The sequence below is a fragment of the Rhodobium gokarnense genome (assembly GCF_025961475.1).
GTDB lineage: Bacteria > Pseudomonadota > Alphaproteobacteria > Rhizobiales > Rhodobiaceae > Rhodobium > Rhodobium gokarnense.
Window position 1 is genome coordinate 403,700 of record NZ_JAOQNS010000002.1, and the last position, 115,343, is coordinate 519,042.

The following is a 115,343-nucleotide window of genomic DNA, read 5'->3' on the forward strand; positions in this document are numbered from 1 at the left end:
CGACCGCGATACGCTCCTGCGTGCGCTCGCCTCCGTCGTTGCCGGCGCGCCGATTACTGGCGTCCATCTCTCCTCCGGCGACCGGGACGCCGTCGCGCCCTATGCCGACGACGCCGACGCCCGCGGCCTCGTCGCCAAATGGCTGACCTCCGGCGACGCCGGCCGGCTGGAAAAGGCCGCCGACCTCTGGGCGAAGGGCCTCGATATCCATTGGCGGGAAATCCACGGTGCGCGGCGCCTGCGATTGCCGGGCTATCCCTTTGCCCGCACGACCTATTGGATCGATGAACAGGAGAAGACCGCCGAAGCGTCGCTTCCGGCACTTGCCGCGTCGCTTCTCGGCTCCCGACCCGCCGCAGGCGAAATCGGCCGCATGACGGTGCGGATCGACGGCACCGAGCCCTGGCTCACAAGCGATGTGGGCGGCGTGGACCGCCGGCTCCTCGGCCTCTTCCTGCCGGAGCTTGCCCGCGCAGCCGCCGAGCGCATGACCGGCGCACCGGTCCGGCACCTGACCCATCTCCTCTGGGGTCGCCCGGTCGTCGTCAACGGCCGCCCCCGCGACCTCACACTCGCCGTCATGGCCGACGCCGAGGGCCTTCTCTACCGCATCGAGGCGGACGGCGAGGCGGCGACGCCCTGCCACCTCGGTTCGCTCTCAACGGCCCCGGAGGCCGAGCCGGCAACGGTCGAGCCGGCCGCCCTTCTCGGCGGTACGGATGCCACGGCCAAATTCGCGGCCTTCGCCCGGCGCCTTGCCGCACCGAGCCCGCAATCGCCGGAAATGGCCCGCGCGACGGACGTCCGGCACGACGGTTCGACAATCTCGGCGCGGCTGGAACGGCCGCGCGGCGCGCAGCCCGCCGGCGCTCTCTTCGACCCGCTTTTCCTGGACCCCGTCTGGCGGCTGGTGCCGTTCGCATCGGGGCGGGCCGATGCGCGCCTCGCCCTCCCCATGAGCATTGCCGCGATGACGGGCTTCTCCGCACCGGGAGACACAGCCTTCGTGCGTATCGAGGACGTTGCCAGCGGCGTCTCGGCAACGCTCTTCGACGCCGGCGGCCGCGAAACCCTGCGCATCGAGGGCATCAGGACGGTGCCGTTCGACCGGAGCCGCGATATTCTCCTTGGCGAGGAGGCAGGACCATGACGAGGGTGGCGATCGTCGGCGGCGGGCCGACGGGCATCGGCGTTGCCCGCGAGCTGATCGAGGGCGGCATTGCCGTCGACCTTTATGAAGCGGAGGCCGATTTCGGCGGCGTCTGGAACGGCGAGGCGCCGTGCGGGCGCACCTATCGCTCGCTGCACCTCATCTCGCCGAAATTCAACACGCAAGTTCCCGACTTCCCGATGCCGGACGACTACCCGCCCTATCCGAATCACCGCCAGATGCTGGACTATGTCCGCGCCTATGCGAGGGCCTTCGGCGTCTATGAGCGCGCCAACTTCAATGCGGCCGTTGAAAGCCTGACCCCGGAGGGCGACGGCTGGCGCCTGAGGACGAGCGCCGGCCATGACGAGCACTATCCCCTCGTCGTCGTCTGCAACGGCCTGCAGCGCGTGCCGCTCTATCCCGACCCGCCCTATCCGGGCAGCTTTTCCGGCGAGGTGCTCCACGCCGCCGACTACAAGTCCGCCGACCAGCTTCGCGACCGCCGTGTCCTCGTCATCGGCGGCGGCAATTCCGGCTGCGACCTTGCCGTCGATGCAATCCACACGGCGGCAAGCGTCCTCCACAGCACAAGGCGCGGCTACTACTACCAGCCGAAATTCATCGACGGAAAGCCGACGCCGCAATGGATGATGGAGCTCGGCAACAAGTTCGCCACGAGGCAGGAGACCCTCGCCTATATGGCCGAGGTCTTCCGCTTTGCCGGCTTCGACGGCACCGCCTACGGCCTGCCGAAACCGGACTACCCGCTCGATGCCGCCCACCCGGTGATGAACTCTTTGCTGCTCTATCACATCGGCCATGGCGACATTCAACCGAAGGGCGACGTCGAAAGATTTGCCGGCAAAACGGTTCGGTTCAAGGACGGCAGCGCGGCGGAGATCGACCTTGCGCTCTTCGCCACGGGCTATCGCCGCGACTTCCCGTTCCTCGATGCCGGCCTCCTGGAATGGAAGGACGGCATTCCCGACCTGTTCCTCCATTCCACCCCGCGCAACCACGACAACCTCCTCTTTATGGGCTTCATCAACGCCGCCGGCGGCCTCGGCGACGGCATGAAGACGCAAGGGCTGTTCGTGCTGAATTATGCCCGCGCGCTTTTTGCCCGTAGCCCCGGGCTGGAGCGGTTCCTCAAGGCCAAGAAGATCGACAGGCCGGACCTCGGCCAGGGCTATTTCATCGACAGCTATCGCCATCGCTGGGAAGCCGACCTCTGGAAGCTGCTCGCCCATATGCGCCGCTACCGCGACATGCTCGCCGAAACCGCGGTTGAGGAGGTGGCCGTCCGATGACCGACGACAGCAAGAACCTTTCGGACCGCATGCGGCGCCTCATCGATCAGGAACTGGTCGCGCGCGCCGGCGTGCAGCCGGAGGCGGAGGCGCAGGAAGGGGAGGATACCGCGTCGCCGGAGGCGAGCCTCGAGGCCCGCCTTGCGGCCGATGTCTGGCGCCTCGCCGCAGGCGCCCTCGGCATGTCCGAGGCCGAACTCGACCCCCAGGAAAACCTCGCCAATCTCGGCATCGACTCCATCGCCATCACCGAGGTCATGGCCAAGATCTCGCGCCATTTCGGCATTTCCGTCGCCCCGACGACGTTCTTTGAGGCGCGGCACCTCAACGACCTGTCGAACATCCTGCTGGCCCGCTACCGCGCACCCATCGCCGCCCGCTATGCGCAGGAACGACCGCAGGAGCCCGAACAAACGGCCAAAACGCCGCCCGCGCCCGTGCCGTCAGCACCGCCGCCCGCACCGTCCGGTCCGGCCCCTGCCGGCGACGAGACGGATGCCTGGCTCGTCCGCCACCGCGCCGCGGCGCAACCGGCGGTGCCGGCTCCCGTCGCCCGTCCGGCGGCCGAAAAAGCCGAATCTTCGGCCGATGTCCCCATCGCCATCCTGTCCATGGACGGCAAATTCGCCAAGAGCCCGGACCTCGACGCATTGCAAGCCCATCTCGCCGCCGGCGACGACTGCATGGAGGTGGTGCCGCCCGAGCGCTGGGACTGGCGCGCCGTCGATGGCGACCCGAAGAAGGGTCCCTTCACCAATGTGAAATACGGCGGCTTCGTCGACGGGGTCGACCTCTTCGATGCCGCGTTCTTCCACATCTCGCCGCGCGAAGCGGAGCTGATGGACCCGCAGCACCGCCTGTTCCTGGAATGCGCCTGGAGCGTCATCGAAAAGGCGGGTTACGCGCCGGGATCGCTCTCCGGCCGCAAGGTCGGCATCTTCCTCGGCATCGACCTCCTCGACTACATGCAGATGGTGAACCGGGACGGCTCGCTGGACCCGCAGCAGATGACCGGCCTCGGCCACACCTTCTGCCCCAACCGGCTGTCCTTCCTGCTCGACGTCCACGGCCCGAGCGAGGCCATCGACACGGCCTGCTCCTCGTCGCTGGTCGCCGTCCACCGGGCGGTGATGGCGATCCGCCACGAGGGCTGCGAGATGGCGCTTGCCGGCGGCGCCAACCTGATGCTCTCGCCGCTGCAGCACATCCTGTTCTCGCGCATCGGCATGCTGGCACCGGACGGCCGCTGCAAGACCTTTGCCGCCGCTGCCAACGGCTATGCCCGCGCCGACGGCGTCGGCGCGGTGCTCCTAAAGCGCCTTGATGCGGCCGAGGCCGACGGCGACCCGATCCTCGGCGTGATCCGGGGTTCGGCCGAACACCATGGCGGCGGCGCCACCTCGCTGACGGCGCCGAACCCGAAGGCGCAGGCCCGCCTCATCGTCGAGGCGCACCGGGCTGCGGGCACCGACCCGCGCACCATCGGCCTCATCGAATGCCATGGCACCGGCACGCCGCTTGGCGATCCGATCGAAGCGGAAGGCCTGAGGCGCGCCTTCGCCGAGCTTTACGAGGATCGGGGCATTGTGCTGCCCGCGGCCCCGACGGTCGGCCTCGGCTCGATCAAGTCCAATATCGGCCACACGGAGACCGCGGCTGGCGTTGCCGGCCTCATCAAGGTGCTGCTGGCGATGCGGACCGGGACCCGGTTCCAGACCCTCCACTGCGCCGAGCCGAACCCGCTGCTGGAGCTGGAGCAAAGCCCGTTCTTCCTCCTGCAGGAGGCGGCGCCCTGGGAGCGCCCGGTGGTCGACGGGGCAGAACAACCGCGCCGCGCCGGCCTTTCCTCCTTCGGCGCCGGCGGCGCCAACGTCCACATGGTCATCGAGGAATACCGCGAGGCGCGGCCGGTCGGCGCGGCGGCGATCGATGGCCCCCTCGTGGTGCCGGTGTCCGCCGCGAGCGAGCCGGCCCTGAAGGACGCGGTCGCGCGCCTCCGGAATGCCGCGACGGACGCCGATTTCGCAAGCCTTGCCTGCACGCTGCAGGTCGGCCGCGACGCCATGCGCTGCCGCGCCGCGTTCGTCGCGAGCGATCGCGCCGACCTCATCGGCCGCATGGACGCCTTCCTTGCCGGGGACGGGGATGCCGCGTTTGCGGGAAGGGTCGCAAGCGGCCGCAAGGACGACGCGCCAGCGCTGGACCCGGCGCGCGCCGATCCGGCCGGGATCGCCCGGCACTGGGCGGCCGGCGGCGCGGTCGACTGGCAAAACCTCTGGGCCGGAGAAACCCCCCGGCGCATCGCGCTGCCCTCCTATCCCTTCCAGCGAAAGCGCTTCTGGCTGCCGCAGGCGGAAACGCCGCCCGTGTTGCTGACCCCGACCTCCGACGGGCAGGGGTGCTATTCGCTTCGCCTCACCGGCCGAGAGATGTTCCTCGCCGACCACAGGGTCGGCGGCACCCCGGTCTTTCCCGGCGTCGCCTATCTGGAACTCGCCCGGTCTGCGGCCGTCGCCGACGGCATCGCCGATCCGGTGCTGCGCAAGATCGTCTGGATGGCGCCGTTGAAGGTCGAGGCACCTGTCACCGTCGTCTGCGAGATCGACAGGCGCGACGACGGCAGCATCCGCGCGGAAATCTCAAGCCATGCCGGCGACGGCGTCCGCGAGGTTCACGCCCAGATGCGCATCGCGCCCTCGGGCGGCGGGAGCCGGCGGCCGGTCGACCTTGCCGCCCTCCGCGCCGCGCCCGCCCGCCATGTCGACCGCGCCGCCGTCTACGGCGCCTTCGACGCCATGGGCCTTCACTACGGAACCGCCCACCGCGCCATCGCCGACCTCGCTGTCGCCGAGGGTGTCGTCCTTGCCCGGCTTGAGCTGCCGGAAGCGTTCAAAGGAACCCTTAAAGATTTCTGCCTCCATCCGAGCCTGATGGACGGCGCGTTCCAGTCGGCGATCGGCCTTTCCCTCGATGCGGACGGCCGGGGCGCCAGCGTTGCCTCCCTGCCGTTCTCACTGGCAACCTGCGAGATGTTCGGGCCGCTGGAACCGGCGATGTGGGCCCATGTCCGCGCCGCGGCGGATGCGGGCGGGGGGCTCCAGAAGGCCGACATCGACCTCATCGCCGGCGACGGCACGGTGCGCGTTGCCATGACCGGCTTCATCGCCCGCGAACTGGCGCCGGCAGCCACCGGGACCAGTGGTTCGGAGAACGGAGCCCTGCGCTTCGTCCCCGTATGGAAACCGTTTTCGCCGGCCACCGATCAGCCGGTCTTTAGCCGGCGCATTGTTTTTCTTGCCGACGGCGCCCTCGACCGCGGTGTTCTCGGCGCCCGCCTGCCGGATCGCGATATCCGTGTCTTCGACGCCGCCCTGCCGCTCGCCGACCGCTTCATCGGCCTGTGCCGCGAGGTAATGGCGGCCGCGCAAGAAGCGCTCGCGGCGCCGGGCGACCAAGCCATCCTGATTCAGGTCGTGCTCCCCGACGACGATCTTGCCGCGCCCCTCGGCGGCATCGCCGGCATGCTGAAAAGCATTCACCGCGAGCACCGCCGCTTCCACGGCCTGGTGCTGCGAGGCGCCAGCGACGCGATGACGCTCGCAACCGCTCTTGAAGTGACCGAAGCAGCGCCCGCCGGTGCGCTCATGCGGTTGGCGCCTGCGGGCCTTGAGATCGAAACGATCGAGGCGGCGGGCGTCTTCGGCGCGGCGCCGCCCCCCTGGAAGGACGGCGGCGTCTACCTGATCACCGGCGGCACGGGCGCGCTCGCCCGGCGCCTCGCCGATGCCGCGCTCGCCCATGCGCAGGCGGCGAAGATCATTCTGGCCGGACGGCGCCCGGCCGACGCCCCGCTCGCTGCCCATATCGACGCCACCGAAAACCTCTTCTATGAGGTCGCGGATATCGCTGACGACCATGCCGTCGCCGCGCTGGTGGAGCGCATCCGCACCGCCCATGGCCGGCTCGACGGTGTCGTCCACACGGCCGGAACGCTGCGCGACGGAGCGATATTGCGCAAGACCGGCGCCGACCTCGACGCGGTCCTGGCGCCGAAGGTCCGCGGGGCGCTCGCGCTCGATGCCGCCACTGGCGATGCCTCGCTCGATTTCTTCGTGCTCTTTGCCTCCGTCGCCGGGGTGTCGGGCAATATGGGCCAGGCCGACTACGCCGCCGCCAACGCCTTCCTCGACGGCTTCGCCAAGATGCGTGAGGCGCGCCGCGCGCGCGGCCTCTGCCATGGCCGCACGGTCTCCATCGCCTGGCCGCTCTGGGCCGACGGCGGCATGCGGATCGGCGCCGCCCAGGAAGACCTGATGCGCCGGGTGACGGGCCTTGAGGCGCTGGAAGCCGGCGCCGGCATAGCCGCCTTCGATGCCGCTGTGGCAGGAGATGGACCGCGCACAATTGTCGCCACCGGCGATGCCGTACGTATCGAGGCCTTCCTCGCCGGCGCGGAGCCCGAAGCAGCGCCCGAGCCCCGAAGGGCCGAGGTCGCAGCACCCGCCGCCCCCAATGCCGGCACGCTCCACCGCCCCGTCCTTGCCGCGCTCATCGACGAAGCCGCGGCCCAACTCAAGGTTTCCGTGGAGGATCTGGAACCGGATGTGGAGCTGACCGAATACGGCTTCGACTCCATCGGCTTCACCCAGTTCGCCAACCGCCTCAACGACCGCTTCGGCCTGGAGCTGACGCCGCCGCTGTTCTTCGAATATCCGACCCTCGACGGCCTTGCCGGGCACCTTGCCGAGGCCGAGCCGGAGGCTCTGGCAAAGGCCCTCGGCATCGCTGCAACGCCAGCGCCGAAGACCGAACCGGCCGAAGCCCCGACCACCGTCACTCCCGCGCCGCACCCGCTGCCATCCGCTGCCCCTGTCCGCGTCCCAGATCCCCAAACCGCGCCCGACGCCATCGCCATCATCGGCATGTCCTGCCGCTTCCCCGGTGCGCCGGACATCGACGGCTTCTGGGACGTGCTTGAAAGCGAGCGCGACTGCATCTGCGAGGTGCCGGCCGAGCGCTGGGACTGGCGTGCGTACTGGGGCGATCCCTTGCGCGAACCCGGCCGCGCCAACGTCAAGTCCGGCGGGTTCCTTGAGAATATCGCCGGCTTCGATGCCGCCTTCTTCGGCATTTCGCCGCCCGAAGCGCGGATGATGGACCCGCAGCAGCGCCTGCTCCTCACCGAGGCCTGGCGGGTGATGGAGGATTCTGGCTACCCGCCCTCCGCCCTTGCCGGCTCGAAAACCGGCGTCTTCGTCGGCACGGCCGATGCCGGCTATGGCCGGCTGATTTCGGAGGCCGGGCTCGGCGTCGAGGGCTACACCATGACCGGCCTTGCCCCCTCCATCGGGCCGAACCGGCTGAGCTATCATTTCGATTTCCACGGGCCGAGCGTTGCCGTGGAGACCGCCTGTTCCAGCGCCCTCGTCGCCGTCCACCGCGCCGTCGAGGCCCTGCGCTCCGGCCATTGCACCGCGGCCATTGCCGGCGGCGTCGGCGTGCTGCTGTTGCCGGAGGCCTTCGTCGGCTTTGCCAAGGCCGGCATGCTGGCGCCCGACGGCCGCTGCAAGCCGTTTTCCGCCGCCGCCAACGGCTATGCCCGCGGCGAAGGCATCGGCCTCGTCTTCCTGAAGCCGCTTGCCGAGGCCGTCCGCGACGGCGACCGCATCCACGGCGTCATCCGGGCGAGCGCGGAAAACCACGGCGGACATGCCGCCTCGCTGACCGCGCCGAACCCGAAGGCGCAGGCCGACCTGTTGCGCACCGCCTATCGCGCGGCCGGCATCGACCCGCGCACCGTCGGCTATATCGAGGCCCACGGCACCGGCACGCCGCTCGGCGACCCGATCGAGGTCGAGGCCCTGACGGCGGCCTTTGCCGACCTCGACCGCGAGGCGGAGGAGCGCTTCGGCCCGATGCCCGAGGCATTCGAGCACCGCTGCCTCCTCGGCTCGGTAAAATCCAATATCGGCCACCTGGAAATCGCCGCGGGCATCGCCGGCCTGATCAAGGTGCTCCTGCAGATCCGCCACGGCACCATCGCCCGCTCGCTCCATGCCGAGGCGTTGAACCCCTATCTGAAGCTCGAAGGCGGCCCGTTCCGGATCGCTCAGGAAAAGACGGAATGGCGGCCGGTCGTCGGTTCGGATGGAAGTCCGCTGCCGCGCCGCGCGGGCGTCAGTTCCTTCGGCTTCGGCGGCTCCAACGCCCATGTGGTCATCGAGGAATTTCTGGCACCGGCGCCGGCCGGGCCCGAGGCGGGTGCGCCGCAACTGATCGTGCTCTCGGCAAAGACCGCGGCGCAACTGACCGAGAGCGCCGCCCGGCTCCATGCGTTCCTGGAAAAGACCGAGGCGCGGCTCGACGACACTGCCTGGACGCTGCAGGTCGCCCGCGAGCCCATGCGTCACCGCCTCGGCTTTCTGGCAAGGGATCGCGCGGACCTCTCGGCCAACCTGGCGTCGATCGCCGCGGGAAATGCCGGCGCGGGCGTCGTCGCCGGCGAGGTGAAGAGCGGCCGCAAGCTTCTCTCCGTGCTGGAAAACGACGGTCCGCTCGCCGAGGCCGCCGCCGGCCTTGCCGGGCGCGGCCGGCCGGACGACCTGCTGGCGCTCTGGGTCGGCGGCTTTAATGTTGACTGGAAAAAGGCCTGGCGCGGACCCGAAGCGCGGCGGATTTCCCTGCCGGGCTATCCCTTCGCAAAGACGCCCTATTGGGTCGGCACTTCGCCGGCAAATAAACCGGCATCACCCGAGCCAACGCAGCCGAAGCCGAACTTGTCGCAAACGCTGACCGGCAACGAAAGCTTCCTCCGCGACCACGTGGTCACCGGCAAAAAACTGCTGCCCGGCGTCGTCGCCTTCGAGCTTGTGCGCCGCGCGCTTGAAGGGGCCGGCGTCGGAGGCGGCTTCGAACTCGTCGGCCATGGCTGGGTCGGCCCCGTCGCCGTCGACGAAACGCCCGTGCGCCTCGACGTGACGCTGGAAGAGGGCGGGGCGCAAGGTCAGGCCTACAGGCTATCGGCGGACGGTGCGCGCCATGCAGAGGGCGTCGCGCGACCGTTGTCCGAGATGGCACCGCGCATCGATATCGACGCGGCGAGGGCGGCGGCGCCTGAGCCCGTCGATACCGCCAGCCTCTATCGGCGGTTTGCCGACACCGGCCTTGAATACGGCCCGGCCCAGCGCGCCATCGTCGAGGCTCGGCGCGGCCCCGGCATAGCGGTGGCAAGGCTGCAGCGGCCGGCCGATGCCGATGGCGGCTTCGATCTCGACCCCGCGATCCTCGATGGGGCGTTGCAGGCGGTCGCGTTGCTGGCAGACGACACGAACGCGTTGGCGCTTCCCTACGCAGTGCGCCGGGTCGCCGTCTTCGGCGCCACCGGTCCGGTGATGTGGGCCGTCGTCGGGGGCGGTGATAAGGGCGCCTCCATCGACGTTTGCGACGAGGCCGGGATGGTTGCCGTGCGGCTGGAGGATTTCGTTGCCCGGCCCGTCGCGGCGAGCGCAGGGACCGGCTCGGCTCCCGCTGCGCCTGCGGCGCCGGCAACAAAAGACCTTTCCGACGAGGACCGCCACGCCGCCGCCCTGCGCCTCGTCACGGAAATCGCTGCACGCACGCTCGAAGTCGAGCCGGACGTCCTCGACGTCGACACCGAGCTCGGCGATTTCGGCTTCGACTCCATCACCATGACGGCCTTCGCCTCGCGCATCAACGCCGAGCTGGGCTTGGCCCTGACCCCGGCCGACTTCTTCGAATTCGCAACGCTCGCCCGGCTTTCCGACCACATCGCCGGCGACCTGGAGCCGGAACAGCTCGGCCTTGAGGCGGCTTCGGCGCCGCTCGCCGAACAGCTCGCCCCCGCACCGATCGTTCCGGTTGGTTTCGAAGCCAAACCGGCCGCCTCCGCCCACGCCGGGGCCGATGACCCCATCGCCATCGTCGGCATGAGCTGCGCCTTCCCGATGGCGGACGATCCCGACGCCTTCTGGGAGAACCTTGCGGCCGGCCGCGACTGCATCACCCGCATCCCGCCGGACCGCTGGTCCTGGCAGGACGTCGACGGCGACCCGAAGACCGATCCGACCAAGACCAACGTCCATTGGGGCGGCTTCACCGACGGCGTGTTCGAATTCGACCCGCTGTTCTTCGCCATCTCGCCGCGTGAGGCGCGGATGATGGACCCGCAGCAGCGCCTGATGTTGCCCCATGCCTGGAAGGCGATCGAGGACGCGGGCCATTCGCCGAGGAGTTTTGCCGGCAAAAGGGTCGGCGTCTTCGTCGGGACGTCGTTCTCGGGCTATCGCGCGAGCCTTGGCGAGGACACCGGCGGCGAGGGCTATGTGGCGACCGGGATCGTGCCCTCGGTCGGGCCCAACCGCATCAGCTATCTCCTCGATCTGCACGGGCCCAGCGAGCCGGTCGAGACCGCCTGTTCCTCTTCGCTGGTGGCGCTCCACCGGGCCGTACAGGCAATCCGCGCCGGCGATTGCGAGGCCGCGCTCGTCGGCGGCGTCAACACCATCGTCACCCCCGACGCCCACATCAACTACGCCAAGGCCGGCATGCTGGCGCCGGACGGCCGCTGCAAGACCTTCTCCGACCGGGCCGACGGCTACGGCCGCGGCGAGGGCGTCGGCATGCTGTTCGTGCGGCGGCTTTGCGATGCCGAGCGCGACGGCGACCCGATCCTTGCCGTCGTTCGCGGCACCGCGGTCAACCATGGCGGCCACGCCAATTCGCTGACCGCGCCGAACACCGAGGCCCAGGCCGACCTCATCCGCACGGCCTGGATGCGTGCCGCCATCGACCCGCGCACCATCGGCTATGTCGAGGCCCACGGCACCGGTACGGCGCTGGGCGACCCGGTCGAGATCAACGCCCTCAAATCGGCGTTCCGCGACCTGCCGAAGGGCGAGGACAAACTGGAAGGCACCGGCTGCGGCCTCGGCTCGGTGAAGACCAATATCGGCCACCTGGAGCTGGCCGCGGGCGCCGCCGGCCTCGTCAAGATCCTCCAGCAGTTCCGCTACGGCAAGATCGCGCCGAGCATTCACTGCGAGACGGTCAATCCCTTCATTGATCTGGACGGAACCCCGTTCCGCATCGTCCGGGATTTGGAGGACTGGCATCCGGTGCGCGATGCGGCTGGAACCCCGCTGCCGCGCCGCGCCGGCATCAGCAGCTTCGGCTTCGGCGGCGTCAACGCCCACGCGGTCCTGGAGGAATACCGGCCGCAGGAGGCCCGCGCGATTGGCCCCGATGGCCCCGTCGTCATCGTTCTGTCGGCGAGGGACGCGGCGCGGTTGACGGAGAACGCCGGAAATCTCCTCGCCTTCCTGGATCGCGGCGACATCGGGGAGGCAGACCTCGGCGATCTGGCAACGACGCTGCAGGTCGGCCGCACGCCGATGGCTGAGCGGCTGGCGATCGTCGCGGAAAGCCTTGCCGAATTGCGCGATAAACTCGCCGCCTGGCTCGCCGGCGGCGCCTCTGACGCCGTCCGAACCGGCCGTGCCGATCCCCGTGCGGCGGCCGACGGACCGCTCGGCGCCGACGCCGCGCCGGAGCAGATTGCCGCGCATTGGGTCGCGGGCGGCGCCGTCGATTGGGGCAAGCCGAAACGCCGGCTCAGGCTGCCCACCTATCCCTTTGCCCGGGACATCTTCCGGGCCGCGCCGGAATACAAGGCCGCCGCCGCAACCGCGCCGTCTCCCGCCGTCTCCACCCCTGCCGTTTCGGCAGACGGTGGCACGGAAAAAGCGGTCCGGCTCGACGCCGATGCCTTCTATCTCCGCGACCACCGCATCCGCGGCGCGCGCATCCTGCCGGGCGCCATGGCGCTGGAACTCATCCGCGAGACGGCGGAGCCAGTGCTGCCGCAGGCGGGCTCGATGATCCTGTCCCGCATCGCCTGGCGCCGCCCGGTTCAGCTCGATGCGGGCGAGCGCGATATCCGCATCGTTCTGAGCAAGGGCGATGCCGATCTCTTCAAGGCCCGCCTCGTCGACGGGGAAACCGACGCCGTCACCTGCGACGTCTCTGCCGGCGCAGGCACCCCCGGTCGTCTCGACGTCGACGCCCTGAAATCCCGTTGCGCCGATCTGCGCGACCCCGACTGGCTCTACGCCTCCTACGCCGCGTCCGGCATCGACTACGGCCCTGCCTTCCGGGCCGTCGCCGGCCTCTGGTCGGGCGACGCCGAGGTGCTGGCACGGCTGACGCTGCCCCGCGCCGCCGACGCCGGCGCCTACCACCTCCACCCCAGCATCCTGGACGCCGCCTTCCACGCGTCTCTGCCGCTCTTTGCCGGCAAAGGAACCTCCGGCCTTGCCCTTCCCGTCGCCATCGACCGCATGGAGATCTTCGGAGCCACAGGGCCGGAGATGTGGGCCCATCTGCGGCTCGCACCATCCGGAACGGGCGTTTCCAGGGTGGATATCGATCTCGCCGACGGGACCGGCAAAACCTGCGTCCGCATCGAGGGCTTCACCCTGCGCGCCGTGCCGGACCGAAAGGATACGCCGCGCGTTGCGACATCGTCGCCGGAGAATGCCCCCGCGACCGACCTCCGCCGTGCCGCCGAGGCCTATTTCGTCGGCCTAGTTGCCCGCGAGACGGAGATCGACCCGGCCGCCATTTCCGTGGCCGCGCCGCTTGAGGACTACGGCATCGATTCCGTCATGATCGCTCGCCTGACGGATGCCCTGGAGCGGGATTTCGGGCCGCTGTCGAAGACGCTGTTCTTCGAGTACCAGACCCTTGAGGCCGTGATCGGCCATTTCCTGGAAAGCCACGCCGACCGGCTCGCAGAGATCGTCGGCGCCGGCGCCGCGCACGTGGCCCCCGCGCCGACCCCGCTCCCGGCGCGGCCAAAACACCCGGCCGATGCGCCCGTCGCCATCATCGGCCTTGCCGGCCGCTATCCGGGTGCGCGCAATGTCGCCGAATTCTGGGAGAACCTGAAGGCCGGTCGCGACTGCGTCACCGAAGTGCCCGCCGCACGCTGGGACCATGCGAGCCTCTATGACCCGGAGCGCAAGCCCGGCCGGACCACCGGCAAATGGGGCGGCTTCGTCGACGGTTTCGATCGCTTCGACCCGATGTTCTTCAACATCGCGCCGCGCGAGGCCGCCTATATGGACCCGCAGGAGCGGCTGTTCCTGCAATGCGCCTTTGAGACGCTGGAGGATGCCGGCTACACCCGCGCCACTGCCGCCCCGCCGCGCCCCGGGCTATCCGGCGCCGATGTCGGCGTCTTCGTCGGCGTCATGTATGAGGAATACCAGCTCTACGGCCCGGAGCGGACCGCGGCGGGCGCGCCGACCGCGATCACCGGCAGCGCCGCCTCGATCGCCAACCGCGTTTCCTATTTCTGCAACTTCCAGGGCCCGAGCCTTGCGGTCGACAGCATGTGCTCGTCGTCGCTGACCGCCATCCACCTCGCCTGCGACGCGCTCCGGGGCGGGGGCTGTTCCGTGGCGCTTGCCGGCGGCGTCAACCTCACCCTCCACCCGAACAAGTATCTGGCGCTGTCGCAGGGCCGGTTCCTCTCCTCCAAGGGTCGCTGCGAAAGCTTCGGCGAGGGCGGCGACGGCTACGTGCCGGCCGAGGGCGTCGGCGCGGTGCTTTTAAAGCCGCTCGATGCGGCCGAGGCCGACGGCGACCGCATCTATGGCGTCATCCTCGGCTCCGCCCTCAACCACGGCGGCAAGACCAACGGCTACACCGTGCCGAACCCGCCGGCCCAGACGGACGTGGTGACGGCCGCGCTCACCCGCGCCGGCGTCGCCCCGGACGAGATCGGCGTGATCGAGGCCCACGGCACCGGGACGAGCCTCGGCGACCCCATCGAGATCGCCGCGCTCTCGCGCGCCTTTGCCGGGCGCACGACCCCGCTCCCCGTCGGCTCGGTGAAATCGAACATCGGCCATGGCGAGAGCGCCGCCGGCATCGCCGGCCTCACCAAGCTCCTGCTGCAGTTGAGGAACGGCCAGCTCGTGCCGTCACTCCATGCCGAGCCTCTCAACCCCAACATCGATTTCGCGGCAACGCCGTTCCGGGTCCAGAAGACGTTGGAGGACTGGCCGCGGCAGGTGGAGGACGGGCGCGAAAGGCCGCGGATCGGCGGACTCTCCTCCTTCGGCGCCGGCGGCGCCAACGCCCACCTGGTGGTTGCCGAGTACGTGGACGCCGCGCCGCCCGCAGCCGTCCATGGCCCGCAAATCTATCCCTTCTCGGCCCGCGATCCGGAGCGGCTGGCGGCGCTACTGGCGAATTTCCGCACGGCGCTGGAACGGATCGCCGAGCCGGACATGCCCTCCGTCGCGTCGACGCTCCAGGAGGGCCGGGAGGCGTTTGAGGAACGGCTGGCGATCGTCGCCGACGGCAAGGCGGATCTCGCCGCGAAGCTGGATCGCGTCATTGCCGGGGCCCTCGATCATCCGGGCATTTTCCGCGGCCGCGCCGCGCTCAACGCACCGACGGCCGAGCCCGGTGCGACGCTCGACGAGGTCGCCGCGGCCTGGGTCGCGGGGGCGACCGTGGATTGGGCGGCGCGCCGCACCGGCCCGCGTCCGCGCCCGATCAGCCTGCCGACCTATCCCTTCGCCGACGACCGCTACTGGCTGCCGGAGATCGACGCGCCTCCTCTTCGAGCCGGGGAAACGCCCGTAAGCCCCGATGCGCCGCTGCCGCTCCTCTTCGAGCCGGTCTTTGAGGAAAAAGCGGCGACGGACGGCACGGCGCCGCAAAATCGCATCGTTGTCCTCTGCGGCCTTTCGGAAGGCCATCCCGGCCTCGCCGAAGCCTTGCGCGCGTCCGGCGCGGAGTGCGTGGTGTTCGACGAGCCCGAATTCGCCGACCATGCCGCAAGGCTGCTCGCGCTCCTCAAGGGCACCGTTCGCGACCGGCGCAACACGCTGGTTCAGGTCGTCGTGCCGGCGACGGGCGAGGGAAGCGCGCTGGAAGGCCTCGGCGGCATGCTGCGCTCCGCCGCCTTCGAACACCGGTCGCTGGCGGGGCAACTGATCGCCGTCGACGGCGCGACGCCCGACCTCGTCGCCCGCCTCGCGCGTGACGCACATGCGCGGGAGGATATCGTCATCCGCCATGTGGCCGGCCGCCGGCTGGTGCGCACCTGGCGGGATTGGAAGCCCGCGGAGGGGGGAAAAAAACCCTGGCGCGAGGGCGGTGTCTATCTCCTCACCGGCGGCGCCGGCGGCATCGGCCGACACGTCGCGCAAGCCATCGCCGCCTCCGGCGTCCGCCCGTCGCTCTGGCTGACCGGGCGCTCTCCCGAAACGCCGGATATCGCAACGTGGCGCCGAGAGCTCGACACCCTCGGCGCCGCCGCCCGTTATCGCAGCCTCGACGTCACCGACGCCGATGCCGTCGCCGCCCTCCTCGTCGAGATCGAGGCTGAGGACGGTCGCCTCGACGGCGTCTTCCATGGCGCCGGCATCCTCCGCGACGGGCTGATGGCCGGCAAGGACGGAGCGACGCTGCGCGCCGTGCTGGCGCCGAAGGTCACGGGCACCGAAGTCCTCGACGCCGCCCTTGGCCGCCGCTCGCTCGACTTTTTCGTGCTGTTCGCGTCCGCCGCCGGCGCCCTCGGCAATCCGGGCCAGACCGACTACGCCGCCGCCAACGCCTTCCTCGACCGCTTCGCGGCGATCCGCAACGACCGGGTCGCGGCAGGGCTCTGCCATGGCCGCACCCTTTCCATCGACTGGCCCTACTGGCGGGGCGGCGGCATGCGCCTCGACGCGGCGGCCATCGCCGCGATGGAAAAGGCCGGCGTCCGGCCGCTGGACACCGGGCCGGCCATTGCCGCCCTCGAATGCTTCCTTGCCGACCCCGCGCCCGATCAGGTGCTGGTGCTGGAGGGCGATAAGGACCGGCTTCGGACCATGATCGGCGCCGCGCCGCGCGCCACGGCCGCGCCGAAGCTGCTCGCAGCCCCGTCGCCCGCCCGCCGTGCCGAACCTGCCCGTACGGACCGGACGCCGGTCCTTGAAAAAATCCTCGCCGCCTTTTCCGCCTGCCTCGGCGTGCCGAGGGATCGGCTCGACCCGGAGGCGACCATCGACCGCTTCGGCGTCGATTCCGTCTCGGCCCTTGAGATCGTCGAGGCGCTGGAAAAGGACTTCGGGCCGCTGTCCCAGACGATCCTCTTCGAATGCCAGACCATCGCGCGCCTCGCCGATGAACTGGCGGAATGCGCCGATACGCCGCCGCCAGATCCTGCGCCGGAGCGCGCCGCCGCGCCCCAAATGTCGCCGGATCGCGACGACATCGCCATCATCGCCGTCGCCGGCCGCTATCCCGGCACCGACACCATCGAGGCTTTCGCCGAAGCGCTGCGCGCGGGCCGCGACCTCGTCACCGAAGTGCCGCCGGAGCGCGCCGGCCTTGTCCCGCGCTTCTCGGACAAAAGGGGCGCCCCCGGCGCGAGCCACTGCAAATGGGGTGGGTTTCTTTCAGACGTCGACCGCTTCGACGCCGCCTTCTTCGGCTACAGCCCCAAGGCGGCCGACCTCGCAGACCCCCAGGAGCGGCTGTTCCTGGAAACCGCCTGGCACCTTTTCGAGCGCGCCGGGCACACGCGAGACCGCCTGAAGAACGCCTATGACGGCCGGGTCGGCGTCTTCGTCGGCGCCATGTACCAGCACTATGCGAGCCTCGCCGCCGACCCCGAGGTGCGGGCGCTGACCTCGCTGTCCTCCTATTCGGCGATCGCCAACCGGGTCTCCTTCTTCTTCGACCTTAAGGGGCCGAGCGTTGCCGTCGACAGCATGTGCTCGTCGGGGCTGCAGGCCGTGCACCAGGCCTGCCAGAGCCTTCGTTCGGGCGAATGCCGGCTCACGGTCGCCGGCGGCGTCAACCTCTCCATCGCGCCCGGAAAATTCGAGGGTCTTTCCCGCGCCGGCCTCGCTGCCTCGTCGCCCGAAAGCCGGGCCTTTGCCGGCGGCGACGGCTATCTGCCGGCCGAGGGCGTCGGCGCGGTGCTCCTGAAGCCCATGGCCGATGCGCGTCGCGACGGCGACCTTGTGCTGGCCGTCATCAGGGGCAGCCTCGCCAACCATTCGGGCCACTCCGCCGGCTATGCCGTCCCGAACGTCGATGCCGAGGTCCGGCTGATGGCTGACGCCTTTGCGGCGGCCGGCGTCGCGCCGGACACCATCGACTATGTGGAGGCCGCGGCGACCGGCGCGGAGCTCGGCGATGCCATCGAGCTGAAGGCGCTCGCCAAGGTCTATGCCGGCCGCAAGGTGCCGCTTGGCTCCGTGAAGGCCAATATGGGCCACGCCGAGGCGGCCTCCGGCCTCGCCCAGCTCACCAAGGTGCTGCTGCAGTTCGAACGCGGCGAACTCTTTCCGATGCCGGGGCTGGCGTGCCGCGAAGAGGCCTTCCGCGGGACGCCGCTCGTGCCGCAGACGGAGCTTGCGCCCTGGCCGGCGCCGGAAGGCGGTCGGCCGCGCCGGGCGGCGATCAGCTCCTTCGGGGCCGGCGGCTCGAACGTGCATCTGATCCTGGAAGAGGCACCGCCGCAGGCGGTCACGAACGGGGAGGAACGCCGGCCGCGCCGCTTCCCGCTCTCCGCGCGCACCGCCGGGCAACTGGGCGAGATGCGCCGGCGCCTTGCCGCCTTCCTGCGGGAATCCGGACCCGTCTCCATGGAGGCGTTGGCGCACACGCTGCAGCACGGGCGCGAAGCCTTCGACCGCCGCATCGACATCGTCGCGACCGACAGCCTTGAGCTCGCCGAAAAGCTGGAAAATGAGGCGTATCGCGAGAGCGCGGAGGCGCTCGCCACCGCCGGTGATGTTTCGGACACGGGGCCGATGCTGGTGCTGCCCGGCTATCCCTTTGCCCGCGAGCGTCATTGGGTGGCGGAGATGGGGGAAGCGGGCGAGGCGCGTCCGGCGGAACAGCCGAGGCCGGCCGTGCCCGAAAGGACCCTCCTCGATCTGATCCTTGCAACGCTGTCGGCCGAACTCGGCGTTCCCCTCGAAGAGATCGACGCCGACGCCACCTTCGATGCTCTTGGCGTCGACTCCATGGCCCGTACGCGGCTGTTCTACGCAGTGGAGGAGGCGACCGGGACGGAACTCTCCCGTGCCGACCTTGCCGCCCATTCCAGCCCGCGGGCGCTTGCGGACCATCTGGCCGAACGCGCTCCGGCCGCCGCGCCAGAAGCGGCAGAGGACGGTTTTCGGTCAGTGCGGCCTTCGGACTATCGCTGCCCCCTCGGTCCCGGCCAGACGGGGCTCTGGGTCTGGCAGAAGCTTCACCCGGAAAGCGGCGCCTACAACGTCCCGCTCGCGTTCCGCTGCCGCGCGCTGGATGTCGCGGCGCTGGAACGGGCGTTGGAGTTTCTCGTCACCCGATACCCGCTGCTCGGCTGCCGCGTGGATGAGGCGGCGGGGGCGCCGGTCCTCCTCCCGCGCGCCGAGGGCATTGCCGTCGCGACGGTCGCGATGCCGAAGGAGATCGAGACCGAGGCGTTTTTGCGCCAGCGTGCGCTGATGCCCTTCGATCTCGGCCGGGAAGTCCTCAGGGTCGAGCATCTGTCCGGCGGCCGGCTCGACGCGCCGGAGTCCGTCGTTCTGATCCTCGCCCACCACATCGTCACCGACGGCGTCTCCTCCGCCGTCATCGCCCGCGATTTCTGGCAGGCCTATGCCCGTTTCACGAATGGCGAAAAATGTGCGGATCGAAGTATCGCTAATGCGGACTATGCCGATTTCGTCGACTGGGAGACCGCTCTCGCGGAGGCGCCGGAGGGCGCGGCGCAAAAAGCGTATTGGCTGGAAAAATTCGCCGGCCCCTTGCCGTCCGCGACCCTGCCGGCGGGTGAGGGCGGCAGCCGCTCGCGCTCCCTCGACCCGACTTTGAGTGCCGATCTCCGCGACGCGGCGAAGACGCGAGAGATCAGCGCCGCATCGCTCTATCTCGCGGCCTTTGCCGCGCTCGTCTATCGCTATACCGGCGAGGCCGACCTCGTCATCGGCGTGCCGACCCTGCGCCGCTCTTCCCGGCGCTTTGCGGAAACCGTCGGCTATTGCGCCAACATGATCGCGCTGCGGCTCGCCGTCGATCCCGCGGCATCGTTCTCCGACTTTGCCCGGAGCGTCCACGAAGAGCTGGCCCAAGGGCTCGCCAACAGCGACGTCGCCTTTGCCGAAATCGCCCGCCAGATCGGCGGCACGGCGACCGGGACGGCGCCGTTCGCGATCACCTTCGCCTACCAGAATTTCGCCGCCGCCGACGAAATGCCGGAGGTCTTCGCGGCGGGCGATGTCGAACACCTTTCCGCGATCCGCCAGGCGACGGACGCCACCCTCAGCCTCGAAATCGAGGACGGAGCGGCCGGCGCCGCGGTCCATGCGGATGCCGCCGAGGGCGGCCCCGGCGCGGCGGCGCTGGAGCGCCTGCTCGGCCATTTCGGCGAACTGCTGAAGGCCGTCCTGAACGCGCCTGAAACGCCGGTCGCGGACCTGCCGATGCTGACCGGGCCGGAGCGCGACCGCGCGCTCCACCACTGGAGCCGGACGGGGCGCAGCGAACCCTTTGCCGGCCCTATCCACGGCCGCATCCTCGATGTCGCCCGCCGGTCGCCCTCGGCAACGGCGATTGTCGCCGGGGCGGAGCGCGTCACCTGGCGCGACCTTGCCGCGCGGGCAAGGCGTGTCGCCGTCGCGCTCTCGCGCCAAGGCATCGGCAAGGCAGACCGCGTCGCGGTCCTTGCCCCGCGCGGCCCGGATGCCGTCGCCGCCCTTCTCGGCGTGATGAGCCTCGGTGCTGTCTGGGTGCCGCTCGACCCGGACCTTCCGGACCAGAGGCTGGGATTCATCGTCAAGGATGCCGGCGCCGCCACCGTGCTGGCGGGGGAGGCGCTGGCGGAGCGCGCCCGAAAGATCGCCGCGGGCGTTCCGGTCGTCGTCCCCGGCAGCGGCGGCCTTCGCGCCCGTTTCGTCCGTCCGCCGGAGCCGGAGATCGGCGCGGACGATCCTGCCTATATCATCTACACCTCGGGTTCGACCGGCACGCCGAAGGGCGTCGTCGTCTCCCACGGCGCGCTCGCCCACCACTGCGCGGTCATCGCCGATGAATTCGGCCTGACGGAGCGCGACGCGGTCCTGCAGTTCGCGTCCCTGTCGGTCGACACGGCCATCGAGCAGATGCTGCCGGTGCTCATCCGCGGCGGGCGGCTCGTGCTGCGCCCGGCGGAGCTGCCGGCCCCGGCGGCGTTCCTGAATTTCCTGCGCGCGGCCGCGATCACTGTCGCCGACCTGCCGCCGGTCTATCTCGGCGAACTTCTTGCTGCCTGGGAGAGGAGCCGCGCCAACCGCTCCGCACTGCCGCTGCGCCTGATGATCGTCGGCGGCGACGTGCTCTCGCCGCAAATCGCCGAGGCCTGGGCCCGGAGCGGTATTGCCGGAGCCCGCCTCGTCAACGCCTATGGCCCGACCGAGGCGACGATCACGGCGCTCACCCACACTGTGCGGCCGAACGGCGGTCCGGTCCCCATCGGCCGGCCGCTGCCGGGAACGGAGATCTATATCCTCGATGCGGGCGGCCATCCGGTGCCGGACGGCATCGTCGGCGAGCTCCATATCGGCGGTCCGCGCCTCGCCCTCGGCTATCACGGCCGCCCGGACCTGACCGGGGAACGGTTCCGCACCCATGACCTGCCGCACAAGTCGCTCCCCCTCTACGCCACCGGCGACCGGGCGTCGTTCGTGCCCAACAGCGGCGGCGTCGTCGCCTTCCATGGCCGCATCGACGACCAGGTGAAGATACGCGGCCACCGCATCGAGCCAGGCGAGGTCGAGGCGGCGTTCGCGGCCTGCGGCATCGGCGAGGCGGCCGTCGTCGTCGAAAGCGGCGGCGGCGCCCCGGTGCTGACGGCCGTCGTCGCCGCGCCGGAGGAGGGCTTCGACGAAGCGGCGTTGCGCGCGCGCCTTGCCGAGCGCCTGCCGGCGCCGATGGTCCCGGCCGCGATCGTCCGCCGCGACCGGCTGCCGAAGACGCCCGGCGGCAAGATCGATCGCCGCGCCCTCAAGGGCACCCGGCCAGGGCGGACCGCGGCCCGGCCCGCGACGCCGCCGCGCGATGACATCGAGCGGAAGCTCTCCGACATCTGGGCCGAAGCGCTCGGGGCGCCGGAGGGCGGCCAGGACATCGGCATCGACGACGATTTTGCCTCGCGCGGCGGCAACAGCCTTACCGCCGTCCGGCTCCTTGCCCGGGTCGAGGAGGCCTTCGGGCGCGGCCTCTCGGTGCGCGACCTGGAAGCGGCTTCAACGATCGCGGCCCAGGCCCGGCTGCTGCGCGGGCGCGGCGTGACGGGGGCGGCGCGCACGGCAGGTCCCCCGCGCCTCCTCGTCTCGCTCGGCCAGCCGGCGCCCGGAAGCGCTGCCGAAAAGGTGCCGCCGCTGTTCCTCGTCCATCCGGTCGGCGGCACGCTCTCCTGCTACGGCCCGCTTCTTTCCGCAATGCAACCGGCGCGGCCGGTCTATGGTCTTCGCGCCGCGGGGCTTGAGGCCGGTGAGGCGGTGGCGGAAGGGGGGCTCGCCGACATGGCCACCGCCTATTGCCGGGAGCTCCGAAACGTCCAGCCGCGCGGTCCCTACAGCCTTGCCGGCTGGTCCTTCGGCGGCGTCGTTGCCTATGAGATGGCGCGCCAGCTCGAGGCCTCGGGAGAGACGATCGCCGTCACCGCCCTCCTCGACAGCTACACGCCCGCCGACCTCGCCGCACTCGATGGGGACGACCCCGACACCGCCTGCCGGCGCGCCTTCGTGCGCGATCTCTTCGGCGCCGATGCCGACATCCGGGCGGACGACGATATCGTCGCGACCGTGATGGCCCTGCCGCAGTTCTCTGCCGTCCTGCCGGGAGCGGACCGGGAAACGGTCGAGCGCCTCTACAAGGTCTTTGCCGCCAATCATGCGGCCCTTGCCGCCTATGTACCGGAGCCGTCGACGGCGCCGCTGACGCTGGTGCGGGCGACATCCGGATCGCCTGTGAAAGGAGCAGGAAGCTGGAGCGCTCTCGCCAGGGGCCGGCTTTCCGTCCACCGGATCGACGCGGACCATTACGGCCTGATGCGGCCGCCCCATGTGGCGGAGCTGGCACAGGTGCTCGGCGATACCGTCGCGACCGGCGAACCGGCCGCGTCGCAAGAATAGATAAAGCCGTCCGCGCGAAAGCCGTGGACGGATGCCGAGCGATCGGCTGACAGATCTCTGCCGCGCACCGTATAGTCGATGCGCGCGCAAAATCTGCAAGGGTGAGTCGGCGGCATGACCATCGACGTCGAAGACGAGTTCGAGGAATATGAGGAAGCCCTCGGCGGCGAGCGTCGCCGCCGGTTCCAGCTCTATGGCCTCATCCTCCTGATCGGCGTCGGCGTCGTCATCGCGCTCTTGTGGAGCCGGATCGTCATCACCATCGAATCCGGCGAGGCCGGCGTGCTCTACCGCTGGGTCTCCGGCACGGAGATGAACCAGATCTACGGCGAGGGCCTGCACATCATCTGGCCGTGGAACCGGATGTATGTCTACAACGTCCGCCTGCAGACCAAGGAACGCAACTACACGATGCTGACAAAGGGCGGCCTGCCGATCGACCTGCAGATCGCCGTGCGCTACCAGCCGGACCTGCGGCTGCTGCCGCTGCTCCACGTCACCGTCGGCCCGGAATACCTCAACAAGATCGTCTTTCCGGAGACGGAGGCGGTGCTGCGCCGCGCCGTCGGCCAGTACACGCCCGAACAGGTCTACACCAGCAAGCGCGGCTTCCTGGAATCGATCGTCGTCAGCAGCCTGACCAATGTGGAGGACCGCTACGTCATCGTCGACGACGTCCTGGTGCGCAGCGTCGAGCTGCCGCCCGCCGTGCGCCTTGCGGTGGAGCGCAAGCTGACCCTGTCGGAGGAGGAGAAGGCCTACGACTACCGCATCGGCATCGAGCGCAAGGAAGCCAAGCGCAAGGAGATCGAGGCCGGCGGCATCATGCTCTATCAGAACACCATCAAGAAGAGCCTCAACGAGGACCTGTTGCGCTGGCAGGGCGTGCAGGCGACCAAGCAGCTCGCCACCTCGCCCAATTCCAAGACGGTGGTGATCGGCTCCGGCAAGGACGGCCTGCCGCTGATCCTCGGCGGCGACCGCTAGGCGCGATGGCCGACGACGACGCCCTCGATGTTGAGGACGAGAGCGCCGAGCGCCCGGCGGTCAGCGTCTGGCTCGTCCTCGCCGCGCTCTTTGCGCTCGCCCTGTCGGTGCTGGCGCTGACCGAGGCGACGGGCCGGACCGCCCTCGTCTCGCGCGTCCAGGTCCTCCTGTTCGGCCCGGCCGACGACAATCTGAGGATCGTTGCCGTCTACGGCACCGGCGGCGAGGAGCACAGCTTCCTGCGCGGTGCCCGCATGGCGATCGACCGGATCAACGACGCGGACGGCGGCCTGTTCAAAAAGCGGCTGGAACTCGTCTCCTACGGCGAACGGGTCCATTCCGACGAGACCCCGCTGGAATCGACGGTTGCCCAGACGCTCGCCCTGTCGGGCCGCATTGCCCGCACCAAGAATCTCCTCGCCGTCGTCGGCCACCAGTGGTCGGACACGGCCGTTGCCGCCAGCTCCATCTACAGCCTCAACGACGTCCTGTTCCTGGCCACCCACGCAACGGCCGCCTCGCTGACCAACCACGACTTCAACACCGTGTTCGCCCTGCAGCCGGACAACGCCACCAATGCCGAGGTGGTGGCGAACTACGCCATGAAGAACGGCATGCGCCGCTTCGTCGTGCTCTCCGACAAGACCGACTACGGCAAGGAGAGCGCGGCCTTCTTCACCGCGGCGATCACCAATGCCGGCGCCGACCTGGTGTTCCGCGGCAACCTTGCGAGCGGCCGGCGGTCGATCGACCAGCTGCTGATGTTCATCCTCGACAACAATCTCTTCAAGCGGAGCGACTTCGACGCCTTCTTCATCGTCTCCTCGTCGATCCCGGAGACGGCGGAGTTCATCAAGCGGAGCCGCGACCTCGGCCTCACCATGCCGATCCTCGGCATGGAGTACCTGTTCTCCGCGGACATGGAAAAGGCCGTCGGCAAGGAGGCGATGAAGGATGTCATCGGGGTGTCGCTCTACGACCGGGACAACATTTCGGAGCGCGCCAGGACCTTCGTCGACGCCTTCCAGAAGGCCTTCGGCACCATGCCCGACCTCGACGCGGCGCTCGGCTACGATGCGGTGACGCTGGTCCGCGATGCCGCCCGGCGCGCCGGTTCCCGCGATCCGGACCGGCTGTCGGACATCCTCAAGGTGGCGCGCTACAAGAAGCCCTTCGTCGGGGTCACCGGGCCGCTCGTCTTCGACCGCAACGGGTTGATCACCGATACTCAGGTCTTCATCATCCGCCACGACGGCACCGAATTCCGCACCGCCGCCCATTATGAAATCCCGACGACATGGGATACCCTCGGCGAGGATTCCGGCGAGACCAGCACGGAAAGCTGGACGTCGCCGGACGAGGGTGTCCGCCCCGATGAGGAGAGGCAAGACCAATGACGCTTTTCGTGAACCCCTGGATCTTCCTCTTCTGGGTCGTGGCGAGCTGGATCATCGGCATGCTCGGCCGCGACACGCGCTTCGGCTTTGCCGGCAATTTCCTGGTTGCGTTCCTGTTCAGCCCGCTGGTCGGCATCATCGTGCTGCTCGCGTCCGACCGCTCCCGCCGCACGACCGTCGCCCGCCGCCGCCGCAAGGCCTGACCGCCCCGTCCGATCCGTCCCATCCGCACACGCGCGTGCCGCCGGTCTGTCGCCGTGCCGCTGCACTCTCATCCTATATTTATATGAAGTATACGTGTGCTAATATTGTGTACTACGGTGTATTTATCGGCGGGCATTAAATAAAAATCAATGCATGAAAGGCTTTCTTCTCGAAAGTACTGGGTTCCGAGGAGACCGGCCTTGAAGAATATTACGCTGCAGATCGCGCTTGCCGCGCTTATTCCCTCGCTCGCGGTTGTCGGCCTGGCCGGCAACACCATCCTGGAGCGTTATGAAACCTATAGCGAAATCCAGACGATGGTTCCGCTGACCATTATGGCGGAAGATGCCGCCAACCTGGTGCACGAGATCCAGAAGGAGCGCGGCGCGACCGCCGCCTATATGAACGGCGGCTTCACGGACAAGGCGCGCGCGGTGGTCGACCAGCAAAGGAAGCTGACCGATGCGGCCGCGGATGTCTTCTGGTCCCGGGTGAACGCGATGGACGAGCGCGTGACCGGGAAAATCGAAGATATCGAGGGCATTCTCGACGCCCAGGAAGAGATCAGGGTCGTCCGCGCCGGCATCGACGACCGGAGCAAGTCCAGCGCCGAAGCGATCAAGGTGTTCTCCGAGGAGATCACGGAATATGTGGCGGTCATCGTCGCGGTCATCAAACATAGCCCGACGCGGGATATCTCCGAAAACCTGATCCCGTTCCTGTCCCTGGTGGAAGCGAAGGAAGCCGGCGGCAAGGAGCGTGCGTTCGGCTCGGCCCTGTTTGCGTCCATGGCCGCAAACGGCAACTTCGAATATCCGGTCTTTCTCCGCTACATGTCGATGCTTGGCGCCGAACACGCCTATCTGGAGGAGTTTGAGGCCAACGCGACCGATGCGCAGGAGGCGCTCTTCAAGGAAACGGTCAAGGGACCGGACGTGGAGCAGGTCGAAGCCTGGCGCAACGTTCTCAAGGACCTTCCGAACTCCCGCGACGCGCAAGGCATCAGGGCGCTCGACTGGTTCGCGGCCGCCACAAGGCGCCTGGACATGCTCAAAAAGGTCAGCGACGATCTGGTGCATCGCGCGGAGGGATCCGCGAAGGCCGGTGCCGCCAGGCTCTTCAATCAAATGCTGACGCTGCTCGGCGTCGTCGCCGTCTTGGGCGCGATCGTGGCCGTCTTCGTCATCGCGCAGGTCCGCTCCATCATCCGCGCCCTGAAGCGGCAAAGAAATACGATCGCCGAACTCGCGGACGGCAATGTCGACATCGATATTCCGGATGCGGATCGTTCCGACGAGCTCGGCGACATCGCCCGCGCCTCGGAGGTCTTCCGCGACAAGATTCTTGAAAGCCGCCGGCTTGAAGAGGTGGAGCAGGCCGCCCGTCTCGGCCGGCGCCGGCGCCGCGAGCAACTGGAAAACGGCATCAAGATGTTCGAGGCCAAGATCGGCACCGTCCAGGAGCGGCTGTCTGCCCAGACCCGGAACGTGACCGCAACTGCGACCGACATGGTCCGGATCGCCCAGACCGCGGAAACCCAGGCCTCCGCCGCCTCGTCCGCGACCGCCAGCGCGACGGACAATGTGCAGACGGTCGCCTCGGCCGCGACCGAGCTTTCCGCCTCGATCCGGGAGATTTCCAACCAGGCGACGACCGCCACCTCCGTCGCGACCGAGGCCGCGCAAAGGGCAGAGGAAACCGACAAGGACGTCGGTGCCCTTGCCGATGCCGCCGACAAGATCGGCGAAGTGGTCGAGATGATCCGGGCGATCGCCGAACAGACCAACCTGCTGGCGCTCAACGCCACCATCGAGGCGGCGCGCGCGGGCGAGGCCGGCAAGGGATTCGCCGTCGTCGCGGCGGAAGTGAAGGAGCTCTCCAACCAGACGGCAAAGGCCACCGACGAGATCGCCAACCAGATCGGCGGCGTTCAGGTCTCGACCAAGACGGCCGTGGAATCGATCCGCAACATCGTCACCAGGATCGAGGAAGTGCGCGCGGTCTCAAGCGCGATCGCCGCGGCCGTCGAGGAGCAGGAAGCGGCCACTGCGGAGATCACCCAGAGCATCACCTATGCGTCCGACGGGGCGACGGCGGCGGCCGAAAACGTCCAGCATGTCGCAACGACGATCGAGAGCACCCGCCAGCAGTCCCAGGTCATGGAAGACGCCGGCAACCAGCTCGGGGAAGTCGCCGTCCAGCTCACGAGCGCGGTCGACGCCTTCCTGCAGGAGGCGCGGGCGGAAGAGGCGGCCTGACGTGCTTTGCGCGCGAGCCCGCGCAACGAAAAACCTGTGCAACGAAAAATGCCGCCGGCCCGTCTGGACCGGCGGCATCTGATTCCTGCGGGCCTTGAAAGGCTCAGGACGCGGAGCTTTCCACCGTCTCTTCGGTCTTGTCCTTGACCTTGCGGGCGAGGTCCTTGCCCTTTTCGAACTGCTCCTTGTAGAAGGCGCGCATCTTGCTGGCGTTGAAGTCCAAGAGCGTGCCGCCTTCCTCGTAATGCTTGACGATCGACCGGCCGACCGCGAAGGTCGCGCCGCCCGCCACCACCGGCAGCGAGACCATGCCGACCATCCAGCCGATGCCGGGGATCAGCTTGGTGGCGCTGGCGGCCACCACATAGCCGGCGCCATAGCCGACGACGCCGCCGGCGAGCGCATAGATCACCTTGCGGCCGATGCTTTCGGAGAACGGCTTGCCGTAGAGCTGCGACAGCTTCTGGATCATGCGAAGCTGGATCGCGACCACGGCGGCGATGTCGAAGAAGGCGATCGGGACGATGCTGGCCGCCACCGAGGCGATCACATAGTCCTTGATGAGATTGTCGGCCGTCAGCTCGCGCGCGACGTCGAACTCTTCCTCTGCGGCGGCTTCCACCGCCTCTGCCTCGGCTGCCTTTGCAGCGCTTGCCTTGGTCGCCATTCATGCCTCCTCGAAGGGTGTCCGGGCCCGCCACCGCGCCGGGCCGAAGGAATCGTGTTGGTCAGACGACCAACGAAACGCGTTGCGAACGGTACTCTTTTAGGTCGAAAATGGAAAGACTTGGCGCGGCCTCGGCCCTGTTTTTCTTGGGTTGAAGCCGGCCCGCGACCGTTGCCGCAAAGCAACGGGCGAAGTCAGGCGGCCTCGCCCTGCAACTCTTCCAGGTAAACCTCGCCGACGATGCGCACCAGCACGACGGCCGAGACCGAGGTCAGCGCGACGCCGAGAACGTGCGGCCCGGGCGTCATCTTCAACAGGCCGTTGGTGGTGAAGCTGGCAATCCCGGGCGCCGCCATGCCGGTCAGCATGGCCGTCGCCAGCCGCCGGCTGCGGTCCGTATCGATCGGCCGGCCGTAGAGCCGCGACAGCTTGCGCAGCATGCGCTCCACGATCGCCGCGATCGCGGCAAGGTCGACGACCGGCACCGGCACGAGCCCGGCGACGGCACCAAAATTGGCGTGCCGTTCGATGATGAGGCGGGCCGAGGCCTCCCGGAACGCGGCCCGCGTCGGCAGGCCCGACGGGGCCGGAACGGCGGCGGCGACGGCGGGAAGGGACGGCGCGGCCGGCCTTGACGGCGCGACGGGCTCCGGCAGGGCGCCGGCTTTCCCGTCCGGCATGGCCTCGGTGCTGTCGGGCGTCGCCGAAGCCTTCGCGGCCGCCGGTTCCGGCGCGCGCTTTTCGTCGGCGAGCGCGGCGCTTGCCGCATCGCGCAGGTCGTCGAGGGTGCGGGTCGAGGTCTTCGGCAGCCGCTTGGTCATGCCGTCAGCGCCTTCTTGGTCGAAAGCAGCGCCTCGGCCTCGTCGGCAATCGCCGCGATGTCGCGCGCGGCGGGGCCGTCCGCCGCCGTCAGGCTCGGCGTTGCGCCATAGAGCGCGGCCTCCGCATAGGCGACCCGGTTGGTCATGTCGGCTGAAAGCAGCGGAAAGCCGCTCTCGGCAAGGTCGGCGCGCACATGGCGGGCGATGACGCTGCCGGGCGTCGTCTGGGTCAGCACGCAGCGGAACGTCGGCGCCCAGCCCTTGACCCCGCTCATCAGCGTCTTGACCGTGTCCATCATCCGGTCGACGTCGAGCGGCGATGCCTTGACCGGGATCAGCACCAGGTCGGCAACGGCGAGCGCCGCGACCGTGATCTCGCTGTCGAAGCCCGGCGTGTCGACGATGGTGATGCCGTGGCCGGCGCGCCGCGCCTTGATCGCCTGCCAGACGCCCGGGTCGGCTTCTTCCAGCAGCGCGACGCCGCCGAGCGCGCCGTCCCGCTCCGCAAGCCGCGTCGCCGAGCGCTGCGGATCGGCATCGACGAGGAGGGGCTTAAGCCCCTTCAACTGCCAGTGGACGGCAAGACAGCAGGCAAGGGTCGTCTTGCCGCTGCCTCCCTTCAACGATGCCACCGTGACAACCGGTCCGGTCATTTGCTTCCGTCCGTCTGATTCTTCTCGATTTACAAAAGTATTAGCGTAATTCGACGGGAATGCCATGGCCGAGCAAGCGGAGCGGCGCAGACGGCGGCACACGCCACCAGCGACGCGGCAGCGCCGCCTGCCGTCGCTCGTCCCGTATGTCCGCCGAGATGCCGGTCGGCACCGGGGCCGACCTCAATGACCGGACAGGACCAGCGTCTGGATCGGCAGCCGCAAGGCCTTCGACCTGAGGATCGCCGCGGGGAGAACGGCGACGGTGTCGACCATGTGCAGGAACAGGCCCTCCAGGAAGCCGGCATCGCCGGATGCCAGCCGCTTGTGGTTGCTGGTATAGGCAACGGCGGAGCAACTGCTTCCCGGCGGCACGCCGGCAAAGCCGCCCTCATAGAGTGGTTCCAGCTTTGCGGTGATCGCTCCGGGCGGCTGCGCATTCGCGCTCTCGAGCAACTGTGTGGTCGCCCCCAACTGGCCCGCCGCGATGTGCATCTGCACGTCGGTCACGACCATCGGGATGACGGTGAAAGGCTTGGAGATGCAGGTCACCTCGGCAATCATTCCGGGGTGGATGACCTGTGCCTCCAGTTGCCCGAAACCGGCAATGACGCCGTAACGCCCGGCATCGTCCGGCACCAGGATGCCGGCCGGCCGCATCATCGGATTGACCACGTCGCCGACGCGCAGGGAAAACTGCTCGACCGTTCCGTCCGTGCCGGCGACGACGAGGGTCTTGGAAAGGTCGACCTCGGCCTGGGCGCGCGCGGCCTCGGCGCTCGCCTTTTGCGCCGGCAGGAGGACGTTGATCTGGGTTTCGACATTCTTCTTGTTGGCGGTTGCGGCATCGACGCCGCCCTTGCGGCTGTCGACGATGTTCTGCAGCCGCTCGATCTCGCGCGTCGTGACGACGTTCGCGTTGCGCCGCTGCAGCTCCAGCTTCGTCTCCAGGTCGTCGGTGGCCTGTTTCAGCGACGCACGGGACTGGCGTAGCTGGGCCTCGGCGGCGTCCAGTTCGGCCTTTGCGACCGCCATGGAGGCGTCGATCTCGGCGACCTTGCGGCGGGCCGTCTCCAGCGCCGCCTGCTGCTGGGAACTGTCCAGACGGAAGATCGGGTCGCCGGCCTTGACCTTGCGCACCAGGCCGGGCTCCAGGAAGACCTCCTGCACGCGCCCGCGGGTCTCCGGCAGGATCGGGACCGTGCGGTAGGCGGCGACCGCGTTGCTGGTCGAGGGGTGGTAATAGAAGATCATTGCGATCAGCGAGATCGTCAGGATGAGGCAGGAGATGATGCCCCAGCGCAATTCGTACCAGACCGAATAGAACGTGATCTCCCGGCCGATCCGCTTGCCCTGGACGTAGCGGCGGAACAGGTAGTCCGGCAGGATCGTGATGAGCGAGCAAAGCAGCGTTTCGAGCATCGGCCGGCCTCACGCCTGTTCGGGTTGTGGTGGCGTTGCCGATTGCGGCGCGGCAGCGCCGGCGGGAGGCTCTGCGGACGCCTTGCCGGTGTCCCGGTCCTCGGCCGATACCTTTTCGTCGTGGTCACGGGGACCGGCCATGCGCCGCAGCGAGCGGGCCATCGACAGGAGCGGCGTGACGACGTCCGGAACGCGCAGGAACGCAAGGAGCAGCGCCGCCACCCAGAACAGATTGTTGTGTGTGAACAGCGCCAGCAGCGCCAGGATGGCGACGATTTCAAACTGCGTGCGCCCGGCGCCATGGGCAAGACGTTCCGGCAGCGAGTGCAGCCAGAGATAGATGTTGCCAACGATCAGGACCATGACCACCAGGAAGACGATCATGACAGTGAAGAGATAATCGCCGCCGTCCGCCGTGGGAATGAAATGCGGCAGGTGGTCTATCGCGGCAGGATGCAACTCTGGCGGCATGGGCTCCCCTCCCGGGCGCTATGGCCTGGCACTGTGTCAGTTGGAAAGCTAACGGATCGGCCGGCGCAGTGCTACGAACAAATGCGTAGGCACGAGGGGCGAAACCGGTCCCGCCGGCGCTTCCTGTGCATACCCACACGGCGGTCCGTTTTCCCGCCCGGAATCCTATGAACAAAATTTTCAGGAATATTGACATTTGCCGCAATTGGAGGATCATTCTGAAAATAATTTGCAAAAAATCCAAAACCGAGGAAACGCCATGGATATCCACGCTCCCAACGGGAAGATCACCACCTGGCTGGCGACATTTTCAGACGCCCTTGCCAAGGGCGATATCGACGCCGCCGTCGGCCTTTTCGCGACCGATTGCTACTGGCGCGATCTCCTGACCTTCACCTGGAACATCAAGACCATGGAAGGCCGCGACCAGATCCGGGACATGCTGGAGGCGACGCTGTCGACGGCCAAGCCCGTGAAATGGGAACTGGTCGGCGACGCCTCCGAGGCGGACGGCATCACGGAAGGCTGGATTCGGTTCGAGACTGAGGTCGCCCGCGGCGAAGGCCATCTGCGCCTCAACGCCGAGGGCGCCTGGACGCTGCTGACGGCAATGACCGAGCTGAAGGGCTTTGAGGAACGGAAGGGCACGACCCGCGAGAGCGGCGTGGAACACCGGGTCCAGCCCGGCCGCAAGACCTGGCTGGAGGAGCGCCGGGCGGAAGAGGCGAGCCTCGGCTACACCGAGCAGCCCTATTGCGTGATCATCGGCGGCGGCCAGGGCGGCATCGGCCTCGGCGCGCGGCTGCGCCGCAACGGCGTCTCCACCATCATCATCGAGAAGAACGAGCGCCCCGGCGATAGCTGGCGCAAGCGCTACAAGTCGCTCTGCCTGCACGATCCGGTCTGGTACGACCACCTGCCCTATCTGCCGTTCCCGGAGCACTGGCCGGTGTTCTCGCCCAAGGACAAGATCGGCGACTGGCTGGAAAGCTACACCAAGATCATGGAGCTGAACTACTGGGCGAGCACGGTCTGCGAAAGCGCCTCCTATGACGAGGAAAAGGGCGAGTGGACCGTCAAGGTGGTGCGCGAGGGCAAGCCCGTCACCCTCAGGCCCAAGCAGCTCGTGCTGGCGACCGGCATGTCCGGCCGGCCGATGATCCCGGAATTCGCCGACCGCGAGAAATTCAAGGGCAAGGTCCACCATTCCTCGCAGCATCCGGGCGGCGACGGTTACGAGGGCAAGAAGGTCCTCGTCGTCGGCTCCAACAACTCCGCCCATGACATCGCTGCCGACCTCTACGAGCACGGCGCCGACGTCACCATGGTGCAGAGGAGCTCCACCCATGTGGTGAAGTCGGAGACGCTGATGGATCTCGGCCTCGGCCCGCTCTATTCGGAAGAAGCCGTCGCCAGGGGGATCGACACCCACACGGCCGACATGACCTTTGCCTCCGTGCCCTACGCGGTCCTCGCCGACGTCCAGAAGCCGGTCTATGAAGAGGTCCGCAAGCGCGACAAGGACCTCTACGACCGACTGGAAAAGGCCGGCTTCCTGCTCGATTTCGGCGAGGACGGCTCCGGCCTTTTCATGAAATATCTGCGCCGCGGCTCCGGCTATTACATCGATGTCGGCGCCTCGGAGCTGATCGCCAGCGGCAAGATCAAGCTGAAGGCCGGCCAGGCGACCGCTTATACGGAAAACGGCCTCGTCGTCGATGGCGAGGAGCTTCCCGCCGACCTCATCGTGCTCGCCACCGGCTATGCCTCCATGAACGGCTGGGCGGCGGAGCTGATCTCCGAGGAGGTCGCCGACAAGGTCGGCAAGTGCTGGGGCCTCGGCTCCGGCACGACAAAGGACCCCGGCCCCTGGGAGGGCGAATTGCGCAACATGTGGAAGCCGACCCAGCAGGAGGGTCTGTGGTTCCACGGCGGCAACCTGCACCAGTCGCGCCACTATTCGCGCTACGTCGCCCTGCAGCTGAAGGCCCGCAAGGAGGGCATCCCGACGCCGGTCTACGGCATGTCGGAAGTGTATCACCTGGCGTGATTTTTTCCGGGGCCGGCGTCACCCTCGTCGGCCCCGACTCCCACCAGCGATCCAAAGGACCAAAAAGATGACCGAGGCCGCTTTCTGGCCGGACGGTGCCCGTCTGGTGCTGTCCATCTCCATGCAGTTCGAGGCCGGCGGCGAGGTCGTCTACGGCGCGCCGGGTCCGCTCGACGGCCTCGGCACCATGGACGACGTTCTCGATTACCCGACCAAGAGCTGGTACCGCTACGGCTATGTCGAAGGCCTGCAGCGGATGATGGATCTGTGGGACCGGTTCGGCATCAAGGTCACCTCCCACATGGTCGGCTCGGCCGTCGACAATGCGCCGCACATCGCCCTCGAGATCGTGGAACGCGGCCACGAGGCCGCCGCCCACGGCCGCGACTGGGTCCCGCAATACGACATGGAGGCGGACGCCGAGAAGGCCTTCATCGAGGCGAACGTTGCGAGCATCGAAAGGGCCACCGGCACCCGGCCCCTCGGCTACAACAGCGCCGCCATGCGCCCGACCGCCAATACCCTCAAGATCCTCTCCGACCTCGGCTTCACCTACCACATCGACGACGTCAGCCGCGACGAGCCCTTCCTCATCCCGGTCCGTGGCAGGCCGTTCGCGGTCGTGCCCTACACGCTGCAGCACAACGACATCATCCAGTTCGAGCGCTACGGCTTTTCCGCCCACGACTTCGAGCGCGAGCTGAAGGACGGCTTCGACCAGCTCTACGAGGAGGCGGCGCACAGACGCCGGATGATGTCGATCTCGCTCCACGACCGCATCGGCGGCCGCCCGCACCGGGTTCGCGCGATCAGCCGCTTCCTGGAATACGCGCTCGCGCAACCCGGCGTCATCGTCCTGCGCAAGGACGAGATCGCGGCCTTCGCGCTCACCGACCCGACCATTCTCCAGGACGTCAACGAGCACGACCGCTGGGCGGAGATCGAAGACGGCCTCGGCACGGCGAAAGTCGGGCGGATGGGGTAGGGGCGAGATCGGGGAAAAAAGCCGCTTCGTCGGTCACACATTCGGTTCCGAACCTCGACGCCAACAAAAAAGCCCGCCGACGGATCGGCGGGCAGGGCGTTCCAGAGGGTCTGGAAGGCTCACGATAAGGTCAGGTCAGCGTCTTGCAGTCGGTGAGAGTCACCTCGGCGAGGCTCGGCACGACTTTGTCGGCGCCGGAAAAGTCCTCGTCGGCGGTATAGGACGACGTCGTGACGACGCAGTGCATGCCGGCGGCAAGCGCCGCCTTCATGCCGATCTCGCTGTCTTCGACGACGACGCAGGCGGCCGGGTCGAGGCCGAGCTTGTCTTTCGCCAGATTGTAGATGTCCGGGTTCGGCTTCTTCCTCGGCACCATGTCGCCGGCAAAGACCGGCATGTGTTTCGCCCGGTCCGGGCCGAGCAGGACGTCGACGACGGCCTGGACGGCACGTTCGTTGGAGGTCGAGCAGACGGCGATCTTCTTTCCGTCCGCGATCGCCTCGTCGACGATCGCGGCGATGCCGGGCCTGAGCGGCAGGGCGCCGCCCTCGATCAGCTCCATGAAGAGGCCGGTCTTCAGCTTGTGGAGGTCGAGGATGAAGGCGTCGCGCTCCTCCTCCGGCACGGGCCATTCCGTCTCGTCGAAATGGCGCCGCATACGCTCCTTGCCGCCGGCGGTCTTCAGGAGCTCGCCGTAACGCTCCACCGACCACGTAACGTCCAGTCCCTTTGCGGCGAATGCCTTGTTGAAGGCGACCCGGTGGCCGTCCCGCTCGGTGTCGACGAGGACGCCGTCGCAGTCGAAGATGAGGGCCTGCATCTCAGCCATGTTACGCCGCCTTCATCTGGCTGGCTTTGCCTTCCGAGCCGAAGGTGCGGATCATGTCCGTGACGCCGGCCTTCATGGTCTCGTACTGGGCCTCGATATAGGGGATCGGCTCCTTCACCGGCGGCTCTTTCTTCTTCAGGTCGCAGAAGCCGTCGACGAAATGCTTCTTGTGCATGGTCGAGATGTTGACCTTGGCGCAGCCGGACTGGATGCAGCGGGTGAACTGCTCGTCGGTGAGCCCGGTGCCGCCATGCAGCGCGATCGGAATATCGATGATGCTCGTCAGTTTCTCAAGGCGGTCATAGGCGATCTTCGGCTCGCCCTTATAGTCGCCATGGGCGGTGCCGATGGCCGGCGCGAAGACCGCGAGTTCCGGCATTTCCTTGCAGAAGGCGAGGCACTCGTCGACATCGGCGAGGATCGCCTCGTCCTCGGCGACGAACTTGTCGTCTTCGACGCCGCCGATGGCGCCGAGTTCTGCCTCAAGGCCGACACCGGCCGCCATGGCGATGTCGTAGGCCTGTTTGGATTTCCTGACGTTCTCCTCGAACGGATCGGCCGAGCCGTCGAACATCACCGAGGTCCAGCCATTGTCGATGCAGCCCTTGATGACGTCGAGGTCCTTGCAGTGGTCGAGATGGAGCGCCACCGGCACGTCGGCATCGGCGGCGAGCGCGGCGACCCAGGACCCGAGCGTCTTGTGGCTCCACAGCTTGATGGTCTTGACCGAGACCTGGATGATGATCGGCGCGTTCAGCTCCTGTGCCCCGTCGACGATGGCGCGGGCGCTGTTGAAATCGATCATGTTGAAGGCGGCGATGCCGTAGCGGGCGGCCTTTGCGGTCTTCAGCATCGGCTTCATGTGAACGAGAGGCATGGGGACGTCTCCTCCTCGAAAAGGGATGGCTCTAGATGTGGATGGCGCGCCCATAGGCGCTGAGCACGCTCTCGTGCATCGCCTCCGACAGCGTCGGATGCGGATAGACGGTCTGCATGAGGTGCTCTTCGGTGGTTTCGTGGGAGATCGCGGTGGCGAACCCCTGGATCAGCTCGGTGACTTCCGGGCCGACCATGTGGGCGCCGAGAAGTTCTCCCGTTGCATCGTCGAAGACGGTCTTGACGAAGCCCTCCGTATCGCCGAGGGCGACGGCCTTGCCGTTGCCGATGAAGGGGAATTTTCCGACGCGGATTCTTCGGCCGGCGTCCTTGGCGGCTTTTTCGGTAAGGCCGACCGAGGCGACTTGCGGATGGCAGTAGGTGCAGCCGGGGATCCGGGTCTTGTCGAGGGCGTGGGCGTCCTTTCCGGCGATGGCTTCGACGCAGAGAATCCCCTCGTGCTCGGCCTTGTGGGCGAGCATCGGCGCGCCGGCGACGTCGCCGATGGCGTAGACGCCGGCAACGTTGGTGCGGCAGAGCCCGTCGGTGACGATGCCGCCGCGGTCCGTCTTCACGCCGATGCTTTCCAGGCCAAGGTTTTCCGTGTTGGTAGCAACGCCGATGGCGGAGATGACCTTGTCGACGGTGACCGTCTCGGTCTTGCCGTCGGGACCTTCCAGCGTGACGGTGACCCCCTTGCCCGACTTATCGAGCTTCGTCGCCTTCGTGCCGGTCAACACCCGCATGCCGCGCTTCTCGAAGCGCTTGCGGGCAAAGGCGGCGACCTCCTCGTCCTCGTGCGGCAGGATCTGCGGCAGGAGTTCGACGATGGTGACCTCGGTGCCGAGCGAGCGGTAGAACGAGCCGAATTCGACGCCAATGGCGCCGGAGCCCATGACCAGCAGCGACTTCGGCACCTCCTTCGGCACCATCGCCTCGAAATAGGTGAGCACCTTGTCGCCGTCGGGCTCAAGGCCGGGCAGGGCACGCGGCCGGGCGCCGGTGGCGACGATGATGTGCTCTGCGCTGTAGCGGCCCGGTCCCTTGACGGCTTTCGGGGCGGGATGGGCCGGCTCGGCCGGCTTCTTCGACGGGGCGGCGACGTCCAGCGTGTGGGCGTCCTTGAAGCGTGCCTCGCCCCAGATCACGTCGACCTTGTTCTTCTTCAGGAGCATGCCGATACCGCCGTTGAGCTGGGCGGAGACGGCGCGCGAGCGCTTGACGATGGCGGCGATGTCGGGCTTTGCCTCGCCCGCCGTAATGCCGAAGGCCTTCGCCTCGCGCATCTGGTCGAGAAGGTCGGCGGAGCGCAAGAGCGCCTTGGTCGGGATGCAGCCCCAGTTGAGGCAGATGCCGCCGAGATGCTCGCGCTCGACAACGGCCGTCTTCAGGCCGAGCTGGGCGGCGCGGATCGCGGCCACATAGCCGCCCGGTCCGGCGCCGATGACGATGACGTCGTAGTCCCTGGTCATTCCGCCGCCGCCGAAAGTTTGCCGTCGAACATGTTGTAGGTGGAAATCGTCTCCGACAGCGCCTGCAGGAACTGGGCGCCATAGGCGCCGTCGACGGCGCGGTGGTCGGCGGCCAGCGACAGGGGCAGGATGTCCCGTACCTGGATGCCGCCGCGATGCTCGCGCACCTGGCGCTGGATCGGCCCGACACCGAGGATGCCGGCCTCCGGCGGATTGATGATCGGGATCACCTCGACGCCATACATGCCGAGATTGGAGATCGAGAAGGTGCTCTGGGCCTGCGACTTGGTCATGCCGCGCCTTGCGGCCGCCGCGTGCTCGCGCACGGAAGCGGCGATCTCGGCAAGGCTCATGAACGGCGTGTTCTCGATCGCCGGCACCATCAGCCCGTTCTCCACGGATACGGCGACGCCCACATTGACCTGGCCCTTCAGGACCACACGGTCGCTGGCCACATGGGCGTTGAGGCGCGGGAATTCCAGCAGCGTGAGCGCGGTCGCGTGGACGATGACGTCGTTCAGGGAAACCTTGTCGCCGCCCATGTCGAGATGGGCGCGGCGCCGGATCAGCAGGTCGCTGACGTCGACCTCCGCCTTCAGGTAGAAATGCGGGATGGTCTGCTTGGAGAGCAGCAGCCGGTCGGCGATCACCTGGCGCATGCGGGTGAACGGCTCTTCGCGGTCGCTGGTGTCGGCCGCCGGCAACGGCATCGGCTTGGCAGCGGGCGCCGCGGGAGCGGGGGCCGGGGCGGCGGCCGGTTGTTCTGTCGCCGGCGCCTTGGCCGCGCCGCTGGCAAGCGCCGCCTCGATGTCGCGCTTGACGACCGAGCCGCGCGGGCCGGTGCCTGCAATGGCGGTGATGTCGAGGCCGTTCTGCTTGGCGAGCCGGCGGGCGAGCGGTGAGGAGGAGGTGCCGCCGGAGCTTGCCGGCGCGGGCTCGGCCGTCTCGGCCGGCGCGGCGCTCTCCGGCGCTGGCGCTTTTTCCTCGGCCTTTGCCGCGTCCGCCGTATTGCCGTCGAGGCTTTCGCCCTCCGCGCCGACGAAGAGGATCGGCTCCAGCACGGTCGCCTTGTCGCCCTCGCCGTAGAGCAGCTTCAGGACGGTGCCTTCCTCGAAGGCCTCGACCTCGAAGCTCGCCTTTTCCGATTCCACCACGGCGACGATGTCGCCCTTCTTGACCGGGTCGCCGACCTTGACGTTCCAGGAAACGAGAACGCCCTCGGTGAGGTCCTGGCCGACCTGGGGCATCAGGATGGGGGCTGCCATGGGTCTAACGCCTTTCTTCAACAGTCGTTTTTCAAGGGCGCTATCAAGCGCGCGGGTCTGGTGCGGTGATCCCGCCATGTCCCGCGCCCCGTCGTCGGGCCGGGCATGGTGATTCCGGGGAGGACATGGCGGGACCTGTCGCGAAGGCGCGCCCGAATGCGGCGCGCAAAAACGAAGGTCAGGCCGCCTTGTCGGCGTGGAGCACGGACTTGGCGGCCGCCACGATGTCGGCCGTCTGCGGCACGGAGGCCTTTTCCAGTTCCAGGTTGAACGGGATCGGCGTGTTCATGCCGGCAACGATCTCCACCGGAGCGTCGAGGTCATAAAAGGCCTCCTGCTGGATGATCGAGGCGATGTCGGAGGCAACGCCGCCGCGGCGCACGGCCTCCTGGACGATGACGACGCGGTTGGTCTTGGCGACTGAAGCAAGGATCGCGTCCTTGTCGAGCGGCACCAGGGTGCGCGGATCGAGCACTTCGGCGGAAATGCCTTCCTCGGCCAACGCCTCTGCCGCCTCAAGCGTGCGCGGCACCATGTTCGACCAGGCGATCAGCGTGACGTCGCTGCCCTCGCGCTTGATGTCGGCCTTGCCGAACTCGATGACGAACTCGCCCTCCGGCACCATGCCCTTGGTCATGTAGAGGTGCTTGTGCTCCAGGAACATGACCGGGTCGGGCTGGCGCAGGGCGTATTTCAGCAGCCCCTTGGCGTCGTAGGGCGTCGAGGGCATCACGACCCTGAGACCGGGGATGTGGTAGAAGAGGGCTTCCAGGCTCTGGGAGTGCTGGGCCGCGACGCCGCCGCCCGTGCCCCCTTGCGTCCTGAGGACGAAGGGTACGCGGCCCTCGCCGCCTGTCATCAGCCGGAACTTTGCCGCCTGGTTGACGATCTGGTCCATGCCGAGCATGGCGAAGTCGATATAGAGGATTTCGACGACCGGCCGCGCATGGGCGATTGCCGCGCCGACGCCGACACCGATCATGCTGGCTTCCGAGATCGGCGTGTCGCGGACCCGGAGTGCGCCGAATTTGGCGAGCAGCCCCTCGGTCACCTTGTAGGACCCGCCGCGCTCGGCGATGCCCTCACCGATGATGAAGACCTCGTCGTTCAGCTCCATTTCCTCAAAGAGCGCTTCCCTGAGGGCTTCGCGGTACATCAGCTCACGGTCAGCCACGTGATCCTCCCCGTTTTCTTCTTCAGCGCCTTTTTCCAAGGGCGTTCGGTTTGTGCTCTTTGCGGTCAGTAGGCGGAGACGAATTCCTGGAATTCCTCAACCGAGATCTCGCCGGCGTTCTTGGCCTTGTCGACGGCCGCGTCGAATTCCTGCTGGATCTCTTCTTCCAGCTTGGCGACCTCCTCGGCCGACATCTTGCCGAGCTTGATGAGGTTGTCGCGCGCCCGGTCCACCGGATCGCGGTCCATGTAATATTTCAGCCGCTCCTCGGGCATGTATTTGCCGGGATCGTTCACGTGGTGGCCGGAGTGGCGGTAGGTCTTGGCCTCGATCAGGACCGGACCGAGGCCGGAGCGGCACTTCTTCACCGCATCGAGCACGGTCTCGTAGACCAGCAGCGGGTCGTTGCCGTCGATCTGGTGGCTTTCCACGCCGATCGCCTCGCCGCGCTTGTAAAGGTCCGTGTCGCGGGTCGCCTCTTCCAGGGTGGTGGAGACGGCGTACTGGTTGTTCTCGATGATCAGGATGAAGTTGAGGTTCCAGATCGCCGCGAGGTTGAGGGACTCCAGGAACGTGCCGTTGTTGGTGGCGCCGTCGGTCGTGAAGGTGATGGTGACGGCGTCCGAGCCGCGCACCTGATTGGCCAGCGCCGCGCCGACGCCGAGCGGCGTGCCGGCACCGACGATGCCGTTGGCGCCGAGATTGTTCTTGGTGATGTCGGCGATGTGCATGGAGCCGCCATAGCCCTTGCAGTAGCCGGTGCGCTTCTGCAGCAGTTCGGCGACCATGCCGTCGATTTCCGCGCCGCGGGCGATGCAGTGGCCGTGGCCGCGGTGGGTCGAGCCGATATAGTCCCGGTCCTCGATTGCCGCGCAGGCGCCGGTCGCGATGCCTTCCTGGCCGAGGGAGGGATGGAAATAGCCGCGCACCAGGCCCTGGCGGTAGAGCTTGATGCCGCCGCTCTCGAAGGTCCGGATGCGGAAGGCCGTCGTGAAAAGTTTTTCCAAAAGTTCCCTAGGCGGCGTGTTCGACCGCGTATTATCGGCTGCCATCCCCGTACCTCCCGGCATTTTCGGCGTTTTCGGCCCGTTTTCCGGCCCGTGTTTGCCAAAGCTATAACGGCGGCCGACGAAGTTGTAAAGAAATTTTCACCAGAAATTGGACACCATTGTGCTTCTGCCGGGTTTCAGTCGTGTGTGGAACTTTCGTCTTAGGCCAAAAGGCACGCGCACAGTAGCGAAACGAATGCTCCGTATTAATTTAGACAATTGAAAAGAATAGATAAAATTAAAAAGCGCCGGGATGTAGATAATTTTCAGAGCGCGACGCAGGGTGTATACACATCGCTGCGCATCAACAGCAGGATGTTGAAAAAAATTTTCGATTTGGCGCGCCGAAAGTTTTCATCATAATTGTTTCCCCAAACGCCCGGTCTCCAATCCCCCATGGCCGGGTTCGAATATGCCGGGAAAGCAAGGGCCTGGTCTCCCGGATCATCGAACCGCAAGCGCCCGCGACAATGTGGGGCGACGTCTCGCCCTTGCGCGGACGCGCTGTTCGGGAGACGTCCGTGCCCTGAAAGCCTTGAGTGCCGACGCCGTCCGTCCGGCGGCGGTCCTTGGGGCGCCATGGGCGCAGCGGCGCCGGACGGGGCGAGGCCGCCGGCAAGGCGGCGGCTTCAGGCCCGAAGAAGGAGCGACGGGAACGATGGAGCCGGTCTCCAAGGACGTTATCGAGCGCATTCAGGAGCGCTATCCGGACCTCAGGCGCTCCGAGCGCCTGGTCGCCGACTATCTGCGGGAGCATTCCAACAAGCGCCTGGAGATGTCGATCACCGAATTCGCCGACACGCTCGGCGTCAGCGAGGCGACGGTGAGCCGGTTCACGCGCGCGCTGGGCTACAAGGGCTTCGCCGACATGAAGCTCTATCTGGCGGCCGAAAGCGCGGAAAGCGCCGTCGACCACCGCATCGGCAACATTCCCGTCGCCATGCACGAGACCGATTCGCTGATCGAGACCAGCCGCAAGCTCGTCATGGCGCTGTCCTCGGCCATGGGCGAGACCCAGAAACTCCTCGACCACGCCAGCATCCAGGCAGCCGTCAGTGCCGTCATCAATGCCAAGGAAGTGCTTTTCATGGGCGTCGGCGGCGCCGCCGCCGTCTGCGACGAGGCCGCCCACCTGCTCCTGAAGGCCGGCGTCCACGCCATCAGCCACGCCGACGGCTACACCCAGATCATCGCGGCAACGACCGCCAACGAATCGACCACCGTCTTCGGCGTCTCTCATACCGGCATGACCGATACGGTGGCCAACGCATTGATGACCGCCCGCGCCAACAAGGCCAAGACGATCTGCATCACCTCCGGCCCCGAATCGCCCGTCGGCAAGGCCGGCGAAATCGCCCTCATCACCTGGCACCACGAGGCCGAACAGATCCCGCTCTATGGCGACTTCCTCGAGGGCCGGATGTGCCAGCTCTATATCATCTACCTGATTTATCTGGGCGTTCTGTTCCAGACCGGCGCCGACTCCCGCGACGCCCTGGAGGCGACGGCGGCGAATCTCGCGAAGTTTTATCTGCAGAAATAGGGATAGGTCGTCCGGGACGATCGGCACGCTGGTGTCCGTCGCGTTCCGGATCGCTTCGCTGCGCTCGCGATGACGGCCTCAGAACGGATCGCACTCCGCTCCCGTCCTTCGGTTCCTTGCAACGACGTTGAAATGTTGAGGGAATTCCCATCGGCATTGCGAACGAAGTGAAGCAATCCAGCATCGCGGCACGGGCGATGGCGCGCTGCGCCGGTTGCCTGAACTCCACCATCAGCCACATCCTCAGCCGTCACCCCGGGCCTGACCCGGGGCCTATTGCCCCTGTCCACACGGTATGCCGCTGACGGGCAGGGTTCTGCGCCTGCGTGGGGCACGGCCTGTTCAGGAGTTGCGATGGCATACCGTGTCGAGGCGGGCAATGGGTCCCGGCTCTCCGCTGCGCTCCGGCCGGGATGACGCCGAGGGGGGTGTCGCCGGCGCTTCAATCGTCTGTCCGCGCGCATTCCTGAAAACGATTTTCCTAGCGCCGCACACCCCAAACGCGCCTCCTGCGCGCCGTCACCGCATTCCGTGGATACGTCCGGTGAGAATTTTTGTCGGCGAAAATCCCTGTAGAAATAGAGAGTTAAGTCGCCCATCGAATTTTGTCATAACATGTTTCGATCAAATCTGTTGACAGCCAGAACAAAATGGCGAAAATTTTCAACATAAAAAGAAATTGCTGATCCACCTTGAAAAAAATTATCGCGAGGGTGGCGCGTCGGCTCAGCTAGGGAGGAAAGTCGATGTTCTATGTACCGAAGAATTCCGTCCACAAAACCGTTTCCCGCCGCAAGTTCCTGGAGCTTGGCGGCGGCACCGCGGCCGCCCTCGGCATCGGCTCGATGACCGTCGGCCTCGGCACCGTGATCACCCGCACGCCGGTCAGCGCCGCCTCGTCCGAAGACGCCAAGTGGCGCCAGTACGAAGGCACCAAGCTGGTCTTCATGTCGGAGAACACGCCGCCGTCCTTCGCCATCCGCGACAACATCAAGGCGTTCTACGATCAAACCGGCATCGAGGTGGAGATCATCACCGACGGCCTGCCGATCGTCCAGCAGAAGGTCGGCATCGACCTGCGCGGCGGCAATTCCGACTTCGCGCTGTCCTATGTCCAGGACAAGCCGATCGGCGCCCCGTTCGCCGACTTCTACGCCGACCTGACGCCGCTGCTCGGCGACGAGACCCTGCCGCAGGACCCGGAAGGCTACGGCCGCGACGCCTGGTTCGAGAACTTCCTTGACGTCTGCGGCGTCTACTACGACCGCGACCGGCTGATCGCCCTGCCGTATGACTCCGCGGTCGCTTGCACCTTCTACCGCCAGGATCTCTACGAGAAATACTCCAAGCAGTTCGAGGCCGAATACGGCTACCGCCTGGAATACACCAAGGACTCCACCTGGCAGAACGTTCTCGACTTCGCCACCTTCTTCAAGAAGCTCCGCGAGGCCGGCGAGGACGTGCCCTATGGCTACGCCCAGCACAACGGCAACTTCACCTGGACGACCCAGCTCGACATCCAGCGCATGCAGTTCGCCAACGGCCGCTGGATCGACTTCGACATCGACGACAAGCTCGGCTCGCGCGAGCCCGGCCCGTGCAACTGGGGCGACGAGCAGTCGGTCCTGATCATGGAGAAGTTCAAGGCGCTCGGCGACGTCAGCCATCCGGACAACCTCGCCAACGGCACCCTGGAGCTGAACACAGTCTACCAGTCCGGCCAGATCGCCATGCAGGTCCAGTACCACGAGTTCGCCGCCTCGGTGGAGAACGCCGAGACCTCGGTCGCGGCCGGTGGCAAGACCGCCTATGCCCCGTGCCCGAAGGGCGCGCCGGAATGGATCGTCAATGGCGGCGACGCCGTCAACGGCACCAATTGCGGCATCGGCGGCATCGGCATCAACGGCAACGCCTCCGAAGACGTCAAGCGGGCGGCCTACATCTTCGCCATCTGGGCAACGTCCAAGAACACCCAGTTCGACGTCCTGAAGGGCGTCGGCGGCACGCCGACCCGCAAGTCGGTGATGGACATCCCGGAGGTGCAGAAGGCCCGCACCCGGCCGACCGAGATGCCGAACGCGCTGACCTTCGATGCGGTCTACGACTTCGGCATCAAGGACCCGCACTTCGTGCTCGGTCCGAAGATCCCGGAGGCCAACGAGTACCACAACATCGTTGCCGCGGAATCGCAGAACTGCCTGGCCGGCCGCACCACGCCGCAAGAGGCCTGCGCCACGATCAAGCAGCAGATCGACAACCTCAACGGCGTCTGAGCGCCGCCGGTTCGATGATCGATGCCGGGGGCGTCCAGCTCCCGGCGTCCTTGGCCCGTTTACCCGTTTTCAAGTGCCAGACGGCCCTGTCTGCGAGAGCGTCATGCAGAAATCCCTAAGTGCGTCCCGCGCGTCCTTCAGTGCGATCGAGGAAGATCACGGCTATGCCGCGCGCCGGCTCGACTACGGACCGGGTGCGCTCAACGAAGAGCCGAAGCGCCGCTACCACATCCTTCTGATGGCGCCGGCCATCGTGACGCTCGCCGCGATCACCATCTACCCGTTCTTCTGGCTCATCTATATGAGCCTGCACAAGGTTTCGGTCGCCCGCTCCGACCGCTGGGTCGGCCTCGACAACTACGCCCGGCTTTTCGGCGACGTCAAATTCACCGACGGCTGGCTGCTGCTGCTGAAATATTCGGCGCTCTGCCTGACGCTGGAAATCCTGATCGGCGTCGCGCTCGCCGTCATTCTCAACGGCTCGCGCTTCGAAAAGGTCCTGGTGACCGTCTTCCTGATGCCGATGATGATGTCGCCGGTCGTTGCCGGCCTCGTCTGGTACTACCTCTATAACGGCACCTTCGGCTGGTACCACTGGCTGTTCCAAAGCATCGGCATCCTCGGCGAGACCTCGATCCTCGCCGACATCGATACCGCCATGTGGGGCATCGTCATCGTCGATGTCTGGCAGTGGACGCCGCTGATCACGCTGATCACGCTGGCCGGCCTGAAGCGCGTCCCCCAGGACCAGCTGGAAGCCAACATGGTCGACGGCGCCGGTTCCCTGCGCAATTTCTTCACCGTCTCGCTGCCCAACATCTACCCCTTCCTGCTGATCGCCATCCTGTTGAGGTTCATGGACAATTTCCGGTTCATCGACCACATCCTGGTGCTCACGGGCGGCGGGCCGGGCAACGCCACGCGCATCCTGCCGGTCTACCTGTTCGACGTCTCCTTCCAGTTCTTCAAGCTCGGACGCGGTGCTGCCATCGCCTTCACGCTGCTCATCGTGACCATCATCCTCGGCATGATCCTGGTGCGCATCTTCGACGATCCCAAGAAGCAGGCCGCCAGCGGCGGCGCCGGCGAAACGACGGACGACTAGGCCCTAAAGAACAGGCCGAACGAGTAGGCCCAACGAGTTAGAAAGGCTGACAGCAAATGGCATCCCGCGAAATCGTCCAGTATGACAGCGGCCTGTCGCGCGTCTTCAAGGTGCTGGCCCAGGTCTTCCTGGTCATCTACCTGATCTGGACCGTGTCGCCCTTCATCATCATGGTCGGCTCGTCCATGAAGGACCTCCTGGAGGCCTTCACGCTGCCGCGGGTCGGCGACTGGCTCGGCGCGCTGTCCTTCTTCAACTTCTCGCCGACCTTCAAGCACTATGTGGCGCTGTTCGCCGACGAGAGCTTCGGCACCTATCTCGGCAACAGCCTCATTGCATCCGTCGGCTCGGCCATCATCGCCGTGGTGCTGGGCACGTCCTGCGCCTATTCCATGTCGCGCTACCAGTTCCGCGGCAAGAAGGACGTCTTCTTCTGGATCATCTCCACCCGCATGGCGCCGGTCGTCGCGGTCATCGTGCCGCTCTATGCGATCTTCCGCTCCTTCGGCCTCGTCGGCACCCTGCCGGGCCTGATCCTCGCCTACACCACCTTCAACCTGCCGTTCGCGATCTGGATGCTGAAGGGCTTCTTCGACAACGTGCCCTATGCCATCGAGGAGGCGGCCCAGTGCGACGGCGCCACCCGGCTGCGGGCGACCCTGCAGATCCTGCCGCTGGTCGCCCCCGGCATCGGCGCCTTCCTGGTGCTGTGCATCCTGTTCGCCTGGAACGACTTCCTGTTCGCCACCATCATCGGCAGCGGCGGCGCCAAGACCCTGCCCGTCGCCACCAAGGAACTGATCCAGCCGCAGAACGTGCAGTGGGGCAAGATCATGGCCGCCGGCGTCGTCACCACCGCGCCGATGATGCTGCTTGGCCTCCTGATCCGCCGCTACCTCGTCGCCGGCCTGACCATGGGCGCGGTCAAGGAATGACGGAATAACCCTCCAGAGAACAACAGCCGGACAACCGGCCAAGACCCAAACGAAGGCACAACTGCAATGGTCGCAATCAGCATAGAAAACGTCTGGAAGTACTACGGCGAGACCGTGGCCGTTCAGGACCTCAACCTGGAATGCAAGGACGGCGAGTTCGTCTGCGTGCTGGGGCCCTCCGGCTGCGGCAAGTCCTCCACCATGCGGATGCTGGCCGGCCTGGAGCATATTTCGGCAGGCCAGATCCTGTTCGGCGACAAGCGCATCAACGAGCTGGCGCCGAAGGACCGCGACATCGCCATGGTGTTCGAGAACTACGCGCTCTATCCGCACAAGACCGTCGCGGAGAACATGGCCAACCCCCTGCGCATGGCCGGTGTCGACAAGGCGACCGTGACCAAGAAGGTGACGGAGGCGGCCAAGCTGCTGGAGATCGACCATCTCCTCGACCGCAAGCCGGTGGAACTCAGCGGCGGCCAGAAACAGCGCGTCGCCATCGGCCGGGTCATCGTCCGCCAGCCCGCCGTCTACCTGTTCGACGAGCCGATCGCCCATCTCGACGCCAAGCTGCGCGCCCGCATGCGCACCGAGCTGAAGCACCTGCAGCAGCACCAGGGCGTCACCACCGTCTACGTCACCCACGACCAGCTCGAGGCGCTCTCCATGGCCGACCGCATCGCGGTCATGCATGACGGCGTCCTGCAGCAGTTCGGAACGCCGGCGGAGATCTACAGCAACCCGGTCAACACCTGGGTCGCCGGCTTCGTTGGCGAGCCGACCATGAACCTGATCCTCACCGAGGTCGCCACCGAGGCCGATAGGCCGAAGCTGACCCACAAGGGCTTCACCATCGACCTTGACGGCCATCTCGGTGAGGCGGCCTTGCGCGGCAACGAAAAGGCCCTGCGCTTCGGCATCCGGCCGGAGAACCTCAAGGTTTCGCTGGAAAAGTCGCCGGGCGCGATCGAGGGCACGGTCTATACCCGCCAGCTCCTCGGCTCCGATCTCCTGGTTGAGGTGGAGACCGGCAACGACCACTTCCGGGTCCGCACCTCGCCGGCCTTTGAGGGCGAGGTCGACCGGCCCTGCTACATCTCCTACGACCTCGGCCACGCGCACCTGTTCTCCGCCGAGACCGGCCAGTCGATCGTCTAGAGAGCAAGGCCATGGACCCGCACGGAAACGGCGCAGCGTCCGCGGGAGGACGCCGGGGAAACGGAACGGGCGAGGGCCTTGCCCGGGCTGTCGCGCTGTTCCACCACGTGCGTCGCTTCACCTATCTCTCCGACGGCGTGCGCGACCCGAAGATCGTCGCCGCCCGCCGGGCCGGCGCCTGCACGGGCAAGCACCTGGTGCTGCGCGAGCTCTTGCGCGAGGAAGGCTTTTCGGCCGGGGTCGAGACGGTGGAAGGCGATTTCGCCGCCGGCATTCCAATCTCCGAGACCATGGGTCCGGACCTGCAATCGATGATCGCCGAGGCCGGCGTCACCGACTTCCACAACATCGTCCGGCTCGACTGGCACGGCCGTTCGATGGCGCTCGACGCGACCTGGAACGACGCGCTCATCCCCTACGGTTTTCCGGTCAACGACGACTGGACCGGCGGCGGCGACACCGAACTGGCGCTCCGCCCCGTGCGCAGCCACGGCATCGTCGAGGACGTCATCGCCTTCAAGGAAGAGAGCCTGGCGCGCCTGTCCCGCGAGGACCGCATCCGCCGGGGCCGTTTCCTCAGTCTGCTGAGCGACTGGATTACCTCGCTCAAAGCACCCCGCTCCACGCCTGCTGACGGAGGCTCGGGAGCCAACAACTAAAAGAACCACCTGAAAAAGAAGCAAAAAAAGACATGGATCGAAAGGGAGGCCATGACCAAAGCTTTCATAGGGATTGACGCCGGAACGACGGGTTGCACCGTCATGATTTTTGATGAGGCGGGCAGGGCCCTCGGCCACGGCTACAAGGAGTACCCCTGTTCGTCGCCCCATCCGGGCTGGAGCGAGCAGGACCTCGGGGCCGTCTGGAACGGCATCTGCGATGCCAGCCGCCAGGCCGTTGCCCAGGCGAACCTGCCGGACGAGGCCTACGAGTCCGTCGGCCTTTCCAGCCAGCGCGGCACCGTCTGCCTGCTCGACGACAGGAAGCGCCCGCTCGCGCCCAGCATCGTCTGGAACGACGCCCGCGCCACGGAGAATGCCGAGGAGTTCGCCCGGCACATTTCGCCGGAGGAGCACCACGAGCACACGGGCATGCAGCTCAGTCCCCTGTGGACGGCCTCCAAGATCGCCTGGCTGCGCGACCGCCAGCCGGAGCTCTTCAACGAGATCGCCTGGTTCGCCAACGGCCAGGAATACTTCCTCCACCTGCTCGGCGCGGAGAAGTGGGAGACCGACCCGGCCTCGCTGACCCTCAACGGCATGATGGAGATCTCCAAGCTCGACTGGTCGGACCGCATCCTGGACCTTTGCGGCATCACCCGCGACCGGCTGCCGCCGGTCGGCATCCCGACCGGCTTCGTCGGCACGGTGTCGAAGGAGGCCTCCGAGGCGACCGGCATCCCGGCCGGGGTCAAGCTCTGCCGCGGTGCCGGCGACCAGCAATGCGCCGCCGTCGGCGCCGGCGTCATCAAGCAGGGCCTTGCCGAATTCACCGTCGGCACGGCCGCGGTGATGGTCGCGCATCTGGACTCGCTCGATCGCATCCAGGGCAAGAACCTGTGGTGGGGCGGCCACGGCGTGCCGCACCACTGGAACATCGAGGGCGCCGCCTTTGCTCTCGGTGCCTGCCTCAAATGGTGGCGCGACACCATCGGCTCCGACGAGATCAATCTCGGTCGCGACAGCGGCACCAGCCCGTTCGCCGTCATGGTCGACGAGGCGGGCAGGGCAAAGCCCGGCGCCGGCGGGCTGCTGTTCCACTCGTTCCTGACCAGCCAGGTGACGCCCTATTACGACGCGGCCGCCCGCGGCGGCTTCCTCGGCCTCGGCCTGCACCATTCCCGCCAGGACATGCTGCGGGCGCTGCTGGAAGGCTGCGCCAACGAGATGCGCATGGTGGTCGATGCCTTCGACAGCGACATCGCCGGCGGCATTTCCGAACTCAGGCTCACCGGCGGCGGCACCAAGAGCCCCGGCTTCGTGCAGATCATGTCGGACATCTTCCAGCGCCCGGTGCATGTCACCTGGGAGCGGGAATGCACGGTCCTCGGCGCCGCCATCCTCGGCGCGGTCGGTGCCGGAGCCTTCACCGATGTCGACGAAGCGGTCGGCGCGATGGTGCACATCGAGCGCGACTTCGAGCCGAACAACAACCTCGCCGGCCTCTATGACGACCAGCACCAGGTCTATCGCGGCTTCTACGAAGCCATGGCCAATGGCGGCGCCTACAAGAAGCACGCCGCCTTTTCCGAAAAGCATTTCTAGAAACAACCGACAAACGAGGAGACACCCACATGCCTATGCCCGGAATGCGCGGAATGGAGCACATCGGCTTCACCGTCCCCGACATCGACGAGGCCTGCACGTTCTTTGAGGAGATTCTCGGCGCCGAGACGCTCTATACGGCTGCGACCAACTTCCGCGTCGACGACAGCGACTGGATGTTCGAGCACCTGAACGTCGACCCGCGCTGCGTCATCACCGAGTTCCGCTACATGCGCGTCGGCAATGGCACCAACCTGGAGGTCTTCCAGTACGAAGCGCCGGACCAGGCCAAACAGCCGCCGAAGAACAGCGACATCGGCGGCCACCATCTCGCCTTCTATGTCGACGACATGGACGCCGCGATCGCCTTCCTGAAGGAAAAGGGCGTCAAGGTGCTGGGCGATCCGACCTCCTACACCGAAGGTCCGAACCTCGGCCTCACCTGGTGCTACTTCATGGCGCCCTGGGGCCAGCAGCTCGAAATCGTCTCGGCGCCGAAGGGCACCGTCTACGACAACGAGGCCAAGACCTCCGGCAAGACCCGGCTGTTCCACCCGGGCAAGGTCGCAGAGACGACGATCTGATCCTCAACGGCCGGGGCGTTGGCGGAGCCGGTGCCCCGGCCACCCGTGTTCATCTCTTCCTGCATGGTTGTCGTCCCGCGCGTCTCCCTGGCGCGGGGGACGGCGATCGATCCCGAAAACTTGACGGCACCGCCTGCCAGCGCGGTGCCTTTTTTCTTGCGGGAGGCGTCAGGAACGCATCGGCAGGATGTTGTTGAGGAGGGCGTAGAGGATCAGCAGCACCGGCACGGCGATGATGCCGCCGATCAGCCCCCACAGCCACAGCCAGAAGACGATCGACAGGAACACCACGAAGGGGTTCAGCGTCAGGTGCCGGCCGATGACGTGCGGCGTGACGAACTGGGACTCGATCAGGTTGAGGCCGAGGAAGATCGCCGGCGGAAACAGGATCTCCGCACCCTGGAAGGTGGCAAGGCCGACCAGGAACAAAAGCACCGCCATCAGCGCCGGCCCGACATAGATGACATAGTTGAGGACGGTGGCGAGGACGCCCCACAACAGCGGCGAGGGAACGCCCGCGGCCCACAACAGCAGGGCGAGCAGGGCGCCGAGGCCGAGATTGATCAGCGTGATGGCGACGAGATAGCTGGAGACGTACCGCTCCGCGTCGCGGAACACCCGGGCGATGCGCCAGCGCAGGCGCCGGCTGACGCACATCGACAGCACCGCGGCCCGGAACCGGTCGCGGGTCGCCAGGAAGAAATACATGCTGGCGAGGAAGGTGATGATCTGCGCCAGGATCGTCGGCGCGATGATGACCGCCTCGGTGACCGGGGCCGCGTCGTCGACGGTAACGGTCATGGCCGTATCGCTGCCCATCGCCTCGCGCAACTGCTCCTGGGCGCTGGAAATCGCGGAAAAGATGCCCTGCCAGTCGCGCAACTCGCTCTGCAGCCGCGCCCAGATCGCCGGCAACTGGTCGATCCAGGACGACAGCGGCACGGCGAAGGCGATCACCGAGGCGACGATCAGTGTGACGAAGCCGAAGACGACCGCGGCCGCGGAAATCGCCACCGGGATGCCGCGCCGCTCCAGCCAGCTGGCCGGCGGGCCGAGCATCAGGCCGAGCACGACGGCAAGCGCCACCGGCGCGAGGATCATCTTGGCGAAATGGAGCGCGCCGACGAGCGCCACCACACCGATAAAGATGATGGCGACGCGGGAGGCGTCGGTTGCGACGGAGGCAACCGGCGTCTGCCCCGGCCGTCGGACCGGTGAGGGGGTCGGCGTCGGATATGTCATAAAGGTCCCGGGCCAGGTCACGCGTCGTCCCCGGCAGGGAGAACGCGTGATGAACGAACAACGAAAGCATGTTGCGCGAAGATAGGCGATCGCAACACGCCTTGGGCGTGATGCCCATCAACGCGCCGGCAGGCGGGAAGGTTCCGCCGCAAGCACGGGCAATCTGCCGTTATTGCTTGGATTTCTTTGAGGCCGTGATCGCTTTTCTCGGCACGGAGATGATGATCGTCAGGCCCGTGTCGCCGTAGATCCGCTCGATCGAGCCGCCGAGTTCACCGCGGATGTTGGCGTCGATCAGCCTGGTGCCGAACCCGGTCGCCTGGGGCTTCGTCACCGGCGCGCCGCGTTCGGCCCATTCCAGGACAAGGGTGCCCTCCGCGCCGGTGCCGGAAAGCGTCCAGGAGATTGCCAGTTCGCCGCCGTCGTCGGACATGCCGCCATATTTCATGGCATTGGTGGCCAGCTCGTGGAAGGTCAGCCCGAAGGCCTGGGTGGCCGTTTCGTTGAGGTCGACCGGCGGCCCCTTTATCAGGTCGTTTTCGATGTCGTCGCCAAACACCTGCGCCAGTTCGGTGGTCAGCAGTTCGCGCAGATCCGTGTGCTGCCAGTGGGTGCGGGTGAGCACGTCCTGCGCCGTCGCCATCGCCTGCAATCGGGCGGAAAACGACTGGGTGAACTCGTCGAGGGTCTCCGAACTCGACGCCGTCTGCCGGGAGATCGCCATCATCCGCGCGATGGAATTCTTGATCCGGTGCTTCATCTCCTGAAGCATCAGGTCCTTTTCCTGCAGGGTCTTTTCCGAAAGCTGATGCAGTGCCCGGGCGGCGGCCAGCGCCTTGCGCTGGGAGTGCATGGCGAGCGACAGCGTCGCGGCCAGCAGCAGCGAGACCATCAGCACCGTGAGCGGCACGATATTCGCCGTAATGAAGCCCGGCTCGACCGCGCGCCGGAACTCGTAGACCCAGGTCCGGCCGGCGATGCCGACCTCGCGCTGCGCCGCGAAGCCGCCGTCGTCGCGGGCCGTGTCGTAGCCTTCGGAGCGGAAATAGACGAGGTCCGGATTGGCCTTGTCGTAGGATTTCATGAGCAGCGGCGTTGCCGGTATCCGCCTCAGCACCGCGATATGGAAGTCGCCCGCCCGGAACGGGGCGTAGATGAAGCCGTCATAGGGCAGGGTGCCGGAGGCCCGCCCGCCCGGAGGCGCCGTTTTGCCGGCAAAGGGAAGGTAGACCAGGAAGCCGTTCTGCTTGTGGGAGGTGATCTCCTGGACCAGTTCCACCGGGCCGCTCGCCGTCGGCTCCTCGCTCAGCATGGCCGCGTCCATCGCCTGGCGCCGGACCTTTTCGCTGAACATGTCGAAACCGAGCGCCTTCTTGTTACGCGCGTCCTCCGGCTCCAGGAGCACGATCGGCGCGCGCAGCGGCTGGTCGGTTTCCGGCCATACCTCGACGTCGATGCCATATCCGGAGCGGATGTCGGCTTCCACCATCTGCTCGTTGCCGACCGGGATCAGGCGGGCGAAGCCGATGCCCTGGATGCCGTCATAGCGGCCGTCGATTTCCAGGTCTTTCACGAAGGAGCGGAAGGCGGAACGGCCGATGCGCCCGTTCATGGCCTCAAAGAAGGACGCCGTGCCCCTTAGCAAGGAGAGGTGCTGGTCGAGGCGGGCAACGATCCGGTCGACGATGTCGTCGGCGACCGCTTCGGTCCTGAGGTCTCGGGCAACGGTGTTGGAGCGGTGGAGCGTCACCGCCATCGCGGCACCGATGGTGGCAACGACCACGAAGACGAGTATTGGCAGTAATCGGTACACGAGCCTGATCCGTGATGGCCCCCCGCCGCGGTCCATTAGGCTATGGGGAAGAATGGCGCAACGGGTTTTTATCGAGACTCAAGTTGTACGGTAAGAAAGATTCTATACGCGTTCCGGTAGTTTTTGAAGGCAACGCCGGCCGCCGCCGGTTTTTGCGCGATGGGGTCGCGAACGGATGGAACAGCATCCGGCCCGGTCGCGTTTGTCTCCCATAGAAAACGGCAGCTCTGCCGTAACAAGAGGAGACTGAGATGAACTGGAATCAGATCGAAGGCAATTGGGAACAATTCAAGGGCAAGGTGCAGTCCGAATGGGGCAAGCTGTCCGGCGACGACCTCGACGTCGTGGCGGGCAACCGCAAGCAGCTCGCCGGCAAGCTCCAGGAGCGCTACGGCAAGGCGCAGGAAGAGGTCGAGCGCGAAATCGACGACTGGCTTGCCCGGCACTAACGGTCCGCCAGCGTGATTTAAGAAGCCGGGTGCGCACCGTCGCACCCGGCTTTTTTGTGTCTTTTTTGGCCCGTCCAGAGCGAATCCGCCCCGACTGGCAATCTGCCCGCTGACATTCCGCGCATACGAAAACCGGCCCGCCGCCGGAAAGGCGAGGGCCGGTTGTCGTGTCGGGCTCTCGGCCGGGCCGAAACCCGACGTCAGGGCGATGTTATCCGCGCCGCAACACGCCCATGACCAGCGAAACCACCAGGAAGAGCAAGAACACGAAGAAGATGATCTTCGCAATACCTGCTGAAGCGCCCGCGATGCCGCCGAAGCCAAGTGCGGCGGCGATAAGAGCGATGACCAGGAACAAGAGCGCATAGTAAAGCATGAGTCGATCTCCGTTTTCTGTATCTGCACTCAAACGGATTATCGGTCGCTTTGGTTCCGCGATTCCTGGAATCAATTTCAATACCTGCCGATAACAGCTATTTCGCGTCGGGTCAGGCGGCTTCCCCGGCCGTCTCGTTGAAGAACAGCGCCTGGCTGATCAGCGCCTTCACCATGTCCGGATTGAACGGCTTGGTGACGAGGAAGGTCGGCTCCGGACGCTCGCCGGTCAAGAGCCGCTCCGGGAACGCGGTGATGAAGATCACCGGCACGGCGCTGGTCTTCAGGATGTCGTTGACCGCATCGATGCCGGAGCTGCCGTCGGCGAGCTGGATGTCGGCGAGCACCATCTTCGGCTGCGTCGCATTATAAAGGTCGACCGCCTCGCCATGGGTGCGGGCGATGCCGGTCACGGTATGGCCGAGGCTTTCCACCATCTGCTCGATGTCCATGGCGATCAGCGGCTCGTCCTCGATGATCATGATGTCCGTCGCCACCTGGCGCGAGATTTCGGCGGATGCCTGCTCCAGCAGCGTGCCCATCTCGTCGTCCGGTACGCCGAGGATGGTCGCCGCCTGCGACGGCGTGAACTCTTCGACGGCCACGAGCAGGAAGGCCTGGCGCGCCACCGGCGGGATCGCCATCAGGTTGGCGGCCGCGCGCTGCTCCCAGGCAAAAGGCGATTCCACGGGCGGAATGTCGATGGAGGCGGAACCAAACAGCCGTGTGAACAGTTGGAACAGCGACACCCGGTCGCTCTGGGTTTCGGGAAACAGGGAAACATCGGCGATCAGGGCTTCCAGCGTTGCCGCCACATAGGCATCGCCCGACGTCTGGGAACCGGTGACGGCACGGGCGTATCTCCGCAGGTGCGGAAGGTGCGCGGCGATACGGGTGGAAAGGGACATTTGGACGTGCTCCATTACTCGTGAGGGTGTTCCAGTCGGCACAAAAACGCATGGCCGCAAAAAAAGTTCCGAACCCTCGGAACTTTTCGGCTCTTGATGAATTACGCTAGCGGAACAGTGAATGCGTACCAAGTCACAACGGACAGACGTGCATTGATGATCGACGACAACAAAGGCTTTACGCCACGAGGCGGCGCCCGCAGGGCCAGGACCAACGATCCCAACGAGGCGATCAGCCGGCAGCTCAAGTCGCTGTACAGCTCCCTCGAACAGGAACAGATCCCCGATCGTTTTCTCGACCTTCTCGAGCAACTGGATGAGGCGGAAAAGGCCGCATCCGGCAAACGCGGAAGCTGATCCTCACATGGAAAACGTTTCACCCGACTTCAAGCGCGATATGCTCGCGCTGTTGCCGAGCCTGCGCGCCTTCGCGATTTCGCTGACGGGCCGCCACGACCGGGCGGACGATCTCGTCCAGGACACCATCATGAAGGCCTGGGCCAAGCACGAGAGCTTTGAGCCGGGCACCAACATGAAGGCCTGGCTGTTCACCATCCTGCGCAACGACTTCTACAGCCAGATGCGCAAGAAGGGCCGCGAGATCCAGGACACCGACAACGCCTTCACCGAGCGCATGGCGACGCACCCCGAACAGCACGGCCGCCTCGACATGGAGGATTTCAAGAAGGCCCTGGAGAAGCTGCCGGAAGACCAGCGCGAAGCGATCATCCTCACCGGCGCCTCCGGCTTCGGCTACGAGGAAGCGGCCGAGATCTGCGGCTGCGCCGTCGGCACCATCAAGAGCCGGGTGAGCCGGGCCCGCACGCGCCTACTGGAACTGATGCAGATCGACGGCGACTCCGATTTCGGACCGGACCCCCACGAGGCCGCGGTTACGGCCTCCCTCCATTCGACCCCGTCCCGTTGACGGGAGCGGCGACGCCGTCGGCGTCCGCCTTCAGCCTCGCTGACAGGTTGAACGACAGTGATGCGCCCACCGCATCCTCGAACAGGCGCACGTCATAGGGCTTGCCGACGACCGGAATGCCCGGAAAACCGGGCACGCCGCCGAGGAAGGAATCGTGCGTGGTGGTGAACATGAGATGGGCGGCGACGTCGTGCAGTTCGCCGACATCGTTCATTTCCTGGCTTTCCGGCAGGCCGGTATCGTAGACGACAAGCTCGTAATGGCGCGGCCCGGTGCCGCAAAACGCGTGTTCCTTGAGGTGCTCTGCCAATGCGGTAGGGTTGAGGATGGTAACAGCCATGCCAAACGTTTCCGTCAGCAGGCGCTCCGTCTCCAATGCCACGATGTAGTCGGAGTCGACCACCAGGGCCTGGGGGCTACTATGTTGCATTAAAGGGCCTTTCTGAAACGGACGGGTTGATCCTGACGATCAGGTTGCTCCCATTCTCAGGGAAAGTACGGAACGCGTCATTTAAATAAGACATATACACATCAATTGGGCACAAAGCGGGGCCGGAACAGGCTGGCCGCTGGTGCGTTCTGCAGAAAACACGCGACGCGAGTGAGTTAGGTGGAAAAAATCAATTCCGGGTCAAAGCGCACGCACTGCATTGACTGCCCGCTGCGGCGAAATTCCCATTTCCGGGATCTCAGCGAGGAGGAACTCGCATTCGTCGACAGCTTCAAGGTCGGCGAGCTGTCGGCCGATCCGGGGGCGACGATCTTCTCCCAGGGCACCAACAGCGCGCACATCTACACCATTCTGGATGGTGCGGCCTTCCGCTTCAAGATCCTTGAAGACGGACGACGTCAGATTCTTAATTATGTGTTTCCCGGCGACATGGTCGGCCTGCAGAGCTTCCTGATGGGGGAGATGCAGTATTCGGTGGAATCCCTCTCCAATCTGCGCCTGTGCGTTTTCGAGCGCGGCCGGATGATGACGCTGTTCGAGAAGCATCCCTCGCTCGCCTATGACGTGACCTGGCTCGCCGCCCGCGAGGAGCGGATGCTGGACGAGAACCTGCTCAGCGTCGGCCGCCGCACGGCGCTGGAACGCATCGCCTATTTCCTTGCCTTCCTGTATCGCCGCGCGGACGCGGTGGGCCTCACCAACGGCTCGATGCTGGATCTGCCGATCACCCAGCGCCACATCGCCGACACCCTCGGCCTGTCGCTGGTCCACACCAACAAGACGCTGCGCCGCCTTACCGATCGCGGCCTTGCGCGCTGGCGCGACACGAGCTGCGAGGTGATCGATCCCGACGGCCTGCAGGAGCTTGCCGGCTGGGAAGGGCTCTCCGACACGCCGCGCCCCTTTATCTGACGGCTTAGAGCCGGCTCGAACGAAAGACGACGGCCCCGATGCGCATCAAGGCGATCCTCAATCGCGACAGCGGCACCCTGCGCAATCTCGACATTGCGATGCTGTGCCAGCGGCTCGGCGAGCGTTTCGGCGCCAACGGCCACGAGATCGCCTGCGATATCGTGCGGGGCAGGGACCTTGCCCGCGCGCTCGATGCCGCGGCCGACGACAGTGCTGTCGAGGCGATCGCGGTCGCCGGCGGCGACGGCACCATTTCCAGTGCTGCCGGCCTGTGCTGGCGGGCGCAAAAGACGCTGGTCGTGCTGCCCGGCGGCACCATGAACATGTACGCCCGGACCCTCGGCCTGCCGATGGACATCTTCGCTGCGGTCGATGCGATCGCCGCCGGAACGGTGGTGGGCGCCGACATCGCAACGGCCAACGGCCGGCCCTTCGTGCACCAGTTCTCCGTCGGTCTGCACCCGCGGCTGGTGCGCATCCGCAAACGGCTCGCCTACAACAGCCGCTTCGGCAAGATGATTGCCAGCGCCCGTGCCCTCGGCGCCGCGATCTCGCGCCCGCCGGCGCTGCCGGCGACCATCGAGACCGATGCCGGGTCGCGCCGCGAGGTCTTCAGCCTGCTCGGCGTCTCCAACAACCGCTTCGGCGAGGGACATCTGCCCTATGCCGATACGCTGAACGAAGGCCTCCTCGGCCTCTACTGGGCAAGGGTCCTCAACCGGCGCGACGGCTTCCGCCTCACCAAGGACGCGGTCCTCGGCACCTGGAGCACCAATCCCGATGTCACGGTCGAGCATTCCCGCCGGGTGCGGCTGCATTTCGATCCGGTGCGCCGCCAGCCGAAATGCGTCATCGACGGCGAACTCCTGAGCCTGGAGGAAAGCGTCGACATCTGCATGCACGCCGGCGAACTGTCGGTCATGAAGCCGGTCGAGGCCGTGCCCTCGGTGCTCGATGCCGTCCTTCCCGGCCGTAACGGAGCCGGCCCGGCCGGGGCGGAGCCGGCCTCATGATCGGCCTTCCGACCCTGCGCAAGCCCTTCGTGGTGCTGCTGACGATCCCGGCCGGTACGGCGCTGACGATCGGCGCCCTGCCGTTCCTCATCATCTATCTGGAAGACCTCTTCGGCGTCGGCGACGTCGCCCTGCAGGCCTTTCCCTTCGATACGCAAAGCGCCCGCACGGTGCTGTCGGTGATCGCGACCGGCGCCATGTCGGCACTGAGCCTTGCCTATTCGCTGGTGCTCGTGGTGTTCACCCTTGCCGCCGGCAATATCGGGCCGCGCCTCCTGAAGCGCTTCACCACCGACTGGGTCAATCAGATCACCGCCGGCATCCTCGGCGGCACCTTCCTTTATGCGGTGATCTCGCTGATTTTCGTCAGCGCGGAGTTCATGCCGCGGATCACCATTTCGGTCGGCGTCCTGCTCGCCGCCGTCTCGGTCGTCCAGCTCATCTATTTCGTCCGCCATGTCGCCCGCACCATCTCCATCGACGACGAGATCGCCGAGATCAGCAGCCGGCTGACCGAGGCCCTGCAGAGCCTCGTCTCCGCCGCGTCGAGGGAACGTAAGGGCCGCAAGAAGCAGGACCGCGACCTGGAGCGCTCGAGCGCCGATGTCGCCGCCCCCCGGTCCGGCTATATCGGTGTCACCGACATGAAGGCGGTGATCGATCTCGCCACCGCCCACGACCTCGTCGTCGAGTTCGCCCTGCCGCACGGCGCCTTCATCCTCAAGGAGCAGACCCTTGCGACCGTCACCGGGCCGCTGGAAGAGGGCGACGAGGAGGCGCTCCTGAAGCTGATCACCATCGAGCCGTCGCGCTCGGAGGTGGCCCCGGTGCAGTTTTCCATCAAGCTCCTGGTCGAGGTCGCCTTGCGCGCCCTGTCGCCGGGCGTCAACGACTCCTATACCGCGGTCGCCTGCGTCGACAGCCTGACCAGCGCCTTCGCCACCGTCGCCGACGAGGGCATCAACATGGCGGTGCACAGGGACCGGGAGGGCAATGCCCGCGTCGTCCTGCCGGGACTCGGCCTGAAGGAACTCGTCGGCAGCGCCTTCCATCCGATCCGCCGCGCCGCCGGCGCCAACATCCTGATGGCCCAGAGCCTCGCCTACTCCCTGGCGCGGCTGCACCATGCCGGCGGCGAGGAGATGCGCTCGATCGTGGAGAACCACCTGAGCCTCTTGTTCGCCCAGATCCGCGCCGCCGATGTCTTCGAAGACGACATCAAGAGCGTCGTCGAGATGCTGCCAGGCGAACTCGCCCGTGTCGTGGAAGCCGGCGAGGAGGACGCGACCGGCGAGGACGACGCCGCAGAAGACAAGGACGGAGACAAGAGCGGCCAGACGCCGACGGCCTGAACGTCGAAAATCGTTGGAAACAAAAAAACGGCGACCGCGTGGGCGGCCGCCGTTTTTTCGTTCGCAATTGGTCTGGCGTCGAGGCGCCTTAGAGCGTTGCCGCGCCTTCGTCCTCGATCGATGCGACATCGACGCCGAGGCCTTCCAGCGCCCGCTCATAGGCCATCAGGTCGTTGTTGAGGCCGTCGTCGTCGACCATCGGGCTTTCCGTGGCGGCGCGCTGGCGGGCGCGGGCGTCGAAATAGTGCGTCTTGATCGTCCGGATCTTCTGCTCGCGGCTGAGCGCATCGTCCTTCAGCACGCTGTCGATCGTCTGTTCGGCTTGGGTCGCCATAGTGGCCTCCTTTCGTCGAGGTGGGTCGGCTGGCTCAGTCGTCCTCGTCGCTGTCGTTGAGAACGAAATAGGCGAGCGCGCCGAGCGCGGCGGTGATCATCAGCGGCTTGGAGCGCATCAGGCTCGGAGCCACCGACGCCAGCGCCAGCAGCTGCATGCGGCGGGCGGCGTTGCGCTGCGCCGCGATCCGCCTCTGCCGGCGGTTGACGATGGCCTGGACGATCAGCGCCAGGACGGCAATCAGCGCCGTCGCCCCGGCGATCAGCAATGCCGCGTCCAGGCCGCTGCCGACGGCCTCGGCCAGCAACTGGTGTACGACCACCATGCCGAAGGCGTAGGCGGTCAACAGAAGGATGGCGACGATCGCATAGACGATGGCGGACCGCTTCGCGCGGTCCACCATCGATCCGACGTCCTGGGAGACCAGCGAAGCCGCTGTCCCGATCAGTCTGTACATGTCTCGTCGCGAAGCTTATCGGCGGGCCAGCATGGCGACGAGGAAGCCGACGCCGGCGGCGACGCCGAGGGCGGCGAACGGGTTCTTGCGCACCTTGCGGGTGATGTCGCGCTCGATGTCTTCCAGTTGATCGGTCATCGCGGCGAGTGCGTCTTCCGCGCCGGCGCTGATTTCGTCGGCCTTGCCGCGGGCGCGCCGCTTGAAGTCGCGGGCCTTGGCGTCGCCCATGCCGCGCATGGTGCGGGCGAGCTCGCTGATATCGGTGCGAAGCTGGCGGATCTGCTCGTCGAGTTCGGCAGCGCTCGGAGCGTCGGTCTTGCCGTTGCCGGCCGGGGTAGCGGTAGCCATGTCGAAATCTCCTTGTTGAACGGTGATACGTTCGCGTGCCGGTACAACGGTCGGCAGCGCCGTTTGTTCCATGACATCGACGTCGCCCGCTCCGCCCTTGGAACCCTTTGCCGGGTTCTTCGTTGCAAACGAAGGAAATGGAGTGGCCGACATGCCGAAAAACGACAATCCGAGCATCAAGAACGAAGAGGTCTACGAGGCCCTGCGCGACAAGGGCGCCTCCAAGGAGAAGGCCGCCCGCATCGCCAATGCTGAGGCGTCCCCCACCCAGCACCCCTCGCAAAAGGGCGGCAAGGCGCCGCCGTACGAGGAGTGGACGAAGGACGACCTCTACGACCGCGCCCGGGAACTGGACATCGACGGCCGCTCCGACATGTCCAAGAGCGAACTGATCGACGCCCTTCGCCGGTGATCCCCGCCCTCCAGTGCCGGACACCTCCCGGCCGTTGGCAGACACTAAATGAGGATATGAATGGACCAGCAGCTTATCGGGGTGGACGCGCCCGCCGGCGTCGATGCGGGCGAAAACGGCCTTGAGGCGGCGCATGGATAGGGAAAGTTGGTCAAGCGACCAAAAAAATGGTCGATCCTGGAACCTTGAACGGTTACATGCGTTTGGTTCCTGGCCTTTACGTCGGAGTATCCGGCGAAAGACCGTGAGGGTCGAGCCTGCAAGGTCAGGAGCCGGGCCGTTCGTTGCGGCCGCGGGGGGTGCAGGTACCTGGAAAACGAGAAGGAAAACGCCAGCGGAGCGAGATGTCGAAGCGTGAGGCGACCGGACGGCAGGTGCGTGCCGTCGGAACGTCGCCATCGGGGGAACGGGCCGAAGCCCCCGGAGCGCAAACGTTATTTTCGACCGCCCCAAAAAGGTGCCCGGAATTGCGGAATCTTCCCGACCACGTTCGCAAAGTCGTCGACGACGAAAGCCGGTTGCAGGTGCTGTCGCAGTTCGTTCTGCGCAGTCAGCGGCCCGACCCCGATTTCGATACCATTACGCGGATCGTCGCCGACGAATTCGACGTGCCGATCGCGTTCATCTGCATGGTCGACCGCGAGCGCCCCTGGCTGCAGTCGGCGATCGGCATTGACCTTGCCGAAGGCCCCATCGGCATGGCGCTCAGCGCCTACACCATCGAGCTTGATGCCGGCGGGACCTTCATCGTCACCGACGCGACCCGCGACCCCCGCTTCGCCGCCCATCCGCACGTCTCCGACGGCCCGCGCATCCGCTTCTTCGCCGGTGCGCCGATCACCATCGAGAAGCGCAATGTCGGCGTCATCGGGCTGATCGACAACGTCGCCCGGACGATGCCGGAGGCGGACCAGCTCCAGAACCTGACCCGCTTTGCCTCGCTCGCCGGCTCGCTGTTCACCCTCAAGGAGGCGGCGCGCGGCCGCAAGTCGTCCGACCGCGCCCTGTCGCGCGCCCGCACCCGCCATTCGCTTGCCTTCCGCGCCGCCAACATCGCCTCCTGGAGCTGGGACATCCGCACCGACGTCGTCGATTGCGACGTCGCCATGCGCCAGATGTTCAAGCTTCCGCGCGAGGAGGTGGTGACCGGCGCCAAGCTGCTGGAACGCATCGACCAGAACTGCCAGCGGGCCATCCGGCGCAATCTCAAGCGGGCGATCCGCGAGAATGTCGACTGGTCGTCCGAGTTCCACGTCGCCTCGACCGACCGCTGGCTGCTCGGCCTCGGCCGCATCTACGAGCGGGCCGAGAACGGCGATCCGCTGTCGGCCCTCGGCGTCGTCGTCGACATCACCAAGACCAAGCAGTCCGAACAGAAGACGCGCCTCTTGCTGCGCGAGCTCAATCACCGGGTCAAGAACACGCTGGCGATCCTGCAATCGCTGGCCAGCCAGACCCTGCGCCGTTCCGACAGCGCGGCCGACTTCACCATGTCCTTTTCCGGCCGGCTGCAGGCGATCGCCGCGGCCCACACGCTGCTGTCGGACCAGGAATGGGGCGATGTCGGCGTCTTTGCCCTGTTGCGTGGCCAGATGGCGCCCTATGCGGTCTCTCTCGACGAGGACGTCGTCATCCATGGCGACGACGTGGCGTTGGGCCCCGACGAGGCGCTCGGCCTCGGCCTCGTCATCCACGAACTGGCGACCAATGCGGCCAAATACGGCGCCCTGTCGGTCGACGGCGGCACCGTCGACATCGCCGTCTCCGCCGAGGCGAAAAAGGCCGGGACCGACGTCGTCATCGACTGGACGGAAAAAGGCGGCCCGACGGTCTCGCCGCCGACCCGCCAGGGCTTCGGCACCACGCTGATCACCCGCAGCCTCGACAAGATCGTCGGCAGCGACGTGGCGCTCGATTTCGCGCCCGGTGGCCTCAGGGTCCGCATGCGCTTTCCCGTCAGCCGCAAGGACCTCGGCGCGTAAGGCTGTTGCCCGCAGCGCCGGTCGACGCGGAACCATTCCTTCCTTTCCGACGTTTGATAGCCAGTCAGACCGACGGAAAGGCAGAACATGCGTCAGGAATTTCACGCCACACCGGTTTCGCTGATGCCGACATCGGTCGGCGCGCGCGCCGCGGTCCGCATGGCCCGCGCGGAGCACGCGGAGCGTATCGCGACCACGTTGGTCGTTGCGACGGCCTTCGCCATGGCGTCGGCCCTCAATCTTCTGATCCTGTTGTGAGGAAAGACCCATGACCGTTTCCACGATCATCCTGATTATCCTGATCCTGCTTCTTGTCGGCGCCCTGCCGACCTGGCCCCACGCCCGCACCTGGGGCTACGGACCGTCGGGCATCCTCGGCACCCTCCTCGTCATCCTGCTGATCCTGATGCTGCTCGGGATGCTGTAGGACGCACGCCGGCTCGGCGCGTTGCGCCGGAACCGCCGGGCTAAAAGAAGAATTTCAAACGGCCGTGGGTCACTCCGCGGCCGTTTCCTTTTGTTTCAAGTTATTTTCAGGTATTCGACTAACAAAATGATTTCAAAAGAAAATTTTGGATCGTGAGGAACCGGTACTTATCATTCTCGTTATTTGGATGTGAGGCGGTCGCGCCGATATCAAATAAGTAAAAAGATATCTGAAGCGCAGCTGCATGTCAAAAAGACAGGGAGAATGAACCATGTTCCGCAAGTTTATGACGACGACCGCCATCGTCGCGTTGATGTCCACCGGTGCGATCGCCGCCGATGAGGGCAAGACCGACATGAAGACCGGCACCGAGATGAAGTCGGGCACCGAGATGAAGGCAGGCGACAACAGCGCGCTGTTCTCGTCCGACAAGAGCGTCAAGCCGATGAACAGCTGGCACGGCTACTACACCGGCACGCCGAACCAGGTGCTGGCCTCCTCGCTGATCGGCCAGACCGTCTATCACGGCGCCGTTCGCGACGACATCGAGGTCGGTGACGTCAACGACATCGTCATGTCCCGTGACGGCACGGCCAAGGCCGTCGTCATCGGCGTCGGCGGTTTCCTCGGCATCGGCGAGAAGGAGGTCGCGGTCGACTTCGAGCGCCTGACCTGGACCAGCCTCGACAACCGCCAGTACCTGACCCTGGCGGCGACCAAGGAAGAGCTCGAGCAGGCGCCGGAATTCCAGCGCACCCCGGAAAACGAGATGGAATCCTCGACGGGTGACGACGCCGCGATGGAGACCACCAAGACCGACGACAGCGCCATCACCGGCAACAAGTCCGATCAGGACGTCGCCATGACTGAGCCGACCGACACCACCGAGACGGCCGACAAGTCGATGACCGACGACCAGACCACCGCCGACACCCAGGAAGAGATGGCCGTCGTCGATCCGACGACCGTCAGCGCCGACGACCTGATCGGTGCCGTGGTTTACAGCGCCGAGAACGAGAATATCGGCGAGATCGGCGACGTCATCCTGACCGGTGACGAAAAGAAGGCCGAGGCCTACATCGTCGACGTCGGCGGTTTCCTCGGCATCGGCGAAAAGCCGGTCGCCATCGAGCCGGGCGCGGTCAAGGTGATGAAGGACGGCAACGGCACGCTTTCGGTGCACACGCCCTTCGAGCAGGCCAAGCTGGAAAACCACAAGGCCTACACCAAGGACGGCTATGACCAGGACCGCGACTCGGTCGTCATCCGCTAACGGACCTGGCAGGAAGGTGCGGCCTGTCTGGGGCAACACCGTCACAGCGGGGAAAACGTCGGCGAAAGCCGGCGTTTTCTTCGTTTCCAGCCGTTCCAGCCGTTTGCGCGCAACGGCCGGGCCTGTTGCGAACCGTCATTGCAGCCACGCGCCGGAGGTTGCATGACACCGCGAGCCATCCGCAACGGTTCCGCTGGGGCGCAGCCTGGGTCAGTGCGTCGCGGGAACCGGAGACCGGCGAGACGGTTCTGACCTTTGACGGCTCCTGATATAGTTTTCCCCGGAGCCACCCACCCGCAACCAACCAAACCGAAAAGGTGACCGATATGGCAGGATCAAGCGAAGGCTATCACGAGCCCGTTGAGGAACTGAGCGACGACTGCCGGGACATGCACCGTGCCATCGTCTCGCTGATGGAAGAGCTCGAGGCCGTCGACTGGTACAACCAGCGGGTCGATGCCTGCAAGGACGAGGAACTGAAGGCGATCCTCATTCACAATCGCGACGAGGAAAAGGAACACGCCGCGATGGTCATGGAATGGATCCGCCGCAAGGATTCGAAGTTCGACGACGAACTGAAGGACTATCTGTTCACCGACAAGCCGATCGCGCATCACGACTAGGTGTTGCGCGCCGGGCGGGTGTTGCCTGCCGGGACCTCGGATCGAGAGCCGCCGGCGCCTCCCCGCCGGCGGCTTTTTCGTGCGCGACCAGGCGTCGGTTGCGCCGCGCCGCCGTCGGCGGCATCTTCGGACAATCCGCGCTCCCACCATCGGCGGCACGCCCTTGACCGTCCTCGACACCCAGATCTCCTGTTTCGACACCACCTGGAATCCGTCCACCGGCTGCACCAAGGTCTCGGCCGGCTGCGACAACTGCTATGCCGAGGCGATCGCGAAGCGCTTCTTCGGCGGTTTCGATCTGCGGCTCTATCCGAAGCGGCTCTCCGAGACCCGCAAGTTCCGACCCCTCGTCGGCGCGGACGGTGCGCCTATTCCACGCCGGGTCTTCGTCAATTCCATGAGCGACCTCTGGCATCCGGGCGTGCCGGACGACTTTCTGGCCAGCGTCTTCGATGCCATCGCCGGCCATCCGACCACGATCTTCGTCTGCCTGACCAAGCGGGCGAGCCGCCTGCGCGCCTTCGGCGAAAGGCGCTGGAAAACGGGCGTGCCGGACAACCTCTGGCTCGGCGTCACCGCCGAGACGGCGGCGGTGGCCAACCGCATCGACCAGCTCCGGCGGCTGAAGGACGCCGTCGGCCCGTTCACCGCCTATGTCAATGTGGAGCCGCTGCTGGAGCCGGTCCCCGGCCATGACTTTTCCGGCATCGACTGGGTCGGCGTCGGCGGCGAGGCCGGCGCACGGGCGCGGCCCTGTGCCGAAGGCTGGGTGCGCGACGTGGTCGACCGGGCCCACGGTACCGGCGCGGCGGTCTGGTTCAAATCCTGGGGCCGCTGGGAGAACAATCCCGCCTGGCCGCTCGCGCGGGGAAAGACCAAGAAGGCCAAAAAGCAGGATCTCGTCGATCGCGGCCTGGAACTGCTGCCCGAGGAGCATGGCGGCGCCACCCTCGACGGCCGCCTGGTCCAGGAACTGCCGCCGGCCTTTGCCCTGATGCGGGAGCGTCTGGTCGCGGCCCGCGGCTGACCTCGTCTACTCTTTGCCTGCTTCTCCGCCGGTATCGCTGGCATGGTGCTGCAGGAAGTTGAGCAGCAACTGGTGCTCTTCGGCGTCGAGCGCCGCCCGCTCTCCCATGATCTTCAGAAAGCTGACCCATTGATTGGCGGTGTAGTGGTGCGGGATGCGCCGCTGGTGGCAGGCAACGCACTTGGTCGAAAACGTCTGCCAGGCCTGCGCCCAGAGCGGTTCCCGGTCGGCGGTGACGCCGTCCTCCGGCACCCAGCCGGCAAAGGCCGCGCCGAACCAGGTGAGGCCGGAATCCGGATCGACCGCGCTCTCCAGCGGTCGCAGGTCCGAGACGGCGGATTTGGCGAGGAGCGCGGAGCGGATGCGTTTGCCGGGGAGGGCATAAAGGAGGCGTTCGGCGCCTTCCTGGTGCCAGCCGCGGACCTCCACCTTGACCCAGCCGGGGCTGCGCTCAAGGACGGTGAGCGGTGTGGCGATGAAGATGCGTCCGGCCGGCTTGCCGGCGCCGTCCGCCTCGGCATGGAGGCCGAGCGTATGGGCGGCATAGACCGTCTCGCCGGCGGCCGATCCGGCGCGGCCGGGGACGGCGAGGCAAAGCGTCAGGACGGCTATGGCAAAGAAAAGGGGAGGGAGGCGACGCGAAAGCACGCCCATTGGTCGGGTCCTCCGAGAGGATCGGCGGGAGCCGGCAGGGGGCAGCGCCCCCTGTCGACGTCTTGTCCGCTCAGCCGAGACTTTTGACCCAGTCTGCGAGGGCGGCGCCGATCTCGTCGGCGGAATCTTCCTGGACATAGTGGAGGCCGGGAACGGCGACCTCCTTGACGTTGGGCAAGGACCGGCAGAATTCCAGCACCTTGCCGGCGATCATCATGCCGGGCTCGGCCCTGACGAAGAGCTTCGGGATCGCCGTCTCGGCAAGGAACGCGCAATTGGCCTCGCAGACGGCGGCAACGCCCGCCGGCTCACCCTCGATCGGGATCTGCCGCGGCCAGGTCAGCGTCGCCCGGCGGCCTTCGCCCGGCTCCGGATAGGGCGCCCGGTAGGCGGCCATTTCTGCTTCGCCGAGATCGCGGAGCACGGCCATCGGGATCACCTGCTCCACGAAGATATTGTCTTCCAGGCACATCTGTTCGCCGGTGCCTTCGGCCCTGAACCCCTGGAACGCCGGCACCGCCGGCTCCGGCATCATCTCCCAGGTCAGCGGCATGATCATCGGCTCCATGAAGGCGATGCCGCGCACCCGATCCGGGTTTGTCCGGGCCCAGTCGAAGCCGAGCGCCGCGCCCCAGTCGTGCAGGACGAGGACGACGCCGTCGCCGAGGTCGAGCTGGTCGAGAAGGGCGAACAGATAGCTGCGGTGGTCGTCATAGGTGTAGCGGTCCGGCCCGGAATTCGGCAGCTTTTCCGACTGGCCCATGCCGATGAGGTCGGGCGCGATGCAGTGCCCGAGCGGTTCGGCGTGAGGAATGATGTTGCGCCAGATATAGGAATGGGTCGGATTGCCGTGCAGGAACACGATCGGCGCGCCGCTGCCGGCTTCCACATAGGCCATGGCAAGGCCGTTCACGGTCGCGGTGCTGCGTGGGTAGGGGTCTTTTGCATCGAGCATGTGTGACTCTCCCGGTCAAAAAAGAGGCCGGGCGATGAGCCCGGCCTCGCTGGCGATGTCGTCTGACCTTATTCGGCCTTCGGTCCGTCGAACGCGGTGACCGCCGGCGGGGTCTCCGTATACTTTTCGACGTCGGCAATGGCGGTATGGCCGCAATTGCCCTGTGCAAGGCTGGAGGTTCCGATGTCGACCGTCAGGCAGTTGACGTCGCCATAGGCATCGAGCGAGCCGGGCGTGCCGCCCTCGACCGGGCTGTACCAGCCGCCCTCGAAGACGCGGACCACGCCGGGGGCGACGTCTTCGGTAACGATGGCGCCGGCCAGCAACTGGCCGCGGTCGTTGAATACCCGCACCACGTCGCCGTCGGCGATGCCGCGGGCTTCGGCGTCCTTGGCGTTGATCAGGCAGGGCTCGCGGCCGGCGACCATGTACTCGTCGCGCAGCTTGGTGCCGCAGAGCTGCGAGTGCAGGCGCCATTCGGGGTGCGCGGCGTCGACATGGAGCGGGAACTTGGCGTCCGGCGTGCCGGTGCGCTCGACCGGTTCCATCCAGGTCGGATGGGCCGGGCAGTCCTCGTAGCCCATCTTCTCGATGTTGCGCGAGAAGATCTCGATCTTGCCGGACGGCGTGCCGAGCGGCTCAAGCAGCGGGTCTTCGCGGTAGTCGCCGTAGCGCACATACTGCTTGGCTTCTTCCGGGATCTCGAAGGTCAGGACGCCCTTTTCCCAGAAGGTGTCGAAGTCCGGCACCTCGATGTTCTTGGCAGCGCCCTGCTGTTCGGCGGCGGAGTAGAACTCCTTCAGCCAGCCCATCTCGTCCTTGCCCTCGGTGAAGGCATCGCCGGCGCCGAGCTTGTCGGCGATCTCCGCGAAGATGTCGAAGTCGTTGCGGGCCTCGAACACCGGGTCGATGACCTTCTTCATGGCCAGCACGGCCTTCAGCGAGTAGTCGCCGACATTCTCGATGTCGTTGCGCTCATAGGCCGTCGTTGCCGGCAGCACGATGTCCGCGAAGCGGGCCGATGCGGTCCACTGGAAGTCCTGGACGATGACGGTCTCGAACTTCTGCCAGGCCTTGACCATGCGGTTGCGGTCCTGGTGGTGCGAGAACGGGTTGCCGCCGACCCAGTAAGCCATCTTGACGGCCGGGTATTTCTGGGTCTTGCCGTTGAAGTTGAAGTCGGCGCCCGGGTTCTCCAGCATGTCGACGACGCGCGCCACCGGGATCGAGGCCGCGCCCGCCTGGGTCAGCCACGCCGCGCCTTCGACCGCCGCGCCGCCGTCGGTGATGCCGGCAAGCACGGGGCTGTTGGCCGACGGGGCACCGCCATTCGCGTAGTGGTAGGAAAGGCCGAAGCCGCCGCCCGGAAGGCCGATCTGGCCGAGCATGGAGGCGAGGGTGACCAGCATCCAGTGGGCCTGTTCGCCATGGTGCTGACGCTGCAGCGACCAGCCGCTCGACAGCATGGTGCGGTTGGACTGGAAGAGCTTGGCGAGTTCCTTGATCTTGTCGGCCGGAACGCCGCAGATCTCGGAGGCCCATTCGGCGCTCTTCGGCGTGCCGTCGCTGTCGCCGGTGAGATACGGTACGAAGTCGTCGAAGCCGACGGTGTAGTTGTCGAGGAACTCCGCATCGTGCAGCTCTTCGGCATAGAGCGTGTGGGCGATGCCGAGCATCAGGGCAACGTCGGTCTGCGGCCGCACCGTGATCCATTCGGCATCGAAGAACTTGGCCGTCTGGGTCCGGACCGGATCGATGCAGATGACCTTCTTGCCGGTCTTCTTGAACTCTTCCATGTAGGGATAGGTGTCGTGGTCGGCGACGGTCCAGCCGATCTGGTTGGTCTTGATCGGGTCGGCGCCCCAGAACACGAGGACGTCGGTGCTTTCAACGACCACCGGCAGCGCGGTCTGCTGCTCGTAGACTTCGAGCGTGCCCATGACGTGGGGCATGATCACCTGCGAGGCGGCGGTGGAGTAGTCGCCGGTGGAGTTCACGAAGGCGCCCTTGAGGCCGACATTGAGGGCCCGGCGCAAGAGGCTCTGGCAGTTGTGCAGCTTGCCGGAGCTCTTCCAGCCATAGGAGCCGGCGAAGATGCCTTCCGGCCCGTAGGTCTCGTTGACGCGCTTCAGTTCGCCGACGACGAGCTCCATCGCCTTTTCCCAGGACACACGCACGAAGTCGCCGTTGCCGCGGCTCTCGACGTCCGCGCCGGCACCCTTTTCAAGGAACGCCCGGCGGACCATCGGGTATTTGATGCGGGTCGGGGAGTAGACGGAATCGAGGACGCCGGGAAGCTGCGGCGAGGGATGCGGGTCGCCTTCCCAGGCATCGATGCCGACCCAGCGGCCGTCCTGGACGGTCGCCTTGAAGACGCCCCAGTGCGACCCGTTGAGGACGGCGCCGCCTTCCGCTGCGCGCGCCGCACCGGCGGTCAGCAGCGAGGGAGCGATCGCACCCAGCGCGCCGAGGGCCGAGGCGCTCAAGAGGAAATCGCGCCGATTGACGTAGTAAGACCGATTGGCTGACATGGGATCACTCCTTTGGTGCCTGAAAGTCGTTGGAACCGGCTTTTTTCAGAGGCCTCGGCGTCGCTGCGCCGCGGGTTTCCCCCTGTTGTCGATAGCTCTAGCCGGGGCGTGTAAACGCCGTTCCGGAGGGGATTGAACGGCCTGTAAAATCTCGTAAACAGGCTGTAAACGGCTCTAGTCAGAGGTTGCGGGAGCTGTAAGGCGCTCCCGGTCGGTGTGCAGATAGGCGGCAAGCGCGGCCGCAAGGTCGGCATAGAATCCGGACCGGTCGTGCTTGTGGCAGTCGGCGGCAAAGGCCGGAACCCAGGTGAGGAGCTGCGCGTCGATGAACGCCGCCTGCTGCGCCTGAAGCCGCATCGCCTCGTGGCGGTCGCCGCCAAGGGCGGCCGTCTCCGCGCGCTCCGCCAGCTCGGCGACGACGCTGAGCTCAATGGCGATGTGGTCCGGCGGCTCCTTCATCGTGTCGACGACGGCGATGTCGAGCCGGCGAAGCGTCTCCGCCATCTCCGAGGTCGGGCGCTGGAAGAGGGTGCCCTTGGCGCTCAGATAGGCCGAGGCATAGGGGTGGGCCGTGCGCGGGCCGCCAACGCCGAGGAAGAGGAGGCTGTAGTCGGCGGCAAGGTCGAGCGCCCGGTCGCGGAGCCGGTCGGGCTCGCTGGAAAGCGCCCGGATGCGGGCGACGACCGGCCGGAACGCCGGCTCGTCTTCCAGGCTGGCAAGCGCGACGCGGCCTTCGGGTCCGCCATAGGCCTTCAGGGCTTCGGCCGTCAGCTCGCCGGCGAAAAGACCGGCGAGCCAGCGATAGGCCAGCGGTCTTTCGACCGCCGGCGCGAGGGGGGCAAGATCAGCCATGGGCTTCGGCTCCGCCGGTGTCCTTGGCATGGAACTGGAGGTATTTCTGCAGGAAGCGGTACTGCTCGGTGTCCAGCACGATGAACCGCTTCATGGCCTTCAGGCTGCCGATCCACTGGTTGGCGAGCAGGTGGTCCTTCTCCGGCAGCGAATGGCAGACCGAGCAGCTCGAGGTGTACATTTCCTTGCCGTAGTCCCAGAGCTTCTTCTGGTCGGCGATCACCGCGCCGGACTTGATCCAGCCTTCCATGCTGACCTGGTGCCAGGTGAGGTCGGTGTCCGGATCGACTTCGGTCTTGATCCGCTGGATGGCGTCGACCGCGTTCTTGCTGGCGGTGGCGGAGAAGATGCGGTGGCCGCGAAGGGCGTAGATCACCTGGTCGACCTGGTCCTGCTGCCAGCCGTCGACGCGCACCTTGAGGAGGTCGCCGTCGCGCTCCAGCACGCTCACCTCGGTCGCCGCGAGCAGCCGGCCGGCCGCCTTGCCGCCGCCCTTGGCCGCGTCCTCGGTGAGGAAGTAGGGCTGGGTCTCGATGGTGTAGACCGTGTCCGCCGACGGCGTGTTAGCCTTCGCCGCGGCCTTGAGGTCCTTGAACATCGCCAGGTAGCCGGCGGTCATGTCCGGCATCTTGTGGGCGATGCCCTTGTGGCAGTCGATGCAGGTGTCGCCGTTCTTCATGGCCGTCTGCATCTGCTTGGAGGCCTTTTCGCTCTGCTTGTGGAAGTCCATGGTCTCGAACGAATGGCAGTTTCGGCATTCGCGCGAGTCCGTCGCCTTCATGGTGTCCCAGACCCGCTGCGCCATCTCCAGCCGGTGCTCCTGGAACTTCTCCTTGGTGTCGATGGTGCCCATGACCTTGTGCAGGAGCTCGTTGGAGGCCTGCACCTTGCGGATCAGCTTCGCCGTCCAGGGCTTCGGCACGTGGCAATCGGAACAGATCGCCCGCACGCCGGAGGCGTTCTTGTAATGCACGGTTTCCGTGTATTCCGCATAGACGTTATCGCGCATCTCGTGGCAGGAGATGCAGAACTCCAAGGTGTTCGTATATTCCATGAAGGTGTTGAAGCCGCCCCAGAAGACGACACCACCGATACCGCCGACAATGAGCACGGCGCCGAGCGCGTATTTGCTTGTCGGCCGCCACAAAGTCCGCCAGATTCTTCCGAACATTCTGGTCTCCCGCCGTGAGAGGAAAATGGCCACAGGGGCCGATCGTGTTTGCGGACCATAGGCGGGCGGTGTAAACGCCGTTCCGGACAGAATTGAACGGCATGTAGAAAGCTGTAAACAGCTTGTAAACAAGAAAGCTGCATACAGCTTGCAGACAATAAGGAGCGGCCGTGACCGGCGATCGGCGGGCGGGCACCAGTCGGCAGAACCACATTCTGGTCGTGGAGGACGACGCCACCAGCCGGGTGACGCTCGCCGGCTATTTCGAGAACGAGGGGTTCAGGGTCACCGAGGCCGGCGATGGCGCTGAGATGCGGGCCGCATTCGCCCGCGGCGACGTCGACCTCGTGATGCTCGACATCCGCCTGCCCGGTGAGGACGGCCTGACGCTCCTGAAGGAACTGCGCCAGCAGTCCGACATCGGCGTCATCATGGTCACCGGCAAGAACGACGACTTCGACCGGGTGGTGGCGCTGGAAATCGGCGCCGACGACTATGTGACGAAGCCCTTCAACCCGCGCGAACTGCTGGCCAGGACCAAGAACCTGCTACGACGCACCTATGCCGCGCGGATGGCCGACCGGGCCTCAAGGGTGAAGAACTTTTCCGGCTGGACGCTCGATCTCGACAAGCGCGGGCTGACGTCGCCCGGCGGCGACGACGTGCGCCTCACCCGCGGCGAGTTCGAACTGCTGACGGCGCTGGTCGACAATTCCGGCCGGGTGCTGACCCGCGACAACCTGCTCGACCACCTCAACCACCGCGAATGGGACCCGAGCGACCGCACGGTCGACGTCCTCATCGGGCGCCTCCGCCGCAAGCTGGAGGTCGACCCGAAGGACCCGGCCCTGATCATCACGGTGCATGGCGTCGGCTACGTCTTCACCGGATCGCCGAACTGAAGATATCGGACGGCCCTTTGGCGTCCGCGCTTTCCGCTCCCGCCGAGATGGCGTGCCAGCTTTCCTTGAGCGCCTTCAGCGACAGCACGTAGGTGGTCTTCAGCGCCTCGAAGCGGCCGCGGACGGTGTCCGCATCCCGCGCCTCGGCCGCCGCTTCAACGGCGACGGCAAGGTCGGCGAGCCGGTTGAGGCCGACATTGCGGGCCGCGCTCTTCAGCGAATGGGCGCGCCGGGCAATCTCGGCAAAGGCCCCGTCGGCAACGTCGGAGGAAAGCGCGTCGAGGGCCGCGGGCGTTGTCTCGGCGAACACCTTGACGATGCGCTCCGCGCGGGCCTTGCCGATCATCTCGAAATGGCCGCGCAGCACCGCCGCGTCGATCAGGTCGGCATCAGCCTCGAAGCCGCTACCGTTTGTGGGCGGGACCGCCGCGCTGTCGTCCGGCTCAGTCGATCCGGCATCCGCAGCAGGGCTCTTTGCCGGCGAATTGCGCTCGGCAAGGCACCGGGCGATCGCCTCGGCAAGGTCCTCGGCGGAAAACGGCTTGCCCAGAAAGCCGTCGGCGCCGGCGGCAAAGGCGCGCTCCACTTCGGTCCGCACGACCGAGGCGCTGATCATGATCACCGGCATCGCGGCCTTGTCCGCATCGGCGAGCTTGCGGATCCGGCGCACCACTTCCACGCCGCTGATGCCGGGCATGCGGTCGTCCATCAGGATGAGGTCGAAGCGCCCACGCACGATCCGCGACAGCGCCTCCTCGCCGGTGCCCGCGATGACGATCTCGTGGCCGAGCCGGCTCAAAAATCCCTCGGTGACGATCTGGTTGATCTCGTTGTCCTCGACGAGGAGCACGCTGAGTTGCTCAGGCTGCCAGCCCGGCGCCGCGGAGGTCGGCACCAGCGAGGCTGCGGCCGGCTTCAGCGCCGGCACGGTGAACTGGAAGGTGCTGCCACCACCGGCATTGCGCCTGCACGATATCTCGCCGCCCATCACGTCGACCAGCCGCTTGCAGATGGCGAGCCCGAGGCCGGTGCCGCCGAAGAGCCGTCCGGTGGAAACGCTCTGCTGGGTGAACGGTTCGAACAGCCGTTCGTTTCCCTGCGCCGGCACGCCGATGCCGGTATCGACGACCTCGAGCCGGATCGCCTCCGCCCCCTGGATCTTGCCCTTGGAGGGCAGGGCCCGGATGGTGATCTCGCCCTCATGGGTGAACTTGACGGCATTGTTGCCGAGATTGAGCAGCACCTGGCGGATCTTGCCCGGATCGCCGCGCATCAGCACCGGCGTTTCCGGATCGATGCTGACGGTCAGCCTCAATCCCTTCTTCTCCGCCGCCGTTCCGAGCAGTTCGCCGATCTGGCCGACGACCTTCGTGAGGTCGAAATCGACCGTTTCCAGTTCCAGCACGCCGGCCTCGATCTTGGAATAGTCGAGGATGTCGTTGAGCACCGCCATCAGCACCTCGCCGGAGGCGGTCAGGCCGCTGAGGAAATAGCGCTGGCGCTCGGTGAGGTCGGTGTCGTTGAGGAGGTCCGCCATGCCGAGGACGCCGTTGATCGGCGTGCGGATCTCGTGGCTCATGGTGGCCAGGAACGCCGACTTCGCCCGGTTCGCGGCTTCTGCATCCTCGCGCGCCTGGCGATATTCGGTGACGTCGTTGAGGATCAGCACCGTGCCGAGGAATTTCTCCGAGATATCGAGCATGCGCTGGACGCGGACGGCGAAGTGGCGCGTGCCGCTGTTGGTCTCAAGCGGCATGTCGAAGCCGTCGGCGCTTGCCGCCCGCGCCATCAGCGCATCGATCTGGTGCATCAGCGCGGAGTGCCGCTCGCTGCCGTAGTAGATCGCGCCGGGGTCGTTGGCGCCGATGAACAGCGCATGGGCGGTGTAGTTCATGTTCTGCACCGCGCCGGTATCGTCGAGGAGGATCACCGGGTCGTTGAGGCTCTCGAAGATCGTCAGATACTTGTTCTTCTCGTTGGTGATCCGCCGGTTCTCTTCCTGGATTTCGGCGAGCTTGGCGCTCTCGGAGGTGTTGCACCACTCGGTGCAGTAGCCGAGCTCGATGAGGTCGAAGAAGCGCTCCACGAAGAGGCGGTAGTACTCCCGCTGGTCCGCCGGAAAATCCTGGGCGACGATCAGGTCGAGATAGCTCTGGCGGTAATATTTGGTGAGGCCGAGGAAGAGGTTCAGCGTGATGCCGCGGGCCCGGTGCTGCTGCGCCTGTTCGACGCCGAAGGCGGCGATCGGGTTGCGCGAAAAATCCATGTCGGCCGGCATCTCCGGCGGCGTGTCGAAGATTTCCAGCGCCGCCAGCAGCGGGTCCGAAAGGCCGCAGATCGAGGCCCGCCAGGCTTCCTTCAGCGTCGAGGTATAGGCGGTGTAGCCGTGCGCCTTGGCATAGGTGACGACGCGCTCGATCAGCCAGTCCTCGTTCTCGGCGATAAGCTGCCGCAGCTTTTCCATGGCACTCTCCTCGGAGAAGGCGGCTACTATATCAAGATCGAGTCGCAAGGAAATGCGGGCCAAACCCACCCCATGGCAATCAATCTTTTCACCATCGGCTATACGCAATCGACGGCCGAGCGGTTCTTTTCCCGACTGACGGGGGCGGGCGTTGCCACCCTCATCGACATCCGCGTCTCGAACCGCTCGCAGCTTGCCGGCTTTGCCAGGATGCCGGACCTTGCCTTCTTCCTGGAGAAGGTCTCTGGCATCGCCTACCGCTACGAGGAGCTTCTCGCCCCGCCCCTGGACCTGATGCGCGCCTACCGGGCCAAGGAGTTCTCCTATCCGGCCTACGCCGAGACCTATCGCGGCCTCCTCATCGAGCGCGGCGCGGCTGAGAAATTGGACCCCGCCGCCTTCGACCGCGGCTGCCTGCTTTGCAGCGAGGCCAAACCCGACACCTGCCACCGCAAGCTCGCCGCGGAATTTCTGACGGAGCGCTGGGGCGAAGAGGTCGCCATCGGGCATTTGTGAGAGGCAGCGGCCGGCGCGACTCCCCCCTTCGTGATTGGACGCTCCCGCTGGCCCCCGTTACCGTCCGTTACGGTAAACATTTTCTTTGCGATTCAGTGTCAAAACGGACCGCATGCCGAACCGATTTTTTCCCGTAATCCTCATCGCCCTTCTGCTCGCTGCCTGTGCCGGCGGCGACGTGACGAAGAACCTTGCCCCGGTGGAACAGCACCCGGTCGGGTTCGTCGAGGGCATCGACATCTCCAAATACCAGGGCGACATCGACTGGCGCACGGTCAGGAAGGCGGGCATCCGCTTCGCCTTCATCAAGGCGACGGAGGGCGGCGACGTCGTCGACGATCGCTTCGATGAGAACTGGCGCGCGGCCAAGGCGGCGGGCGTTGCCCGCGGCGCCTACCATTTCTACTATTTCTGCCGTACGGCCGAGGACCAGGTGAAATGGTTCATCCGCAACGTGCCGAAGGACCCGGACGCCCTGCCGCCGGTGCTCGACATGGAGTGGAACGCCCATTCGCCGAGCTGCAAGAAGCGGCCGCCGCGCGACAAGGTGCTGGCCGAGATGCGCGTGTTCCTGGAGGCGGCCGAGCGCTATTACGGCAAGAAGCCGATCATCTATTCCTCGGTCGATTTCCACCAGGATATCCTGGAGGGTGCGCTGAAGGAGTATCCGTTCTGGCTGCGCTCCGTCGCCGGCCATCCGAGCACCAAGTACCGCAGCCGCGCCTGGGTGTTCTGGCAGTACACCGGCACCGGCGAGGTCGACGGCATCGACGGCAAGGTCGACCGCAACGTCTTCAACGGCAACGCCGCCGCCTGGAAACGCTGGCTGGAGAAGCAGACCGACGATCCGACCCCGGCGCGGCCGCCGACCCGGCCCTGAGGCAAGTGCCGGCCGGCTCCGTTCGGGGCGCCGTCCTTGTGCAGCCTACCAGCCGAAGATGCGGCCGCTGCCAAGACCCGTGCTGCTGAGGCCCTTGACCGGACCTGCCGCGGCCTCGGTCGTCGTCACGGTGGTGAAGGTGGTGGTGGCCATTGCGAGCCCGACCATCAGCATCAGGGCGGTGAGGGTCTTCTTGAAGGTGGTCATGTCGATCTCCTGTTTTCGATCTCTGTCGATGATCAAAGGCTACCCGCGCGGCGGCCCGACCGCTGTGCTCTCGGTCACAGTTTTCGCGTTCGAGGGGAGATCGGGCAGGAGGGTCCATTCGCTCGGGACGGCGAGAAGAAAAATGAGCGCTATTGGAGGTGCATGAACTCCAATAGCGCTCCGGTGACCGGTGTCAGTCTCGTTGCCCGGCGCCCCGAAGCAGGCGGTTCGGTTTCTCCGGGGGCGCCGCGCTGATATCGGTCACCGAGTTGGCGGAAAGGCGGCGGGCTTCAGGAACCGCACTTTCCTGGTGGCAAAGTCAGGTCTCGTCAGAACGGGCATCGGCCGCCAACGACGGCCTCGTCCATCGGGCTCAGGCGACGGCCTTCAGCCGCTCGGAAAGCAGCTCGGGAAGCTGGCTCGGAACGTCCGCGACGGCGACGCCGGCGGCTTCCAGGGCGCGGCGCTTGGAGGCGTAGTCGCCCTGGCCGCCGGAGACGATGGCCCCGGCATGGCCCATCTTCTTGCCCGGCGGCGAGGCGCGCCCGGCAATGAAGGCTACCACGGGCTTCGACATGGTCCGGGCATACTCCGCCGCGTCCTCCTCCGCGCTGCCGCCGATCTCGCCGCACAGGACGACCGATTCGGTTTTCGGGTCGGCGTCGAGCATTTCCAGCGCCTCGCGCGAGGTGGTGCCGATCATCGGATCGCCGCCGACGCCATAGAACACCGACTGGCCCATGCCGTTCTGGGTGAGGTTGAGGCTGACGAGGGTGCCGAGGCTGCCGGAGCGCGAGATGACGCCGACGCTGCCGGGCCGGAACACATTGGTGTTGAAGGCCGGCATGATGCCGGCGAAGGTCTCGCCCGGCGTGACGAGGCCGGCCGTGTTCGGCCCGACGATGCGGGTGCCGCTGGCGCGCGCCGCCGCATGCATTTCCATCACGTCATGGGCCGGGATGTGCTCGGTCAGACAGACCAGCAGTTTCGCCCCTGCCTCGCAGGCATCGATGGCAGCGGCCTTTGCCGCCATCGGCGGGATGAACATCAGCGCGACGTCGAAGGCCCCGGCCTTGGCCGCGTCGCGCGCGCTGGCATGGACCGGCACGCCGAGGTGCTCGGTGCCCGCCTTCTTCGGATTGACGCCGCCGATGACGTTGGCGCCGTAGTCCTGCATTGCCCTGGTCCAGAAGGTGCCCTGCTTGCCGGTGATGCCCTGGACGAGGATCTTGTGTTCTTTCCGGAGGATCATGCCGCTTTCTCCTTGGCTGCGCTGACCGCGGCCCTGACCGCGTCGTCCATCAGATCGAACGGCTCGATGCCGAGTTCCTTCTTGACGAGCGCGATCGCCTCGTCCTCGCCGGTGCCGTGGATCGTGAAGAACACCGGGATCGACGGATTGAGGTCCTTCCAGGCATTGACGACGCCCTCGGCCATCACGTCCGTGCGGGCAAAGGCGCCGCAGAAATTGACGAGCAGGCTGCGCAGGTTCGGATTGGCAAGAAGGATCGACAGCGCGTCCTTGGCCTTGGTGTAGGCCTCGCCGCCGACTTCCAGGAAATTAGCCGGCTCACCACCATAGTGGGTGACGGCATCCATGGTCGTCATGGTGAGGCCCGCGCCGTTGGCGAGCACGCCGACCGAACCGCCGAGCTCGATATAGCGCAGGCCTGCCTTCTGGGCCGCTTCCTCAAGCTCGGTCTGCGGCTCGGCAGCGGCGAATTCCGCCAGCCCCTGGTGCCGCCCGGCGGAGGAGTCGTCGAGCACGAACTTGCAGTCGAGCGCCACGACATTGCCGTCCTCGGTGACGACCAGCGGATTGATCTCCAGGAGATCGGCGTCGTACTTCCGATAGGCCCTGTAGAGCGCAACGAGGCTATCCGCGATCTTGTCCGCCGCGCCGGAAAGGTCGAGGCCGTCGAGCAGCGAGAGCGCGTCGTCGCGCGAAAGGCCCTTGGTGATGTCGACCGGGAGCCGGCGCATCGCGGTCGGGTCCTTTTCGGTCGCCTCTTCGACGTCCATGCCGCCCATGGTGGAGAACAGCACCATCGGCCCGCGCGTCTTCGGATCGTTGAGGACGGCGGCATAGAGTTCGCGCGCGATCGGCACCTGGCCCTCGATCAGCAGCTTTTCGACGGTGAACCCGCCGATCTCCATGCCGAGGATCGCTTTCGCGTGTGCCTTGGCTTCGTCCGCCGTGGCTGCGAGCTTGATGCCGCCGGCCTTGCCGCGCTTTCCGGTCGGCACCTGGGCCTTGACGACGCACGGCCCGATCGCTTGGGCAGCCGCGTAGGCGGCCTCCGAGTCGGCGACAAGGCGAGCGGGAGGGATCGCCAACCCGCTCTTCGCCAGGAGCGGTTTGGCGGCGTACTCTTCGAAGTTCATTGTCTTGCCTTCCTGTCTTTCCGGATCAGGCCCCGTATTTTTCCCAGTAAGGACCGAACAGGTCCTCCTCGGACGGTTTGTCCTCCGGGATCGTCGTCACCAGGTGGGTGATGTTGATGAAATGCCGGTAGTTGAGGTTTTCCGAGATCGTGTTGCCGGCCCAGGTGCCGCCGCCCATCGAGAGCGTGAACGGCAGCGAGTTGTTGAAGCCGCCGCCATTGCCGAAGGTGTGCGCCTGGTTGACCAGAACCCGGACGACGTCGGTGTCGGCCGCGATCTCGCGGGCGTGGTCGAGGTCCCTGGTGTGGATGCCGACGGAATGGCCCTTGCCGGTGACTTCGAGGATGTCCTTGGCGATCCGCTTGGCGTCGGCAAAATCCTTTGCCCGGTAGACGGTCAGCACCAGCGACAGCTTCTCGTCGGCAAAGGAGTGCTTGCCGCCGATAGACGCCTCTTCGACCATGAAGAATTTTTTCGACTTGGCCGCCTCCGGCAGGCCCATCGCCTCGGCGGTGATGTCGGCGTCCTTGGCGATGATGTGCCGGTTGAGCTTGCCATTGATCCAGAGATTGTTCTGCACGCTCTCCTTCTCCGAGGCGCTGCAGCGCCAGCCGCCGGCCCGCTCCAGCGCGGCCATCGCCTCCTCATAGACGCCGTCGAGGATGATGACGGCGTTCTCCGAGGAGCAGGAGGTGGAGTTGTCGAAAATCTTGGAGGCACAGATCTTTTCCGCCGCGTCGTCGAAATCGGCGGTGGTATCGATGATGACCGGCACGTTGCCGGCGCCGACGCCGATGGCGACGGTGCCCGACTGCATCGCCCGCTTGACGTTGTTCTGGGAGCCGGTGACGACGACGAGGTCGACCTGGTTCATCAGCTCCTGGGTCATCTCCTTGGAGATCGGCGGCGGCAGCAGTTGCACGAGGTCTTCCGGGTGGCCGGCCTTGGCCAGCTCGGCGCGCATCAAATCGACCGTCTTGCCCGTCGTCGTGGCGCCGGCCGGCGACGGCGCGATGATGACGGCGTTGCCGCCTTTGAGGGCCATCATCGCCTTGTTGACCGGGGTCGCGGCCGGATTGGTCGAGGGGCAGACCGCGCCGACGACGCCGACCGGCTTGCCGTATTTGACGAGACCCTTTTCCGGCTCCTCGGAGATCACGCCGACGGTCTTGGCCCTGAGCAGGTCTCGCAGGGTCCCGAACGTCTTGCGCTGGTTCTTGATGATCTTGGAGGGAACGTTGCCGAGCCCGGTGTCGGCGACGGCGAGTTCGGCCAGCATGCGCGCATGGTCCGGCTTGTAGATCGACCAGGCGAGCGCGGTGACCGCCTCGTCGACCCGGCCCTGGTCGTGATTCTCGTAAGCCTCCATCGCCGCACGGCCGCGGGCGACGAGCTCCGCCACAATCTCCGACGCGGAAGGGGCCTCTTCAGTGGTGTTTCTGGCCGGTTGGGACATCGTTTTTTCTCTTCTTTTGCGAAATCGGTCAGGGGTGGTCTCGAAGGCCCTAGTCCATCAGGGCCTTCTGGAAGTCCGTGTCGCGGATCTCGTTGATGATGCTGGTGGCGATGACGATCACCGCGAGGATCAAGAGCCCGGCCGCGATCGGCCTCTGGAAGAAGCCGAGGAAGTCGTAGTCCATGAGTTGCATGGACTTGGAAAAGGCGGATTCGCCGAGCTTGCCGAGGATCAGGCCAAGGACGATGCCGGCGGCCGAATAGCCGGTCTTCCTGAGCAGGTACCCGGCGATGCCGGCCAGGAACATCACCCACACGTCGATGACGAGGTTGCGGAGCGCGTAGGCGCCGATGGTGGCGAGCAGGAGGATGCCCGGCGCCAGCCAGCGGAACGGCACGCGCAGGATGTGGACGACGGTCTTGGTCTGCAGCCAGCCGAGGAAGACGATGCACAGGTTCGCCCAGAACATCGCGGCGAAGGTGACCCAGACGAGGTCCGAGGAGTTGATGAAGATGAGCGGGCCGGGCTCCATGCCGTGGATCTGGAAGATGCCCATGATCATGGCGGTGAGCGCGCCGCCCGGCAGGCCGAGGGCAAGGAGCGGGATCATCGCAGCGCCGGTCGCGGCATTGTTGGCGGTCTCCGAAGCAACCACGCCCTCAAGCTCGCCCTTGCCGAAATTCCTGCGGTTCTTGGAGGCCCGGTGTGCCTGGCTGTAGCCCAGGAAGGCGGCGAGCGTCGCCCCGATGCCCGGCAGGATGCCGGCAAAGAAGCCGATGAAGATGGAGCGGACCATGGTGACGCGCACGCTCCAGAATTCCGCAAGGGTGGGGAATTCCAGACCCGCCTTCGGCCGCTCGCGCGTGCCCTCGGCGATGCTCATCGCCTGGGTGATGACTTCCGAAACGGCGAAGAAGCCGAGGATCATCGGGATGAAGTGGATGCCGGCCGAGAGGTAGTAGGAGTGATACTCCAGCCCGAAGACGGAGCCCTCGTTGAAGCGCGGCACGCCGCCGACCGGGTCGGTGCCTATGGTCGCGATGATCAGGCCGACGAACACCGACAGCCAGCCCTTCCACAGCGTCTTGGCGCCGATCGAGGCCGAGACGGCAAGGCCGAAGAAGATGAGCGCGAAAATCTCCTGCGGCCCGAAGGCGCGCACCGCCCAGCCGGCAATCGCGCCGGTCGCCGTCATCATCAGGATGGCCGAGGCGACGCCGCCGAGGGCGGAGCAGGAAACGGCCGCGCCGATCGCCTTGCCCGACTGGCCCTTCAGGGTCATCGGATAGCCGTCGAAACAGGTCGGCGCGTTTTCCGGCGCGCCGGGGATGTTGAACAGGATTGCCGTAATCGCCCCGCCGAAGACGCCGGCGCAGTAGATGACGGAGAACAGCATCACCGCGTGGGATGCGTCCATGTTGATGGTGAAGGGGAGCAGCACGGCGCCGAGCGTCAGCATGTTGACGCCCGGAATGGCGCCGAACAGCATGCCGCCGACGAGGCCGAGGGCGAAGATCAGGATCGCCTGGGGATCCCCGAACAGCATCACGGTGCCGCCGATGAAATGTTCCATATCCGCGGCTCCTTACATTCCGGCGCGAACGATCGAGATGATCGCGTTGTTGATGTCGTAGAACGCCTCGATGCGGCCGGTCGGCAGCGCCACGTAGAAGAAGCGGGTGAAGACGAGGAGCGCGAGGCCGTAGACGATGGCGGTCACGGTGGCGATGGTGATCACCGAGCGCACCTCAAAGAGCAGCAGAAGCACGACGACGAAGATCGGCGTCGCCACGTAAAAGCCCATGCGCGGCATCAGGTAGAGATAGATCAGCGGCACCACGAAGATGCCGAGGCGCTGCAGCTTGGAGCCGAGCGTCGCCGTCTTGCCGTTCGTCCGGGGCTCCGTATCGTCGCCGTCTATGGAGGCGAGGTCCTTGCCGCGCCAGATCGAGGCCATCTGGTAGACGAACTGGCCGGTGGCGCCGACGATCATGGCGATGGTGAGCGCCCGCGGCCAGCCGGTGGCGCCGAAGGCGTATTCCGGGATCGTCTTGTCGAAAAAGCCGGTCTGGGCATAGACCAGGGCGGCGAAGCCGACCCAGAAGATCCATTCCAGGATCGGCCGGATATAGGTGACCGGCGTGTCGATGCGTCCGCGAATGCCGGCAACGTCTTCTTGTGAACTGGAGACCATGGCGATCGTCCACTCCCGACAGAGATGCTGTTCTTGTTGTTCTTAAGAGGTTGCGAGAGGCACGTGCCCTTTAGCGGTGAGCACGGGGCAACGTGCCTCTCGCGATCGGCGATCGACCGGGCCTATTTGCCGATGCCGAGCTTCTTGTACATCTCGCGGTAGCTGGCGACCGCGTTGTTGATCAGCTCGATCGAGCCTTCCGTGTCGCGGAAGCTGTCGATGAGATGCATGTACTTCTTCTTGTTGAAGGCCTGGTAGTCCGCGGTCTCAAAGCCGGCCTTGCAGGCGGCGGCGAGGAAGTCGGTGCGGTCCTTGGGAACGCCCGCCTTGACCCAGAAGCCGCGGAAGCGGGTCAGCGCTTCGAAGTCGGCGCCCACTTCCTTGTGCGTCGGGGTGTCGGCGAAGGCCGACGGACGCTCGGAAAGGAAGGTCAGGATCGGCTTCATCTGGTCCGCGTCGAGGAAGTTGCGCACGTCGCCCGGCTGCTCGAACAGCACGTCCACATGGCCGCCGATCAGCGCGCCGTAGCGCTCGGCCGGCTTGTCGAAGGCGATCTGCTTGATCTTCAGGCCGAGCGCCTCCTGGAGCTGCTCCATGACGACCAGCTCCATGGAGCCGACCTTGCCGAGATTGGCCATGGTGACGTCGCCCGGATGCGCCTTGGCGTATTCGGAAAAGCTCTCCCAGTCCGTGAACCGGTCCTCGTCGGAGCGGATATAGATCTGGCTGAAGGTGATCTGCGTCATGCACAGCGGCACCCAGTCTTCGGCCGGGTTCTCGCGGATGTCGCCGGCCGCATAGGCCGAAATCGCGTTGTCGATATGCTCCAGCACCGTGTAGCCGTCTGGCGGCGCCAGCATGAAGTCGGGAATCGCGGCGGTGCCGCCGCCGCCCGGCTTGTTGACCACCTGGAAGGTGATGCCGGCGACCTCTTCCATCGCCTTGGCCATCGCCCGGGCAAGCTGGTCGGAGCCGCCGCCGGCGCCGAACGGCACGATCATGGTCAGCGGGCGGTTGCCGAAGCCGGCGGGCTTTTCAAGCTCCGCGGCACCGGCCGTGCCGGCGAGTGCGACAACGGCCGCGAAACCGGCGGCAGCGGCGGTATTCCTGAAGAATGATGTCATGAGTCCTCCCTTGATGCGCTTGAGCACGCATTTGTTTCCGGCTTTTGCCGTGTCGTTATGCGCGAAAACCCTATCACAAGATTTCTTTCACAAAAGCCATTTTTTTTGGTATTATATTCAGGAAAGTTGATGATGATGGATGCGCCATGTCCATACGCCAGTTCCGGGCGCTGGAGGCGATCAGCGAATACGGCTCCTTTGCCGCCGCCGCCAAGGCGCTCAACCTGACCCAGTCGGCGATCTCCATGCAGATCGCCTCGCTGGAGGAGTCCCTCGGCGTTCCCCTGTTCGACCGCCAGCACCGCCCGCCGCGCCTGACCCGGGCCGGCACCGTCGTGCTGCGCCACGCCCGGGTCATCCTCTCCCAGTACAACGACATCTTCGATGCGCTGTCGGAGGCGCGGCCCTATCACGGCAGTTTCCGCCTCGGCGTCATCCCGACGATCCTGACGAACCTGTTGCCGCTTTCCCTGATGCGCCTGCGTGAAGAGGAGCCGGGGCTGACGGTCAACGTCTCCTCCGGCCTTTCCGGAGAACTGATGCACCAGGTGGAGACCGGAGAGCTCGATGCCGCCCTGATGCACAAGCCGGGAACGCTCGGCACCGCGCTGTCCTGGCGCGACATCGCCCAGCAGCGGGTGGTCGTCGTCGCCCCGCCCGACTCCACCGGCGAGACGCCCCAGGAGGTCTTCGAGCGCCACCCCTATATCCGTTTCAACCGCTCGGCCTGGGTGGCGCCGCTGGTCGAGGCGCGGCTTTCCGACCTCGGGATTTCGCCCGACACAAGGGCCGAGATCCAGTCGATCGAGGCGATCCATCTCCTCGTCGGCCTCGGCTTCGGCGCCTCGATCCTGCCCGACGTCAGCACCGAGAGCTTTGCCCGCACCTCGCTGCGCATCATCCCGTTCGGCGAGCCGCCGGTCTACCGCACGGTCGGCATCCTGTCGCGCACCGACATGACCAAGAAGAACGCACGGCGCATCATCGGCGACGTCTTTGCCGCCACCGCCGGCCGTCCCAATACCCTGAAAAAGGACGGATGACAGGCGGCACCGCCTCCCCTCTAGACTGGGGGGTGCATACTGTCGCGTTCGAGGGGAGGGGTGTTCGTTCCCCTTGACCCGTTCGCAGGAAACCGGATAGCCCGGACGGACGGCCGGCCCCGATCGGGAATTCAAACCGGCTTCCCCAGCCACAAGGATGAGAGGTGAGACATGGCGGAGACGACGGACGCAATCGTGATCGGCGCCGGCATTATCGGTGCGGCGACGACGCTGGAACTGGCCCGCGCCGGCTTCCGGACCCTTTGCGTCGACAGCCTGCCGGCCGCCGGCTACGGCCCGACCAGCGGTTCCTGCGCCGTCATCCGCGTGCATTACTCGACCTTCGAGGGCACGGCCTTCGCCTATGAGGGCTACCACTACTGGCGCGACTGGGCCGACTATCTGGGCGTTGCCGACGAGCGCGGCCTTGCCGAGTTCCGCGACATCGGCTGCATGGTCATGTGCACCGACGAGAACGGCCACCTGAAGAAGCACACCGACATCTGCGACGAGATCGGCATTCCCTACCAGCGCTGGGACGCGGCCAAGATCGAGGAGCGCCTGCCGTTCTATGACCTGAGGAGCTATTTCCCGCCCAAGCGCCTCGACGATCCCGACTTCGGCCATTCCAACGGCTGCCGCCTCAAGGGCTCGGTGTTCTTTCCGACCGCCGGCTACGTCACCGACCCGCAACTCGCCACCCACAATCTGCAGCGCGCGGCCGAGGCCGCCGGTGCGACGTTCCGCTTCGGGCGCACGGTGACGGAGATCCTCACCGGCGCCGGCCGGGTTTCCGGCGTCCGGCTCGACGACGGCACGATGACCTCCGCGCCCATCGTCGTCAACGTCGCCGGTCCCGCCTCGGCAAAGGTCAACGCCATGGCCGGGGCCCTCGACGACATGACGATCTCGACCAGGGCCCTGAAGCAGGAGGTGGTGCACGTGCCGGCGCCCGACGGCGTCGATTTCTTCAACGCCGCGTTCCCGATTTCCGACAACGACATCGGCTGCTACTGCCGGCCGGAAAAGGGCAACTACATCCTCATCGGCAGCGAGGACCCGGCATGCGACCCGCGCGAATGGGTCGACCCGGACGGCTACGACACCAATTTCACCGACCAGTGGACCCACCAGGCCTACCGCTACGCCCAGCGCGTGCCGAGCCTCGGCATCCCGAGCCGCATGCAAGGCGTGGTCGACCTCTACGACGTCTCCGACGACTGGATCCCGATCTACGACAAGTCCGCCGTCGACGGCTTCTTCATGGCGATCGGCACCTCCGGCAACCAGTTCAAGAACGCGCCCATCGCCGGCAAGATGATGGCCGCCCTCGTTGCCTACTGCGCCGAGGGTCACGACCACGACACCAATCCGCTGCAGTTCGAACTGCCCTATCTGGGCCGCAGCATCGACGCCGGCTTCTATTCGCGGAAACGCCCGATCAACAAGGAAAGCAGCTTTTCCGTGCTTGGATGACTGCGGAATGCATGTCGGTGGGTCAGGGTTCTGGCCGGAGTTTGCCCTCGTGCGGTCCGTGTCGGGTTGGAGGGCGCAAGCGCCGGCTCCTGAGAGCCCCCTGCACCGCTGCTCTGGATTGCTTCGCTTCGCTCGCAATGACGTTGAAAAAGTTAAGAAAATCGTCATTTCGAGGAGGCCGTCAGGCCGACGCGGCAATCCATGGGGCCTCTCGTTAGATGACCGAGCGCCTTTGGCATCCCGACATGCGGGCACCCTACCCGAACCGCGACAGATACCCCTCAGCAAGCTCGACGCTCGTCTGCGTGTACTCCGCCCCGAGCGTCCTAGCGAGGTCGGTGTCGGCGTGGGAGCCCATCCAGGCGAGGATGATCATCCGGCGCAGCATCAGGAAGGTCGGGATTTCGGCGATATCCTCGGCACCGAGCGGGCGCACCCGGCGGTAGCCGTCGAGCCAGGCCTCGATCAGGTCCGGCACCTGCGGCAGGTGCTCCATGAAGGAGAGGGCGGTAGCGACGTCGTAGAGGAACCAGCCGAAGCCGCTGTCGTCGAAGTCGAGCACATGGGTGTCGTCCTCGGTGACGAGGAGGTTGGCGAGCCGGATGTCGGCATGGACGAGGTTGTAGCGCTCGGGACCCTGGCCGAATGCGGCAAGGCGCCGTTCCACGGTCGCCGCCTGCCGCTCCAACAGGGTGACACCCGCCGCATCGACGGCAGGGGCGCCTCGCCAGTCGCCCCAGTTCGGATCGGACCCGAGCGAATGCTCGAAGTCCCAGGCGTGGCGCTCGAAAAACGCCGGCCGTTGCCACTGGTCGACGTGGCGGTGCATGCGCGCGGAGATCTCGCCGAGGCGCCGGAACGGGCCCTGAAGGTCGTCGGCCTCCGACGGCTCGCGGCCCTCCAGGAACTCGAACATGACCAGACGGCGGCCCCGCGGGACGGAGGGTGTCGCCCGGTCCTGGATCGCCGCGCCGTTGAGCCCGGCGATCGGCACCGGCGTGGAAACACCCGCCTCCTCTCGCAGCGCCGTCATCCAGCAAAGCTCGCTCTCGATGGCGGCGCGCGAATGGTAGCCCTCCCGGTGGACCCTCAGGACCGTCTTTTCCGCATCCCTCGGCTCGACCAGGAAGGTGGCGTTCTCCGACAGGTTGATGAGCGTCAGCCGCGCCTCGGGGTCCGTGCCCCAGAGCGGCAGGGCGGCGCGGGCGAGCGCTTCCAGCTCGCCGGTCGTCGCCTCGCCGGCGGGCGCCGGGACCTCGTCGGTTTCCGTCTCCTCAAAAGAATCGCTGTCGCCTGATCGCTGCATTCGGGATCGTCCGGGCCTTCGAAAAAGAGAATTTCGCGGCGCCCTAGCATGCGAGCGGGCAGCGGGCAATGCGACCGAGGCGGCGAACGGCCGTCAGGCGGCGTAGACGTTGATGTATTTGAGGCAGATGACTCTGAGGCACGAGGCGACGTTCTTGTCGTTGGCGAGGATGCACTGGTCGATGATGCGCTCGATGAGCTGCGGCACGGTCAGGCTGAGATCGTCGGCCATCAGCTCGATGACGTTCCAGAACGCCCGCTCCAGCCGCACCGTGGTGGAATGGCCGTGGATTCGGAACGAGCGCTTTTCCGGCACGAATTCGCCGATCTGGTCGGTCGTGCAGGCCTGAAACATGTGATCGAGGGGGTCTTTTTCTTCCAGGAAGATCGCCATTGCCGCCCTTTCTCGCGCCGCTGCCCCGAGCCCTTCGCAGGCCGCTTTTGTCGTTGCCGCCGGCAAATCGGCCCTGTCGGCATATGCTACTACCAACCGGCCCGGACCTCGCCCTATCATGTATAAATGCCGGCCCCGCGGGATCGCGCTGGAAGACCGATTAGAGCAGAATTGTTCCGGCAAGGACAAGGCGTGCTTGTGTCTTCGGCAAAGTTCCCGCGACAGAATCGAGAAGCCGGCCGCGGCAAATTGGGGGAAGAATGGATCTCTTCAAGAAAACGCTCGACCCGGTGATCGCGCTCGCCGCCATCGCCGTCCTCGACATCTTCCTGTTTCTCATCGTCGGCTCTTGGACCGTCGGCGGCGGCGAGACCATGATGACGGGGCTCGCGGCCGAAGCCGTCCTCGGAGACGACATCGAACGGCTGCCCTTCTGGAGCCTCGTCTTCCAGCCCGACTGGGGCTACTGGAAGATCTATATCAGCCTCGGCATGCTGTTCGGCGCCTTCGTCGCCGCCGTGCTCTCCAAGGAATTCTACCTGCGCATGCCGCGCCGCCTCGGCGAATGGGTGATGATCACCATCGGCGGCCTCCTCATGGGCATCGGCATAAGGCTCGCTTTCATCTGCAACGTCTCGACCTTTTTCGGCATCACGCCGGAGGTCAATTTCGGCGGCTACCTGGCGATCAGCGGCATCATCGCCGGCGCCTGGGTCGGCTCGCTGATCTACAAGCGCATCCTGGAGGGCTGAGCGATGAGCCCTGTCGGTGAATGCATCGTCGCCTTCGTCTTCGGCACCGTCGTCGGCGTCCTCGTTCAACGCTCGCGCTTCTGCAACACGGCGGCCCTGCGCGACGCCATGCTCTTCAACAGCTATCGCAACACCAAGGCCCTCTTGGTGGCGATGATCATCCTGACCATCGGCTTCACCACCTTCATCTCCATCGGCGAAGGCCACACCATGCATTTCGACGTCGGCCTCAACACGGTGGCCGGCCTCTTCCTGTTCGGCATCGGCATGGTGCTTGCCGGCGCCTGCACGGTCTCGACCTGGGTCAAGACCGGCGAGGGCAATATCGGCGCGCTCTGGGCGCTGATCTTCACCTTCGTCGGCATGTTCCTGTTCTCCCTCGTCTGGTCGTGGAATTTCTGGCCGCCGGCACCGGCCTCCATGACCGGCAAGATCAACGTGGAAGCCCTGCAACTCGGCTTTTCCAACGCCGCGACGCTGCAGGAAAAGCTCGGCATTCCGGCGATCGTCTTCGGCCTCGTCCAGGCGGCCGTGCTTCTCCTCATCTACCGGGCGATCCTGAAGAAGGAGGCCGCCCAGCAGGCCCGCCACAAGGCGGCCCAGGAGGAGCGGGCGCTGAAGAAGGCGATGACCGAAAAAGCATCGGGCAAGACCGGAGAGCCGGTCGCCGAGCCGGCGCAATAACGCACCCAAAGACACAAACAAGCGACACGAAGGAGGAACCAATGGGTCTGTTCGGATTTGGAGACAAGAAGGGGGCGGAGGCCGCGCCGAAGCCGATGGCGGCGGCAACGCTCAGCGACGGCACCAGCGTCCAGATCACTGAGGTCGTCGACTGCATCGGCGATTCCTGCCCGCGCCCGCAGCTCATGACCAAGAAGGCCATCGGCAAGATCGAGCCGGGCGAGGTCGTGGAGGTGTTGGTCGACAACCCGTCCTCGGTGGAGGCTCTGCCGCCCATGTGCGACGAGATCAACGCCACCCATCTTGAGACCGTCAAGGGCGAGCGCTCCTGGCACGTCTATATCCGCAAGGACTGAGCGGTGGATCTGCGAACGAAGGGGAGGGGACGATGAGCGGTCCGCTGCTGATGCGGCTCTATTCCATCGCCGTCGGCGTCATCGTTTTCGCCGGGCTGGCTTACGTCTACGCCGTGCCGCCCCAGTCGATGCGGGTGACCCGCGACGGCCGGCCCCATTTCCAGCCGCAGGTGCTGCACCCGGAGACGGGCAAGGGCGTGCCCCTCGGCGACCTGATCGACCACTTCAAGGGCGGATGATGCGATGACCCTCGATGCCCAGACCATTGCCCATTTCGTGCTCTTCGCGGTGGCGATGTACATCATGTACGTCGCCTTCGTGAAGGAGAGCTACTGACACAAGAAACGACCAAGGGGGAGAAAACCATGGATCGGGCAAGCCTGATCTTCTGTGTCGGCGCACTTGCCGCCGCGCTCGTCCTGTCCGTCGTCGGCTTCCAGTTCGCGGCGATGCCGCAGGACGCCGTCGCGGCCGCCAATACGCCGGTGACGGCCGAGGAAATGGGCGTCGTGGAGCTCGGCGACGGCTTCGGCGAACTCGCCGTTACCGACCTCATGGACTACTACCTGGAAAACCCGCCGGTGAGCGATGCCGGCGCCAGCGACACGGTGCCGGAGCGCCGTTTCGGCGGATGCTGAAGACCCCGGCCCTGCTGATCGGACTTGCCGCGGTGCTCCTTGCCGGCGCCGGAACGGACGCGCGGGCCGATTTCCGGTTCCTCGACGATGCCGCGGCGATCCCGGCGGGCGTGGTCGTCGTCGACAGCCGCGACGCGGACACCTGCGCCGGCGGCGCACCCGCGCGGGCCGAAACCGAGCCCCGCTGCGTGCCGATTGCCGCCGTCATCGGGCCGAATGGCCGGCTCGCGTCCTTCCGCGACGTTGCCTGGTTCCTCGGCACGGTCGGCCTCGACGGCTCGGAAACGGTGCTCGTCATCGGCGCCCGGGAGCGCGACCGCGACGCCGTCGCAGGCCTTCTCCACCTTGCGGGCCAGAAAGGCGTGCTGGTCTGGCAGCGGCCGATCAATGCCCTAGGTGAGGATTTCGCGACCGTCTCCGGCCGCATCTCCGAGCCGGCCCGCCGTGCCGTCTTCCGGGAACCGACGCGCGACGATCGCATTGTGCTTCGGGATGATCTGCAGCGGATGCTGGCCGGGGGCGGTGTGCTGCTCCTCGACGGGCGTCCGGCAGAGGATTTCTGGGGTGAGAGGACGACGGGCGCGCGGGCGGGCCATCTGCCCGGCGCCCAGTCTCTGCCGGCGCGGGCGCTTCGCGGCGCAACGCCCGTCGTCGCGCCGGACGGCGTAGACCCCGTTCTTTATGGACGCGGGGCCGTCGACGGCCTTGCCTACTACACCGCCGTCGCCGCCGGGCGGGGCCGGGCTGCAAGGGTCTATCTGGAAGGCTTCGCCAACTGGGCCGCTTCCGGCCTGCCGCTCGATGCGGAAAGCCATCCGGACCTTACCGCGCCGGGGCCTGAACGCGTCCGCGCCAAACCGCGTCCCGCGCCGAGGCCCGACGGAAAACTTCTCGCCCTGTCCGCCTCGGTCGGTGCGCTCCTGGGGGCCGCCGTGGCCGTGGGAACCCTTGCCGTCATTCGCAGAAGGAAAGCCTGATGGACGTCCTCATCCACATGACCTGCCGCGATGCCGCACGCCTTGCCGCGCCACTCGGCCGGGCGCTGACCAGCCGCGGCGCCACCTGGGGCTGCTTTCTCACCAACGATGCGGTGTTCGCCGCCGACGATGCCGCCTTCGTCGAGGCCGTCAAGGGCGCCAGCCGGGCGGTCGTCTGCGAGCATAGCTGGGATCTCCATATGGCCGGCCGCGACAACCCGTTCGAGCGCGGCAGCCAGACCATCAACAGCGGCCTGATGGCGGACGCCGCCCGCGTCGTCAGCCTTTAACGGGAGCGATTGATGGCCGTCACCGAGAAGAAAATCCTGCTGCTCGCCCGCCGCGACCACACCGAGGCGATGCGTGTCGCCGCGGGCCTTACCATCTTCGGACACCACGTCCGGCTGGTCTTCATGAACGAGCCCGTCGCCCAGACGGAGGCCAATGCCGAGCAGGCCGAACTCCTGGATCTCGCCGACATCGAGCCGGAGACGACCGTGCCGGAAATGGCCGACGAGCTCACCCATCTCGATGCCATGGCGCTCGGCGAGGCGATCGCCGATGCCGACATCGTCATCAACGTCTGACGGGAGACCGACATGCGCATTGCCGCCCTGAAGACGGGGCTTTTCCCCGATACCGACACCGTCGAGACGGCGCTCGCCGTCCTCGGCGGCGATCATCAGCTTGCCGCCGTCGACCTTGCCGAGGTCGAGGGCGACGGGGCCTGGGAGGAAGTCGCCGACCTGATTTTGTCGGCGGACCGGGTCGTCACCATCTGACCCGAACAAGAACAAAGGAAGGGAAGCAACCACCATGACAAAGCATTCCAGAATTTTTGGCCTGGCCGGCGCGGCGGCGATCGCCGTCACCGTCCTTGCCGCACCGGCGAGCGCCGCCGATCCGCTGGTCGACGTCGACTGGGTCAAGGCCCATGCCACAGACGACGGCGTCGTCCTCGTCGATTTCCGCGAAAAGACCGATTTCCTGCGCGGCCACATTCCGGGCTCGGTCAATTCCAGCTACGCCAAGGACGGCTGGCGCGTGAAGAAGGGCAACGTGCCGGGCATGATGCCGGAGGACACCGCCAAGCTCGCCGAGCACATCGGCAGCCTCGGCATCGGCAACGACACCCATGTGATCCTCGTGCCGCCGGGCGCCAGCAGCTCCGACATGGGCACCGGCACCCGCGTCTACTGGACCTTCAAGGTGCTCGGCCATGACGAGGTCTCGATCCTGGACGGCGGTTTTGCCGCCTATGTGGCGGAGGAAAAGGACGGCAAGCCGGCCAATCCGCTGGAGAAGGGCGCCGCCAAGCCGGAAGCCAAGGAGTTCTCCGTCAACCTGCAGAGGGACATGATGGTCGGCATCGCCGACGTGAAGGCGGCCTCCGAAAAGGGCGTCACCCTCGTCGATGCGCGCCCCGCCGACCAGTATCTCGGCGTCAACCGCCATGGCGCGTCGAAGGCCGGCGGCACCATCCCCGGCGCCAAGAACCTGCCGCAGACCTGGACCACCGAGAACAGCGGCGGCAAGTTCCGCTCGCCGGAGGCCCTGAAGAAACTCTATGCGGCGGCCGGCGTCGACCCGGACGCGCCCCAGATCGCCTTCTGCAACACCGGCCATTGGGCCTCGATCGACTGGTTCGTCTCCAGCGAGATCCTCGGCAACAAGGACGCCAAGATGTATGACGGCTCCATGACCGAATGGACCCAGGCCGGCGAGAAGACGGAATCGAAGGTCTCCGTCAACTGAGGACGGGATGCGTACAGGCGGGATTGGACGAAGTTCTGCCGTCATTGCGAGCGAGCGAAGCGAGCGCGGCAATCCAGAATGGCTTGCTCGGAGCCCGTGGCCCTGGATCGCCGCGTCGCCTGCGGCTCCTCGCGATGACAATGGGTCGAGCCAGTGGCAATGCCTGTTGGGAATGGGTTTGTGAAAACGCGTTTCGCCGGAACGTGTCTGGCCGCGGCGGTTTTGATCGCCGCGGCTCTTCTTTGGCCGGGCATTGCCACGGCCGAGGGCCCTCTCGGCGAGGACATGCGCCGCGTTGCCGCCGAACTCATCGTCATGCGCGACGACGCCGAACGGATCATCTCGGGCGAAGACCTGACGGAACGCCAGCGGGAGGCCCTTGCCGCCCGCGTGCGCGGCGCCGCCAGCTACCTGCCGCTTCTCTTGAGAAAAGCCGACGGCAACCGGCGCTCCGACGAGATTGCGGCGTTGCGTGCGGCCTTGGCAGAGCCGGACTGGTCGACGGCTATCGGCATTCTCGCACGCCTCTCCGAGACCTATCCGTTCGATGCCACCGGACTGCGTCCGCCCGCCGATGCCGAGGAAGCCGCAAAGTTCGGCCAGACGCTCCACGAGGCCTATTGCATCTCCTGCCACGAGGGCGGCGAGAATCCGGACTGGCTGCCGATCCCGAACCTTTTCGAAATGGCCAAGACCATGCCGGAGGAGCGGCTGCTGCCGCGCTTTTACAACGGCATCCGCGGCGATGCCTCGACCGCGCTCGCCCAGCCCATGTCCGCAGGCGACATCGCCGCCCTCATTGCCTACTATCGCCGGGCACCAACGCCCGAGTGAGGCGAAAAGCGGTGCCATCGCTGCGGAACCGTGCTCACGCTCGCGGCATTTCCCTCGCAAGGGCCGCTCGTTCAGGGTGGCCGCGACAATCATTTGAGAAAAAGGGGTGAGACATGGCGGTGACATTCAGGACGCTCGCGTCCGAACCGGCGGAGCTGGGCGAGAGCCCGGTCTGGGTGGAAGCGGAAAACTGCGTCTGGTGGGTCGACATCGACGGCAAGCGGCTCCTGCGGACCGATGCCGACAGCGGCAAAACGGCGGTCTGGGCAACGCCGGAAACGCCGGGCTTTGTCGCCCCGACCATGAAGGGCGGCATCGTCGTCGGCATGGAGACCGGGCTCTTCAGCTTTGCCGAGGAGGACGGCGGCTTCACGCGCCTTCTCGCGCTTGATGCGCCGGGCATGCGCTTCAACGATGCGACGACGGACGATCGCGGCCGCATCTGGGCGGGCACCATGACCATGGGCGAGCGCCGTCCCGAGGGCGTCCTCTACCGGATCGATCCGGACCTGACGATGACCCCCGTCATCACCGGCCTGATGACGGCGAACGGCCTTGCCGTCGATGCCGCGCGCGGCCGCCTCTACCTGTCCGACTCCAATTCAGATGTCCAGACCGTCTGGACCGCGGACCTCGACATGGCAAGCGGCGCCCTCGGCGAGCGTGAGGTCTTCCTCGACATGTTCGGCGTCACCGGCCGGCCGGACGGCGCGGCCCTCGATGCCGAAGGCAATTACTGGCTTGCCGGCATCACGGGCGGCGTCGTCTACCACTTCGCGCCCGACGGCACGGTGATTTCCGAGTTTCCGGTGCCGGCCCTCGACCCGACCAAGCCGTGCTTCGGCGGCCCCGCCCTCGACCGCCTGTTCGTGTCGACCAGAAAAAGCGAGACCGGCGCTGGCGGCCTCATCGTGGCCGACACCATCGGCGTGCGCGGTCGGCCCGTGCCCCACTTCGGCGCGGCGTGACTGGCCGTTCTTAGAACGCGATGCGGTCGGCGATCGCGGCGATGCCGGCCTTGCCGCAGCCCTCGTCGGCTTCGCCGCTGGGGGCGCCTGAAACCCCGACGGCGCCGAGGAGGCTGCCGTCGCCGTCGCGGATCATCACCCCGCCGCCGAGGGGCAGCGCCATGGTGACGTTGCGCACGGCCCAGGAGGTGCCGGACTCCGTCGTCTTGGCGAGTTCCAGCGTGTCGGTGCGGAAGCTGACGGCGGTCCAGGCCTTGCGGAACGAGGTGTCCGGCGTGTGCGGCCCGGCGAAGCGGTCGCGCAGGGAGACCTGCTGGGTGCCGCCGCGGTCGACGACGCTGACCGCGACCTGGTAGCCGGCCTCCCGGCAATGGGCGAGCGCCGCTTGGGCAAGGTCGAGCGCGGTCTCCAGCGTCAGCGACTTGTGGCTGACGGTCGCCTCGTCCCCGGCGCCGTCCTGGGCGGCGGCCGGCATCGAGACGCCGCTAGCGACGAGCGCCGCCGCGGCCATTGCGGTCAATCTGTTCATGGCATTTCCCCCTGTTGCATCGGGCCGGTCGGAGCCGGCCCTTGTTATCGGCAAGCGCATGCGCCGCCAGGCAGCCAGCCTAGACCGCCGAGCTTATCACATGCAAGAAAGAGAATGCGTTTTAGGGGATTGCAGTGACAGGGCCGGCAATCCGGGCGGATCGCCGGCGTCCTATTTCAGGCGCGTAAGACGCGTCTATTCCCGTTCGCGCTCGACGACCCGGGCGCCGGGATACTGGTCGATCCAGCGCTCCATCGCGTCGGTCAGCGCATCGACGTCGCGTTGGAACTCGGTATGCAGCGGCGACCACTCGTCCGAATGGTGCTCGATGGCGTGGTCCATGCGCTCCATCAGTTCGCGGTGCTGGGCCTCAAGGGCCGCCAGCTCGCCGCTCGCCGACACCTTGTCGACGGCCGCACCGCTCTCGATCTTCTGGCGGGCGGCCTGCATATCGCGCTCCACGCCCTCCATATGCCTCTTCAGGTTTTCCAGATAGCTGACGCGCGTCATGGGGTGCTTCCCTTCGTCTTGAACGTTTTCCCGCGGGGCGGTTCGGCCGGTTTCGAAAAAGGGGCATCCCTTCTTCCGGCTCCTTTGCAGCAACGGGACCAACCGTTTCCGGTTCCCGGTGCCGGCCCGCAATGCTGCGTCCGCCCTCCCCATTAGATAGGGGGAATTTGGCGTAAATCTCATGCCGCCTTTGGTCGCAATCCGTGGTTGGACGGACCTTCGCCGACAGCGCGGCGCGCGTCAATGCACGATCAGATGACCGATCAAGCCGACCAGGTAGCCGCCGATGGCGCCGAGCGAGGGCGCCCAGCGCCGCTCCAGATGGGCCTGGACGGCGATGTCCTGGAAGATCAGGTAGAGGATGCCGCCGCCGGCGAACAGCATGACGAAGCCGGTCAGCTCCGGCAGGCTGGTGAGGTAGACGTGGCCGAGGACGGCGGCGATGGGCCCGACCAGCGCCACCGCGGCAAACGCCCCGAGGATGGTCTTCGGCGACTTGCGGCCGCCGGCGACGAGTTCGCGATAGGCGTTGAAGCCTTCCGGCAGGTTCTGCAGGCCGATCAGCGCGGCCAGCAGCGGCCCGGTGGGGTCGCCCGTGGCGAACAGCGCGCCGAGGGCGAGCGCCTCCGGCAGGAAATCGGAGACCATGGCGACGAACTGCGCCTTGGAGCCGCCATTGCCGGAGATCATCCGGTCGAGCCAGAAGAAGGCGAGCCCGCCGGCCGCGAACGCCGCCACCGAGGCCGTCGCCGGCAGCTTGTCGATGCCCTCCGGCACCAGCACGAAGGAAATCGCGGCAAGCAGCACGCCGCCGCCGAAGGCGATGACGGAATGGCGGAACTCCTCCTCCAGCCAGTTCGGCCGGATGCGCTCGACGACGGCAAGCCAGGCGCCGAGCGGGATCATGGCGCCGGCAAGGGTGGTGCAGAGAATCGCAAGATGAAGCTGGGTCATGGCGACAAGGATAGCCCAAGCGGGAGCCGGATTGGACCGGTGCCGGCCCGGCCGATTGGTGCCGCCGCGGGCCGTCGTCTTGCCCCGACCCATATCGCGTTCAAACCGGTGCCGACCCGTGCACTTTTTCGCTGTGTGCAGCAAGGCCCCGCTACACGTATGCAATACCTTGCGGGAAATAGATAATTAGAAATCAATGCCTTGAATGATTTCCGGGCCGTTCGGATTTATTTTCATTCCAATGTCATGAAACTTTTGAATCCGCCATTTAGGAGACATCCATAGAGCGTTCACCCGCAGCGGGCGGCCGGAAGCCTCCGGGCGATGCCAGACGGCATCGGCCCGGCACGGGCGACCATGCGCGGTCGGGGCGTGCCTTCGGTCACATGACAGAACAAGACCTTCAACAGGAGCTGAGGATGTCTTCCACCACCGACAACAAGCCGACCTTCGACGAGTTCGACGAGATCAACAATCCGCGGCCCGACGAGTGCGATTTCGACCGCATCGTCGACACCGCGATCTCCCGCCGCGGCCTGATGACCGGCGTCATGGCGTTCGGCAGCTTCGCCGCGCTCGGCTCGCTGGTGCCGGCCGGCGCCCGCGCCGCCTCCGACCGCTTCGCGTTCACCCAGATCCCGACCAGCACGGAAGACGCGATCATGGTGCCGGAAGGCTACAAGGCCGAGGTTCTGGTGCGCTGGGGCGATCCGCTGTGGTCCGACGTTGCCGACTTCGACCACGCCACCCGCGGCAGCGCCGAGACCCAGGCCCGCGCCTTCGGCGACAACACCGACGGCATGCAGACCTATTCGATCGACGGCCGCACCATCCTCGTCGTCAACAACGAGTACACCAACACCGACATCATCTGGGGCAACCGCGAGGGCGGCAAGGCCGAGACTGACGACGACATCGCCAAGGGCATGATGGCGCACGGCATCTCGATCGTCGAGATCGCGCCCGAGGGCGGCAAGTGGGGCATCGTCAAGGACAGCCCGTACAACCGCCGCATCACCCCGAAGACCGAGATGACGTTCACCGGTCCGGCCGCCGGCCACGACCTGTTGAAGACCGACGCCGACCCGTCCGGCACCACCTCCCTCGGCACCTGGAACAATTGCGGCTCGGGCCCGACCCCGTGGGGCACGTATCTCACCTGCGAGGAGAACTTCAACGGCTACTTCTCGGCCTCCGCGGAAGGCTGGGAGCCGACCCCGGAACTGGATCGCTACGGCATCTCTGCCGCCGACTGGGGTTATGGCTGGGCGAAGATCGACGAGCGCTACGACGTCTCCAAGCATCCGAACGAGCCGAACCGCGCCGGCTATGTCGTCGAGATCGATCCGCGCGATCCGAATTCCACGCCGAAGAAGCGCACCGCGCTCGGTCGCTTCAAGCACGAGAACGCCGAATGCGTCGTTGCCAATGACGGCCGCATCGTCGTCTATCTCGGCGACGACGAGCGCGGCGAGTTCGCCTACCGCTACGTCTCCAACGGCGTCTTTGCGCCGGGCGCTGATACCGACAGCCTGCTCGACGACGGCACGCTCTACGTCGCCGTCTTCAGCGACGACGGCACCGGCAAGTGGGTGGCATTGACGCCGGAGACCACCGGCATGGCGAGCCAGGCGGAGGTCTGCATCCATACCCGCCAGGCCGCGTCGGCCGTGGGCGCCACCACCATGGACCGTCCGGAGTGGATTTCGGCCAACCCGAACGCCCCGGAAGTTTATATGGCGCTCACCAACAACAAGAACCGCGGCAAGAAGCCGAATGCCGGCGGCGACGAGACCCCCGTCGGCGGCCCGAACCCGCGCGAGGCCAACAATTACGGCCAGATCGTGCGCTGGCGCCCGGACAATGGCGACCACACCGCCGAGGGCTTTTCCTGGGACCTGTTCGTGCTGGCCGGCAACCCGACCGTCCATTCCGACGCCTATGGCGGCTCGGACAACGTCACCAAGGACAACATGTTCAACTCGCCGGACGGCCTGCAGTTCGATTCGAACGGCGTCCTCTGGATCCAGACCGACGGCAACTACTCCAACGCCAAGGATTTCGAGGGTCAGGGCAACAACCAGATGCTGGCCGGCGATCCGGTCACCGGCGAGATCCGCCGCTTCCTGGTCGGCCCGAAGGAGTGCGAGGTCACCGGCCTCACCTGGACGCCGGACCGCCGCACCATGCTGGTCGGCATCCAGCACCCGGGCGAGCGCGGCGACAGCCACTGGCCGGAAGGCGGCGACAGCGTTCCGCGCTCGGCCATCATTGCCGTCACCCGCGAGGACGGCGGTCTGATCGGCTGATTTTGCTCAAAGGATTGCCGGCGGCGGGCTCTGCCCTGCCGCCGGTCCATTGTCCGGCCGGTCCGCCCCGGTCGGCTGTATCGAGGGGTGCGTCATGCTTCAGGGACTGACACGCCGGCGCGTGGTTGCCGGCCTTGCCGCCTTGTTCGCCGTCGTTACGGGCAACCGGCGAGCGCTCGCAAGCGCGCCGACGAAGACCGTCCGCCTGCAGAAATGGCGCTGCACCAACCAGGACTGCGATCCCTACATCTACGATCCGTCCCTCGGCGACATCAACATCATCGACGAGGCCAACCCGATCCCGCCCGGCGTTGCCTTCGAGGACCTGCCCGACGACTGGATCTGCCACATCTGCGGCGACCCCAAGAGCCACTTCATCGCCCTCAACGAATGGGTCGAGGTCGACGTGCCGGCCTGAGGGCAGGGCTTGCGCACAAAGTGCCCGAGGGAAAGGTTGCCGTCATTGCGAACGAGCGAAGCGAGTGCGGCAATCCAGGGGCCGCATGCCCTGAGCAAGCGGCTCTGGATCGCCGCGTCGGCGACCCAGGCTCGCGTCACGCGCCGCTGCCCGTCCTTCGGACCCTCGCGATGACGTTTCCTTTTCGTCGTCGCCGAAAAAGGAACGCGCCCGCCTGCCCAAAAAACTGCCGTCACCCCGGCCCCCGAGCCGGGGCCTAATGCCCCTGTCCATACGGTACGCCGCCGATTGGTGGAACGGGGCTTTGGCTCGGTGGGAGGCCGCGCCGAGGCTTGAAGCTGCATACCGCGCGGAAAGGGCAATGGGCCCCGGGTCTCCGCTTCGCTCCGCCCGGGGTGACGGGAGAGGGTGGGGCGACGCATGAAACCCTGGAAGTGCGCGCCGGCGCCTTTGCGCCGTCAAGCCTCGCGCGGCGTTTGAGCGCCAGGAGCTAAGCCGCCGCGACGCCGTCCAGGAAGCGGTCGACGGCGGCCTTCAGCCGTTCGGCCTGCTGGTCGACCTCGCTGGAGGCGGCCAGCACCTGGTTGGCGGATTCGTTGGTCTTGGTGGTCGCCGAGGAGACCTCGTCGAGGCTCTGCGACACCGTGCGGGTCCCGTCCGCCGCCTGCTGGGCGTTGCGCGAGATCTCGCTCGTCGCCGAGCCCTGTTCCTCGACGGCCGAGGCGATCGAAGCGGTGTAGGTGTTGACGTCGACCATGGTCTCCGAAATCTGCGTGATCGCCTCCACGGCCTCGGTCGTCGAGGACTGGATGCCGGCGATCTGGTCGGAGATCTCCTTTGTCGCCTTGGCGGTCTGGGTGGCGAGCGCCTTGACCTCGGAGGCGACGACCGCGAAGCCGCGGCCCTGTTCGCCGGCATGGGCCGCCTCGATGGTGGCGTTGAGGGCGAGGAGGTTGGTCTGCTCGGCGATCTCGGAGATCAGGTTGACGACCTCGCCGATCTTCTGGGAGGCCTCCGACAGCGAACGGATTTTCTCTGAAGTCGCCGCCGCATTGTTGGTGGCGGTCTCCACGATGCCGGAGGTGGTCGAGACCTGGCGGGCGATTTCGGCGATCGAGGCGGTAAGCTCTTCGGCCGCCGCGGCGACGGTCTGCACATTCTGGGAGGCGTCCTGGGAAGACATCGTCGCCGAGGATGCCTGGCGCGACGTCGATTCCGCAACGCCGTTGAGGGTCTCGGCCGAGCGCTGCATCTGGTCGGCGTTGACCGCGACGGAGGCGAGCACTTCCTGCATTTCGACGCGGAAGTCGGCGATCAGCCTGTCGACCGCCTGCTGGCGCTGTTCGCCGGCAAGGTGGCTCTGGTGCTGTTCTGCCGACAGCCGGCGGTTCTCCACCGCATTCTCCCGGAACGTGCCGATCGCCCGCATGAGCTGGCCGACCTCGTCCTTGCGGCCGTCATTGCCCACCGCGACGTCGAGGTCGCCCTCGGCCACCCGGCGCGTCACCGCGGTGAGCGACGACAGCGGCCGTCCGATCAGCAGCCACAGGGCGCCCATCAGTGCGGCGGTAAAGACCAGAGCAAAGAGCGCGACGGCACCGATCAGCGTGCTGGCGTTGCCGGCGGTCTCCGTCGCGCCGACGGCGTTGCGGTTGGCCAGCCGGGCGATCATGGTCGAGACGATTTCTTCCTGTTCGTCGGCCTTTTCAAGGGCCGCATCGAGCTTCTGGCGCGAGGCGGTAAGGGCGGCGAGCGAGGCTTCGAAGGAACCCGTGACCGGGCCGACATCGACCTTGGTCATCGCCTTGATGGCGCCGCCGAGGCCTTTGAGGAGGCCGAGCGTGTTGTCGAGGGCTTCGCGGTGCGCCTCGGTCGGCTCGGCCCGGAAGGCCCAGACACCGCCGTTTGCGGTCTGCGCGGCATTGGCGAAGGTCTCGCCCACATGGGCCCGGGACATCGCCCCGCGGGCCTCCTGGTCGATCTTTTCCATGTCGGCGCGGGTCTGGTCGACAAAGGCGAAATAGGCGAGCCGCAGCTTTTCCGTATCGCCGGCGATGACGCCGAGTGCTGCGCGCGCCGCCTTGCGGGCCTCGAGCCGGACGGAAAACCCGCTCGCCCCTTCAAGCGCTTCCAACAGCCTGCCAAGGGTCGCCTCGGCCTTGGTCACGCTGGCATTCAGGTCTGCCGCGGCCGCATCGGCCTCCGGCGACACCGACGCCCCGTAAAGGGTCGCGACCTTTTCCTTCAGGATCTTGAAATCCGCTTCCGCCGCCTCGCGGTCGGCGACCTTGTTGGTCTGGAAAAAGGCGGAATAGGTCAGGAGCGTCTTCAGCGCGGCTTCGGTCGCCTCGCTGGCGACGATGGCCAGCGACTGGGTCCGGTCGACCACTGCGCGCTGGCTGGCCTGGCGGTTCCGGAGCTCCGTTTCCGTCTGCTTGGCGTCGGTCTTGATCTTGGTGCCGGTATCGCGCAGCGCCGCCGCCGATTGCGTCATTGCCGCCGAATTTTCGTCGATTTCACGGACGGCGTTTGCGAGCACGGCAAACGATCCGGCGAAGCTGTCGAGCGCGGCGAGCGCCGTATCGATTTCCGCATCGCCGGACGCTGTCTCCCGCAATCCGCCTTTCACACCGTCGAGCGTCGCCGTCACCTTTTCCGCGATCGCGTCGTCGGGATGGGAGATGAACTGCGCCTTCAGCCGGCTGACCGTGTCCATGCCGGCAAGGGCGTTGGTCAGTCCACGCCCGGCATAGACCGAGCCGCCCAGCGAACTGACGCTGTACATGCCTGCAGCGGCGATGACGACGGTCAGAAGGATGGTGCCCGCGGCACCGAGTGCGAGCTTCGTCTTGATCGACATGTTGCGGAAGATATGAAGCATTTTTCGACCTTGCGCATAAAGATAGCTCTACTTTTAAGTATCTGGAGTTAAGAAAGTCTGAGAGTCCGGAGTCATCGCGTCCGTTCGTCTGTTTTCAGTGGGTGAATCCAAATAATACGAAAGGGAGAGTATTTCCGTCGATCCCGTCTACACAATTTACATCGTAGTTATAAACATCCCGGGATGTGTTCAAGGTGGCGGCGGCGTTCCTGGCGCCGGTACGCCGTCTTCAATATTTCGTGCAGAGCCTTTGCAGCGCGTGGTCGGAAGGTTGTCAAAGGCGTACTCTTGGTTGTGAAAACCCCCCACAGAAAAGGGGGAACACCCGGGAGGAATCCATGCACGACAACACTCAGCGAATGCCGCCGGTGGTCTTGGTAAAGCCGCCTGTCCAGAAAGCGCGAACCCTGGCAGAGGACGGCCGGGAGCTGTCGCCGACGATGGGAGAGCGGGTCGTCGACGTCATGCCCGATCCGCCGGACCTGCGCGACCGGTTCTACGAGCCGGCGCTTATCGATCTGAAGCTGAAGCTCGATCCGCCCGAGGGCGTCAAGGTCCTCAACCAGGGCCGGGAGGGTGCCTGCACCGGCTTCGGCCTTGCCGCCGTCATCAATCACCTCAACAGCTTGCGCCGTGGCAACGGCGGCGAGTACCTGCCGGAGCGTGTCAGCCCGCGCATGCTCTATCAGATGGCAAAGCTCCACGACGAGTGGGAGGGCGATGACTATTCCGGCTCGAGCATTCGCGGCGCCCTGAAGGGCTTCTTCCACAACGGCGTCTGCAGCGAGGACCTCGCCCCCTACGATGCCGGTGCGACCAACTGGACGCTGACCAAGGAACAGGCCGAGGCGGCACGCCTCGTCGGCCTTGGCGCCTATTTCCGCCTGCGCCCGGAAATCATCGACTATCACGTCGCACTTAACGAGGTCCGGGTGGTCTATTGTTCCGCCCGTGTGCATCGCGGCTGGGAGAAGCCCCAGGACGGACGCATCGTGCACTCGGCCATTCAGACCGGCGGCCACGCCTTTGCGATCGTCGGTTACGATGCCGAAGGCTTCCTGATCCAGAATTCCTGGGGCGAGAGCTGGGGCGGTTTCGGGGGACGGCCCGGCATTGCCCACTGGTCCTATCAGGACTGGGCCGCCAACGTCATGGACGCCTGGGTGCTGCGGTTGTCCGTGCCGACGCCGAAGGCGTTCGATCTCGTCAAGGCCGCGATCGCCCGCGAGGCCAGCATCGGCGGCGACACCAAGGCATCGCCGCCCAAGCGCTACGAGATCGTCGGCCATTTCGCCAATATCGACGATGCCGCGCTGGTCGAGACCGGGCGCTACGCGACGCCCCTGGAAAGCCTGAAGGAAACGGCGGAATTCCTTGCGGCAAAGGCTGCGGAGACCAGCGCGGCAAAGCGCACTTACGACCACATCCTGTTCTACGCCCACGGCGGGCTCAACACCGAGGACGATTCCGCCCGGCGCATCCACGCCATGAAGGAAGTGTTCAAGCGCAATCGCATCTATCCCATCCACTTCATGTGGGGCACCGGCTTCACCGACGAACTGCTCGACGCCCTTGCCGGCGCCTACCGGAGTTCTGCGGAGCGCGTCGGCTGGGTCGAGGGGTTCCGCGACCGACTGTTCGAAAAGCTCGCCCGCCCGATCGGCCGCGCCGTCTGGAGCCAGATGAAGGAGGACGCGCGCCGCAGCTTCCTGCCGGGCGGCGGCGGCTACCAGGTGATGCAGCTCTTCCTCGACATGAATGCCGGCCTGAAGAAGCCCTTCGGCATCCACCTCGTCGGCCACAGCGCCGGCTCGATCCTGCACGGTCATCTGCTCGACGCGATCCCGTCCATGAAGCTGAAGGGCCCGCCGGTCGCCAGCCTTAGCCTGATGGCGCCAGCGTGCACCACCGAACTGTTCGACAACCTGATCCGCCCGCGCATCGGCAAGAGTTCCAAGGCCGACCACGTCAAGAAGGCGACCATCTACCGCCTCATCGACAGCCGCGAGGAGGACGACACGGTCGGCCCGCTCTATGGCCGCTCGCTGCTCTATCTCGTCTCCAGCGCCTTTGAGGACATCGTCCGCCCGTCGATGGATGTTGCCGCCGGCCAGCCGCTGCTCGGCATGGAGATCTTTTCCGGCGACGTCGGGTCTGTCTCCGGCCTCGACGAGGTCTATGCCGGCCGCCAGAAGAAGGCGAGCGATGCCCGGACCCATGGTGGCTTCGACAACGACCGGGCGACCATGAACCACGTGTTGAAGGCGATCCTCGGCAAGGCCTTCGACCAGCCGAAGGGGTTCCAGCAGCACGAGATGGAGGGGTACTAGGGGAGGGCGGGAGCCAGGAGTTACAGCCCGGCGGCGTCCATCAGCTCGTAGGAAAACGTCACGGCGCGGACGCCGATGGAGCGGAACGCGTAGAACGGCACGGCTGGAACGGAGGCCCGTTCGATCAGGGCAAGCTCGTGCGGGCGCCCGGTCATGAGCTGCGCCACCTGATTGCCCACATAGCCGGACATGGCAACGCCGGAGCCGTTGAAGCCGGCGGCATAGCCGATCCTGTCGGAGAGCATCCCGGCCATCGGCAGGCCGTCCATGGAAAGGGCCACATATCCGGACCAGCGATAGTCGACACCGACGTCGCCGAGCATCGGGAAGATCGTCCGCATCGCCTGTTCCAACCGGCGGGAAGCGGCGGGCGAGTCCACGTGCCCGAGCGCGCCGCGTCCGCCGAAGACGATGCGCCCGTCGACCTTGCGGAACCAGCGCATCATGCGCCTTGTCTCGGTGTAGCTGCGCGCGCGCTTCAAGAGCCGGGCGTCCAGATCGGCGGGAAGCTTTTCCGTTGCGACGATGGAACTGCGGAACGGCACCAGGCTGCGCGCCAGACGGCGCGTCGCGTTGGTGAGCGACGAATAGGCGTTGGTGGCAATGAAGGCTTGTTTGGCGGAGATTTCTCCGCCGGGGATGCGCAGCCGGGCGTCCGTGCCGCTCTCGGAAATGTCGGTGACCGGAGCGTTCGCATAGACCGCGATGCCGCGGGCGCGGGCCGCCGCCCAGAGCCCTTGCAGATAGGCGAGGGGCTGAAGGGCGCCGGCGCGGTCTTGAAGGACGCCGCCAACGAAGCCGTCGCAGCCCGTCTCCTCGGTGACGGCCTCGCGGTCCAGCACATGGAGACCAGTCTCGCCGAGGGTTTGTCCCAACCAGTCGGCCTCCTCGCGGGCATGGTCGAAGGCCGCCTTAGTGTGTGCACATTTCAACGCCCCGACGCGTTGAAATCCGGCCTCTTTCAGGTCGAACCGCTCGATGGTGGCGATCAGGTGGTCGACGCTGGCATTGGCGATGCCGTGCATGCGCCGGGCGGTGTCGAGCCCGTGGCATTTGGCAAGGTCGGTAAAGGCGCGCCGGAACTTCGCCGAGACGACGCCGCCATTGCGCCCGCTGCCGCCGAGCCCGACCGGGCCGGCCTCGAAGACCGCTACGGAAAGCCCGGCATCGGCGAAGGCGTGCGCCGCGTGAAGCCCGGTAAAGCCGCCGCCGACGATCGCCACGTCGCAGGAGATATCCCCCTGCGGTGCGGGACTGTCCTCCATCGCCGGCGCCGTCTCGCGCCACAGCGACTTCGGCGGCGACGGCAGGTCCATCAGGGTGCTCCGAAGATCGTATCGGCGAGGGCCCCAAGGCTCGGCAGCCGAAGGTCGGGCTCGGTGAACGCTTTCGGCTCCGGCGAGGCGCCGTAGCCCGGCTGGTCGTGGCGGCGCTCGATCCAGCACACCGTATAGCCGAGCTCGCGGGCAACGCCGATGTCGTGGTGCTGGCTCTGGGCGACGTGCAGGATCTCGTTCTGGGCATAACCGAACGCGCCCTGGCGGCCGCGGTTGTAGTCGAAAAACCGCGGATCGGGCTTGGCGCACAGGGCCTCGTCGCAGGTCACCGCATCGTTGAACGGAAGACCGAGCCGGTGGTTGTAGGCGCTGTAGGCGGTGCGGTCCGCATTGGTCATGGCGACGAGACGGAACCGGGTGCGAAGCCGGGCGAGGGCCTCAGCGGAATCGTCAAAGGCCGGCCATTCCAGCACCGAGAGCTGGAAATCCCGCGCCGCTTCAAGCGTCGCGGGAAGGCCGAGTTCCTTTGCGATATGCAGATAGACCTCGACGAAAGCCTCGCTGGAGCGGCCGTAGTTGAGGTCCCGGCCGGCCATGTAGGGCCCGAAGATATCATCGTCCGACAATCCGGCGGCGGCAGCGCCCCCGATCCGGCGCACGGCGTCCAGAACGCCCTTTTCAAAATCGATGCAGGTGCCGACGATGTCGAAGGTCAGCACTTTGAAACGGGCGAAATCCATGGGCAGCTCGCTTTTTGTGGGTCGGTCTTCAGCTTGGGTGCGATGACCTTGAGGCAGGAAGCGCGCGTTCGGCAATTGTCAAAAAATTGTGGGTGTCATAACCTCACCTTATGACAACGCTTCGCCGCAGACTGCCGTCGCCCGGATCCCTCTTCGTCTTCGAAGCCGCCGCGCGCTGCGAGAATTTCACCCATGCCGCGGCCGAGCTGAACGTCACCCAGCCGGCCGTCAGCCGCGCCCTGGCGATGCTCGAGGCGCATATCGGTGCCCAGCTCTTCCAGCGCGGCAAGCCGGGCGTGCGGCTGACGGAAGACGGAAAACTCCTGAAAACCGCCGTCTCGATGGCATTTGCCCAGGTCGAAAGCGCTCTGCACGAGATCGAGGAGCGCCGCACCGGCAAGTCGCAGGTGACGATTTCGGTCTCCACCGCCTTCACCAATCACTGGCTGATGCCCCGGATCACGCGCTTCCAGACGGCGTTTCCCGATGTCGACCTGCGCTTCCAGCTCATCCCCGGACCGGTGACCGGCGGCCTCGGCGACGTCGATCTCGCCATGCGCTACGGCGCCCCCGGCGAGACGCCGGGCCGCTTCGTCATGCAGGAGGCTTATGTCCCCGTCTGCGCGCCGAGCTATTTGCAGACGATGCGCGGCGGCAGCGCCGCGCTTATCCTACTGGAGGGCGACGCCCCCGACCGGCTCACCTCAGTGGAGACGGGATCGCGCGCGGCGCCCCAGGCACGTCTCACCTTTTCCGACTATTCCGTCGTCGTGCAGGCCGCCCTCGTCGGCCAGGGCGTCGCCGCCGGATGGCTCAACATCGTCTCGCACTGGATGGGCGAGGGGCGGTTGGTGCCGGCAAGCCGGACGCTGACGGTGCCGGGCCGCGAATGCCGCCTGCAGATCCGCGAGGAAGGCCCGCGGTCCGAGGTCGTTTCCGCGGTCGCCGACTGGCTGCTGGAAGAGATGCATTCTGACCTTGCGGCGATCGACACCAACCATCCCGAACTCGGCCTCGGCGCGATCCTGAGGCCCGGAGAGGCGCCATGAGCGTGAATCCTGCGATCTACGAGGCCTTCCAGGTCATCATGCGCTCCGGCACGGTGTCGGGCGCGGCGGAAATCCTCGGGCGCAGCCAGCCGGCCGTCAGCCGGATGATCGACAAGCTGGAGGAAAACCTCGGCGTCAAGCTGTTCGAGCGCCGCCGCGGCCGGGTGGTGCCGACCCATGCTGCCCACCTGCTGCTCGACGAGGTCGAGAAGCTGTTCGTGTCGCTGTCCTCGCTCGACAATTTCGGCCGTCGCCTGGAAGAGGGCCTGGAACAGGGCGTCGGCATCGCCTGCCTGCCGGCGCTCGGCCTGGAATTCATGCCCGAGGTCATCGCCCGCTTCTGCCGCGAGCGGCCGCAGGCCCGCGTCGCCCTCAATGTGCGCATGTCCGTCAGCGTGGAGAAATGGGTGGCGACCCAGCAGGTCGACTTCGGTCTTGCCGAGACGCCGTTCCTCCTGTCCGGGTTCCAGACGCGGATTTTCGCCGACACGGTCTATGTGGCGGCAATCCCCGCCGACCATCCGCTGGCCGGCGAAGAGGTGCTGCGGCCCGAGCACCTGCGGGACCACAGGCTGGTCGGCTGGGCGGTGACGGTGTCGGCGCGGCGGACCTTCGACGACATCATGCAAGGGGCGGGCATCGCCCCGCGCCAGGTCATCGAGAGCACCATGTCGGCGCCGATCTGCAACATGGTCAAGCGCGGGCTGGGCGTTGCCATCGTCGACCCGTTCACGGCCTGGGCCCAGCGCGATCCCGGCATCGTCTACCGCCCGTTCCGGCCGCACCTTCCCTGCCGCATCGCGCTGCTGCAGCCGGAGCAGCGGGGGCCCAGTGCACTGGCCAACGAACTGATCGGCCAGGCCGAAATCCTGCGCGACGAGGTGCTCGCCACCGTCCTCGAATAATCGATAATTGCCGATCCCTTCATTATGCGTCATTTGCATACTGAAAGGAGTATTTTGCATTTTGAATCCAGTTGGCGGCCGTTTTTCATATTCCAATGAAACAGGCCACCCATCGTGCTGACGAACAGGAGACCTATGACGTCGTCGTGATCGGCGGCGGCGTCAACGGCACTGCGGCGTTGCGCGAATTGGCGAGAGCCGGCTACCGCACGTTGCTGGCCGAGATCGACGACTTCGCCTCCGGCGCCAGCGGCCGATCCTCGCGGATGCTGCATTGCGGCCTGCGCTATTTCGAGACCGAGCATCCGGTCTGGGACGCCGTCCGCCATCCCTTGCGCTTTGCCCGCGCCGCCGACATGGCCCGCCAGGCGATGCTGGCGCGCACGGAACTCGCCGCCGACGAGACCGTCGCGACCCGCGCCATCGAACTCTCCTTTCCGGTCTGGACCGACGGCCCCTATCCGCGCTGGCAGCTCGATCTCGGCATCCGCCTTCTGGGCCTGCTAGGCCCGAGCGATCCGCCCCTCGACCGGCGTGTGCGCAACGCCGAGGAGGCCCGGCATCATCCGATCGGCAAGCACCTGCGCGACCAGGACTCCCTGCGCGGCATGGTCAGCGTCCGCGAATACCTGTTCGGTGCGCCGGAGCGGCTGTGCGTCGACAACGCCGTCGACGCCGAGGCCCACGGCGCCGACATCTGCCTGCAGACCCGGGCCGAAATCCGCGAACGCGATGCCGTAAGCCTGTGGCGCGTTGCCCTGGAAGACGTGGCGACCGGCGAATTCCGCGAAGTGCGGGCGCGCACCGTCCTCAACATGGCCGGTACCTGGGCCGACGACGTCGGCAGCTTCGGCAAGCGGCTGGTGCGCGGCACCAAGGGCGCCCATATCATCATCCGCCTGCCGGCCGGCTACGCCAACCGGGGCATCGCGACCCTGCACCGGCGCGGCTACCCGTTCTACGGCCTGCCGCTCGGCGCCGACCGCTACTATTTCGGCCCGACCGAGACCCTGTTCAACGGCGATGCCCACGACATCCGGGTCGACGCGGAGGACCTTGAGTTCCTCATCGGCGAGACCAACCACCTGCTTCCCGGCTTGAATCTCAAGCGCAGCGACATCGAGCAGTGCTGGGCCGGCGTGCGCCCGCTGACCCACGACCCCGACCGCCCGATGGGCGCACGGGAGCGCACGGTGCACGATCTCGGCGACAACGAATTCGACAACGTTCTGGCGATGACCGCGGGGCCGGTCATGAGCCATCGCAGCGCCGGCCGCGAAATGCTGGCCAGAGTGCGCGCGAAAATCGGGAGTCCCCAGCGTGCCGCCGTTCGCACCCCGCAGGAACCTGGAGAAAACCAGGCCGATGCGGAGGTGCGGGCGGTGACGAACGAACACGCGCACGACCTGCACGGCGTCCTGGTGCAGCGCACCGGCGCCGTCTGGGAAGGGCTCGTCGGTCCGGAGCGGGTCGCCCGCACGGCCGACAAGCTTGCGCCCTTGTTCGGTTGGGACGCTGAGCGTACACAACGTGAAGTTACTGCCTTTCTCGCCCGACAGGAGCGGGAATTCGGCCCTCCGGACGGGGTCGACACCAAACGCCAAACGCCGGACCAGATCGATAACGACAATACCGGCCAACACCACCAGAGGAGTTCGACATGATGAGACTGAAGACAATCGTCGGCGCGCTTGCCATTGCGGCCGCGACCGTCGGCACCAGTGCCGCCCAGGACGTTCAGAACGACCGCTTCAAGGAAGTGCTCGATCGCGGCGTCCTGCGCGTCGGTGTCCAGGGTGCGTTCCGGCCGTGGGCCTTCCGTGCCCCGGACGGCACCCTGCAGGGCATCGAGGTGGACCTCGCCAAGACCGTCGCCGACCGCATGGGCGTGAAGCTCGAGCCGGTCGTCATCACCTCGGCCAACCGCATGGAGTTCCTCAAGCAGGGCAAGGTCGACCTTCTGATCGGCGCCATGTCCGACCGCCCCGACCGCCGCAAGGTCGTCGGCATCATCGAGCCGGCCTACTGGACCTCGGGCCCGACCCTGATGGCCAAGGCAGGCGTCATCAAGTCCTGGGACGACATCAAGGGCAAGCCGGTCTGCGGCAAGCAGGGCGTCTTCTACAACAAGATCGCCGAGACCGAATTCGGCGCCAACGTCATCGCCTTCGGCGGCAACACCGAGGCCAAGCAGGCGCTGCGCTCCGGCAAGTGCATCGCGTGGGTCTATGACGACACCTCGATCGCCGCCGACATCGCCAGCGGCGAGTGGGAAGGCTTCGAGATGCCGGTCGATACCGTGTTCTCCAACCCGTGGGGCGCCGCCGTTCCGCTGGAAGAGCAGAGCGGCATCTGGGGCGCCTTCATGGCCGGCATGGCCTACAACTGGCACAAGGACGGCACGCTGATCGAGCTGGAGAAGAAGTGGGGCGTCAAGCCGTCGCCCTGGCTCGCCAAGATGCACGAGCAGCTCACCTACGATAACAGCTATCTCAACAACTGACGGTTGCCGGGGTACTCTGGCATTCCGACAATTGAACGGGGCGGCGCGCCGGCGCGAAAATCGCCGGACACGCCGCCCGTGGTAGTGGTATGTAGCAGGTTTGTGCCGTGCTCGATCTCTTTGCGCCTTTCTTCCAGCGCCTTTACGAAACGACGGGCATCAACTTCACCCCGTTCTACGACCCCTATGACTGGGGGCGGCTGCTTGAAGGCATGTGGGTGTCCGTCCAGCTGATCCTTGCGGTCATCGCCGTCTCGATGGTGATCGGGGTCGTTGGCGCCGGCGCCCAGACCTCGAAGCTGCGGATCGTGCGGTTCCTCGTCGCCGCCTATATCGAGATCTTCCGCAACACGCCGCCGATCGTGCAGCTCCTGTTCTTCTATTTCGGGCTCGGCGCGATCACGCCCCAGGTCGACATGGGCGGCTGGTATGAACCGGTGATCGGCTCCTTCGGCTGGGCGGTCATCGCGCTCGGCATCTTCGGCGGCAGCTACAATGTGGAGATCTTCCGCGCCGGCGTCGATGCGGTGCCGGAGACCACCAAGGAGGCGGCCGACGCGCTCGGCTTTTCCGACTTCAAGATCTTCGCCTACATCACCCTGCCGCTGGCCTTCCGGTTCAGCCTACCGGCGCTCACCAACAACGTCATCAGCCTCGCCAAGACCTCCTCGCTCGCCTACGTCATCGCGGTCCCGGAGATCACCTACACGCTCAGCAACATCTGGTCGGACAGCGTCAACGTGCCGGAAATGATGATCCTTCTGTTCCTCTACTACATCGTTCTGGTGGCGATCATCGCCTGGGTGATGGGCTGGCTGGAACGCAAGCTCGCGCTGCCGGGATACGGCCAATGACCCGCACCATGTCCGTCACCGCGCTCACCCGCATCACCTGGCGCGCACCGGCCCTGACCGCGGTGCTGTGCCTCGCCTCGCTCACTGTCGCCGCGCAAGGCACCGACGGCACCCGGGTCTCGGCGCTGTCCACCCTCATCGTCTGGATCCCCTTCATCCTGAAAGGGTTCCTGCTCAACCTCATCATGAGCATCCTGGCGATGGCGATCGCGACCGTCGCCGGCGTCATCCTCGGCTTCATGCAGATCAGCCCGAGCGTTGTCCTGCGCGTGCCCGCCAAGCTCTTCACCCAGCTCTTCCGCAACTCGCCCTGGCTGGTCATCCTGTTCGCCATCATGCTGCTGCTGCCGTTCCAGGTGACGCTGCCCGGCGGCGACAAGATCCTCATTCCCGACTGGGTCAAGGCGACCATCGGCTTTGCCCTTCCGGTCATGGCCAACGTCGCGGAGATCCTGCGCGGTGCCGTGCTGTCGATCCCGTCCGGCCAGTGGGAGAGCGCGGAAAGCCTTGCCTTCACCCGGCACCAGACCCTGCGCTACATCATCCTGCCCCAGTGCATCCGCCGCATGCTGCCGCCCTGGATGAACTGGTACGCGCTGTTGATGCTGATGACGCCGATGGCCGCGATCCTCGGCGTCAACGAGGCGCTGGGCAACACCCAGGCCGCCATGGAGGCCGCCGGCTCCCACCCGGAATTCCTCATCCCCTTCTACCTGTTCCTGATGACGATCTTCTTCGTCTTCATCTACCCCATCTCGATCTACACCCGCCGGCTCGAACGCCGCTTTGCGGCCGGGTCGTGACAAGAGTGAGCTCCAGCATGCAAGCCGCACCGAACTGGACCCCGGACCAGCCCATCGTGGCGCTCCGGGACGTGCACAAATCCTTCGGCTCCTTCGAGGTGCTGAAGGGCATCGACCTTGAGGTGATGAAGGGCGAGGTCATCTGCATCATCGGCCCGTCGGGATCGGGCAAGTCGACGCTCGTCAGGACCATCAACGGCCTGACCCCGGTGACCAGCGGCTCGGTCACCGTCGAGGGCCAGGAGGTGCACGACGAAAAGCTCGACAAGCTGGCGCTGAGGCGCAAGGTCGGCATCGTCTTCCAGCAGTACAATCTGTTCCCCCACCGCACCGTCCTCGACAACATCATGATGGCGCCGCTCCTGGTGCTGCGCGAGAAGAA

The 115,343-nt window shown here is 66.4% G+C and carries 97 protein-coding genes (2 of these 97 running past the window's edge); 57 read left to right on the top strand and 40 right to left on the bottom strand.

What is annotated here, in order from left to right:
• From M2319_RS04485 to M2319_RS04515, 7 genes are all read left to right on the top strand, one after another.
• Positions 1 to 1,150, top strand: the 3' end of a protein-coding gene (locus M2319_RS04485; RefSeq protein ID WP_264600240.1) for an SDR family NAD(P)-dependent oxidoreductase. 19,580 nt of this gene lie to the left of the window's left edge; 1,150 of the gene's 20,730 nt are visible here — the last part of the coding sequence; the start codon falls outside the window, past its left edge; it ends in the stop codon at positions 1,148 to 1,150.
• Positions 1,147 to 2,463 carry a flavin-containing monooxygenase gene (locus M2319_RS04490; RefSeq protein ID WP_264600241.1) on the top strand — a complete coding sequence of 439 codons (1,317 nt, stop codon included), beginning with the start codon at positions 1,147 to 1,149 and terminating at the stop codon, positions 2,461 to 2,463. Before M2319_RS04485 ends, M2319_RS04490 begins: the two co-directional genes overlap by 4 nt.
• The gene (locus tag M2319_RS04495; protein WP_264600242.1) at positions 2,460 to 22,661 is read left to right on the top strand and encodes a non-ribosomal peptide synthetase; all 20,202 of its coding nucleotides are present in this window, start codon (positions 2,460 to 2,462) and stop codon (positions 22,659 to 22,661) included. Before M2319_RS04490 ends, M2319_RS04495 begins: the two co-directional genes overlap by 4 nt.
• Positions 22,662 to 22,775: 114 nt before the next feature.
• Positions 22,776 to 23,648 carry a prohibitin family protein gene (locus M2319_RS04500; RefSeq protein WP_264600243.1) on the top strand — a complete coding sequence of 291 codons (873 nt, stop codon included), beginning with the start codon at positions 22,776 to 22,778 and terminating at the stop codon, positions 23,646 to 23,648.
• A 5-nt stretch (positions 23,649 to 23,653) separates the two neighbouring features.
• Complete coding sequence (locus M2319_RS04505; RefSeq protein ID WP_264600244.1) at positions 23,654 to 25,045, top strand: ABC transporter substrate-binding protein; 1,392 nt, start codon at positions 23,654 to 23,656, stop codon at positions 25,043 to 25,045.
• On the top strand, positions 25,042 to 25,248 hold the full coding sequence (locus M2319_RS04510; RefSeq protein ID WP_264600245.1) for a hypothetical protein: 207 nt from the start codon (positions 25,042 to 25,044) through the stop codon (positions 25,246 to 25,248). The genes M2319_RS04505 and M2319_RS04510 overlap by 4 nt, the downstream gene beginning before the upstream one ends.
• A gap of 201 nt (positions 25,249 to 25,449) precedes the next feature.
• The gene (locus M2319_RS04515; RefSeq protein ID WP_264600246.1) at positions 25,450 to 27,507 is read left to right on the top strand and encodes a methyl-accepting chemotaxis protein; all 2,058 of its coding nucleotides are present in this window, start codon (positions 25,450 to 25,452) and stop codon (positions 27,505 to 27,507) included.
• A gap of 103 nt (positions 27,508 to 27,610) precedes the next feature.
• Here M2319_RS04515 and M2319_RS04520 read toward each other — a convergent pair whose 3' ends face one another.
• The 5 genes from M2319_RS04520 to M2319_RS04540 all read right to left on the bottom strand — a co-directional run bounded on the left by M2319_RS04520 (position 27,611) and on the right by M2319_RS04540 (position 31,541).
• The gene (locus M2319_RS04520; RefSeq protein WP_264600247.1) at positions 27,611 to 28,174 is read right to left on the bottom strand and encodes a YcjF family protein; all 564 of its coding nucleotides are present in this window, start codon (positions 28,172 to 28,174) and stop codon (positions 27,611 to 27,613) included.
• A gap of 194 nt (positions 28,175 to 28,368) precedes the next feature.
• Complete coding sequence (locus M2319_RS04525; protein ID WP_264600248.1) at positions 28,369 to 28,995, bottom strand: YcjF family protein; 627 nt, start codon at positions 28,993 to 28,995, stop codon at positions 28,369 to 28,371.
• Positions 28,992 to 29,648 (bottom strand): ParA family protein, encoded by a 657-nt coding sequence (locus M2319_RS04530; RefSeq protein ID WP_264600249.1) that lies wholly within the window; start codon positions 29,646 to 29,648, stop codon positions 28,992 to 28,994. The genes M2319_RS04525 and M2319_RS04530 overlap by 4 nt, the downstream gene beginning before the upstream one ends.
• A gap of 183 nt (positions 29,649 to 29,831) precedes the next feature.
• On the bottom strand, positions 29,832 to 31,070 hold the full coding sequence (locus tag M2319_RS04535; protein WP_264600250.1) for an HlyD family secretion protein: 1,239 nt from the start codon (positions 31,068 to 31,070) through the stop codon (positions 29,832 to 29,834).
• A gap of 9 nt (positions 31,071 to 31,079) precedes the next feature.
• A complete protein-coding gene (locus M2319_RS04540; RefSeq protein WP_264600251.1) occupies positions 31,080 to 31,541 on the bottom strand; it encodes a hypothetical protein in 462 nt (153 codons plus the stop codon).
• Between the two features lie 259 nt (positions 31,542 to 31,800).
• Between M2319_RS04540 and M2319_RS04545 the strand changes: the two genes are divergently transcribed.
• On the top strand, positions 31,801 to 33,591 hold the full coding sequence (locus M2319_RS04545) for an NAD(P)/FAD-dependent oxidoreductase (protein ID WP_264600252.1): 1,791 nt from the start codon (positions 31,801 to 31,803) through the stop codon (positions 33,589 to 33,591).
• Between the two features lie 67 nt (positions 33,592 to 33,658).
• Positions 33,659 to 34,576 (top strand): polysaccharide deacetylase family protein, encoded by a 918-nt coding sequence (locus M2319_RS04550; RefSeq protein WP_264600253.1) that lies wholly within the window; start codon positions 33,659 to 33,661, stop codon positions 34,574 to 34,576.
• Positions 34,577 to 34,706: 130 nt separating this feature from the next.
• On the opposite strand, the gene M2319_RS04555 is transcribed toward M2319_RS04550, so the two are convergent.
• The 6 genes from M2319_RS04555 to M2319_RS04580 all read right to left on the bottom strand — a co-directional run bounded on the left by M2319_RS04555 (position 34,707) and on the right by M2319_RS04580 (position 41,199).
• Positions 34,707 to 35,405 (bottom strand): HAD family hydrolase, encoded by a 699-nt coding sequence (locus tag M2319_RS04555; protein WP_264600254.1) that lies wholly within the window; start codon positions 35,403 to 35,405, stop codon positions 34,707 to 34,709.
• A gap of 1 nt (position 35,406) precedes the next feature.
• Positions 35,407 to 36,282, bottom strand: coding sequence for a class II fructose-bisphosphate aldolase (locus tag M2319_RS04560; RefSeq protein WP_264600255.1), 876 nt, complete (start codon positions 36,280 to 36,282; stop codon positions 35,407 to 35,409).
• A 31-nt stretch (positions 36,283 to 36,313) separates the two neighbouring features.
• On the bottom strand, positions 36,314 to 37,753 hold the full coding sequence (lpdA, locus tag M2319_RS04565) for a dihydrolipoyl dehydrogenase (RefSeq protein ID WP_264600256.1): 1,440 nt from the start codon (positions 37,751 to 37,753) through the stop codon (positions 36,314 to 36,316).
• The gene (locus tag M2319_RS04570) at positions 37,750 to 39,018 is read right to left on the bottom strand and encodes a dihydrolipoamide acetyltransferase family protein (RefSeq protein ID WP_264600257.1); all 1,269 of its coding nucleotides are present in this window, start codon (positions 39,016 to 39,018) and stop codon (positions 37,750 to 37,752) included. The genes lpdA and M2319_RS04570 overlap by 4 nt, the downstream gene beginning before the upstream one ends.
• Before the next feature lie 178 nt (positions 39,019 to 39,196).
• Positions 39,197 to 40,174 (bottom strand): alpha-ketoacid dehydrogenase subunit beta, encoded by a 978-nt coding sequence (locus M2319_RS04575; protein WP_264600384.1) that lies wholly within the window; start codon positions 40,172 to 40,174, stop codon positions 39,197 to 39,199.
• An 83-nt stretch (positions 40,175 to 40,257) separates the two neighbouring features.
• Positions 40,258 to 41,199: a thiamine pyrophosphate-dependent dehydrogenase E1 component subunit alpha gene (locus M2319_RS04580; protein ID WP_264600258.1), complete on the bottom strand. Its 942-nt coding sequence runs from the start codon at positions 41,197 to 41,199 to the stop codon at positions 40,258 to 40,260.
• A 700-nt stretch (positions 41,200 to 41,899) separates the two neighbouring features.
• On the opposite strand from M2319_RS04580, the gene M2319_RS04585 reads away from it, so the two are divergent.
• From M2319_RS04585 to M2319_RS04620, 8 genes are all read left to right on the top strand, one after another.
• Positions 41,900 to 42,784, top strand: a complete 885-nt coding sequence (locus M2319_RS04585; protein WP_264600259.1) for a MurR/RpiR family transcriptional regulator — start codon at positions 41,900 to 41,902, stop codon at positions 42,782 to 42,784.
• A gap of 746 nt (positions 42,785 to 43,530) precedes the next feature.
• Positions 43,531 to 45,057 carry an extracellular solute-binding protein gene (locus M2319_RS04590; protein WP_264600260.1) on the top strand — a complete coding sequence of 509 codons (1,527 nt, stop codon included), beginning with the start codon at positions 43,531 to 43,533 and terminating at the stop codon, positions 45,055 to 45,057.
• A 103-nt stretch (positions 45,058 to 45,160) separates the two neighbouring features.
• Positions 45,161 to 46,162 carry a carbohydrate ABC transporter permease gene (locus tag M2319_RS04595; protein WP_264600261.1) on the top strand — a complete coding sequence of 334 codons (1,002 nt, stop codon included), beginning with the start codon at positions 45,161 to 45,163 and terminating at the stop codon, positions 46,160 to 46,162.
• 56 nt (positions 46,163 to 46,218) lie between these two features.
• Positions 46,219 to 47,097, top strand: coding sequence for a carbohydrate ABC transporter permease (locus tag M2319_RS04600; RefSeq protein ID WP_264600262.1), 879 nt, complete (start codon positions 46,219 to 46,221; stop codon positions 47,095 to 47,097).
• Between the two features lie 66 nt (positions 47,098 to 47,163).
• On the top strand, positions 47,164 to 48,252 hold the full coding sequence (locus M2319_RS04605; RefSeq protein ID WP_264600263.1) for an ABC transporter ATP-binding protein: 1,089 nt from the start codon (positions 47,164 to 47,166) through the stop codon (positions 48,250 to 48,252).
• An 11-nt stretch (positions 48,253 to 48,263) separates the two neighbouring features.
• On the top strand, positions 48,264 to 48,911 hold the full coding sequence (locus M2319_RS04610; protein ID WP_264600264.1) for a hypothetical protein: 648 nt from the start codon (positions 48,264 to 48,266) through the stop codon (positions 48,909 to 48,911).
• Between the two features lie 51 nt (positions 48,912 to 48,962).
• The gene (locus M2319_RS04615) at positions 48,963 to 50,516 is read left to right on the top strand and encodes an FGGY-family carbohydrate kinase (protein ID WP_264600265.1); all 1,554 of its coding nucleotides are present in this window, start codon (positions 48,963 to 48,965) and stop codon (positions 50,514 to 50,516) included.
• Positions 50,517 to 50,545: 29 nt separating this feature from the next.
• Positions 50,546 to 51,100: a VOC family protein gene (locus M2319_RS04620; RefSeq protein ID WP_264600266.1), complete on the top strand. Its 555-nt coding sequence runs from the start codon at positions 50,546 to 50,548 to the stop codon at positions 51,098 to 51,100.
• Between the two features lie 168 nt (positions 51,101 to 51,268).
• Here M2319_RS04620 and M2319_RS04625 read toward each other — a convergent pair whose 3' ends face one another.
• Entirely contained in the window at positions 51,269 to 52,342 is a 1,074-nt protein-coding gene (locus M2319_RS04625; RefSeq protein ID WP_264600267.1) for an AI-2E family transporter, read from the bottom strand.
• A 169-nt stretch (positions 52,343 to 52,511) separates the two neighbouring features.
• Complete coding sequence (locus tag M2319_RS04630; RefSeq protein ID WP_264600268.1) at positions 52,512 to 54,155, bottom strand: CHASE domain-containing protein; 1,644 nt, start codon at positions 54,153 to 54,155, stop codon at positions 52,512 to 52,514.
• 251 nt (positions 54,156 to 54,406) lie between these two features.
• On the opposite strand from M2319_RS04630, the gene M2319_RS04635 reads away from it, so the two are divergent.
• The gene (locus M2319_RS04635; protein WP_264600269.1) at positions 54,407 to 54,604 is read left to right on the top strand and encodes a CsbD family protein; all 198 of its coding nucleotides are present in this window, start codon (positions 54,407 to 54,409) and stop codon (positions 54,602 to 54,604) included.
• Positions 54,605 to 54,815: 211 nt separating this feature from the next.
• On the opposite strand, the gene M2319_RS04640 is transcribed toward M2319_RS04635, so the two are convergent.
• Both M2319_RS04640 and M2319_RS04645 read right to left on the bottom strand, forming a co-directional pair.
• Positions 54,816 to 54,980, bottom strand: coding sequence for a DUF1328 domain-containing protein (locus M2319_RS04640; RefSeq protein WP_264600270.1), 165 nt, complete (start codon positions 54,978 to 54,980; stop codon positions 54,816 to 54,818).
• A gap of 112 nt (positions 54,981 to 55,092) precedes the next feature.
• Entirely contained in the window at positions 55,093 to 55,887 is a 795-nt protein-coding gene (locus M2319_RS04645) for a response regulator (protein WP_264600271.1), read from the bottom strand.
• 156 nt (positions 55,888 to 56,043) lie between these two features.
• On the opposite strand from M2319_RS04645, the gene M2319_RS04650 reads away from it, so the two are divergent.
• Both M2319_RS04650 and M2319_RS04655 read left to right on the top strand, forming a co-directional pair.
• Positions 56,044 to 56,244, top strand: coding sequence for a NepR family anti-sigma factor (locus tag M2319_RS04650; RefSeq protein ID WP_111432557.1), 201 nt, complete (start codon positions 56,044 to 56,046; stop codon positions 56,242 to 56,244).
• 7 nt (positions 56,245 to 56,251) lie between these two features.
• Entirely contained in the window at positions 56,252 to 56,815 is a 564-nt protein-coding gene (locus M2319_RS04655) for an RNA polymerase sigma factor (protein ID WP_264600272.1), read from the top strand.
• On the opposite strand, the gene M2319_RS04660 is transcribed toward M2319_RS04655, so the two are convergent.
• A complete protein-coding gene (locus M2319_RS04660; RefSeq protein ID WP_264600273.1) occupies positions 56,781 to 57,218 on the bottom strand; it encodes a hypothetical protein in 438 nt (145 codons plus the stop codon). The two genes, M2319_RS04655 and M2319_RS04660, sit on opposite strands and share 35 nt — an antisense overlap.
• Before the next feature lie 207 nt (positions 57,219 to 57,425).
• Here M2319_RS04660 and M2319_RS04665 point away from each other — a divergent pair, with 207 nt between their 5' ends.
• From M2319_RS04665 to M2319_RS04675, 3 genes are read left to right on the top strand one after another with little or no spacing between them, the layout of a single operon-like run.
• A complete protein-coding gene (locus tag M2319_RS04665; protein WP_264600274.1) occupies positions 57,426 to 58,178 on the top strand; it encodes a Crp/Fnr family transcriptional regulator in 753 nt (250 codons plus the stop codon).
• Positions 58,179 to 58,216: 38 nt separating this feature from the next.
• The gene (locus tag M2319_RS04670; protein ID WP_264600275.1) at positions 58,217 to 59,191 is read left to right on the top strand and encodes a diacylglycerol/lipid kinase family protein; all 975 of its coding nucleotides are present in this window, start codon (positions 58,217 to 58,219) and stop codon (positions 59,189 to 59,191) included.
• Positions 59,188 to 60,543 (top strand): DUF2254 domain-containing protein, encoded by a 1,356-nt coding sequence (locus tag M2319_RS04675; RefSeq protein ID WP_264600276.1) that lies wholly within the window; start codon positions 59,188 to 59,190, stop codon positions 60,541 to 60,543. The genes M2319_RS04670 and M2319_RS04675 overlap by 4 nt, the downstream gene beginning before the upstream one ends.
• Before the next feature lie 88 nt (positions 60,544 to 60,631).
• Here M2319_RS04675 and M2319_RS04680 read toward each other — a convergent pair whose 3' ends face one another.
• The 3 genes from M2319_RS04680 to M2319_RS04690 are packed head-to-tail and all read right to left on the bottom strand — an operon-like array spanning position 60,632 to position 61,682.
• A complete protein-coding gene (locus tag M2319_RS04680) occupies positions 60,632 to 60,877 on the bottom strand; it encodes a hypothetical protein (protein ID WP_264600277.1) in 246 nt (81 codons plus the stop codon).
• A gap of 34 nt (positions 60,878 to 60,911) precedes the next feature.
• A complete protein-coding gene (locus M2319_RS04685) occupies positions 60,912 to 61,334 on the bottom strand; it encodes a hypothetical protein (protein ID WP_264600278.1) in 423 nt (140 codons plus the stop codon).
• A gap of 15 nt (positions 61,335 to 61,349) precedes the next feature.
• Positions 61,350 to 61,682, bottom strand: coding sequence for a DUF883 family protein (locus M2319_RS04690; RefSeq protein ID WP_264600279.1), 333 nt, complete (start codon positions 61,680 to 61,682; stop codon positions 61,350 to 61,352).
• Positions 61,683 to 61,833: 151 nt separating this feature from the next.
• Between M2319_RS04690 and M2319_RS04695 the strand changes: the two genes are divergently transcribed.
• From M2319_RS04695 to M2319_RS04725, 7 genes are all read left to right on the top strand, one after another.
• The gene (locus M2319_RS04695) at positions 61,834 to 62,094 is read left to right on the top strand and encodes a DUF7218 family protein (protein WP_264600280.1); all 261 of its coding nucleotides are present in this window, start codon (positions 61,834 to 61,836) and stop codon (positions 62,092 to 62,094) included.
• A gap of 467 nt (positions 62,095 to 62,561) precedes the next feature.
• Complete coding sequence (locus M2319_RS04700) at positions 62,562 to 64,076, top strand: sensor histidine kinase (protein WP_264600281.1); 1,515 nt, start codon at positions 62,562 to 62,564, stop codon at positions 64,074 to 64,076.
• A gap of 87 nt (positions 64,077 to 64,163) precedes the next feature.
• Positions 64,164 to 64,334 carry a hypothetical protein gene (locus M2319_RS04705; protein WP_264600282.1) on the top strand — a complete coding sequence of 57 codons (171 nt, stop codon included), beginning with the start codon at positions 64,164 to 64,166 and terminating at the stop codon, positions 64,332 to 64,334.
• Between the two features lie 10 nt (positions 64,335 to 64,344).
• Positions 64,345 to 64,503, top strand: coding sequence for a DUF3309 domain-containing protein (locus M2319_RS04710; RefSeq protein WP_264600283.1), 159 nt, complete (start codon positions 64,345 to 64,347; stop codon positions 64,501 to 64,503).
• A 271-nt stretch (positions 64,504 to 64,774) separates the two neighbouring features.
• Positions 64,775 to 65,776, top strand: a complete 1,002-nt coding sequence (locus M2319_RS04715; RefSeq protein ID WP_264600284.1) for a PRC-barrel domain-containing protein — start codon at positions 64,775 to 64,777, stop codon at positions 65,774 to 65,776.
• Between the two features lie 326 nt (positions 65,777 to 66,102).
• Positions 66,103 to 66,399 carry a ferritin-like domain-containing protein gene (locus M2319_RS04720; protein ID WP_264600285.1) on the top strand — a complete coding sequence of 99 codons (297 nt, stop codon included), beginning with the start codon at positions 66,103 to 66,105 and terminating at the stop codon, positions 66,397 to 66,399.
• Positions 66,400 to 66,562: 163 nt separating this feature from the next.
• Positions 66,563 to 67,426: a phage Gp37/Gp68 family protein gene (locus tag M2319_RS04725; protein ID WP_264600286.1), complete on the top strand. Its 864-nt coding sequence runs from the start codon at positions 66,563 to 66,565 to the stop codon at positions 67,424 to 67,426.
• Positions 67,427 to 67,432: 6 nt separating this feature from the next.
• Here M2319_RS04725 and M2319_RS04730 read toward each other — a convergent pair whose 3' ends face one another.
• The 5 genes from M2319_RS04730 to torC all read right to left on the bottom strand — a co-directional run bounded on the left by M2319_RS04730 (position 67,433) and on the right by torC (position 73,589).
• Positions 67,433 to 68,080, bottom strand: coding sequence for a hypothetical protein (locus tag M2319_RS04730; RefSeq protein ID WP_264600287.1), 648 nt, complete (start codon positions 68,078 to 68,080; stop codon positions 67,433 to 67,435).
• 70 nt (positions 68,081 to 68,150) lie between these two features.
• Entirely contained in the window at positions 68,151 to 69,035 is an 885-nt protein-coding gene (locus M2319_RS04735; protein ID WP_264600288.1) for a haloalkane dehalogenase, read from the bottom strand.
• 68 nt (positions 69,036 to 69,103) lie between these two features.
• Positions 69,104 to 71,566 (bottom strand): trimethylamine-N-oxide reductase TorA, encoded by a 2,463-nt coding sequence (gene torA / locus M2319_RS04740; RefSeq protein WP_264600289.1) that lies wholly within the window; start codon positions 71,564 to 71,566, stop codon positions 69,104 to 69,106.
• 174 nt (positions 71,567 to 71,740) lie between these two features.
• Positions 71,741 to 72,418 carry a molecular chaperone TorD gene (torD, locus tag M2319_RS04745; protein ID WP_264600290.1) on the bottom strand — a complete coding sequence of 226 codons (678 nt, stop codon included), beginning with the start codon at positions 72,416 to 72,418 and terminating at the stop codon, positions 71,741 to 71,743.
• Positions 72,411 to 73,589, bottom strand: a complete 1,179-nt coding sequence (torC, locus tag M2319_RS04750; RefSeq protein ID WP_264600291.1) for a pentaheme c-type cytochrome TorC — start codon at positions 73,587 to 73,589, stop codon at positions 72,411 to 72,413. The genes torD and torC overlap by 8 nt, the downstream gene beginning before the upstream one ends.
• 170 nt (positions 73,590 to 73,759) lie before the next feature.
• Here torC and M2319_RS04755 point away from each other — a divergent pair, with 170 nt between their 5' ends.
• Positions 73,760 to 74,491 carry a response regulator gene (locus M2319_RS04755; protein WP_264600292.1) on the top strand — a complete coding sequence of 244 codons (732 nt, stop codon included), beginning with the start codon at positions 73,760 to 73,762 and terminating at the stop codon, positions 74,489 to 74,491.
• On the opposite strand, the gene M2319_RS04760 is transcribed toward M2319_RS04755, so the two are convergent.
• Positions 74,472 to 76,955: an ATP-binding protein gene (locus M2319_RS04760; RefSeq protein ID WP_264600293.1), complete on the bottom strand. Its 2,484-nt coding sequence runs from the start codon at positions 76,953 to 76,955 to the stop codon at positions 74,472 to 74,474. The genes M2319_RS04755 and M2319_RS04760 overlap by 20 nt on opposite strands.
• A gap of 72 nt (positions 76,956 to 77,027) precedes the next feature.
• Here M2319_RS04760 and M2319_RS04765 point away from each other — a divergent pair, with 72 nt between their 5' ends.
• Positions 77,028 to 77,471 carry a DUF488 domain-containing protein gene (locus M2319_RS04765; RefSeq protein WP_264600294.1) on the top strand — a complete coding sequence of 148 codons (444 nt, stop codon included), beginning with the start codon at positions 77,028 to 77,030 and terminating at the stop codon, positions 77,469 to 77,471.
• A 112-nt stretch (positions 77,472 to 77,583) separates the two neighbouring features.
• Entirely contained in the window at positions 77,584 to 78,351 is a 768-nt protein-coding gene (locus M2319_RS04770; RefSeq protein ID WP_264600295.1) for a glycoside hydrolase family 25 protein, read from the top strand.
• Positions 78,352 to 78,396: 45 nt separating this feature from the next.
• Here M2319_RS04770 and M2319_RS04775 read toward each other — a convergent pair whose 3' ends face one another.
• The 7 genes from M2319_RS04775 to M2319_RS04805 form a co-directional block, all read right to left on the bottom strand.
• Positions 78,397 to 78,558, bottom strand: coding sequence for a hypothetical protein (locus M2319_RS04775; RefSeq protein WP_264600296.1), 162 nt, complete (start codon positions 78,556 to 78,558; stop codon positions 78,397 to 78,399).
• 373 nt (positions 78,559 to 78,931) lie between these two features.
• Positions 78,932 to 79,810, bottom strand: a complete 879-nt coding sequence (gene sucD / locus M2319_RS04780; protein WP_264600297.1) for a succinate--CoA ligase subunit alpha — start codon at positions 79,808 to 79,810, stop codon at positions 78,932 to 78,934.
• Positions 79,807 to 80,943, bottom strand: coding sequence for a succinate--CoA ligase subunit beta (locus M2319_RS04785; protein WP_264600298.1), 1,137 nt, complete (start codon positions 80,941 to 80,943; stop codon positions 79,807 to 79,809). The genes sucD and M2319_RS04785 overlap by 4 nt, the downstream gene beginning before the upstream one ends.
• A gap of 25 nt (positions 80,944 to 80,968) precedes the next feature.
• The gene (gene sauS, locus M2319_RS04790) at positions 80,969 to 82,399 is read right to left on the bottom strand and encodes an acylating sulfoacetaldehyde dehydrogenase (protein WP_264600299.1); all 1,431 of its coding nucleotides are present in this window, start codon (positions 82,397 to 82,399) and stop codon (positions 80,969 to 80,971) included.
• Between the two features lie 49 nt (positions 82,400 to 82,448).
• Entirely contained in the window at positions 82,449 to 83,972 is a 1,524-nt protein-coding gene (locus tag M2319_RS04795) for a tripartite tricarboxylate transporter permease (protein ID WP_264600300.1), read from the bottom strand.
• A 12-nt stretch (positions 83,973 to 83,984) separates the two neighbouring features.
• Positions 83,985 to 84,593 carry a tripartite tricarboxylate transporter TctB family protein gene (locus M2319_RS04800; protein ID WP_264600301.1) on the bottom strand — a complete coding sequence of 203 codons (609 nt, stop codon included), beginning with the start codon at positions 84,591 to 84,593 and terminating at the stop codon, positions 83,985 to 83,987.
• Between the two features lie 122 nt (positions 84,594 to 84,715).
• Positions 84,716 to 85,717 carry a tripartite tricarboxylate transporter substrate binding protein gene (locus tag M2319_RS04805; protein WP_264600302.1) on the bottom strand — a complete coding sequence of 334 codons (1,002 nt, stop codon included), beginning with the start codon at positions 85,715 to 85,717 and terminating at the stop codon, positions 84,716 to 84,718.
• Positions 85,718 to 85,863: 146 nt separating this feature from the next.
• Here M2319_RS04805 and M2319_RS04810 point away from each other — a divergent pair, with 146 nt between their 5' ends.
• Entirely contained in the window at positions 85,864 to 86,760 is an 897-nt protein-coding gene (locus M2319_RS04810; RefSeq protein WP_264600303.1) for a LysR family transcriptional regulator, read from the top strand.
• 171 nt (positions 86,761 to 86,931) lie between these two features.
• On the top strand, positions 86,932 to 88,236 hold the full coding sequence (locus M2319_RS04815) for an NAD(P)/FAD-dependent oxidoreductase (protein WP_264600304.1): 1,305 nt from the start codon (positions 86,932 to 86,934) through the stop codon (positions 88,234 to 88,236).
• 256 nt (positions 88,237 to 88,492) lie between these two features.
• Here M2319_RS04815 and M2319_RS04820 read toward each other — a convergent pair whose 3' ends face one another.
• Positions 88,493 to 89,542: a phosphotransferase enzyme family protein gene (locus M2319_RS04820; protein WP_264600305.1), complete on the bottom strand. Its 1,050-nt coding sequence runs from the start codon at positions 89,540 to 89,542 to the stop codon at positions 88,493 to 88,495.
• A gap of 93 nt (positions 89,543 to 89,635) precedes the next feature.
• Positions 89,636 to 89,935 (bottom strand): ribbon-helix-helix domain-containing protein, encoded by a 300-nt coding sequence (locus M2319_RS04825; protein ID WP_264600306.1) that lies wholly within the window; start codon positions 89,933 to 89,935, stop codon positions 89,636 to 89,638.
• Positions 89,936 to 90,105: 170 nt separating this feature from the next.
• Here M2319_RS04825 and M2319_RS04830 point away from each other — a divergent pair, with 170 nt between their 5' ends.
• The 12 genes from M2319_RS04830 to M2319_RS04885 all read left to right on the top strand — a co-directional run bounded on the left by M2319_RS04830 (position 90,106) and on the right by M2319_RS04885 (position 96,899).
• Complete coding sequence (locus M2319_RS04830) at positions 90,106 to 90,687, top strand: YeeE/YedE family protein (RefSeq protein WP_264600385.1); 582 nt, start codon at positions 90,106 to 90,108, stop codon at positions 90,685 to 90,687.
• A 3-nt stretch (positions 90,688 to 90,690) separates the two neighbouring features.
• The gene (locus tag M2319_RS04835; RefSeq protein WP_264600307.1) at positions 90,691 to 91,371 is read left to right on the top strand and encodes a YeeE/YedE family protein; all 681 of its coding nucleotides are present in this window, start codon (positions 90,691 to 90,693) and stop codon (positions 91,369 to 91,371) included.
• A 41-nt stretch (positions 91,372 to 91,412) separates the two neighbouring features.
• A complete protein-coding gene (locus M2319_RS04840) occupies positions 91,413 to 91,727 on the top strand; it encodes a sulfurtransferase TusA family protein (RefSeq protein ID WP_264600308.1) in 315 nt (104 codons plus the stop codon).
• 32 nt (positions 91,728 to 91,759) lie between these two features.
• Positions 91,760 to 91,966, top strand: a complete 207-nt coding sequence (locus M2319_RS04845) for a hypothetical protein (RefSeq protein ID WP_264600309.1) — start codon at positions 91,760 to 91,762, stop codon at positions 91,964 to 91,966.
• Positions 91,967 to 92,092: 126 nt separating this feature from the next.
• Positions 92,093 to 92,365: a hypothetical protein gene (locus M2319_RS04850; RefSeq protein ID WP_264600310.1), complete on the top strand. Its 273-nt coding sequence runs from the start codon at positions 92,093 to 92,095 to the stop codon at positions 92,363 to 92,365.
• A complete protein-coding gene (locus tag M2319_RS04855) occupies positions 92,359 to 93,342 on the top strand; it encodes a rhodanese-like domain-containing protein (RefSeq protein ID WP_264600311.1) in 984 nt (327 codons plus the stop codon). Before M2319_RS04850 ends, M2319_RS04855 begins: the two co-directional genes overlap by 7 nt.
• Positions 93,342 to 93,632 carry a hypothetical protein gene (locus M2319_RS04860; protein WP_264600312.1) on the top strand — a complete coding sequence of 97 codons (291 nt, stop codon included), beginning with the start codon at positions 93,342 to 93,344 and terminating at the stop codon, positions 93,630 to 93,632. The genes M2319_RS04855 and M2319_RS04860 overlap by 1 nt, the downstream gene beginning before the upstream one ends.
• 12 nt (positions 93,633 to 93,644) lie before the next feature.
• Positions 93,645 to 93,929: a hypothetical protein gene (locus M2319_RS04865; RefSeq protein WP_264600313.1), complete on the top strand. Its 285-nt coding sequence runs from the start codon at positions 93,645 to 93,647 to the stop codon at positions 93,927 to 93,929.
• A 12-nt stretch (positions 93,930 to 93,941) separates the two neighbouring features.
• Positions 93,942 to 94,124, top strand: coding sequence for a hypothetical protein (locus tag M2319_RS04870; RefSeq protein WP_264600314.1), 183 nt, complete (start codon positions 93,942 to 93,944; stop codon positions 94,122 to 94,124).
• Between the two features lie 34 nt (positions 94,125 to 94,158).
• Positions 94,159 to 95,097, top strand: coding sequence for a sulfurtransferase (locus M2319_RS04875; protein WP_264600315.1), 939 nt, complete (start codon positions 94,159 to 94,161; stop codon positions 95,095 to 95,097).
• 180 nt (positions 95,098 to 95,277) lie between these two features.
• Positions 95,278 to 95,931, top strand: coding sequence for a c-type cytochrome (locus tag M2319_RS04880; protein ID WP_264600316.1), 654 nt, complete (start codon positions 95,278 to 95,280; stop codon positions 95,929 to 95,931).
• Positions 95,932 to 96,044: 113 nt separating this feature from the next.
• A complete protein-coding gene (locus M2319_RS04885; RefSeq protein ID WP_264600317.1) occupies positions 96,045 to 96,899 on the top strand; it encodes an SMP-30/gluconolactonase/LRE family protein in 855 nt (284 codons plus the stop codon).
• Between the two features lie 10 nt (positions 96,900 to 96,909).
• Here M2319_RS04885 and M2319_RS04890 read toward each other — a convergent pair whose 3' ends face one another.
• The 3 genes from M2319_RS04890 to M2319_RS04900 form a co-directional block, all read right to left on the bottom strand.
• On the bottom strand, positions 96,910 to 97,428 hold the full coding sequence (locus tag M2319_RS04890) for a GlcG/HbpS family heme-binding protein (RefSeq protein ID WP_264600318.1): 519 nt from the start codon (positions 97,426 to 97,428) through the stop codon (positions 96,910 to 96,912).
• A 195-nt stretch (positions 97,429 to 97,623) separates the two neighbouring features.
• Positions 97,624 to 97,938 carry a hypothetical protein gene (locus M2319_RS04895; protein ID WP_264600319.1) on the bottom strand — a complete coding sequence of 105 codons (315 nt, stop codon included), beginning with the start codon at positions 97,936 to 97,938 and terminating at the stop codon, positions 97,624 to 97,626.
• Positions 97,939 to 98,178: 240 nt separating this feature from the next.
• The gene (locus M2319_RS04900) at positions 98,179 to 98,892 is read right to left on the bottom strand and encodes a ZIP family metal transporter (RefSeq protein WP_264600320.1); all 714 of its coding nucleotides are present in this window, start codon (positions 98,890 to 98,892) and stop codon (positions 98,179 to 98,181) included.
• A gap of 419 nt (positions 98,893 to 99,311) precedes the next feature.
• Between M2319_RS04900 and M2319_RS04905 the strand changes: the two genes are divergently transcribed.
• A complete protein-coding gene (locus tag M2319_RS04905) occupies positions 99,312 to 101,201 on the top strand; it encodes a PhoX family protein (protein ID WP_264600321.1) in 1,890 nt (629 codons plus the stop codon).
• 94 nt (positions 101,202 to 101,295) lie between these two features.
• Positions 101,296 to 101,619 carry a rubredoxin gene (locus M2319_RS04910; protein ID WP_264600322.1) on the top strand — a complete coding sequence of 108 codons (324 nt, stop codon included), beginning with the start codon at positions 101,296 to 101,298 and terminating at the stop codon, positions 101,617 to 101,619.
• Positions 101,620 to 102,109: 490 nt separating this feature from the next.
• On the opposite strand, the gene M2319_RS04915 is transcribed toward M2319_RS04910, so the two are convergent.
• On the bottom strand, positions 102,110 to 104,500 hold the full coding sequence (locus M2319_RS04915; protein WP_264600323.1) for a methyl-accepting chemotaxis protein: 2,391 nt from the start codon (positions 104,498 to 104,500) through the stop codon (positions 102,110 to 102,112).
• A gap of 338 nt (positions 104,501 to 104,838) precedes the next feature.
• Here M2319_RS04915 and M2319_RS04920 point away from each other — a divergent pair, with 338 nt between their 5' ends.
• Positions 104,839 to 106,830, top strand: coding sequence for a C1 family peptidase (locus M2319_RS04920; protein WP_264600324.1), 1,992 nt, complete (start codon positions 104,839 to 104,841; stop codon positions 106,828 to 106,830).
• Between the two features lie 20 nt (positions 106,831 to 106,850).
• Here M2319_RS04920 and M2319_RS04925 read toward each other — a convergent pair whose 3' ends face one another.
• Together M2319_RS04925 and M2319_RS04930 are read right to left on the bottom strand one after the other, a co-directional pair.
• Positions 106,851 to 108,146: an NAD(P)/FAD-dependent oxidoreductase gene (locus tag M2319_RS04925; protein ID WP_264600325.1), complete on the bottom strand. Its 1,296-nt coding sequence runs from the start codon at positions 108,144 to 108,146 to the stop codon at positions 106,851 to 106,853.
• Positions 108,146 to 108,847, bottom strand: a complete 702-nt coding sequence (locus tag M2319_RS04930; RefSeq protein ID WP_264600326.1) for an HAD-IA family hydrolase — start codon at positions 108,845 to 108,847, stop codon at positions 108,146 to 108,148. Before M2319_RS04930 ends, M2319_RS04925 begins: the two co-directional genes overlap by 1 nt.
• A gap of 110 nt (positions 108,848 to 108,957) precedes the next feature.
• On the opposite strand from M2319_RS04930, the gene M2319_RS04935 reads away from it, so the two are divergent.
• From M2319_RS04935 to M2319_RS04965, 7 genes are all read left to right on the top strand, one after another.
• Positions 108,958 to 109,896, top strand: coding sequence for a LysR family transcriptional regulator (locus tag M2319_RS04935; RefSeq protein ID WP_264600327.1), 939 nt, complete (start codon positions 108,958 to 108,960; stop codon positions 109,894 to 109,896).
• The gene (locus tag M2319_RS04940) at positions 109,893 to 110,801 is read left to right on the top strand and encodes a LysR substrate-binding domain-containing protein (RefSeq protein ID WP_264600328.1); all 909 of its coding nucleotides are present in this window, start codon (positions 109,893 to 109,895) and stop codon (positions 110,799 to 110,801) included. Before M2319_RS04935 ends, M2319_RS04940 begins: the two co-directional genes overlap by 4 nt.
• A 95-nt stretch (positions 110,802 to 110,896) precedes the next feature.
• The gene (locus tag M2319_RS04945) at positions 110,897 to 112,465 is read left to right on the top strand and encodes an FAD-dependent oxidoreductase (protein WP_264600329.1); all 1,569 of its coding nucleotides are present in this window, start codon (positions 110,897 to 110,899) and stop codon (positions 112,463 to 112,465) included.
• Complete coding sequence (locus tag M2319_RS04950; protein ID WP_319801761.1) at positions 112,465 to 113,304, top strand: transporter substrate-binding domain-containing protein; 840 nt, start codon at positions 112,465 to 112,467, stop codon at positions 113,302 to 113,304. Before M2319_RS04945 ends, M2319_RS04950 begins: the two co-directional genes overlap by 1 nt.
• 107 nt (positions 113,305 to 113,411) lie before the next feature.
• Positions 113,412 to 114,158, top strand: coding sequence for an amino acid ABC transporter permease (locus M2319_RS04955; protein WP_264600331.1), 747 nt, complete (start codon positions 113,412 to 113,414; stop codon positions 114,156 to 114,158).
• Positions 114,155 to 114,961, top strand: coding sequence for an amino acid ABC transporter permease (locus M2319_RS04960; RefSeq protein ID WP_264600332.1), 807 nt, complete (start codon positions 114,155 to 114,157; stop codon positions 114,959 to 114,961). The genes M2319_RS04955 and M2319_RS04960 overlap by 4 nt, the downstream gene beginning before the upstream one ends.
• Positions 114,962 to 114,978: 17 nt before the next feature.
• Positions 114,979 to 115,343, top strand: the 5' portion of a protein-coding gene (locus M2319_RS04965; protein ID WP_319801762.1) for an amino acid ABC transporter ATP-binding protein. The gene runs 394 nt beyond the window's last position; 365 of the gene's 759 nt are visible here — the first part of the coding sequence; it begins with the start codon at positions 114,979 to 114,981; the stop codon falls past the right edge of the window.

Coding starts and splice junctions, on each gene's coding strand:
- M2319_RS04490 (WP_264600241.1), top strand. CDS start 1,147: ATGACGAGGGTGGCGATCGTCGGCGGCGGGCCGACGGGCATCGGCGTT.
- M2319_RS04495 (WP_264600242.1), top strand. CDS start 2,460: ATGACCGACGACAGCAAGAACCTTTCGGACCGCATGCGGCGCCTCATC.
- M2319_RS04500 (WP_264600243.1), top strand. CDS start 22,776: ATGACCATCGACGTCGAAGACGAGTTCGAGGAATATGAGGAAGCCCTC.
- M2319_RS04505 (WP_264600244.1), top strand. CDS start 23,654: ATGGCCGACGACGACGCCCTCGATGTTGAGGACGAGAGCGCCGAGCGC.
- M2319_RS04510 (WP_264600245.1), top strand. CDS start 25,042: ATGACGCTTTTCGTGAACCCCTGGATCTTCCTCTTCTGGGTCGTGGCG.
- M2319_RS04520 (WP_264600247.1), bottom strand. CDS start 28,174: ATGGCGACCAAGGCAAGCGCTGCAAAGGCAGCCGAGGCAGAGGCGGTG.
- M2319_RS04525 (WP_264600248.1), bottom strand. CDS start 28,995: ATGACCAAGCGGCTGCCGAAGACCTCGACCCGCACCCTCGACGACCTG.
- M2319_RS04530 (WP_264600249.1), bottom strand. CDS start 29,648: ATGACCGGACCGGTTGTCACGGTGGCATCGTTGAAGGGAGGCAGCGGC.
- M2319_RS04535 (WP_264600250.1), bottom strand. CDS start 31,070: ATGCTCGAAACGCTGCTTTGCTCGCTCATCACGATCCTGCCGGACTAC.
- M2319_RS04540 (WP_264600251.1), bottom strand. CDS start 31,541: ATGCCGCCAGAGTTGCATCCTGCCGCGATAGACCACCTGCCGCATTTC.
- M2319_RS04545 (WP_264600252.1), top strand. CDS start 31,801: ATGGATATCCACGCTCCCAACGGGAAGATCACCACCTGGCTGGCGACA.
- M2319_RS04550 (WP_264600253.1), top strand. CDS start 33,659: ATGACCGAGGCCGCTTTCTGGCCGGACGGTGCCCGTCTGGTGCTGTCC.
- M2319_RS04555 (WP_264600254.1), bottom strand. CDS start 35,405: ATGGCTGAGATGCAGGCCCTCATCTTCGACTGCGACGGCGTCCTCGTC.
- M2319_RS04560 (WP_264600255.1), bottom strand. CDS start 36,282: ATGCCTCTCGTTCACATGAAGCCGATGCTGAAGACCGCAAAGGCCGCC.
- lpdA (WP_264600256.1), bottom strand. CDS start 37,753: ATGACCAGGGACTACGACGTCATCGTCATCGGCGCCGGACCGGGCGGC.
- M2319_RS04570 (WP_264600257.1), bottom strand. CDS start 39,018: ATGGCAGCCCCCATCCTGATGCCCCAGGTCGGCCAGGACCTCACCGAG.
- M2319_RS04575 (WP_264600384.1), bottom strand. CDS start 40,174: ATGTACCGCGAAGCCCTCAGGGAAGCGCTCTTTGAGGAAATGGAGCTG.
- M2319_RS04585 (WP_264600259.1), top strand. CDS start 41,900: ATGGAGCCGGTCTCCAAGGACGTTATCGAGCGCATTCAGGAGCGCTAT.
- M2319_RS04590 (WP_264600260.1), top strand. CDS start 43,531: ATGTTCTATGTACCGAAGAATTCCGTCCACAAAACCGTTTCCCGCCGC.
- M2319_RS04595 (WP_264600261.1), top strand. CDS start 45,161: ATGCAGAAATCCCTAAGTGCGTCCCGCGCGTCCTTCAGTGCGATCGAG.
- M2319_RS04600 (WP_264600262.1), top strand. CDS start 46,219: ATGGCATCCCGCGAAATCGTCCAGTATGACAGCGGCCTGTCGCGCGTC.
- M2319_RS04605 (WP_264600263.1), top strand. CDS start 47,164: ATGGTCGCAATCAGCATAGAAAACGTCTGGAAGTACTACGGCGAGACC.
- M2319_RS04610 (WP_264600264.1), top strand. CDS start 48,264: ATGGACCCGCACGGAAACGGCGCAGCGTCCGCGGGAGGACGCCGGGGA.
- M2319_RS04615 (WP_264600265.1), top strand. CDS start 48,963: ATGACCAAAGCTTTCATAGGGATTGACGCCGGAACGACGGGTTGCACC.
- M2319_RS04620 (WP_264600266.1), top strand. CDS start 50,546: ATGCCTATGCCCGGAATGCGCGGAATGGAGCACATCGGCTTCACCGTC.
- M2319_RS04625 (WP_264600267.1), bottom strand. CDS start 52,342: ATGACATATCCGACGCCGACCCCCTCACCGGTCCGACGGCCGGGGCAG.
- M2319_RS04635 (WP_264600269.1), top strand. CDS start 54,407: ATGAACTGGAATCAGATCGAAGGCAATTGGGAACAATTCAAGGGCAAG.
- M2319_RS04640 (WP_264600270.1), bottom strand. CDS start 54,980: ATGCTTTACTATGCGCTCTTGTTCCTGGTCATCGCTCTTATCGCCGCC.
- M2319_RS04645 (WP_264600271.1), bottom strand. CDS start 55,887: ATGTCCCTTTCCACCCGTATCGCCGCGCACCTTCCGCACCTGCGGAGA.
- M2319_RS04650 (WP_111432557.1), top strand. CDS start 56,044: ATGATCGACGACAACAAAGGCTTTACGCCACGAGGCGGCGCCCGCAGG.
- M2319_RS04655 (WP_264600272.1), top strand. CDS start 56,252: ATGGAAAACGTTTCACCCGACTTCAAGCGCGATATGCTCGCGCTGTTG.
- M2319_RS04670 (WP_264600275.1), top strand. CDS start 58,217: ATGCGCATCAAGGCGATCCTCAATCGCGACAGCGGCACCCTGCGCAAT.
- M2319_RS04675 (WP_264600276.1), top strand. CDS start 59,188: ATGATCGGCCTTCCGACCCTGCGCAAGCCCTTCGTGGTGCTGCTGACG.
- M2319_RS04680 (WP_264600277.1), bottom strand. CDS start 60,877: ATGGCGACCCAAGCCGAACAGACGATCGACAGCGTGCTGAAGGACGAT.
- M2319_RS04685 (WP_264600278.1), bottom strand. CDS start 61,334: ATGTACAGACTGATCGGGACAGCGGCTTCGCTGGTCTCCCAGGACGTC.
- M2319_RS04690 (WP_264600279.1), bottom strand. CDS start 61,682: ATGGCTACCGCTACCCCGGCCGGCAACGGCAAGACCGACGCTCCGAGC.
- M2319_RS04695 (WP_264600280.1), top strand. CDS start 61,834: ATGCCGAAAAACGACAATCCGAGCATCAAGAACGAAGAGGTCTACGAG.
- M2319_RS04705 (WP_264600282.1), top strand. CDS start 64,164: ATGCGTCAGGAATTTCACGCCACACCGGTTTCGCTGATGCCGACATCG.
- M2319_RS04710 (WP_264600283.1), top strand. CDS start 64,345: ATGACCGTTTCCACGATCATCCTGATTATCCTGATCCTGCTTCTTGTC.
- M2319_RS04715 (WP_264600284.1), top strand. CDS start 64,775: ATGTTCCGCAAGTTTATGACGACGACCGCCATCGTCGCGTTGATGTCC.
- M2319_RS04720 (WP_264600285.1), top strand. CDS start 66,103: ATGGCAGGATCAAGCGAAGGCTATCACGAGCCCGTTGAGGAACTGAGC.
- M2319_RS04730 (WP_264600287.1), bottom strand. CDS start 68,080: ATGGGCGTGCTTTCGCGTCGCCTCCCTCCCCTTTTCTTTGCCATAGCC.
- M2319_RS04735 (WP_264600288.1), bottom strand. CDS start 69,035: ATGCTCGATGCAAAAGACCCCTACCCACGCAGCACCGCGACCGTGAAC.
- torA (WP_264600289.1), bottom strand. CDS start 71,566: ATGTCAGCCAATCGGTCTTACTACGTCAATCGGCGCGATTTCCTCTTG.
- torD (WP_264600290.1), bottom strand. CDS start 72,418: ATGGCTGATCTTGCCCCCCTCGCGCCGGCGGTCGAAAGACCGCTGGCC.
- torC (WP_264600291.1), bottom strand. CDS start 73,589: ATGTTCGGAAGAATCTGGCGGACTTTGTGGCGGCCGACAAGCAAATAC.
- M2319_RS04760 (WP_264600293.1), bottom strand. CDS start 76,955: ATGGAAAAGCTGCGGCAGCTTATCGCCGAGAACGAGGACTGGCTGATC.
- M2319_RS04765 (WP_264600294.1), top strand. CDS start 77,028: ATGGCAATCAATCTTTTCACCATCGGCTATACGCAATCGACGGCCGAG.
- M2319_RS04770 (WP_264600295.1), top strand. CDS start 77,584: ATGCCGAACCGATTTTTTCCCGTAATCCTCATCGCCCTTCTGCTCGCT.
- M2319_RS04775 (WP_264600296.1), bottom strand. CDS start 78,558: ATGACCACCTTCAAGAAGACCCTCACCGCCCTGATGCTGATGGTCGGG.
- sucD (WP_264600297.1), bottom strand. CDS start 79,810: ATGATCCTCCGGAAAGAACACAAGATCCTCGTCCAGGGCATCACCGGC.
- M2319_RS04785 (WP_264600298.1), bottom strand. CDS start 80,943: ATGAACTTCGAAGAGTACGCCGCCAAACCGCTCCTGGCGAAGAGCGGG.
- sauS (WP_264600299.1), bottom strand. CDS start 82,399: ATGTCCCAACCGGCCAGAAACACCACTGAAGAGGCCCCTTCCGCGTCG.
- M2319_RS04795 (WP_264600300.1), bottom strand. CDS start 83,972: ATGGAACATTTCATCGGCGGCACCGTGATGCTGTTCGGGGATCCCCAG.
- M2319_RS04800 (WP_264600301.1), bottom strand. CDS start 84,593: ATGGTCTCCAGTTCACAAGAAGACGTTGCCGGCATTCGCGGACGCATC.
- M2319_RS04805 (WP_264600302.1), bottom strand. CDS start 85,717: ATGACATCATTCTTCAGGAATACCGCCGCTGCCGCCGGTTTCGCGGCC.
- M2319_RS04810 (WP_264600303.1), top strand. CDS start 85,864: ATGTCCATACGCCAGTTCCGGGCGCTGGAGGCGATCAGCGAATACGGC.
- M2319_RS04815 (WP_264600304.1), top strand. CDS start 86,932: ATGGCGGAGACGACGGACGCAATCGTGATCGGCGCCGGCATTATCGGT.
- M2319_RS04820 (WP_264600305.1), bottom strand. CDS start 89,542: ATGCAGCGATCAGGCGACAGCGATTCTTTTGAGGAGACGGAAACCGAC.
- M2319_RS04825 (WP_264600306.1), bottom strand. CDS start 89,935: ATGGCGATCTTCCTGGAAGAAAAAGACCCCCTCGATCACATGTTTCAG.
- M2319_RS04835 (WP_264600307.1), top strand. CDS start 90,691: ATGAGCCCTGTCGGTGAATGCATCGTCGCCTTCGTCTTCGGCACCGTC.
- M2319_RS04840 (WP_264600308.1), top strand. CDS start 91,413: ATGGGTCTGTTCGGATTTGGAGACAAGAAGGGGGCGGAGGCCGCGCCG.
- M2319_RS04845 (WP_264600309.1), top strand. CDS start 91,760: ATGAGCGGTCCGCTGCTGATGCGGCTCTATTCCATCGCCGTCGGCGTC.
- M2319_RS04850 (WP_264600310.1), top strand. CDS start 92,093: ATGGATCGGGCAAGCCTGATCTTCTGTGTCGGCGCACTTGCCGCCGCG.
- M2319_RS04855 (WP_264600311.1), top strand. CDS start 92,359: ATGCTGAAGACCCCGGCCCTGCTGATCGGACTTGCCGCGGTGCTCCTT.
- M2319_RS04860 (WP_264600312.1), top strand. CDS start 93,342: ATGGACGTCCTCATCCACATGACCTGCCGCGATGCCGCACGCCTTGCC.
- M2319_RS04865 (WP_264600313.1), top strand. CDS start 93,645: ATGGCCGTCACCGAGAAGAAAATCCTGCTGCTCGCCCGCCGCGACCAC.
- M2319_RS04870 (WP_264600314.1), top strand. CDS start 93,942: ATGCGCATTGCCGCCCTGAAGACGGGGCTTTTCCCCGATACCGACACC.
- M2319_RS04875 (WP_264600315.1), top strand. CDS start 94,159: ATGACAAAGCATTCCAGAATTTTTGGCCTGGCCGGCGCGGCGGCGATC.
- M2319_RS04885 (WP_264600317.1), top strand. CDS start 96,045: ATGGCGGTGACATTCAGGACGCTCGCGTCCGAACCGGCGGAGCTGGGC.
- M2319_RS04890 (WP_264600318.1), bottom strand. CDS start 97,428: ATGAACAGATTGACCGCAATGGCCGCGGCGGCGCTCGTCGCTAGCGGC.
- M2319_RS04895 (WP_264600319.1), bottom strand. CDS start 97,938: ATGACGCGCGTCAGCTATCTGGAAAACCTGAAGAGGCATATGGAGGGC.
- M2319_RS04900 (WP_264600320.1), bottom strand. CDS start 98,892: ATGACCCAGCTTCATCTTGCGATTCTCTGCACCACCCTTGCCGGCGCC.
- M2319_RS04905 (WP_264600321.1), top strand. CDS start 99,312: ATGTCTTCCACCACCGACAACAAGCCGACCTTCGACGAGTTCGACGAG.
- M2319_RS04910 (WP_264600322.1), top strand. CDS start 101,296: ATGCTTCAGGGACTGACACGCCGGCGCGTGGTTGCCGGCCTTGCCGCC.
- M2319_RS04915 (WP_264600323.1), bottom strand. CDS start 104,500: ATGCTTCATATCTTCCGCAACATGTCGATCAAGACGAAGCTCGCACTC.
- M2319_RS04920 (WP_264600324.1), top strand. CDS start 104,839: ATGCACGACAACACTCAGCGAATGCCGCCGGTGGTCTTGGTAAAGCCG.
- M2319_RS04925 (WP_264600325.1), bottom strand. CDS start 108,146: ATGGACCTGCCGTCGCCGCCGAAGTCGCTGTGGCGCGAGACGGCGCCG.
- M2319_RS04930 (WP_264600326.1), bottom strand. CDS start 108,847: ATGGATTTCGCCCGTTTCAAAGTGCTGACCTTCGACATCGTCGGCACC.
- M2319_RS04935 (WP_264600327.1), top strand. CDS start 108,958: ATGACAACGCTTCGCCGCAGACTGCCGTCGCCCGGATCCCTCTTCGTC.
- M2319_RS04940 (WP_264600328.1), top strand. CDS start 109,893: ATGAGCGTGAATCCTGCGATCTACGAGGCCTTCCAGGTCATCATGCGC.
- M2319_RS04945 (WP_264600329.1), top strand. CDS start 110,897: ATGAAACAGGCCACCCATCGTGCTGACGAACAGGAGACCTATGACGTC.
- M2319_RS04950 (WP_319801761.1), top strand. CDS start 112,465: ATGAGACTGAAGACAATCGTCGGCGCGCTTGCCATTGCGGCCGCGACC.
- M2319_RS04960 (WP_264600332.1), top strand. CDS start 114,155: ATGACCCGCACCATGTCCGTCACCGCGCTCACCCGCATCACCTGGCGC.